Here is a 115,343-nt window from a genome sequence, read left to right as displayed (position 1 = left end):
TGGCTGATCGTGAACTGCTGATCGGCAATCACGCTCTTCACGAGGTCGCCGATCGAGATCAGGCCGATCAGCTTGCCGCCGTCGAGGACGGGCAGGTGGCGCATCCGGTGCTCGGTCATCAGCGCCATGCACTCGTCGGTCGATTGCGCCGGTTCGACGTAGCGCACCTTGGTCGTCATGATTTCGTCGACGCGGGTGGCCTTCGACGAACGATCCTGCAGCACGATCTTGCGCGCGTAGTCTCGTTCGGTAACGATGCCCGCGATGTCGTCGCCGTCCATGACCAGCAATGCGCCGATGCCCTTTTCCGCCATCAGCTTGATGGCGTCGTAGACGAAATCGGCTTTCGTGACGGTGTAGATCGTGCGGCCCGAATCAGGCTTGGCTTTGAGAATCTGCGCGACAGTCGTGCTCATTCGCTTTCTCCGTGTGCAGAACGATGCAGGGAAGGCAGGGCGTGATGCGCGTCACCCGATGGGGCCAGTATAGCCGGGCCTGCGGCGGCAGTCGCGTGACGTTTCCAGATTAGCGGTAAACTCCGGTCACGCACTATCCACACAACTCCTATATTCCTGATCGTTCGATTGAATTCATGATGTCTTCGCGTCCCCAATCGCCCACGCCGGGCAATGGCCAGGCCGACGAGTGCGTGACGCTCGTCGCCACCGCGTCGCTGCCCACGCGCTACGGTACGTTCACGTCGTACGCTTTCCGCGTATCGGGCAGCGATGCCGAACACCTCGCGCTCGTGATGGGCGACGTGACCGGTGAGCAGTCCGTGCTGACGCGGCTGCATTCCGAGTGCCTGACCGGCGACGTGTTCGGCTCCTACCGCTGCGATTGCGGCGAGCAGCTCGATCTTGCGCTGCGCTACATCGCCGCGGAAGACCGTGGCGTGCTGCTGTATCTGCGCGGCCACGAAGGGCGCGGCATCGGCCTGAGCAACAAGATTCGGGCGTATGCGCTGCAGGAGCAGGGGCGCGACACCGTCGAGGCCAATCTCGATCTCGGCCTGCCCGACGACGCGCGTGAATACGACTCCGCCGCCGCGATTTTGCGGATCCTCGGCGTGACGTCGGTGCGACTGATGAGCAACAATCCGAAGAAGTTCGACACGCTTGCCAAGCACGGCATTCCCGTGTGCGAGCGCGTGGCGCTTGCGGTGCCGGTGCGCGAGGAAAACGAGCGTTATATCCGGACCAAGCAGGTCAAGTTCGGTCACTACTTCGAAGAAAACGAGTAAGCACGATCGACGCGCGGACGCCGGCCCGGGCGTCGCGCGCACATCCGTCAAACGCCACGGGAATCCCGCGTGGTTCGTCTGCATTTGCTGCACGCCCCGATTCCGATCTCGCGTGAATCCACCATTGAAGGTCACCATGCGTGACGACGGCATGTCGTGTTTGCCGCACGCGCGGCGTGCGTTCGTCCCGATGACGGCGTTCGCGCGTAACGCTGCGTATGCGGCTTCCCATGCATGCCGGATCCGCTGCGAACACGATGCGTAAGCCCGACTTGCGCCGGCCGGTTGCCGGGCCTTATCGCCAGTCTCGCTGGATGGCTGCGCTGGAAGTCGCGTTCGGTTGGGTCGCGAAGGGGGCGATGGTGCTAGCGGGGCTGGCAGTCGTGGCGCTGATGGTGCTGACGGGCGATGCGAGCGGCGTGTCGGGCCTTCCGGGTACTCGAAAAGGCTGGTTGTACCTGCTGCTCGTGTCGATCGTGGTTCTCGCGCTGCTGTTTGCCTTCCTCTACTACTGGCCAGCGCCGGCAAAGGCGTCTACCGCAGGCGGATAGAGCGGTGATGCGTCCCCGATAAATTATCGCGGGCAAGAAAAAGCCCGCTAATGGAGCGGGCTGAATCCATGTTTGGAGACATGGAGGAGACAGATGCAACTTTAAGGGAAAACCCGAGGGATGGCAAGCCCTAGTTGTAATTGTGCAACGCAGCGCCAACACGCCTTCCCGAGAACGGCGAACCGGCTCGTCGCGCGGCCCTTGCCGGCGTTCGGCAGGAGGCCGGCAAGGGCCGGTTATCCTCCTGCGCGGCGGCCGTCATCCGGCGGCACCGCCGCCGTCGCACCTCACATACCACTCGCCCAAGCATGCGCGGGAAACGCGCCAAAACGTTCCTGCGCGACCGGCACGGCGTACTTGTTGCGCATCTCGGTCTCGATCCATGTACAGGCGTCGCGCGCGCAGTCGGTCAGGACGTGTCGCGTCGCGTGTCCGTCGATGTCGTAGACGAAACGCACGCCGACCTCGTCGTCGGACACTTTTCGCTGAAGCTGGTTGAGCTGCAGTTGCGGCCCGTGTCGCTGCGACAGCGCGCGCAGTTCGTCGAAGTGATATTCGAGCCAGTCGGCGAAGAACAGCGCATCGCTGTGGCACCGCAACCGGAATGCCGCGCTGCGCGACGGACGCGCTGCGGCATCGCCGCCAGCCTGCTGCTCGCCGTTCGGCGCGATGGCCGCATCGACGGGCGCGAGCGGCTGCCGGATCTGCCGGTACGGCTCGCGCTCGCGCAGCGCGTGCCACAGCAGCTCGTCGCCGGCGGCGCCGGACGGCTGCATCGTCAGGTCGTGCCGGCCGTCGCCGACAGCGGCGACGTCGCGAATCACGAGGCGCAGCGAGCAGAGCGGTGCGTCGGCGGCCAGCAGCGTGGCGGCGCGCGGCAGTCCGCAGACGAGCGGCGCGGCGCCGGCCGCACGAAACACGAGCCCGCGGCGATCGAGCCGCACGAGCGGCAGCGGCCGCGGAAACGACGGGTAGGCAACCGCGATGCGGGCGCCGGTGGCGCTCGTCAACCCGGGCATCATCGCGCGAAAGACCTGAGACTGGTCCACGGTGGTTCTCCTTCGTTACGATGCCGCCCGGACGGACTACGCGCGTTCCGGTTCAGGCGGCGATGGCTTGCCGGGCAGCTTGCCCCGGCTCGATTCCAAGTGCAGCAAACGTTTGCGGATCAATGTCGATCCAGCACGCGACGACCAGACGACCGTCCACCTGTTTCGGCGGGCCTGCGCGGTGCGCGTGCACGCCGATCCGGCGGAACAGCCGCTCCATGCTTGCGAACGTCACGCCGATCAGCTGCCGCGCGCCCAGCTGCGCCGCGCATTCGACGACCGCGGCGAGCATCGGGCGCACGGCCCACTCGGCGTTGCCCGGGCCGCCTTCGCCGTTCGTCGCCGCAAACCGCGACAGCTCCCAGACGGCAGCCGATTGCGGCAGCGGGACGTCCTCGGCGATCAGGTCGGCAAACAGCGACTTCAGCAGATACGGGCGGGTGGTCGGCAACAGGCGGGCACATCCGCACATCTCGCCGCCGGCGTTCCTCGCGAACACGTAGACGGTATCGTCGCGATCGAACTGGTCGCGCTCGAAGCTTTCGTTCGCCGACGGGAGCGCCCAACCGAGCTGTTCGACGAACACATGGCGCCGATAGCGCCCTAGATCCGCTGCAAGTTCGTGTGGCAACCGCCCTTCATCGTGAACGAAGGTCCGCATGGGTGTCCTCGGATCTGTACTTTGGTATGCCCGCATTACAGCGCGCGTCCCGAGGGGGCGGTAACTGGTAACTCTTACAGGGTGAGGGTGGGCCGACACGGTTTTTCCGGTGGCACCGGTTTCTTGATCGACGGGATTGAAATGCCGGCCGCTTTTGCTTATAAAGAGCGCCAGTCGTGCAGAAACGTCAGAGGAATGCGCGGCCGGTTGTCACTGGAGCGTCGGACCGGCATGATAGGCATCGTTGCGGCCGAGCAACGCCGAGGCGACCGCGGCGGCCCAGTCGACGCCGGCGAGCCGCGCGACCAGCGCGGTGGCGGTGCAGACCATGCCGATGTCGGCGCCCGCGGCGTCGACGACCATGATGTTGCTGCGGACGTCGCCGCCCGCGATCTCGAACGTGCCCGTCGCGCGTTCGAGATACCAGTCCCAGCCGACCGTCAGGTATGCGACGCCGGCACCGGCCGGGCGATGCCATTCGGTGTAGCCGGCCAGGCGCGCATCGATCGCGCTGTCGCGCAGTTCGGCGAGCAGCGATGCATCGAGGCCGCTCGCGACATGGTCGAGCACGAGCGTGGCCAGTGCGGTTTCGCACAGGCGCACGTAACCGTCCGGGGACGGGCCGCGGACCGGATGCAACAAAGGTGAAGTCATGCGCGGAATGTATCAGCCCCCAACCGGCGCTGGCACCTGACAGGTATGACAGCGTGACGTTGTCGGAGAAAGAATGGAATTGCGCTGGCAGGATGCCTACCAACAATTTAGCGCCGCGGAAGACGAGCAGCAGCTCTTCCAGCGGATCGCCGCTTATTCTAAACGCCTGGGCTTCGAATATTGCTGTTACGGCATTCGCGTGCCGCTGCCCGTATCGAAGCCGGCGGTGGCAATCTTTAACACTTATCCCGACGGATGGATGGAGCACTACCACGCGCAGAACTACATCGAGATCGACTCGACGGTTCGTGACGGCGCGCAGAGCACCAACATGATCGTCTGGCCGGACGTCGACCGGATCGATCCGTGTCCGCTATGGCAGGACGCGCGCGAGTTCGGGTTGTCGGTGGGCGTCGCGCAGTCGAGCTGGGCGGCGCGCGGCGCGTTCGGGCTGCTGAGCATCGCGCGTCATGCCGACCGGCTCACGCCTGCCGAGATCAACATGCTGACGCTGCAGACGAACTGGCTCGCGAACCTGTCGCATTCGCTGATGAGCCGTTTCATGGTGCCGAAGCTGTCGCCCGAGGCGGGCGTCACGCTGACCGCGCGCGAGCGCGAGGTGCTGTGCTGGACGGCCGAAGGCAAGACCGCGTGCGAGATCGGCCAGATCCTCGGCATCTCGGAGCGCACGGTCAACTTCCACGTCAACAACATCCTCGAGAAGCTGGGCGCGACCAACAAGGTGCAGGCGGTGGTCAAGGCGATTTCGGCCGGGCTCATCGATACGCCCTGACCCGGCACCGGCGGCGGGGCGGTCATGCCGAGCCGCCCGCCGCCGCTCATTCCATCAGCGGTTCCGCTTCCTTCGCGGTCCAGCTCACGCTGGAAATGCTCTTCTCCATGCTCATCCGGCTCGCGATCTGTTCGAGCTTCTGCTGATCCTTCGGATGCAGCTTCAGCGTCGCGGTCACCTTCAGCCGGTCCGGCTGATCGGGCACGTCCTCGCTCGTCAGGCTCTGGAACGACAGCGGCTTCGCGTACATCGAATTCGACAGCAGCGTGCGGATATGCACTTCGTCGGCGGCCAGGCAGATCACGGTGATCTGATACTCGCGCACGAGATCGGCGTTCGACACGGGCGTCGCGTTGATCGCCTGGCTGACGCCGCGCAGCACCGTATTGGTGAGCAGCACGACGCCGGTGCCGGCGAGCGCCGGCACGTAATGCCCGGAACCCGACAGTACGCCGACGGCGGCCGAGCACCACAGCGTCGCGGCCGTATTGATGCCCTGGATCGAGCCCTTGTCGCGCATGATTACGCCGCCGCCGAGAAAGCCGACGCCGGACACGACGTACGCGGCAATCTGCGTGACGCCGGCCACGCCGTTGCCGGTCAGCACGCCGAGCGTGACGAACAGGCACGCGCCGCTCGCAACGAGCGTGATCGTGCGCAGGCCCGCCGTGCGTTGCCGCATCTGGCGTTCGAGGCCGATTGCGACGCCGCAGGCGAACGCGGTGAAAAGACGAAGTGCGAAATCGAGAGTCATGGTTGTCCTGCCGTGCAAGGAGCGCATGCCGGCCCGGGTCGCGACGGCGCGATGCCGAAGGCGACACGATGGCCGTCATCGCGCGCTACTGTAGCGTGCGAGTGCGTCATTCAGTGTGAAACGGGTGGCGTGCGGGCTCGCGGAACGCGAGCCGGGCAGGAGAACTGCGTCGGACAGGCGTTCAGGCGGCAAGCGGCGCACGCAACGGAGTGCTGCAACTGTCCACGATGGTTCCTGAAGGGAGAATGGGCGGCATTCTAGTGGGCCGCGCGCGCCGGCGTCAACGAGTTTGGCTGCGGGCCGGGCACGGCCGGCGCGTCATTGCGACGAACCGATCGTGCCCGTCGCGAGCGCGAGCGCGGCGGCGGCGGACAGCGCGCCGGCGTAGCTGTCGACTTCCGCGTTGCGTGCCGCGAGCAGTTGGCTTTGCGCGATCGTCGCATCGGTGATCGAGCCGACGCCGTTGCGGTACGCGGTCAGCGCCGCGTCGTAGCTGGTCTGCGCAGCGTCGACGAGCGCCTTGGCCGCGTCGTGCGACGCGAGGCTCGTCTGCACCGCGTTCTGCGCGGCGACGACCTGGCGGACGGCTTCCTCCTTGGTTCGCGTGAGCCGCGCGGATGCGCTCTGCGCGTCGTTGCGCGCCTGCATCAGCACGGCGGAGCGCAGGCCGCCGTCGTACAGCGGGATCGTTACGCCGAGGAACACGCCGCCGCCGTAGCGGCTGCCGTTCAGGTTGACGGTCGGCGCCTGGTCGCCGATTGCCGGCAGCGCGGAGATGGCCGTGCCGCCGCTTGCATACGACGTCGACGCGGACAGGAAGATCTTCGGCATGAATGCGGCTTCCGCGGCCTTGATCTTCGCGCGATTGGCCTGCTCGAGCGCATATGCGCCCTGCAGGTCGGGGCGGCGCGAGATCGCGTCCGACACGATCGCGTCGACCGACGAAGCGAGCGCGGGCGGCAGCGGCCGCTTCGGCAGCGCGGCGATCGACGGCTTCGACAGCGGCGAGATGCCGAGCGCGGAAACCAGCGCGAGGTAGCTGTCGCTCTCCGTCCCGTTCGCCTGCACGAGCGCGAGATTCGCCTGCGCGCGGTTCTGCGTTGCCTGCGCGAGCTCGACGACCGTGCCGACACCATGCTTGAGCCGCGCGCGGGATGCCGCGAGGATCGCGTCGGCGTTCGCGAGGCCCTGCTGCGCGCTGGCCGCGCGCGAGCGGGCGGCTTCGTAGCGGTAGTACGCGACGGTCACGTCGTGGATCACCTGCTGGTGCACGGCCGTGAACGCGACGTTCGACGCAACCGACGCCTGCTCGGCCGCCTCGACGCGCGCCGCGCGGCCGCCGAAATCGAACAGCAGCCATTGCAGCGACAATGCCGAAATCGTGCCGTGCACGGTCGAGTTGCTCGACGCGTCGCCGAGGATCGTCGAGGTCGAGCCGTGGCTCGTCTGGTACGCGCCCATTGCCGTCGCGGACAGGTTCGGCAGGTACGCGGCCTTCGCGATGCCGACCGCGAGCGCCGCGTTGCGTGCGTCGTTCCAGGCGATGCGGGTCAGCGGGTTCGTGGATTCCGCGAGATCGATCAGCTCGGGCAGCGTGTACGGATGCGTCGAATCGAGCGTGGCGGGCGGCGGGACCGACGCGAGCGCGGGCGAGGCCGGCAGCGTGTAGTCGTGCGGCGCGCGTTGCGCGGACGCCAGCGGCGGCGCCGGCACGATGTCGCCGGCGGCCGACGTGTGCGGCTGCCACGGACGGTCGGGCGCTTCCGGCGCCAGGTCGATCGACGATGTCGCGCAACCGGTCAGCGCGACGGCGGTCGCGAGCGCGGCTGCGGCGAGCGACGCGGCCGGCGGTTCAGGTACGCGCATGAGGGGCGGGCTCCTTCGAGGTGGCTTGACGGGCGGCATCGGCAATGTGTGCGAGCCGCGTGTCGATCAGGTTCAGCAGCGCGGCGCGTGCGGGGTCGGCGGGCGCGGCGGCCGGCGGCGGGGCCGGCACGGCTGCCGCTTCCGCGGTCGATGACGACGGTGCCGGGGTAGCAGCGTCGGCGGCCGGGGCATCGTCGCGCAGTTCGACCACGCGCGCGAGCCGCGCGTCGAGCGCCGCGTCGCCCGGCGCGCGTTCGGCGAGCAGGAACAGCGGGCCTTCGAGCGCGCCGAGTTCTGCAAGTGCGCGTCGCCGGGTGGCGAGCCACGTGGCGGCCGGCCGAACCCACGACGGCTCGTAGTGGACGAGGCCGAGCTCCTGCGCGATCGCGCCGTGCCGTGCGAAGGCTTCGGCGGCGAGCGTGCGGCGTTCGGCCGGCTGCGCGATCCGCACGACGCGGCGCCACTGCTCGAGCAGCGTGGCGAGCGCGACGTCGATCTGCTTGCCGATGCTCACGGGCCAGATGCGCGTGAATACGAGATACACGACGACGTTGCCGAGCAGGATGCCGATCGTGCGATCGCGCGCGATCGTCAGGTCGAAGCCGGGGCCGGCGCCCTGGATCACGCACAGGAAAAGCGCGAACGCGATCTGGAAGCCTGCGTACGCGATGCGCGGCGAGCCGAACGCGACCCACGCGGACAGCCATGCGCCAGCGAACACCAGCGCCATCAATTGACCGACCGACGACAGCGCCGGCACGACGAACACGAGCGCCGCGGTGCCGAGCAGCGCGCCGACGATGCAGCCGACGATCCGCAACGTGAGCTTTTCGACCGTCTCGGCCGTCGAACCGAGCGACACGATGTAGCAGGTGACGACACACGTATGGATGCCAGACCAGTCGAGCTGCGAATACAGCAGATAGCAGAAGATCGCCGCGGCGGTCGTCTTCAGCGCATAACGGATGTGATCGGGGTTGCTGCGCGCATCCGGCAGGAAGAAGCCGCCGCCCGGAGCCTTGGCGGGCGATGCGGCAGGTTCGGGGCGGGCGGCCGCGGACGTGCTGCGAGAGGCGGCCGGCGCGTGTGCCGCTGTGTCTGCCGCTGCGCCCGGTTCCGCGAAACGCGTGAGCGCCGCATGGAGATCCGTCGCGGCGATGCGCGCGAGTGGCGGCAGCGCATCGGCCGGCGGCAGCGCGAGCGTCACGTCGACCGGATAGCCGCCGCGTTCGAGAATCGCCGCCATCTCGTCGAGCGTGGCCGCGATCGGCGTGGAAAACGCGGCGGGCAGCCGCGCGTCGGGTTCGCGATCGGCCAGCGCGACGCCGACCAGCAGCGCCGTGCTCGACGCAATGGCCTGCCGCAGCGCGGCGACGTCCGCGGCGCTCGACGAGCCTTCGAGTTTCGACAGCTTGAGCCACGTGAGGAGTTGCTTGTCGCCTTCGCGCAGGCTCGCGTCGAACGCGGCGCGCGTGGTGTCGTCGCCGCGCAGCCGGAGCGCGGCGAGCCGCAGCCGCTTCGCGAGCTGCGCGAGCGCGAGCTTGCGCGGCGACGGCGCGATCAGCAGGTTGACGACGATCGCGACGCCGACCGGAATCGCGATCGTCAGCCAGATATAGAGCAGCGCGCGCGTCGCGGCTTCGCCGAACGGCGCGAGGCCGAGCTGGTCGAGCCCGAAGCCGACGATCATCGCGAGGATCGCGCCCACGGGGCGCAGCTTGCTGGCCGACGTCAGGTACAGCAGCCCGACCGACAGCACGGCCATGCACGCGACCCGCAGGATCGAATAGTCGATGCTGAAGATCGCGATGCCGAGCACGAGCCCGATCACGATCGTAACGATCAGGAGCAGCGCGGCCGCGAGCACGACGCTCGTCACGCGGTCGGCGCGGATCATGAAGAACACGACGTAGGCGGACAGCGCGGCTTCGGGCGTACCGTACGCGCTCGTCACGAGCACGGTCAGCGCGCAAATCAGGGCTACCCGGACGGCGATCGACGTGCGTCCCGGAAACGGCGCGAGCAGTCGCAGGACTTCGCGCGGGCCCGGCGACCGAACCTCAGCGGCAGGCCGAGCCATGCCGGACCTCGACGATCGCGCTCGCGCCGACACGCACGAGCTTGCCGTCGGGTTCGTCGAGCTTCACGCGCACCGGAAAGCGCTGCGCGATGTGCACCCAGTTCACCGAGCGCTGCACGATCGGCAGCGCGCGCGGCAGGTTGATGCGATCGCTGTCCGAGATGCCCGCGCCGATGCCGACGACCTTGCCCGTCAGCGGGCGGCTGCGGTCGATCATCGAATAGACGGTTGCGCAATCGCCGACTGCGATGCGGTTCAGCGACGTTTCGCGGAAATTGCCGACGGCGAACCATTCGCTCGCGTCGATCAGCGTGAAGATCGACTGGTTCGGCGCGAGGGTTTCGCCGGCGAGCACGGTCAGCCCCGTCACGAGCCCGTCGTGCGGCGCGCGCACGATCGTATCGTCGAGCGCGTGCTGCGCGCGGGCGAGCGCGGCTTCGCGCGCATGGAGCGTCGCGATCGCGTCGGCGTCGTCGCCGATCGTCCGGGCGGATGCGTGCTGCTGTTCCTGTGCCTGCGCGAGCGATACGGCCGCGTCGCGCTGGCGGACCTTCGCCTGGTCGAATTGCTGCGCGCTGACGTAGCCTTGCGCGGCGAGCGGCGCGAGCCGGTTCACGTCGCGTGTCGCGAGATCGTGGTTTTGCGTGGCGCGCTTGACCTGCTCGGCGGCGACCGCCGCGTTCGAACGCTCGCCGATCAGCGACCGGCGGCGCGTGTCGAGCGACGCGCGCGCGAGTTCGAGATCGGCCTGCGCCTGCGCGACCGTCAAGCGATACGGCACGGGATCGATTTCGTAGAGCAGATCGCCTTTCGCGACGCGCTGGTTCTCGTGTACCGCGAGCTGCACGATACGCCCGCCGACTGGCGACGCGACGTGTACGACGTCCGCGTCGATCGACGCGTCGTCGGTGGACGGGTAGGCCGTCGTGCGGTGGTACGCGTACGCGAGCGCCGCGATGCCGAGCGCGACGATCGCGAGCGCGATCACGCGGCCTTTCGTCGAGGGGCGGGTAACGCCGGCGGCCTTCATGCGAACGGCCCCGTGCCGGCGAGCCATACGATGACCGCGACCACGAGGCCGATCGCGGTGCATACGGCGAGCTGGTAGGGCACCGTGGCGGCCCAGCCGGTCGCGACGAACACGCGGTGCGCGACGATCGCGCCGACGATGCCGACGATCGCACTGACGAGCCAGAGCGGGAAATACGCGCCGAACAGCACGTACGACGGTGCGCCGCGCGATGTGCAGCCCGCGAGCGGCAGGGCGGGCGCCAGAGCGGCGGCAACGCGCAGGGGCACGCGCGGCGTTGTTTTTCTCATGGTGTGGCGAGCTCGACGTTTGGGGTGGATGCCGGGCGCGGCGCAATGCGCATCGTCGCCGCGACGACGATGCCGTGATACGGAGCCGATGATAAATCAGCACGATGCAGACCGCCAGCCGTGCGGGGCCGGCAGCCGCCGTCGCGGCGGGCCCGGGATTTTGCCGGCGCATGCTCGTGTAGGGTTGCTAACGGACTGTAAAGGATCGTCAGACGAAACCGGGGCAGCGGCTTTCGTTTGCCAATGCGGCGAAATCGATACGCGAATGCCGGATTGTTGCATCAACGCCAGTGAATCCGGTCGGGAGGGCCGGGCGAGGCGATCAACGCGCTTCGTCCGGCGCAGCGCTGTCGTCTTGCGGCGGCATCGCACCGGGATGGTGCTGCCGGCCGATGCATCGATGCTCGCCACCGTGCGGAACCGCGCGAAGCCTCCCGGCGCCGCTGGCGGCGCCACCCATCGTGCCGGCCGGTATCTGTGTACCATCCTGCGTAGGTGTGCCGCGCGGCACGGGGCCCGTCGACACGCGATGTCGCGGCCCCGCTCGCCGCGCGGCGCGGAAGCGGTATCGCCACGAGGATGAGCGTTCCATGCGAAGTTTCTTTGTCCGGTTCATTGCAATCGGCGTGCTGTTCCATCTGTATGTCGGGCTGAGGATCATTCCCGACGCGTTTGCGTCGCCGCTCGCGCGCACGGTCGCGGCGCTGGTGCTGGCGAGCTTCGTCGTGCTGATTCCGGTCGGGATGTTCTCGCGCCGCTTCGACGAAGGCTGGGCCGCGACGCTGGCCGGCTGGGCCGGCTCGCTCGTGATGGGGTTCTTCTCGTCGCTGCTCGTGCTGACCTTCCTGCGCGAACCGGTGCTGCTCGGCGTGGTCGCCTGGCGGTATCTCGGGCATGACGGCGCGTGGAGCGGCGCGGCATCCGACACGGCGCTCGCCGTGCTGGCGGGCGCGGTGCTGGTCAGCGCGATCGGCTTCGTCGGTGCGCGCCGCACCGCGGCGGTCAAGCGCGTGTCGATTCCGGTCGACGGGCTGCCGGCCGCGCTCGACGGGATGACGATCGTGCAGCTGTCGGACATTCACGTCGGGCCGACGATCAAGCGGCCTTATATCGAGCGGATCGTGCGGGCGGTCAATGCGCTGAATGCGGATCTCGTCGTCGTGACGGGCGACGTGGTCGACGGTTCGGTCAAGCGCCTGCGCGAACACACGGCGCCGCTCGGCCGCATGCAGTCGCGCCACGGCAGCTTCCTCGTGACGGGCAACCACGAGTACTACGCCGGCGCGCACGCGTGGATCGACGAGTTCCGGCGCATCGGCTTGAAGGTGCTGCTCAACGAGCACGTGCTGATCGAGCACGACGGTGCGCGCGCGGTGCTCGCGGGCGTCACCGATTTCACGGCGGGCGGGTTCGATCCCGCGCATCGCAGCGACCCCGAGCAGGCGCTCGCGGGCGCGCCGCACGACGTCGCCACGAAGATCCTGCTTGCGCACCAGCCGCGCAGCGCGGAAGCGGCGAGCCGGGCCGGCTTCACGATCCAGCTGTCGGGCCATACGCACGGCGGCCAGTTCCTGCCGTGGCCGCCGTTCGTGCGCATGCAGCAGCCCGTGATCGGCGGGCTGAACCGGTTCGGCGCGATGTGGCTCTATACCAGCCGCGGCACCGGTTACTGGGGGCCGCCGAACCGCTTCGGCGTGCCGTCCGAGATCACGCTGATCCGTCTGGCACGCGGCGGGTAGCGTGCGTCGGACGGTACGCGCGCGGACGTGTCACGCGCCGGAATGACAGCGCATGGCGGCGCGCGTCGCCGTTGGCTACCATGCAGGCATGGTTCGTTTGTACCGCTCATTTTCTGTCCGATCCCGAGATGTCGACGCCCGATCTTTTCGCCGATACGCCCGTGCCCGACGTGGACTGGTACCCCGACTGGCTCGCGCCGGCCGACGCCGATCGCGTGCTGGCCGCGCTGCTCGACGAGGTCGCGTGGCGGCAGGATACGATCCGCACGCCGCGCGGTCGCATTCCGCTGCCTCGGCTCACCGCGTGGCAGGGCGAGCCCGATGCCGTCTACGTGTATTCGGGGATCCGCAACGTGCCAGCGCCGTGGACGCCGGCCGTGCTCGATCTGAAGCGGGCGGTCGAGACGATCTGCGGCGCGCGCTTCAACAGCGTATTGCTCAATCGCTACCGCAACGGGCAGGACAGCCTCGGCTGGCATGCGGACAACGAGCCTGAACTCGGCGACACGCCGGTGATCGCATCGGTGAGCCTCGGCGCGATGCGCGTGTTCGACTTGCGCCATCGCGCGACCGGCGCCGTGCATGCGTATCGGCTGACGCACGGCAGCCTGCTGGTGATGCGCGGCCGTACACAGGCCGAATGGCAGCATCGTGTGCCGAAGGCGCCGGCCGTGCAGGGCGAGCGCGTCAACCTGACGTTCCGGCGCGTGATGTCGGCGGGGTGAATCGCGATCCGTGCCGGGCGTCGGGCTTCTGTCGGCTCCGCCCCTATTTCATGCTCATCGAGGCTGCGGCCCGCCCATGCGGCACGTTGCCGCATGACCGACGCGTCGTGCGCCGGCGATGGGCTCGTGAGGCTTGTCCTATATAGGCTTCAGGTGGATTTCATCGACCGCCCGGTTCCGATAGGCAGGTGTAAGCCCTGATGGTGCGTCGCAACATTCATTGACTAGACTACCGAATGGCTGAAACGCGCCGCAAACCGGCGCATTTTTTCGATATGTCCGAGGCGTCGCCGATGCGGCGCGCCGGGCAGGAGCGTAACCCGTGACCGTACTTGACTCATCCCTCGAACCCTCGCTGCACGTCTTCGAACAAGACGGTGGATGGCAATGGGCGCTGACGGTGGCGCGTGCGTCCGGCGTTGGCGTGAAGGTCGTCGCATTCAGCCGCGAAGGTTTTCGCGGCGAGGCCGACGCGTATGCGGCCGGCCGGATGGCCCGTGCCGAGTATGACAGCGCCGTGACGGCCTGACGCTCGCGTTCGATCGTGCGCCGGCCGGGCCGCGCGCGCCGCGCGTGGCTTTGCTTCGATCGTTCCCTCCATTGTCCCTTCGTCTGTCCGCTGCCGCGCTTCGCGCGCCGCACGCGCCATGCCGGCGCGCGGCGTCGTCCTGCCTGCCCCAAATGGTCCGTACCTTTCGACACGCGTGTGCCATGCGCCGCGCTTAACGTGCATGCGCGCCGGACGCAGGACGGCGACCCATCGACAAGAACGCAGGTCATGTGCGACGACAGAACCGACTACGACGACCGCCCCACGCGCGGCGGACGGCGCGCGGCGCGGGCGCCGGAACGGGGATTCACGCTGATCGAGGTGCTGATCGCGCTCGCGATCGTGGCGGTCGCGCTCGGCGCGGTGATGCGCGCGATCGGCGCGCTCGCGTCGGACACCGATACGGCCCGCATGCGCCTGCTCGCGCTATGGAGCGCGGACAACGCGCTCGGCGAGATCCGCATCGCGTCGACCTGGCCGTCGGTGGGCACCCATACGTTCGACTGCCCGCAGGGGCGTTACCGGTTCGTGTGCCGGCAGTCGGTCGCGGCGATGCCGAGCCCGCTCGTGCGGCGCGTGACGGTGAGCGTCTATCCGTCGGCGTCGAGCCGCAACGTGCTCGCCGAAGTCGTCACGGTCGTGCAGGATGAAGCGCGGCGCTGAACGGCGCGCGGCGGCGCGCGCACGGGGTTTCACGCTGATCGAGATGCTGGTCGCGATCGCGCTGCTGGCGGTGATCGCGCTGCTGTCGTGGCGCGGCCTCGACGCGACGATCCGCGGCCGCGACGATATCGCGTCGAATCTGGCGCAAACGCGGCTGCTCGGCCGCTATTTTTCCCAGTTGCAGTTCGACCTGATGAACCTCGTGACGGCCGACGAGGTGTTCGGGCCGCCGCTGCGCATCCGGCCGAACGAACTCGTGATGGTGCGTCATCTCGGCGTCGGCAGCGGGCCGACGCACGTGCAGGTCGTGCGCTACCAGCTCAAGGGGCGCGACCTCGTGCGCAGTGCGTCGCAGCCGCTCGCGTCGCTGGCCGAGGTCGAGGACGCGCTGCGGCACATGGACGGGTTCGCGCGCGTGGTCGTCAGCAACGATGCGCGGTCGATGCAGCTTGCCGTGTGGATTCCGCCGAGCGGATGGACGACGAGCCAGGCGGCCGTCGAGCAGACCTATGCGCAGTTCCTCGCGCAGCACGGCGTCAGCAACATCACGTCGCTCGGGATGCCGTTGCCGCGCGGGGTGCGCTTCGCGGTCAGGATCGGGGTGCCTGCCGTCGAGTACGTGCGGACCATTCCGATCGGCCAGTGACGGCGGCATGGCGGGCAGCGCGGGCGAGCGGCCCGCGACGGCCCGGCCTGAAACGTGTTCCGTCCCCCGGGCAAAAAGGTCCGTAACTTTCGTCATACGTCTGTTATTGGCCGTCCGTTAGTCTCGTGATGAGCATGACCGCCGCGACCGGCCGCTTCGGCCCGTTCAGCGGCGGCATCGGCAAACGGGAAGGGGGCGAACGTGACGGTCGAGCACCGGCATGATGCACACGCGGGCGCGTCGGGCAACGACGCGTCCGGGCCACGGCAATCGGGGGCGATCCTGAGCCGCGCACGGAACTGGCACGGCGCGGGTCGCTTCGACGACGCGGCGCGCGAATACCTCGCGGTGCTCGCGAAGGAACCGGACAATCCTCAGGCGCTGCACCTGTACGGCGTGCTGCAATTCCAGCGCGGTGCGGCCGACGACGCCGAGGCACTGCTGCGCCAGTCGATCGCGATCGAGCCCGGCACGCGCGCGCTGTCGGATCTCGGCGCGATCGCCGGCGAGCGCGGCCGCATCGACGAGGCGCTCGAGCATTTCGCCGCCGCGCTGCGCGCGACGCCCGACGACGTTCAAACGCTCGTGCGGCGCGGCAACACGCTGATCGGGCTGCGCCGCTACGACGACGCGCTGGCGTCGTTCGACCGCGCGCTCGCCGCGTCGCCGCTCGTGCTCGATGCGCTCTGCAATCGCGGCAGTGCGCTGCGTGCGCTCGGCCGCTTCGACGAAGCGCTCGATACCTACGATCGGGCGCTGATGGTCGACCCGCGCTCGTTCGAATCGTGGTTCAACCGCGGGCTCGTGCTGCGCGCGCTGCAGCGGCCGGCCGATGCGCTGCAGTGCTTCGACCGCGCGAACGCGATCCGGCCCGGCGTGGCCGCAATCATGGCCGAGCGCGGCCGCACGCTGATCGACCTCGACCGGCCGAGCGAGGCGCTCGCCGCGTTCAACGAAGCGATCGCGGCCGATCCCGCGCGGATCGACGTGCTCTACAACAGCGCGGTCGCGCTCGAACGGCTCGGCCGCGCCGACGAAGCGCTGGCCCGCTGCGAGCGCGTGCTGGCGCTCGATCCGGGCAACGTGCGCGCGCACGCGAGCCGCGGCAATGCGCTGCTGCAGCTCAAGCGCTACGACGACGCGCTGGCCGGCTATGCGCGGGCACTGGAAATCGATCCGCACTCGGCGGAGACGCTGTGCAATCGCGGGACCGCGTTGCGTTACCTGAAGCGATACGACGAAGCGCTGGCCAGCTACGACGCCGCGCTCGCGCGCGACGCGCGGTTCGCCGAAGCATGGACCAACCGCAGCAGCGTGCTGCAGGATCTGCACCGCTACGACGACGCGATGGCGTCGCTCGATCGCGCGATCGCGCTGCGCCCCGAGCACGCGACGAACTGGCTCAACCGCGGCAACCTGCATTTCGAAACGGCGCGCACGGACGACGCGCTTGCCGCGTACGACCGCGCGATCGCGCTGCATCCCGACTACGCCGAAGCGCATTTCGCGCGCGCGTCGCTGTATCTGATCGAAGGCGATTTCGCGCGCGGCTGGCCCGAGTACGAATGGCGGCTGCGCGACGCGCAGCTCGCGCGGCACTACCGGCCGTTCACGCAGCCGGCGTGGCGCGGCGACACGCCGCTCGACGGCCGGACCGTGCTGATCCACGCGGAGCAGGGCTTCGGCGACACGCTGCAGTTCTGCCGCTACGTGCCGCTCGTGGCCGCCCGCGGCGCGCGCGTGGTGTTCGAGGTGCAGCCGCCGCTGCGCGCGCTGATGGCGTCGCTGCACGGCGCGGCCGACGTGATCGCGCGCGGCGCGCCGCTGCCGGCGTTCGACTGCCAGGCGCCGCTGCTGAGCCTGCCGTACGCGTTTCGCACCGACGAAGCGACGATTCCGCGGGCCGGCGCGTATCTGCAGGCGGACCCGCAGCGCACGCGCGAATGGGACGCGCTGCTCGGCGAGCGGCGCCGGCCGCGCATCGGCCTCGCGTGGGCCGGCAATCCGGAACACCGGAACGATCACAACCGGTCGATCGATTTCGCGTGCTTCGCGCCGCTGTTCGATCTCGACGTCGACTGGATCAGCCTGCAGAAGCCGGTGCGCGAACGCGACGTGGCGCGGCTCGCGCAGGCGCCGGTGCGGCGCGTCGACGACGAACTCGGCGACTTCGCCGATACGGCCGCGCTGATCGGCGCGCTGGATCTCGTGATCGCGGTCGATTCCGCGGTTGCCCATCTCGCGGGCGCGCTCGGCCGCCCGGTCTGGGTGCTGCTGCCCGATCCGGCGGAGTGGCGCTGGATGCGCACGCGCGACGACAGCCCGTGGTATCCGTCCGCGCGGCTGTTCCGCCAGGCGGCGCCCGGCAACTGGGCCGACACGATCGACGCGGTGCGCGCCGCGATCGAGCCGATGACACGTTAGACACGACACGCGCAACGAACCGTGACCAGTGGGGGCCACACGATGACACCAAACGGGGAAGGGACGACCTTCGCGAGCGCGCCGGTCGCGCCGGATCGCCGTCCGCCCGACGCCGCGCAGCTCGAACGGCTGCTCGTCCGTGCGCGCAAGGCGCATCACGAGGGCGCGCTGCAGCATGCGGAGAAGGCGTACGCCGAATTGCTCGCGCTCGATCCCGAGCATCCGGAAGCACTGCACCTGCTCGGCGCGGTGCGCTTCCAGCAGGGCCGGCTCGACGATGCCGAGCCGCTGATGCGGCGCTCGGTCGAACGCCAGCCGGTGCCGCTCGCGCTCGCGAACTACTCGGCCGTGCTCGCCGGGCTCGGGCGCGACCACGATGCGCTCGCGCGGCTCGACGAAGCGCTCGCGATCAATCCCGCGCATCAGCGTGCGCTGTTCCAGCGGGCCGGGCTGCTCGCGCAGCTCACGCGGCACGACGAGGCGCGCGCGGCCTACGACCGGCTGCTCGAACTGACGCCGGGCTTCGCCGACGGCTATGTGAAGCGCGGCGACATGCTGCGCGCGCTCGGCCGTCACGACGATGCGCTCGCCGATTGCGACCGCGCGATTTCGCTGGCCGGGCGTTCGTTCGACGCGATGCGCGGGCGTGGCCTCGCGCTGCGCGAACTCGGCCGCTTCCGCGATGCGGCGGACAGCTACGGGCACGCACTCGCGCAGACGCCGGGCAGTGCCGAAGTGCTGTTCCTGCGCGGCGTCGTGTACTTAGACCTGCACGAACCCGAACGCGCACTCGCGGATTTCAACGCGGCGATCGCGGCGAGCCCGACCTTCGTCGATGCGATCTTCAACAGCTCGATCGCGCTCGAGCAGCTCGGCCGGCACGACGAGGCGCTCGTGCGTTGCGACCGCGTGCTCGCGATCGATCCGCGCCATGCACGGGCGCTGGCGAACCGCGGCAACGCGGCAAGCCACCTGGAGCGCTACCGCGAGGCGGCCGACAGCTATGCACGCGCACTCGACGCGGAACCGGCCAGCACCGGCGTGCTGTGCAACTACGCGAGCGCGCTGATGCGCATCGAGCGCCACGACGATGCGCGGGATCTGTGCGACCGCGCGCTCGCGCTCGACGGCGGCTATGTGCCGGCGTGGTTCACGCGCGGCCGCGTGCAGCTCGAGACGCACCGCTACGACGCGGCGCTCGACGATTTCGCGCGCGTGATCGCCGCGACGCCGCGCGACAAGATCGCGCACTTCCACAAGGGCAACGCGCTGCGTGCGCTGCGGCGGCACGACGATGCGCGGCAGGCGTATGCGGATGCGATCGGGATCGATCCCGACTACGTGCTCGCGCACTGCATGCGCGCGTTCCTGTGCCTGTCGATCGGCGATTTCGAAGCGGGCTGGGCCGAGTACGAATGGCGCTGGCGCGATACGCAGCTCGACGCGAGCCGGCGCACTTTCGCGCAGCCGCGCTGGACGCACGGGATGCCGCTCGACGGGCAGACGATCCTGCTGGTCGCGGAGCAGGGGCTCGGCGACACGCTGCAGTTCTGCCGCTACGTGCCGCTCGTGAAGGCGCTCGGCGCACGCGTCGTGCTCGAAGCGCCGGTCGAGCTGAAGGCGCTGTTCGCGACGCTCGACGGCGTCGATACGCTCGTCGCGCGCGGCGAGCCGCTGCCGCCGTTCGACCTGCATTGCCCGCTGCTGAGCCTGCCGCTCGAGTTCCGCACCGACCTGACGTCGATTCCGGCGAGCGTGCCGTATCTCGCCGCCGATCCGGCCCGCATCGCGCGCTGGCGCGACCGGCTCGGCGCATCGGCGCGGCCGCGCATCGGCCTCGTGTGGTCGGGCAACCCGCTGCACCTGAACGACCGCAACCGTTCGATGACGCTCGCGGATCTGCTGCCGCTGTTCGACGACCGGTACGAGTGGATCAGCCTGCAGAAGGTGGTGCGCGACGAGGATCGCCCGCTGCTCGAGGCGAGCGCGGTGCGCTTCGTCGGCGACGAGCTGGAGGATTTCGCGGACACGGCGGCGCTGACCGCGCTGATGGACGGCATCGTCAGCGTCGATACGTCGGTGGCGCACCTCGCCGGTGCGCTTGGCCGGCCGCTTGCGCTGATGATTCCGCATACGCCTGATTTCCGCTGGCTGCTCGAACGGGACGACAGCCCGTGGTATCCGTCCGCGCGGCTGTTCCGCCAGCCCGAAGGCGGGCAGTGGGCGCCGGTCGTCGAGCGGATCGCGGCCGACCTGCCGGCGTTCGTCGGCGGAGGCGCGCGATGAGTGCGCGCCGCGATGCGGCGCCGATCGCGGGTGCCGCGCTCGGTGCTGCTGCCGCGCCGCTGCGCGCGGTGCTCGACGGTGCGCTGCGCAATGCGCGCGCGCGGCTCGAGCAGCGCGACTTCGTCGGCGCCGGGCGGCTCTACGAGGGCGTGCTGACGATGGCGCCCGACAACGTCGAGGCGCTGCACCTGCTCGGCCTCGTGCATCTGCGGCTCGGTGACCCCGTGCGCGCGGAGCCGCTGATCGCGCGGTCGATGGCGTTCGGGCTGAACCAGCCGTGGAATCTCGCGAACCATGCGGCGGCGTTGACCGGCGTCGGCCGCCATCGCGACGCGATCGCCGTGGCCGATCGCGCGCTCGCGGTCGATCCGGAGCATGCGCCGTCGCATGCCGCGCGCGGCGACGCGTGGCTTGCGCTCGATCAATACGACGCGGCGCTCGCGGCCTACGACCGTGCGCTCGTGCGCGAACCGGCGCATGCGGCCGCGTGGTGCAAGCGCGGCGAGACGCTGCGGCGGCTCGAACGGCCCGCCGACGCGCTGATCAGCGTCGAACGCGCGTTGCGGATCGATACGAGCGATGCGGCCGCGAACCTCGAGCGCGGCCATGCGCTGCGTGCGCTCGGCCATCGCGAGCAGGCGCTGCACAGCTATCAGCTTGCGATGGTCGTGCGCGGCAAGACGCCCGAGCTCGTCTACGCCTGCGGCGTGACGATGACCGAACTCGGCCGCCCGGCCGACGCGCTCGCGTGTCTCGACGAAGGGCTCGTGCGGCTGCCGAACGACGAACAGCTGCTTTACGCGAGCTGCGTCGCGCTCGATCTGCTGCATGCGCGCGACGAACTGCTGAGGCGCTGCGACCGGCTGCTCGCGCTGAATCGCGGCAACGTCGCCGCGTGGGTCGGGCGCGGCAACGCGCTGCTCGGGCTCGAACGTCACGAGGAGGCCGCGCACGCGTACCGCGAAGCGCTGGCGCGCAAGCCCGACGACATCGACGCGCGGAGAAACAGCGCGGCCGCGCTGCGCGCGCTGGGCCGCTACGACGAAGCGCTCGCCGATTACGACGCGGCGCTTGCGCTGACGGGGCCGCATGCGGAGCTGCATTACAACCGCGCGCTGGCGCTGCAGCAACTGGAGCGTTACGACGACGCGCTCGCGAGCCACGCGGCCGCTGCCGCCGCACCCGCGAAAGTGGCGCAGGCGCGGTTCACGCGGGCGGTCGCGCGCCAGCATCTCGGCGACTACGACGCGGCGCTGGCGGATTTCGCCGAGGCGTGCCGGCTCGATCCGCATCATGGCGCCGCGCGCCGTTCGGAAGCGTTCTGCCGGCTGTTGATGGGCGATTTCGACGCGGGCTGGCGGCAGCACGAGGCGCGCTGGGATGCGGCCGACTCGATGCTGCACCGGCGTCATGCGGACCGGCCGCGGTGGACTGGCGACGAGCCGCTCGCGGGGCGCACGTTGCTGCTGCACGCGGAACAGGGCTACGGCGACACGCTGCAGTTCTGCCGCTACGCGAGCGTCGCGCACGACCGCGGCGCGACCGTGATCGTCGAGGCGCCGGCCGCGCTCGGCGAACTGCTCGGCACGCTGCGCGGCGTGAGCCGGATCGTCACCGAGGGCCAGCCGACGCCGGCGTTCGATCTGCAGTGTCCGCTGATGAGCTTGCCGCATGCGTTCCGCACGACGCTCGACACGGTACCGGCCGACGTGCCCTACCTGCGCGCCGATGCGCGGCGGCGCGATGCGTGGGTGCGGCGCCTCGATGAGATTTCGCCGCCGGGCCGGCTGCGGGTCGGGCTCGCGTGGTCCGGCAATCCGCGTCACGCGAACGACGAGAACCGCTCGATGCCGTTCGCCGCGCTCGCGCCGCTGGTCGGGCCCGGGGCGCCCGATACGACGTTCGTGAGCCTGCAGCCGCAGGTGCGGGCGCGCGATGCGGAAGCATTCGCCGCAAGCGGCGTGCTGTCGTTTGCCGATGCGCTGACGGATTTTGCCGAGACGGCCGCGCTCGTCGACACGCTGGATCTCGTGATCAGCGTCGACACGTCGGTCGCGCACCTGGCCGGTGCGCTCGGGCGGCCCGTATGGGTGCTGCTGCCGCGCGTGCCGGACTGGCGCTGGCTGCTCGAGCGCGACGACTGTCCGTGGTATCCGGCCGCGCGGCTGTTCCGGCAGGCGCGGCCGGGCGACTGGCCGGCGGTGGCCGGCCGGGTGGCCGACGCGCTGCGCGCGATGGCGCGCGCGGGTCGAACCGGCGTGACCGGCCTTCCATGACAAAAGCTACGGACCTTTTCGCGGCGGCCGGAATGGTCCGTAACAGTCGCCATGTCGCTGCCATTCGCGCTTCGTATGGTTTCTGGATTCCAGCGGCCTGTTTCAGGCGCAACGACATGCACGGTGCCGGATCGGCGCCGCGCGCAATTTCCTAGCATTCGGGGTGGAAAGAATGGCAGCACGCGCACGTACGGATCGGCAACCTCCTCGCGCCACGGCCTCGCGGTCGGTCCTGAAGTCGGAGCTGAGCCCGCTCTACCGGGCGGTTGTGCTGATGCTCGCGGCGGGCGTGTCCGCGCATGCGCACGCGGCGGGCATCATGAACCTCGGCCACGTGGCCGCGAGCCCGTCGGGTGGCGGCGCGGGCGGTGCCGGCGGCATGCCGGGCGTGGCGAATCTCGGCGTGTCGCCGCAGCAGGCGCTGCAGGCGAGCCAGCCGTCGATCCGTAACCTCGGGAATGCGGCGCATGCGATCGCCGCGCAGATCGCGGCGCAGCAGAATGCGGCCGCCGCGGCGGTGAAGCTGCCGTCGACGGTGCCGAACGGGCTGGCGCCGGGCGGGTTGCAGGTGGCGAACGGCGCGTCGGGCGATACGAATAATCCGGTGCTGTGGTTCAACGCGAATGCGCCGCAGCAGAGCGTGGATGCGAGCGGGCACGTGAACGTCGACGTCAAGCAGACCGGGCAGAACGCGGTGCTGACGTGGGAGACGATGAACGTCGGGCGGCAGACGACGCTCAATTTCGACCAGTCGGGCGGCACGCAGACGAATGGGGCGAACAACTGGGCGGTGTTGAACCGGGTCAACGATCCGAGCGGCAGGCCGAGTCAGGTTCTGGGGAACATTACCGCGCAAGGGGCGGTGTATGTGATCAACCGGAACGGGGTGCTGTTCGGGGCAGGGTCGCAGGTGAACGTGCATTCGCTGGTGGCGTCGTCGCTCGACGTGCTGAACATGAACAACTACAACCAGACCCTGCAGAACCGGGTCCCGGTTGTGACGGACAGCAGTCTCGCGCAGGATGCGGCAGGGATCGTCGCGAGCAACAAGCAGTTCCTGAGCCTGCCGGCGGGGACGACGGGCGGGCTCGCGTATCCGGAGTCGGGTAGTTCGGCGGGGGTGAACGGCAACAGCACGGTGCCGAACGAAGTGCTCGGCCTCGGCAACCAGATCAACCTCACGTCGGCCAGCCAGTATCAGCCGTGGGGCGATGTCACGATCGAGCAGGGGGCGTCGATCACCACGCACACGAACGGCAACGTGAGCGATGGCGGCTTCGTGATGATCGCGGCGCCGAACGTGACGAACGCCGGGCACATCAACGCGACGGACGGGCAGGTGGTGCTCGCGGCGGGTGTGGGCGTGAGCCTGCGGCCCAACAGCGGCGCTACGACGAATCCACAGGTGCTGCTGCCGGAACTGAGCGGAAAGATCTCGCTGCTCGGCCCGGATGGCCAGGCGACCGACATCACGCCGGCCGGCACGCTGACCAATACCGGCATCGTCGAGGCTGCGCGCGGCAACGTGAACCTGCTCGGCAGCCGCGTCGCGCAGAACGGTGTGGTCGGCGTGACGACGAGCGTCAATTCGCCCGGGACGATCACGATTTCCACGGTCGACGAATATTCCTCCAACAATCCGACCGGGGCGGCCTATTTCGGGCAGAAGCTTCCGACAAGCGTCCTGGATGGCGCCAACGACACGCACCGCGCCGGCCTGCTGAGCTTCGGCCCCGATTCGGTGACGACGGTGATGCCGGACAGCAACGGCCAGACGACGCCGTCGACACCGGGCGCGACTTTCACGCCAGGCAGCATCGGCATGACGGCCGGCTCGGTCTGGTTCCAGGGCGGCTCGCTGATCGAGGCGCCCGGTTCGAAGGTATCTGTTGTGGCGCTGACGCCTTCGGCCTCGGCGTCGGGCGCGCAAGCGCCGGCCGGCCAGACCGCCGTGCCCGGCCGGATCTATGTCGACAGCGGCGCGACGATCGATGTGTCGGGCCTCGCGAATGTCGAGGTGCCGATCGGGCAGACGCTCGTGACGGTCGACCGCATCGGCCAGAACGAGCTCGCGGATTCGCCGCTGTTGCGCAACGGGTTCCTGCTCGGGTACAAGAACCTTGTGTTCGACAGCACGCTGACGGGCACGCGCAGCGACGGCGTGCAGTGGGTCGGCAGCCCGATCCTGAACCTGTCGGGATACGTGAACCTGATTCCGCGCACGGTCGATCAGCTGTTGACCAATGGCGGCTCGATCACGCTGTCGGGCAACGAGGTGATGACCGCGACCGGTTCGTCGATGAACCTGAACGGCGGCTATGTGCATTACGACGGCGGGATCGTCAACACGACGCGGCTGGTCGACGCCAACGGCGCGCTCGTGCCGATCGGACAGGCAAGCCCGTACGACACCTACGTCGGCATCGCGGGGCAGTTCGTCGAATCCCATCCGCGCTGGGGCGTGACGAAAACGTGGTACAACCCGCTGCTGACGATGGGCGCCTATCAGGGCGACTATATCGTCGGCGGCAATGCGGGCACGCTCGACATCTACGGGCTGCAGTCGACGGTGCTGGACGGCGACATCAGCGCGCAGGCGTTCGGCGGCGCGAAGCAGATGCAGGGCAACAGCCTGCCGAGCGGCGGGACGTTCAACCTCGGCGCCGATCCGAAACTTGACGGCGCCGCGCTGGTGCATCTGACGTCGAACAACAAAGACGTTGCGTCCGGCACCGCGGGCCTGGTCGTGCTGCAGGACACCGCGCCGCAGCTTGCGGACATTGCGCCGGGTTTCTCGATCGATACGCCACTCGACAATACGGCGTTGCAGACGTTGCCCGCGAATGACCCGCGCAATGTGCTGACGACGACCGTGGTGCCGGTCGCGACGCTGAACAACGGCGGTTTCGCGAACCTGAATGTGACCGAGGACAAGGTCGGCGGCAAGGGTGTCGTGGTGCCGCAAGGCACGCAGCTGGCATTGCAACCGGGCGGCTCGATTTCGCTCAACAGCCCGGTCCCCGGCGCCGACATCAAGGTCGATGGCCGGCTGCTCGTGCCGTCGGGCACGATCTCGCTGTCGAGCGGTGGCAATGTCATCGTGGGGCCGCAGGGGGGGATCAGCGCCGCCGGTCAATGGGTCAACAACGACGCGCAGGCCGTACCGGGTACGACGCCGGGCAATAGCCAGTTCATCAACGGCGGCACGATCTCGCTGTCGGCCGTGCAGTCCTCTCAAATGGTGAACGGCGTCGGGTATACGGATACGACGGGATCGATCCTGTTGCAGCCGGGTAGTTTGCTGGACGTGTCGAGCGGTGGCGAACTGCTGTCGAACGGCCAGATGCTGATGCAGAACGGTATGCCGGCTGGGCGCGGCGGTGACGTGTCGCTGCAGACGTACGCGGCGATTCCGTTGAGGCAGTTCGGCCACGTGACCGACGGTGGCGCGAATCTCCCCGAGACGCAGCCAGTGGCCGGGACGATCGCGATGGGTGGAACGATCCTGAGTGAAGGCTTTTCGGGCGGCGGCACGATGACGCTGCAGGCGCTCGGGTTCCGGATCGGCGGCGAGACGGCGGCTGCATCGCCGTGGGACGTCTATCTCCCGGAGAGTTTCTTCGCGCAACAGGGTTTCGGTAAATACGTGCTGAACGCGTACTACGACACGACGGTCGCGCCTGGTGCGTCGGTTGCCGTGACGCAGTTGAATCGTCTCCCGGACATGCTTGCGCTGCAGCAGGCCGGCACCGGCGCGAACCTGTCGACGGGTGGGTTGACCACGCTTGGTCAACTCGATGCCTATCACCGGCAAGCGACGAATCTTGTCCTGACGGGCGGCAATTTCACGTCGTGGCTCACGCTGGCCGGCAGCGCACCGACGTATCCGGATATCACCGGCGCGGTCACGCTGTCGGAAGGCGCATCGATCCACGCGGATGCCGGCGCGAGCATCGGCCTTGGCTCGCCGGCGCAGGTCACCGTACTCGGCTCGATCGTCGCGCCGGGCGGGTCGATCACACTGAGCGCGGACGGGAACGCCACGTATGCGCAGGCAGGGCAGTTCGGCACCGGTTTCATGAGCGCGAGCCAGTCGGTCTGGCTCGGCGCGGATGCTTTGCTCGACGTTTCGGGCGCGGCATTGGCCAATCCGCTTGCGGCGCCGGTCAGAATCGGCGCAACGACGGTCGTGCCGAACACGGGCAAGGTGCTGGCGGGCGGCTCGGTCACAATGTCGAGCGATACGGGTTACGTGGTAGCGCAGTCGGGCTCGAAGATCGACGTATCCGGCACGTCGGCGAAATTCGACCAGTTGCAGCCCAATGGCACATACGCGTCGCAGCCGGTATGGAGCGACGCCGGCTCGATCACGCTGTCGGCGGCGAACGGCCTGTTCGCGGATGCGACGCTGGCTGGGCGTCCGGGCGCCGTACAGGCACGGGGCGGCACGCTGACGATCCTGCCGATCCTTCCGAACCGGCAGCAAGCTGGCTCGACCGCCACGGCGCTTGTCGTGCGGCAAGACGGTACCTTCGTGCCGGCGGGCCTGATGCCCGGGCAGAGTTTCTCGTCGGCGATCGATCCGACGACCGGATCGCCGATCGGGCAGCCGAGCGGTGTCATTCAGTTCGCGGCTGACCGGCTCGACGGATCCGGAATCGCGAATCTGGTGCTGGGTAGCAGCATATCGCCCAACGGCGTGCAGGCAGTGCCGATCCTGTTCGCTGGCGACGTCACGCTGTCATTGCCGGAATCCGTAACGTTGAACACGGGGCGCGTCGCCGCCATCGGCATGGAGCAACTGTCGTCGCTGCTGTCGACGCCCGCGCGCAAGCCCGACGGGACGCTCGCGGCCGTCGTCGACGGGCTGCTTGCGCAGCCGCAGCCGTCGCTGGGCACGACAGTCCGGATCGATGCGCCGTACGTGGCGTTGTCGGGGCCGCTCATCCTGTCACAGTCGCCGCAGTTCAAACCGGTCGGGGCACTGTCCGATGCGACGCTGAACGTAAATGCATCGTTCATCGATCTGAAAAACCAGTTCCAGCTCAACAATTTTGCTCGTGCGAACTTCACGAGTAGCGGGGATATACGCCTGAGCTCGACGAACGCGGACCAGTCCCAGGGGGTTCCCGCGCCGGGGATTCTTTATACGCCAGGCAATCTGGCCTTCAAGGCGGCGGATCTGTACCCGTCGACCGGCAGCACGTTCGTCGTCGCGGCGGTTGGTCCGACCGACGCATCGACCGGCAAACCGGCGCCGACGACGGTCACGTTCGCATCGAACGGCGTATCGGGCACGCCGTTGTCGGCGGGTGGCACGCTACTCGTGGACGCGACGAACATCGTGCAGGGCGGCACGGTGCGCGCGCCGTCCGGCACGATCGTGTTCGGCGTGGGCGATCCGTCGAACGCGGCGACGCAGGCCCAGTTTGCCGGGTTGCCGCTCGTCGCGACGGATTCGGTGAAGCTGGCGAACGGCAGTGTGACGTCGGTCTCGAATGGCGACTCGGTCATTCCGTACGGTGCGACGATCGACGGGGTCGAGTGGCAGTTCAATCCGCTTGCCGGCAACACGACGCCCGACCTGACCGCGCCGCCCGCGAAATACGTGGGCGTGAACGGCAGCAATGTCGCACTCGACAAGGGCGCGACGATCGACCTGTCCGGCGGCGGCGACCTGCAGGCCGCCGAATGGGTGCCGGGCACCGGCGGCACGCGCGACGTGCTGTCGCAATACAACGTGAGCTATGCGAGCGGCAAGGGCGGGACGGCCGTGCCGGTCAATATCGGGGCCGGCAACGTCTATGCGATCGTGCCGGGCAAGCAGTCACCGGTTGCGGCATATGATCCGATCCTCGCGCAGACGGTACAGCCTTCCACCAATGCAAACGGCACGGCCACGACCACGACGGCGACGATGGGCGTCGGACAGGCGAGCCTGACCGACCCGGTCGGCAAGGCCGTGTATCTGTCGGGCGTGCCGGGGCTGGCGCCCGGCTACTACACGCTGCTGCCGGGCAAGTACGCGACGCTGCCGGGCGCGTATCGCGTCACGGTGTCGAGCACGGCCGGCAATCTCGTGCCGGGCGCGAGCCAGGTGCTGCAGGACGGCACGGTCGTGACGGCCGGCTATTTCGCCGACGCGTTGACGGGCAGCCGGAGCGCGACGCCGACGCTGTTCAACGTGCAGTCGAACAGTGTGTGGCAGCAGTACTCGCAATACACGCTGACGGGCGCGAACGCGTATTTCACGAAGCTCGCCGCGACGAAGGGCAACGTGACGCCGCCGCTGCCGGTGGACGGCGGTCAACTGGTGCTGGCGGCGACGAAGGCGCTGACGCTCGGCGCGACGCTGAATGCGGCCGCCGGTACGGGTGGCGCACCGGCCCAGGTCGACATTGCGTCGCAGGACATCCAGATCACCGGTAACGGCAGCGCGGCGCTGCCCGGCTATCTGCAGATCGGCAGCGATGCGCTCGATTCACTGAACGCGGGCAGCCTGCTGATCGGCGGCACGCGCGCGGCGGCGACGAGCGGCGTCACGATCACGCCGATCGCGAACAGCGTCGTCGTGTCGAACGACGGAAACACGGCATTGAAGGGCCCCGAGATCCTGCTTGTCACGAAGACCGACGGCAGCGGCGCCGATCCGAACGCGGTGAACGGCCTGCGCATCGATGCCGGTGCGTCGATCGCTGCGCAAGGCGATTACCCGGCAGCCAAGGATCAGCCGATCGCAATCGCCGGCGACGGTGCATTGCTGCGCGTGTCGAATGGCGCAATGGCGCCGCTGTCGCGCACCGACGGTACGGGCAAGGGCTTGCTGGCGGTCGGTGCGGGCGCGACGCTCGCGGGCGGACAGGCGCTGCTGCTCGATTCGTCCGGCGACCTGAAGGTCGATCCGTCCGCCGTACTGTCGGCCAAGGCGATCACGGCGGACGGTTCCGCGATTACGTTCACCAATGCGAGCGGCGCCTCCGCGGCGAACCTGCCGGGCTTCGTCATCGATCCAGCCGGCCTCGCGCAGTTCGCGAACGCGCAGCAGGTCACGCTGCGCAGCTACGGCGCGATCGGTTTCGTCGGCGACGTGAACGCGACGTTCGGCAACAGCGTCGATCTGAGTGCCGGCACGTTCACGAGCGATGGCGGTCACGTCACGCTGAATGGACAGCAGGTCGCGTTCACGAACGAGATGGGCGCTGCGCCCGGCACGACGACGGCCGGAAACGGCACGCTGACGGTCAACGCGACAGAGATCGATTTCGGCACGGGCGCGAAGGCGGCAAGCGGCTTCGGCTCGGCGGTGATGAACGCGACGGGCGGCATCGTCGGCCAGGGTACCGGCACGTTCGACTTCGGCGCATTGCCGGTGACGCTCAATGCACCGGTCTACCTCGCCGATACGAGTTCGGCCGCCACCGTGAAGACGACGGGCGCGCTGTCGTTGAACGGGGCGTCGGGCACGGCATTGAAGCGCGATGCGGTCGGCGGCGCATGGACCTTCATCGGCGGTACCGTGAACGACAACGGCGCGACGATCAGCGCGCCGGCCGGCAACGTGACGCTGGAGGCGACGAGCGGCAACCTGACGATCGGCGGTGGATCGACGGTCAGCGCGGCGGGCGTGTCGAAGCAGTTTTTCGATGTGACGCGCTACGCGCCGGCCGGATCGATTGCGTTGACGGCCGATGCGGGCACCGTCGACGTACAGGCCGGCTCGACGCTCGATTTCTCCGGGGCCAGTGGCGGTGGCGCGGCAGGCAGTCTTTCGCTGTCGGCGCCGCAACAGGTCGTGAACCTGAACGGCACGATCAAGGGCGGCGCGGCGAGCGGCTATGCGGGCGGGTCGTTCTCGCTCGATACGGGCGGCGCGGCGGATCTCGATGCGCTGTCGAAGACACTGGCATCGAGCGGTGTGAACCAGGCGATCACCGTCCACACGAAGACGGGCAACCTGACGCTGTCGCAGGGCAACACGCTCACCGCGCACTCGGTGCTGCTGACGGCCGACGGCGGTTCGGGAAGCTCGGCCGATACGGCGAACGGCAACGTGAACGTGCTCGGGACGATCGACGCGTCCGGCAAGGCGGGCGGTGAGATCGACCTGTACGGCCGCAACGGCGTGGACATCGAAGGTTCGCTGCTGGCGCGCGGCTCCGATCCGAACCAGCGCGGCGGCAAGGTCAACATCGGCACGACTGCATGGTTCGACCCGACGATCGTCGACGCGAACGGCAACTCGATCGCGTACAACGCAACCTATGGCTACGAGAACATCCTGCGTGCGAACGCGGGCGTCATCACGCTCGGCGCGAATGCGCTGATCGACGTGTCGGGCGGGACGGCCGGTGGTCTGTCGGGCGGCACGGTGAATTTCCGCGCGCCGCTGCTCGCCGACAATGGCGTGAAGGTCAACCTGCCGGATACGTTCAACGACGGCAAGGGGATCGTCGGCTCGCGCGCGACGACGCTCGAGGCGTATGCGGTGTGGAGCACGACGGACGCGACGACGGGTGCGCAGCACTTCGACGGCGTCATCGACCCGGCGGGATGGTATGACAAGAGCGGGCATCTGCTGGCCGGCACGTTCACGGCACAAGGGACGTCCGGCACGCCGGCGACGTTCTCGTTCGCACCGGACGGTTCGGGTGGAGGTACGCTGACGAACCAGGCGACGGGCGTATCGTCGACTGTTACGCAGGTGCAGCTTCAGGGCGGTGACAAAGACATTGGCTTTGGCGGGCTGAACAACATGTACTTCGCGCCCGCGAGCGGCGGCACGAATGCGGATCACCAGACCTTCTACGGATATCAGAACGGCGATGCATCGACCGCGGCGCCGGGTACGCTGATGGGCTTCGTGCAGCACGGGCTCGATACGCTGGTCGATCCGTTTGCCGGCAAGAACATCGCGAACGCGCGCATCGTGCCGGGGATCGAGCTCGACAACCCGAGCCCGGCGATCAACGGCGGCGATATTCAGGTGCTGACGAACTGGAATCTCGGCGCGGGCACGTCGCCGACGAACCTCGCGTTCCGCTTCGACGGGCAGGCGCCGGTCGTGACGCTGCGTGCCGAGAACAACGTGAAGGTAAAGGCGAGCCTGTCGGATGGTTTTTTCCAGATTGCGAACCCGCTGGGCGGAGGGGGGACGATTCCGGTGCCGCCGTTGTCGACACTCGCTGCGGCACAGACGATTTATGGCGCGTCGGCGGGGCATTATGGGTACGGACTTTCGTTTTGGACGAGCTATGGCCTGGCGTCCGGTCCGGGGCAACCGGTCGGAGGTGCGCCAGACGAAATTGCCGAATACTATGCGCTTTACACGGCATATGCGAATTTCCTGGATCAGACTGCGACGAGCCTTTCGTCGGCGCTGGGATCAAGCTGGTCGCCGGACGATACCAATGTCGAGATTATCTACGGGATTCGGGCCTCGAACTCCAGCACGATGCTACCGGGTCAGCCAACGGCTCCGATTGCGCCGACCGCTGCCGAGCAGGCATCGAATCCCGGATCCTATCTGATCTATCTGAATCAGTACCAGAAGTATCTGTCCGATTCTGTACAGTTTGTGGTCCAGCACAAACAGCAATGGCCGCTGGTGACCAGCCTTGATGCACCAAAGGTTCAGCCTGTATCTGTCATCGCGACAACGACGATCAGCTTGCCGGCAGTAACGGACAATACGCCGTCTCCGACGTCGGTTGCGACCGTTCCAATTCCTCTTGTTTCCGCTTCGTTGACGGGCGGCTCGAGCAGTTCCTTCCGCGTGGTGGCAGGGGCGGATCTGAACAGCGCGAATCCGCTTGCGCTCCAGGCGCCGACAGCAGGAGGCGGCTCGAACGGCAAGAGCATGATCTTCGACGGGCATACGACGTTCGTCGACAGCAGCGGTCTGGCAATTCTGGCGCCGACGATGATACGCACAGGTACCGGTTCGATCGATATCGCGGCTGGCAATGACATCGCGCTATTCGACAGCAGTTCGATGCAGCCGAACAGTCCTGACATAACCGTTCCCGGCGTGATTTACACAGGTGGCGCACCTGCGGCGGGGGCGCCGGCCGGCACGGGCCTTTCGATCATTCATGGCCTGAACAACAATCCGGATATTCTGGTCACACCCGCCGTCAATCCGGACTCGGCCGGCGATATCACGATCCGTGCGCAAGGCGATATCACGGGCGCGGAGTATCTGACCGATGTGAACGGCACGGTGACCGGACGTCCGGGCGCAAATATCAGCCAGTTCTGGTGGCAGTGGATGCAGATCGGCAATCCGACCGGGATGGTCGGGGCGACCAATCCTGTATCGCAGACTGTACAGACGTCGATCAACTTCGGCGCATTCGATCAAGGCGTGTTGAGCGCGGGTGGCAACGTGTCCGTGTCGGCTGGCGGGAATATTTCCGACCTCTCGGTGTCGCTGCCGACCACGTGGTATTTGACCGGTGCCAATACTGACAACCCGACTGTCAATACGGTCGGTGGCGGCAACCTGTCGGTGCGAGCCGGAGGGGACATTCTGAGCGGCGGCTATTTCGTCGCGAAGGGAACCGGAACGATCACGGCGGGCGGGAAAATCGGGGCGGATATTGCGGTGCCTTCGTCATTCGACGGCCAGCCTGCCGTAACGATGGATACGCTGCTGGCGACCCAGGACGGCGTGCTCGACGTAAGCGCGCGACAAGGCGTCAGCATCGGGCGTGTGTTCGATCCTTCGTATGTTCAGAGCATCGCGCTGTTGAATGCGTACAGGCAACAGGCCGACATGAAGGGCTATTCGTCGACGTCCGCCGTCAATATCGTGTCGACGACGGGTGACGTCGCGATCGGCACGCTCTCGGACATCAGCCTGATTGGCGGTGGAGCGACCGAATCCCAGGCGCCAGGGCGCGGCGACTTTTCGTCCGTCCTGCCGGCGTCGGTGAACCTGACTGCGCTTTCCGGCGGCATCACGGTGGCTGCGAGCGGCGTGCTCTATCCGTCGGCGTTCGGCGACCTGAGTCTGATCGCTGATCAATCGGTCAATCTGTCGAGTGTCAACGGAATGGGGTGGGACGCACGTGCGGTGTTCGGCATGTTCGACATCGACCCGTCCGCGATGCCGTCACCGGCGAAGCCAAATGTTCTCGTCGCGAATCCGACGATTGCATCGGCGGTGGCGCATGATCCGGTTGCCCTGCATGGCGACGATATCGTACCGGCGCGGATCTACAGTCTGAACGGCGATATTGTCGATAGCGTACCGGGAAATACGTCAATCTTTAATGTCGTGGTTCCGGTGGTGATCGATAAACCGGCGTTGATCCAGGCCGGCCGGGATATCGTCAACTTGTCCTTCCTGGGACAAAATCTGCGCAGATCCGACGTGACGCGGATCGTGGCGGGGCGCGACATCTACGATACGCTCGCGTCGGGCTTGCCCACGCTGAATATCGGCGGTCCCGGCACGTTCGACATCGAAGCCGGCCGCAATATCGGACCGTTGACCAATCTGTCGGGCGTAACGAACGCGGCTGGCATAACCACCGGTATCAACGCGATAGGCAACGCAAACAATCCGTATTTGCCCCACGAGAGCGCGAACGTCAATGTACTGTTCGGTGTCGGGCCGGGTATCGATACCGCTTCGTTCGTCTCGACGTATGTCGATCCGGCGAAGTTCGTGCCGGGTGTTTCCAGCGCGACGCCCGCGCTCGTTACGTTCATGGAGCAATACGAGGCGGGCCTCTCGGTCGACACGGGGCTGGTCAACGATCAGCCGGCGATCAAGCCGTTGAGCGTGGACGAGGCCTGGTCGAAATTCAAGGCGCTGCCGCAGTATGTTCAGCAGCTCTTTGCCGAGCAGGTGTTATTCAAGGTGCTTGCCAGCGTCGGCGAGGATTACAACAACCCGGCCAGTCCGTACTATCAGAAATACGCGCGCGGCTACGAGGCGCTCAATACGATGTTCCCGGCTTCGCTCGGCTACACGGCCAACAATCTCGGCGGCGGCAGCAACGGTGCGAACAAGCCGGCCGATACGGGCGACCTGGATATTCGCAGCACGACCATCCAGACACAACAGGGCGGTAACGTATCGATCCTTGGCCCGGGTGGGCAGGCGCTGATCGGGAGTACATCCGCACCGCCTCAGATCGTCGACAGTGCGACCGGCAAGACGATTGCCGGACCCGGGACGATGGGTGTCCTCACGCTCGAGAAGGGGGATATCAACATCTTTACGGACCGCAGCGTGCTGCTTGCCCAGAGCCGGATCTTTACCGAGCAGGGCGGCGACATGACGATCTGGAGCTCGAACGGCGACATCAACGCGGGCAAGGGTGCGAAGTCGTCGGCCGATACCCCGCCGCCGCAATACGTGTGCGACGCGAACCACTATTGCACGGTCGACGCGCGCGGGCAGGTCACGGGCGCGGGCATTGCAACGTTGCAAAGCGTACCGGGCGTGCCGATCGGCACGATCAACCTGATTGCACCGCGCGGCACGGTTGACGCGGGCGATGCCGGCATTCGCGCGGGCAACCTGAACGTGGCGGCGCTGCGTGTGGTGAATGCCGACAACATCCAGGTAACTGGCAAGGCGACCGGTATCCCGCTTGTGCAGGCGGTGAATACGGGTGCGTTGACGGCCGCGAGCGCTGCTGCATCGGCTGCCACGCAGGTGGCGCAGGATATCGCGAAGAACAACGCGTCCGGAGGGGCTGTGCGGCGCTGGACGATCTCGGTGCAGGTCGAAGGATTCGGAGATGCGGGCGGCGACGGCACGAAGAAGCACAAGCAGCAGGTCGGCTACGATGCGTCGAACGCGGTGTCGATTCTTGGTTTCGGTCAACCTGGAGCCACGCAACGTGCTACGTTGACATCGGAGGAGCGTAACAGGTTGGGCAAGATCTGATCGAGCGAAGCCTGGCGCGACGCGAGCTGCCGATAATAACGGCGCTCGCGTTTTTTATTCAGGCGCTGCATGAATGGTTCGATCAGAGGGGGATGAGTGTGTTCCGCGACCCGGATCCTTGCGGTCCGATGAGCGGAACGGAACGATCTGAATTGACAGCTCGTTCGCCCGGACTCGTTACGTATCGTGGAGCGATGTGACCTCCCCGATTGCAATGAAATTGGCCAGGAAGGTACGGACTGTGCGATGAACAGGTTGATGGCCATCAAATAAAACTGCGCCCCTGGTATCCCAGGGGCGCAGCGATCTGGATCTCTGTAGTCAGCGTGTCGACGACTTAACGACCGACCACCGTGCCCGTGCAGACGCTCGCGTTACCGATATCGAGGTTCCACGTGCTCGCGTTGCTCAGGAAGTCGTTCGAGATGGCCGTCTGGAAGTTCGACGGAACCGTGTCGAAGCCATTGCCGTGAACGATCGACGCGAAGCTGGCGTTCGTGAAGTGGTTGTTCAGGAAGTCGTGAACGGCAGTCTTGACGGTCGCGTCCTTGTAGCACTGGCTCAGGATGATCTGGCTGGTGCCGGAAACCGGGTAGCCCGACGCCGGGTTGCCGGCGGCCGGCACCCATTTCGAAGGATCCGAGGCGGCGGCCTTGAGCGCCGGCGGCGTGACTGTACCGAGTGCCGTCGAAGCATTCGCGTACGTCGGTGCGTAGTACGTGCTGTTCTTCGCGTTCACGAGGCTGGCCACCGGCAGTTGCAGCGCGCCGGCCGACGTCACGACCGTGCTCTTCGGCGCCAGGAACGTGTTCGTGTAGTCCGGGCTCAGGTATGCAACGGCAGCGCCGGTGGAGGACGACAGCGCATTGCGCACGCCGCCGCTTCCCGAAGCGCCGGTGAAGTTGGACGGCACGACGCCGCCCGGGAACGAATCCGTGAACGTCAGCGAATCGACGAACGTCACGCCCGAAGCCGTATTGGTGGTCGAGCAGACGGCTGCCAGGTGGCGGGTCAGCAGTTCGGTCGTGCCGCTGCCGTCCGTACGGTAGATGACCTTGATCGGCGTGCTGGTCGTCGTGTACGCCGAACCGGTTTGCGGGTTGATGACGGGGTTGGCGTGGGTGGCGCCCGTGCCGGCCCAGTCGGTGATACGACCCGAGAAGATTCCGCAGAGATCGTCGTCGTTCAACGCAACGCTATGCGCTTGCCCCGGCGTCGTTTGCGGGGTCGTCGTGCTCGTCACGGCAGGGCCGTTGACGAGCGGCACCGTGATCGGCGTGACGATGTACGGGATCTGGATCAGCGGGCCGTTGGTCGCGCCGAGGCCTGCTTTGTACGACGTGATTTGCGCAGCCAGCAGGGCCGCATCGCTGTTCGCGAAGTGGACCGTGCCGGTGACACCTGCGCCGAAGTACGTCGGCTGGTTGCCCAGGAACGCGTTCTGGCCGGCACCCGAGCCAACCGAGTAGTACGTGAACGAGCCTTCGGCGGTGCCGAACAGGCCGATTTCGGTCGCGGTGTTGCCGATCGCGCCGATGGTCGGAGCAACGAGCGACGAACCGCCGCCGTGGATGTCCGCGGCCATTGCGGCCGTGGCGCCCAGACCGGAAACAACGAGAGCGAGGACTTGACAGATCTTGCGCTTGCTGGATTTCATGAGAAATTTCCTTGGACGAAGATAAACGGGAACCCCTGCTACTGCGGTTGGAATACTTATGGACCGCCGGATAAATGTAGGGGGAAATCCGAATGATGCGTGTGAATTTTTCATAACGAATGGTACGGAACATTTTTATTGAATAAGCCATTGCGTTATCCGGATTGATAAAGCGTGGATTGGCGTGTTATTCCGCGCAGGCAGGAAGTTCGGATATTGTGATTCGGGTGAGGGAAGCGCCGACGGGCCGAGAGCTGAAGCGTGCACGAGACTTGGTGCGGGCCATCAACGCCGCCAGCGAGCCCGAGCGGCGATATCGTAGTTTCAAGACGGTTTCGTGGCGGATGTTACGGAACATTCCGGGCGCCGATGAATATTCCCTCATGCGATGTATTTCCGCCATCGAGCGGGAAATGGTTTAAATGGATGAGGGCGGCGTTGCCTCTTGTTGTTAATGTGCGAGGGATTAAAAACTGTCGATAAAGATGAAATCGTTTTTAAGATATAAAGAAACCACGGCCCAGTAATAAGACCCGCCAAAAAGGTAGCCCAACATCCGTCACAAATTTGCGCCGGTTCGCTCCGTAGTCTTCCCCGGCGACTCCGTCCGGCATGCTGCGCGACGTCATGGAAAGCAGTCGCACCCGTGACAGGAGAACACCGGCATGTCGGCATTCCGCTACGAAGCGATCGATCCCACCGGCCGCACGCTGAAGGGCGTGCTCGAAGCAGACAGTGCGCGTTCGGGGCGCAGCCAGTTGCGCACGCAGGGCCTGACGCCGCTCGTCGTCGAGCTGGCCGCGCAGCGTCTGCACGGCGAGCGTCACCAGCGCCTGTCGCTCGGCCGCAAGCTGTCGCAGCGCGAGCAGGCGATCATCACGCGCCAGCTCGCGAGCCTGCTGGTCGCGGGGCTGCCGCTCGACGAATCGCTGTCGGTGCTGAGCGAGCAGGCCGAGCGCGACTACCTGCGCGAGCTGATGGCATCGATTCGCGCGGAAGTGGTCGGCGGCCATTCGTTCGCGAACGCGCTGAGCCAGCATCCGCGCGATTTCCCGGAGATCTATCGCGCGCTCGTCGCGGCCGGCGAACACACGGGCAAGCTCGGCATCGTGCTGTCGCGCCTGGCCGACTACATCGAACAAAGCAACGCGCTGAAACAGAAGATCCTGCTCGCGTTCACCTATCCGGGCATCGTCACGCTGATCGCGTTCGGCATCGTCACGTTCCTGTTGAGCTACGTGGTGCCGCAAGTGGCGAACGTGTTCACCAGCACGAAGCAGCAACTGCCGACGTTGACGGTCGTGATGCTCGCGCTGTCGGAGTTCGTACGGCACTGGTGGTGGGCGTCGCTCGCGGCGATGGCCGCGCTCGTCTATGCGATCCGCAAGGTGCTGTCGCGCGATGCGCCGCGGCTCAGGTTCGACAGGTGGCTGCTCACCGCGCCGCTCGCGGGCAAGCTCGTGCGCGGCTACAACACGGTGCGCTTCGCGAGCACGCTCGGCATCCTCACCGCGGCCGGCGTGCCGATCCTGCGCGCGTTGCAGGCGGCCGGCGAAACGCTGTCGAACCGCGCGATGCGCGACAACGTCGACGATGCGATCGTGCGCGTGCGCGAAGGCTCGGCGTTGTCACGCGCGCTGGCCCATACGAAGACGTTTCCGCCGGTGCTGGTGCACCTGATTCGCTCGGGCGAGGCGACCGGCGACGTGACGACGATGCTCGACCGCGCATCCGAAGGCGAATCGCGCGAACTGGAGCGTCGCACGATGTTCCTGACGAGCCTGCTCGAACCGCTGCTGATCCTCGCGATGGGCGGCGTGGTGCTCGTGATCGTGCTGGCGGTGATGATGCCGATCATCGAGCTGAACAACATGGTGCAGTGATGCGCGGTTCAGCGCACGTAGGCGTTGGCCTTATCCGTGGCGGGCAGCGCGATCTCGCGTTGCAGGCCGCGGCGGTCGACGACGATCGAGCGTGCGCGCACTTCGGCGAGTGTCGCGGCCTCGCCGATCGCCGCGCCCAGCGACACGACGCGCGACGCCTCGCCGCCGATGCTGACGATCGCTGCCGCGCGGCGTGCATCGAGCGCGAGCACACCGAGCAGCTGGATCGTGTCGCGGCTGTCGTCGGGTTTCGCGCCGAACAGCTGCGCGCCGGCGCTGACGTCGAACGGTGCGCGCGGTGCGATGTTGGTCTGCACCGGCGCGTCGGGCGCGCTCAGCACGCGCACGGCCCACAGCGAGACGGCGACGAGCGCAGCGCCGGAAACGAGCGTCGCGACGAGCGGCACGAGATCGGCGCGGGACGGAACGATGCGAAGCAGGTCGAACGATTTCATGGCGACGGGCCGGTGCGATGAGCAGAAGAGGTTTTCCATTCTTTGATGCAAGGGTGAATGCATGATGACGGGCTCCAACGAAACCCGAACGTCGTATGACGGTCATCCGCGTGACGGAACGGGAGCGCATCGCCGCACACAACGCGGCTTCACGCTGATCGAAATCATGGTGGTGGTCGCGATCCTCGGGATTCTCGCGGCCCTGATCGTGCCGAAGATCATGAGCCGCCCGGACGAAGCGCGCCGCATCGCCGCGAAGCAGGATATCGGCACGATGATGCAGTCGCTGAACCTGTATCGCCTGGATAACGGCCGCTATCCGTCTCAGGAACAGGGGCTGACCGCGCTGGTCGAGAAGCCGGCCACCGATCCGGTGCCGAACAACTGGAAGGACGGCGGCTATCTCGAGCGGTTGCCGAAGGATCCATGGGGCAATCCCTATCAATACTTGAACCCCGGCGCGCACGGCGCGATCGACGTGTTCAGCTACGGCGCGGACGGCAAGCCGGGCGGCGAGGGGAACGATGCGGACATCGGCTCGTGGCAGTGACGGCATGACGTACCCGAACGGAAACATCCGCCACCCGCGCACGGCGCGTCGCGCGGCGGCAGGCTTCACGCTGCTCGAGATGCTCGTCGTGCTCGTGATCGCGGGGCTGCTGGTCGCGGTCGTGACGCTCGCGCCGTCGCGCAATCGCCGCACGGATCTGGCCGAGGAGGCGCAGCGCCTGGCGAACCTGCTCGAATCGGCCGGCGACGAAGCGCAGGTGCGCTCGATGCCGATCGCATGGCAGCCGGTCGGCGGCGGTTACCGGTTCGTGCAGCGCACGGAGAACGGCGGGTGGGCGCCGATGGCCGACGATATGTATCGTGCGCGCCGCTGGGGCGCCGAGGTGACGGCCGTGTCGGTGCGCTACACCGGCGGCGGCGACGCGCCGTCGCGCATCGTGCTCGGCAACGAAAGCATCGACGTGCCGGTGACGATCACGCTGTGGTCGGGCGACGTGCGGATGGCGGTCGTCGGCACGGGGATCGGCAACTTCGTCGTGCGCCGGCCGTGAGCGTGCGGCGCACGAACGCGGCACACCGCATTGATTCGATCCACTGCACGCTTCACCTGACTGTCACAGTGCCCGTTCACAATTTGACGTTCGCTTGCGACGGAACCGCTCACGGGGGAGCGCGTTCCGGCATGCAGCGTGCAACTCCACTTCCGACCAGGGATTCATGACTCGTTCACGGGCGCCGAGCGGTGTCCTGGCGCTCGTCGCGTGGCTCGTGTTCGTCGTGCCGTGCATGCGCGGCCTGCAGGCGCAGGAGACCGGTTCCACAGGCCGCCCGCCGGGCAGCATCGCGCATTTCGATCTGCCCGCGCAGCCGCTCGCGAGGGCGTTGCAGGATTTTGCGCGGCTGACCGAGCTGATCGTGCTGGCGCCGGCGCCGTTGCTCGACGGGCGCACGAGTGCGCCGGTACAGGGCGATTACGTCCCGCGCGACGCGCTCGGGCGGATGCTGGCCGGAACGGGGTTGCGTGCGGAATTCTCGGGGCCGGACGAAGCGATCATCGTCGCGCAGCCGGAGGCCGAGACGGTTCCCGATCCGGCCGACACGCCGGCGGACGCCGCGCTGCCGATCGACGGGATCGGCGATTCCGGCGAGCGGCGCGCGTTCGCGGGCTTGCTGCAGGCGCATCTGATCGAGGCGCTGTGCGCGCAGCCGGCGGCGGTGCCGGGCAGCTATCGACTCGTCGCGCAGGTGCGCATCGACAACAGGGGGGCGGTGGTGGCGGTCAACATGGTGGCATCGAGCGGTTCGGCCGCCCGCGACGCGGCGGTGATGCACGCGCTGCGCGCGCTGAAGCTGGACGATGCGCCGCCGGCGGACCTGCCGCAGCCGGTCACGATCCTGTTGCGGCCGGCCGGCAACGGCGTGCATTTTCGCTGCCCGCCGACAGCGTCGCGAGGCTAGACCGTGTCCGACACCACTCGCATCGGGCTCAGGAAGCTGCTGGCGACGCGCTACGCGTATCTGGTCAGGCGTCTCGAACGCGTGACGGGCTCGAAGGACGGCGCGGCCGACGCGCTGCACGAGACCTGGCTGCGCCTCGAGAACGCGAACGTATCCACGCAGGTGACGAACGCCGACGCCTATATACTCGGGATGGCGAACAATGTCGCGATCGACCAGCATCGCCGGGAGCGCCGCCATCTGCACGACGACGATGTCGAGACGCTGCTCGATACGCCCGATGAACTGGCCGACCCCGAGCGTATCGTCGCGGCGCGCCGCAAGGTCGATACGCTGAAGGACGTGCTGCGCGGCCTGCCGTCGCGGCGCCGCGCGATCCTGCTGGCCGCCCGCGTGGACGGTCTGCTGAACCGCGAGATCGCCGAGCAGTTCGGCATTTCGCTGCGGCTCGTCGAAAGCGAACTGAGCGCGGCGATGAAGTACTGCCTGCAGCGCATGCAGGAAGACGGCGATGCGTACGCGGGCTCGCGAGGCGGGCCGCGTAAATTTTGAGTACTCGGACGATGACGAAAGCCCAGGCCGAACCCGCCCACGACGCACTCGACGAAGCGAGCGCGTGGCTGCTGCGTCTGCGCTCGGGCGACGCGAGCCAGGCGGAGGCCGACGCGTTCGAGCGCTGGTGCGCCGATCGTCCGCAGGCGGCCGCGCTGCTGCGCGACACCTGGGGCTCGCTGCGCGCGGCGGCGGCCGAACTCGCGCATGAAGAACGCACGGCCGCGGCCTGGGCGGACGTTGCGAGGCGCGAGCGCTCGATGCGCACGGGCCGGCGCGCGTTCATCGGCTTTGCGGTGGCGGCGGGTGCGTCGTGGCTCGCGGTGCGGCCGCCGCTGCAGTTGTGGCCGTCGCTCGGCGATCTGGCCGCCGATTACCGCACGGGCACCGGCGAGCAGCGCAGCGTCGCGCTGTCGTCGCGCGTGACGGTGGCGATGAACACACAGACACGCGTCGACATGTTGCCGGCGAGCGATGCCGCGCACGGTGTCGAAGTCGTCGCCGGCGAGGCGGAGATCGATGCGGCCACGCCGCCCGCCGGCCGCGCGACGCCGATCCAGCCCGTGACCGTGGTTGCGGGCGACGGCCGCATGCAGGCGACGGTCGCGCGCTTCAACGTGCGGCGTACCGGGTCGCAGGTGTGCGTGACCTGCCTGTCGGGCACGGTCGCGCTCACGCATCCGCGCGGCGCGCGCACGCTGAAGGCCGACGATCAGGTGATCTACGACGATCGCGGCGTGCAGCCCGTGTCGCGCGTCGATCCGGGCGCGATCAGCGCATGGCGGCGCGGGATGCTGGTGTTCAACGGCGTGCCGCTGTCGGACGTCATCGACGAAATCAACCGCTATCGCCCGGGCAGGGTCATCCTGCGGCGTGCCGCGCTCGGCACGAACCGGATGCAGGCACAGTTTCCGATCACGCGGCTCGACGACGTGATCGACATGGTCGGCCGCCTGTATGGCGCGCACATCACACGTCTGCCCGGCAATATCGTATTGCTGAGCTGACCGGCTTTCCCCGCTCTCCCTCATCCTCCTCCGGCAGGCGACCCGTTCGCGTCGCCTCGGGCCGCCCGTGCACTGCGGGTTAAGGCCCTTCGTTACGACCTGATCAATGAGGGCCGGCAAACGCCGGGCAGTCGTTCGCGACCGCCGGGTGGAGCGTCGTCGGGCCCGAGGCGTGGGTGGCAAGCGCCCCGGCCGCGCGGCGACGCGCGGTGCGGGGGATGGGTGTCGAGGGAGCTTCGGGCGGTGGCGTGATCATGAACGAATCGCAACGGAATGCGGATTCCGGCGACGCGAACGCGCGCGCCGACACGATCCGCGAGGGCGCGGTGCGCTGGCTGCTGTGGCTGCGCACGGGCGATACGACGGCGCGCGAATTCGACGCGTTCCGGCGCTGGCGCGCGCAAAGCGACGAGCATGCGCGCACCGTCCGCGAACTGATCTGGATGTGGGCGGTGCTGGAGACGGTCGGGCGCCAGGAGCCGGGCGAGCCGCCGCGCACGCATTGATGCGTCGCGCCGCGGGCCGGAGCGCCTGGAACCGGGGCGCGCCGGAATCGTTTACATGCTCGGGTGCGGTGAGCGTCGCAAGAAAGTCTGCGGGTTAACCGGGCCTGCTTCGACCTTGTATATGAGAGAGCGAGGGGGCCGTGGGGCGGAACCGGGGGGCGGGAGCAACCGCCTTCCGGATTGCCGCGGGGCAGGGTGTGCCGCACGTGTATCGAACGCGCCCCGTTTGTCAGGGCGACGATTCGTCCCGCATGCCGGCGCGCGCGCTGCGCCATGCGGCGTCGAGCGGATCGCCGCTGTCGCGCAGCGGTTCGCGCAGAAAGGGAAAGCGTTCGAAGAACGGTGCGGATTCTTGCAGGGCCACGATATGGTTGACCATCCATTGCAGCAGATCGCCGCCGTGCCTGACCTGTTCCGGGCGCCAGTCGGGCATCGCGGAGAAGCATTCCGCGAAGCCGCTCCAGCGCGACGGCCGGTCGTTGTCGCCGGGCCGGAAGTAGGTATTCATCGCGACGTCGCGTGCGTCGGTCAGCGTGCCGACGAACAGCCCGTGCGGCGTCGGCACGCCGATCTGCTGCCAGTGCTCGGCCAGCGCGAGCGAGCGCATCACGCGCGCCACGACGAACGCGACATTCGTTTCGTGCTCGATTTCCGTCAGCGACATCACGCCGTTGCGCTGCATGCAGCGCGCGACCGCGTGCGGCCGGATCACGTTCGACGCGAAGCTGCGCAGCACGAGATCGGGCACCGTCAGCTGCAGCTGGAATTCGCGCAGGCCGTGCTCGGCGCTCATCGTCGCGAAGTTGACGAACAATCCTTCGGCCTGGCCGAGCGTGCCGACGTATGGATCGAGCCCGAGGCGCGCGAGCTTCGGCGCGATCTGGCGCTCGAACAGCCGCAGCAGGTTGCGGCGGTTGCGCACGCCGGCGAAATCGTCGATGCCGCGCGTGACGACGTCGCTGATCTCCCAGCGGCGCGCGTCGGCGAGCAGGCGCGGCGAGCGGCTCAGGTCGAAACGGGCGCGGCCGTGCGCCACGCGTGGATCTACGTACATGCCGGTGCCTCGTGCATCGATTGCGGGCGGACCGCCGCGACGGCGCGTCGTCGGGCGCATCCGGTCGCTCACGATGCTGCGGCGTCGAAAGCGCTCCGTCAAGTGCGCGCACGGCGCGGCGCATGCTCAACCAGACAGTGTGGGGTGACCCGATGATGCGCACGATCGTGGAACGCTTTGTCGAGCAAAGCCCGATGACGATCATGACGCGGCTCGTGCTGCAGTGCGCGCTGCATGACGACTGGATCGAAGCCGCCACGGACATCGACGACGAGCCCGACGGCGAATCGATCCGCGAGGCGCTGTTCGCGCTTGCCGTCGACGCGATCGCGGCGATTGCCGTGCGGCAGCGGAGGCCGGAGGCGATCGGTGGGGCCCCGCCGGGCGCCGGCGCGGCCGTGACGGCGCTGCACGACGGCATGAGCCGCTGGCGGGCCGGCTGGGGGCGCGCGCTCGTGAAGGACAGCGTGGAGCTGCTGCTGCCCGTCGCGATGGTGCGTACCGACGGGCGTGCCCGCGCGTTCGACGGAATGCGGCTGCGCGTGCTGGACGGCGCGGACGATGCGTGTGCGCCGCGGGCCGGCGGTTGCGGCTGCGGACGCGCGTGCGACGAATCCGTGCGCAATGCGACGGGCGGCGGCGCGCGCGTATTGCCGGTCTACGATCCGGATCTCGGGATGATCGTCGACCTGCTGCCGTACGAGCGCGGCCGTTCGCACGAGCGCGCGTTCGTCGGTGCGCTGCTCGAAACGGTCCGGCCGGGCGAGCTGTGGATCGTCGACGGCCGCTTCGATACGGACGCGATCCTGTCGGGCTGGCCGCGTCGCGGCGGCGCGTTCGTGATGCGCGAATACGGTCGCTCGGCCGCGTGCCGGCCGCTCGGCGACTGGCTGGGTGCAGGCATGCTCGGCGAAGGGCAGGTGTTCGAGCAACCGGTCGGCATGGTGGGCGACGGCGGCGTGTCGGGCGCGTTCCGGCGGATCGAATGGCGTCGCATCTCTGCGGATGGCGAACCGGGCGAACCGGTCACGCTGCTCACCGACCTGCCGGCCGCGCAGTTCGACGCGCCGCAGGTCGTGCAGCTGTCGTGCCGGCGCTGGCGCGACGCGCTGCCGTTGCCGCTCGAGCCCGGGCCGGGCGGCGCGCCGTTCGGCGGCGTGCCCGCGCGCGCGGCGCTGCTGGCGAGCGGGATCGAGGCGTTCGCGTACAACGTGTTCAGCGTGATGACGCATGTCGTCGGCGGTGCGCTCGATCTCGACGCGCGCGACGCCGAGCGCCTGCCGGCGCTGATCGCCGACGGCGTCGAGGCCACTTATGCGGGGATGATGATCGCGCTGCCGCCCGACTGGTGGCAACGCTACGACCAGCTGCCCGCGACGACGCTCGGCCAGATCGTGCGGATGCTCGCGGTGCACGTCGATCCGCGCAGCGAGCGGCGCCGGCGGCGCGACAACCGGCTGTCGACGAAGTCGCAGGCGCTGCTGCGCGCGGCGACGCTCGAACGCCTGCTGCACGACGACGGCGACGATCCGGCCGCGAACGTGTTCAGCCTGCGCACGATCGCGATGGCGACGCGCGACTTCAGCAGCAATCCGTCGAAGGCGCTGCGGCACGCGGGCGAGGCGCTCGTGATGGTCACCAAGTACAACCGGCCGATCGCGCTGCTCGTGTCGATCGACGACTGGAACCGGCTGCTCGGCGAAGTACGCGAGACGAGCCTCACGCGGCTGTCGTTCGATGCGGCGGCGTCGCAGGGCGCGCGGTCGGTCGGGTTGAGTGAAACGTCGCTGAATTGGTGATTCAAGGTGGCGGGCCGGCAACCGTGTTGCCGGCTCGTGCACCTGCCGCCTCCCGCCTCCTGCCTCCCGCCTCAACTCGTCAGCCGCCGCACCCAGATCACCGACGTCCACGCGAAATTTCCGCTGCCGTAGCGCGCGATCAGCGTGTCGACGCGTGCGTTGATTCGTGCCGAATGCACGCGGCAGTGCACGATGAAATAGCCGCTGCTGACGCCGACCGCCGACCCGTCGGGCAGCGTCGGGCTGCCGCCCTGCGCGGGCAGAAGGTATTCGGCGATGTCGCCGGTGCTGACGAAATACGCGGTGGCGCGCCGGTCGACGAGCCGTTTCGCCTGGCTCTGCGACAGCGTCGGAATCGCGGCCATGAGCACGGGTTCGGCCGCCGTGTTCGCGTTGACGACCGTGAGGTCGGGCAGTACCGTCACGAACGGCGCGAGCGCGTCGATCGCATGCGCGTCGTAGCCGGGAATGCGCGCGAGATCGTCGACGGACACGAGCTGCAGCGGCCAGCCGCCCGGGCCGTTCGCATCGCGCAGCGAGTTCAGCATGTAGTCGGCCGTTTGCTGCGCGAGCGCGGGGGCGAGCGACAGTTCGCCGAGCAGCCGCCGGTACGCGCGCACGCCTTCGCCGTTCGCCTGGTACGGCTTGCCGGGCGCGATGCGTGACACGAGGTTCATCAGGTTGAAGCGCGCCTGCGCATCCTCGACGCTGCCCGAGATCCACGCACGCGACAGCTCGGCGTTGACCGCAGCGGCTTCGGGCGGCAGCAGGTCGGAGAGCTGCATGTCGGCGATCGGCGCCGACCAGGTCTGGCCGACGAACGTGACGTTCGACGTCGCGGCCTGCGCGCGCAGCGTCGCGCGTGCCCATTCGACCGCGGCGCGCTCGACCCACATCGTTTGCGTCGCGAGCCGCTGGTTCTCGACGTCGCGCGTCGCGATCTGCTGGCGCCACAGCACGCTGGCCGCGAGCGTGGCCGCCAGCGCGACGACGAGCAGCACCGTCACGATCGCGATTCCGCGTTCGCGCCGCGCGCGTGCCGTCCATCCGCTTCCGTGTCGATGCATCCGCGTGCCCCCGCAGTGTCGGCGCGACGCGCTCAGGTTTCGAACGCCAGCCACGCATGCGCGATGCTCGCATGCGCGGATGACGTGACGCCGAACATCGCGGCGAGCCCCGCGACCCAGAATGCGAGCGATGCGGGCCGCATGCCGTCGGCCGCGAGCGGGCCGACGAGGCCGGCGATCGCGTGCGAGCGCCACAGCAGCAGGACGAACAGCGCGCAGTCGACGGCCATCGCGATCGCGAACATGTGCAGCGCAACCGTCGAGCGTCGCGTGAACGGCGTGCGGTGGTGCCGCTGGTTCGTCGCGACGATCGCGGCGCCGTGGGCGATGGGCACGATCGCCATCACGAGTCCCCAGAACAGCGGCTGGTCGCTCGACGAATTGATCAGCAGCAGCGTGCCGATCGTCCAGATCGGCGGCGCGACCAGCGTGAGCACGGCCCACGACAGCAACTGCCACGCGAGCCAGGGCGCGCGCCAGCGCAGCGGGCGATTCGGCGCGGCATAGGCGACGGGCGGCAGCAGCCGCTCCGGGGCGGCGGAGGTGCCGGACAGCCGCCCGGCGAGCCACCGTACGAGCATCGTGGCGAATGACATGGGTTGTCCTGTCGTTGACGTTTCTTCTCTTCTCCATAGCTAGGACGAATCGTCCCGCCGCAAGCCGCAGGATTTCGCGCGGCCGGTGCGTTGCCGCGCTGCCGCGGCGCACAACCGGCGCACGTAAACGGTCTCGTGCCGGTTATGCGTGTGTTTCGTGAATATCTTCAGCGGAATGTCACGAAAACTTCCCGGTTGAAACCCGACGATTGTCGGGCCGTACGCGGGCAGGGCGCGGTTTGCGCACGCCGGCCTCGCGACGCGGCGACACGTTTGCCGGCGGCCCGCGCGCAAGTACGGGATGCTGAAGAGCCGCAACTCGGCCGGGCGACGGCACGCACACGAAACGGGGGCCACACTGGGTCATGCGCAGTGCTCGCGCGAATCGCGCGGGCCGTCGATTGCGCACGCATTGCAGCCCGCATTCCACCGGTCGCACGATGCCGGTGCACCGGCGAGGCAACCCGCGGGCCGTTCGCGTCGACCGTTTGCCCGTGGTGGCAGATCGGTCGACGTGTCGCAAAAAATTCTTGCGGCAATGCGCGCTTCGTTCCGTCTAGGTAGGTGGGAGCTGCGACTTGGTGCGCCGCACGCGGCCCCGTTCGCGACCGACGCGCAGGCGTCGGGTCGGCGGGCGGGCGAACGCGGAGATGCGCATTTTTCTCATCAGGCGGCGTGAAGCCGACAGGTGCATGACAGTGGAACAGTTCGAGAAGACCCGGCCGGCCGCCGACGGCGGAGCGGCGCAGCACGACGCATCGGCACGCGAAGCGGAAGCGCTGGCGCCCGTCATCAATCTGCGCGATACGGGGCGCTTTCTGCAGGTGCTCGACGCGCTCAAGTGCTCGCTGGCCGTCAGCCGTCGCCCGTCCGGCGTGGCCGTGATCGGCGTCGACGGCGGCGTGCCCACGCTGTCCGCGTGCCTGTTGCCGCGCTCGATGGGGATGGCCGTGTCGGGCAACCGGCTCGCGGTCGCGACGATGCACGAGCTGATGGTGTTCGCGAACGTGTCGACGCTCGCGCCGCTCTATCCGGGCCGCCCCGATCATTACGACGCGATGTTCGTGCCGCGTCTTTCCTACTACACCGGCGATCTCGACCTGCACGACATGGCGTTCGACAAGCACGTCGTGCTCGCGGTCAACACGCGCTATTCGTGCATCAGCGTGATCGACGGCTATTTCAATTTCACGCCGATCTGGCAGCCGCCGTTCGTGACCGAGACGCGGCCGGACGATCGCTGTCACCTGAACGGCATGGCGTTCAGCGACGGCAAGGTGCGCTTCGCGACCGCGCTCGGGATGAGCGATGCGCCGTTCGGCTGGCGGGGCGGGATGGCCGACGGCGGCATCGTGATGGAAGTGCCGTCCGGCCGCATTGTCGCATCGGGCCTGTCGATGCCGCATTCGCCGCGCGTGATCGGCGGCCGCCTGCACGTGCTCGAAGGCGGCCGTGGTCACGTGCTGCAGATCGATCCGCAATCGGGTGCGCGGCGCGTGCTCGCGACGCTGCCGGGCTTCACGCACGGCCTCGCGGAATACGGCGGCGTGCTGTTCGTCGGACTGTCGAAGCTGCGCGACAAGCGCGGGCCGCAGGGGCTGCCGATCGAACGCGAGGCCGATGCGCTGATTGCCGGCGTCGCCGCGCTCGACGCGAACAGCGGCGACGTGCTCGGCATCCTGCAGTTCTTCAACGGGGTCGACGAGATTTTCGACGTGCAGGTGCTGCCGAACGTGCGGCGTGCCGAAATCCTCAGCCCGCCCCAGTGGGCCGAGACGCCGTCGATCGTGACGATGCAGGGCGGCTTCTGGCAGACGCGGCCGCGCGAGGACGACGAGCCCGCGAACACGAGCGGATCGAAACAATGAGCATCGATCGTTGCGGGTTTTCCGATGTCGTTACGTCCTTATCGGTAGACACGACGCATGGGGCGCGCGGCGCGTCGACGAAGCGCCCGGGCGGCGTGCTGTGGCTCACGGGATTGTCGGGAGCAGGCAAGACGACGCTGGCCGATGCGCTCGCGATACGGCTGCACCAGCGGCGGACGCATGCGATGGTGCTCGACGGCGACCGGTTGCGCGCAGGGCTGAACCGCGATCTCGGCTTCACGGTGCGCGACCGCTTCGAGAACGTGCGTCGCATCGCGGAAGTCGCGGCGCTGACGAGCGAAGCCGGGGCGGTTGCGATCGTCGCGGTCATTTCGCCGCTCGCGGCGATGCGCGATGAAGCGCGGGCGATCGTCGGCGCCGCGTTTCGGGAAATATATGTGAGCACGTCGCTGGCCTGCTGCGAGGCGCGCGACCCGAAAGGGCTGTACGAAAAGGCGCGGCGTGGCGTGCTGAAAGAGTTCACCGGCGTGTCGGCGCCGTATGAGCCGCCGGTCGATGCGGATCTCGCGATCGATACCGGCCGCGTATCGATCGAGTCGTGCGTCGATACGCTGCTGCGATACGCGTGCGTGCAGTTCGGATGTGCGGCCGACGTGTGGCCGGCGACGGTGCGCTACGACTGAGCGGGAAGAGACGGAAAGAGAAAAGCATCGCGCGGAACATGATAAGGATGGCGAATCAATCGTCATAAAAGTGAAACAGGCATTTGATAGCGGAGCCGGCAGCGGAGGCTGTTCGGCGCCGCTGCGATCCGGAACAACAAAGGGGAATGGCGCATGCCGCCGAGAGTAGACCGCAAGTCACGCGAACCGTGGCGGCTGAAATGCCGATGCCTGGCCGGCGCCGCGCTGGTCGGAGGGCTGAGCCTCGCGCCGGGCGTCCGTGCGCAGGAGGCCGCCGCGGCACCGGCCGCGAAGGCGGCCCCGGCGGCGCCGCAGACGTTCGACTTGAATGCCTTCGTGGTGCGCGGCAACACCATGCTGCCGACGCTCGAGATCGAGAAGGCGGTGTATCCGTTCGAAGGCCCCGGCCGTACGCTCGCCGACGTCAACGCCGCGCGCGATGCATTGCAGAAGGCGTACCAGGATCGCGGCTATCAATCGGTCGTCGTCGAACTGCCGCAGCAGCAGGTGAAGAACGGCGTGATCCTGCTGCAGGTGACCGAGGCGAAAGTCGGCCGGTTGCGCGTCGACGGCGCGCAATACAACTCGCCGCAGAATATCCGCGATGCGGTGCCCGCGCTCGCCGAAGGCAAGGTGCCCGATTTCAACCAGGCGCAGCAGCAGCTCGCCGACCTGAACCGTTCGGCCGATCGCCAGGTGATTCCGGTGCTCAAGCCCGGCGCGATGCCGCAGACGGTCGATGTGGATCTCAAGGTCGACGATCACAGCCCGCTGCACGGCACGCTCGAGCTGAACAACGACAACAGCCCCGGCACGTCGACGCTGCGCACGAGCGCGAGCCTCAGCTATTCGAACCTCTGGCAGCTCGGCCACGTGATTTCCGGCACCTACGTGATCGCGCCGCAGCATCCGAACGATGCACGGGTCTACGCGTTCTCGTATCTCGCGCCGATCAAGGATTCGCGCTGGAGCTTCCTCGCGACGGTCGTGCATTCGGACAGCAACGTCGCGTCGGTCGGCGGCACCAACGTGCTCGGCAAGGGCACGACCTACGGCTTCACCGCGATCTATGCGCTGCCGGCGTCGGATACCTATGCGCACTCGGTCAGCATCGAGATCGACCGCAAGCACTACGACGAGAACGTGAGCATGGTGGGCCAGACGTCCACCGCACCGCTGACCTATGTGCCGGTGACGTTCTCGTACAACGGCCAGTTGAGCCTGAAGAACTCGCAGACGTCGTTCTCCGCGTCGCTGACCACCAACATCCGCGGCCTCGGCAGCGACTGGGGCGCATGGGACAGCAAGCGCTACGACGCGACGCCCGATTTCGTGTACGGCAAGTTCGACGTCAATCACACGCAGCGCTTCGCCAACGACATGCAGGCCAACGGCCACGTGAGCGCGCAGATCTCGAATTCGCCGCTGGTGTCGAGCGAGCAGTTCGCGGCGGGCGGGATGAACAGCGTGCGCGGCTACATGCAGGCGGAGGACACGGCCGACAGCGGCGTGATCGCATCGCTCGAGCTGCGCAGCCCGTCGCTGTCGAAGTGGCTGGGCGGCGCGGTGGGCAGCGGCGTGAACGAATGGCGCTTCCATGCGTTCTTCGACGCGGCGCACCTGTGGCTGCTGAGCCCGCTGGCGGAGCAGACGTCGCGCTTCAACCTGATGAGCGTCGGCTTCGGTACGCGGTTGCAGATCATGAAGTACGCCAGCGCGGATTTCGAGGCCGGCTGGCCGCTGAAGGCGGGCGTCTATACGCGGCAGTACAGCCCGCGTTTCGATTTCTACGTGCGGCTGGGGTTCTGACGGATTTTTTTTGATCGTGCGGGGGCGATGCAACGTGCGAAGCGCCCGCACATTCGGGGAGTGGATCGTGAAGCGAGTCTTGTTTTTCCTGTTGGCGGTGATGCTCGGCGTGTTGCCCGGCATCGCGAACGCGTGGTGGCAGAACGACTGGTCATACCGGAAGTCGATCACGATCGACACGAGCCCGAAAGGCGCAAACCTCGCGGAGTCGGCCGGCCGCGTGCCGCTGCTGATCCGCCTGCACTCGGGCAACTTCCAGTTCGACGGGCTGGCCGACAACGGCGCGGACATCCGCTTCGTCGCAGCGGACGACAAGACGCCGCTGAATTACCACATCGAGCAATACGATCCGGTGCTCGGCGTCGCGCTGGTCTGGGTCGACGTGCCGAAGCTGCCGGCGGGCGGGGCCGAATCGATCTGGATGTACTACGGCAACAAGAAGGCGCCCGACGGCGGCAAGCCGGCTGAAACCTTCGATGCGGACTATACGCTTGTCTATCACTTCAACGGCGCGGCCGGCGCACCGCCGAAGGACATGACCGCGTACGGCAACAACGCGCAGAACGCGACGTTCCGCACGATCGAGGACGGCATCGTCGGCAAGGGCGCGCGCTTCGACGGCAATGCGTCGCTGACGCTGCCGGCGAGCCCGTCGCTGAATGTGCCGGCCGGCGGCAGCTTCACGTTCAGTGCGTGGGTAAAGCCGGCGGCGCTTGCGCCGAACACGCTGCTCTACGGGCGCCGCGACGGCACGAACGCGTTGCTGATCGGCCTCGACAACGGCGGGCCGTTCGCCGAAGTGCAGGGCGGCGCTGCGCCGGTCCGCACGCCGGCCGCGTCGCCGCTCGCCGCGAACCAGTGGACGTATCTCGCGGTGACGGCCGACGGCAAGAACCTGACCGTCTACGTGAACGGCAAGCAGGCCGCGCAGGTCGCGGCGACGCTGCCCGCGCTGAATGGCGTTGCGACGGTCGGCGCGGATGCCGCCGGCGCGCCGGCGGCGCTAGCAGGCTACACGGGTGCGCTCGACGAGTTGCGCCTGTCGAAGATCGCGCGTTCGCCGGCCGTGATCGCGGTCGATGCGCTCGCACAGGGTTCGGAATCGAAGCTCGTCGCATACGGCGCCGACGAGAAGCAGTCGGGCTTCGGCTTCGGCTACTTCGGCGTGATCGTGCAGTCGGTAACGGTCGATGCGTGGGTCGTGATCACGATCCTGCTCGCGATGGCGGTCGTGTCATGGATCGTGATGTGGACGAAGGCGCGCTACGTCGGCACCGTCGACAAGGCGAACCAGTATTTCGTGCAGCGTTTTCGCGAAGTGGCCGGGCGTCACCTGGTCGGCCTCGCGCATGTCGATGAAGGCAGCGCCGAAGGGCGGCGCCTCTACCAGTCGTCGCTGTACCGGTTGTACAAGGCCGGCGTGCACGAAATCCACAGCCGCGTGGACGGCAATGGCCGCACGGTGATCACGAGCGAGTCGATCGAGGCGATCCGCGCGTCGATGGACGCGACGCTCGTGCGCGAGAACCAGCGGCTGTCGAAGTCGATGGTACTGCTGACGATCGCGATCTCGGGCGGACCGTTCCTCGGCCTGCTCGGCACGGTGGTCGGCGTGATGATCACGTTCGCGGCGATCGCCGCGGCCGGCGACGTGAACGTGAACGCGATCGCGCCGGGTATCGCGGCCGCGCTGCTGGCGACCGTCACGGGCCTGTTCGTCGCGATTCCCGCGCTGTTCGGCTACAACTACCTGCTGATCCGCAACAAGAACGTGACCGCGAACATGCAGGTGTTCGTCGACGAATTCGTCACCCGCCTCGCCGAAGCGCACCGCGCGCCGGATCACGCGGTGCTGGCCGACTGAACGCACGCAGGAGATCACCATGCAGGTTCAGGACGACGACAAGCCGTACGACGACATCAACATCACGCCGATGCTCGACCTCGCGTACGTGCTGCTGATCATCTTCATCATCATGACGACCGCATCGGTGCAGGGCATCAAGGTCGATCTGCCGAAGGCGAGCTCGTCCGCGAGCCTCGCGAAGCCGAAGACGAAGGCGATCACGGTGGCCGATTCGGGGCAGATCTTCCTCGACGCGTATCCGGTGACGATGGACGAGCTCGAAAGCCGGCTGCGTACCGAGAAGGCGACCAATCCGGAATTCCCGATCGTGCTGAAGGGCGATGCGGCCGTGCAGTACCAGAGGGTCATGGACGTGCTCGACCTGCTGCGGCGCCTCGACCTGTCGCAGGTCGGCCTGGTGACCGGCAAGGCGAAGCAGGGCGGCTGACGCGATGGAAATGACCTACAACGGCGGCCCGCCGCAGAAGGGCCCCCGCCGCTACGTGAAGCCGGTCGCGATCGCGCTGGCGCTCGTGGGGCTCGCCGCGCTGATCTGGCATTACGCGGGCGACACGGCCGGCGTGAAGCGCGCGAGCGCGCCGCAGGTGACGACGGTGATTCCGCTGCCGCCGCCCCCGCCGCCCCCTCCGCAGAAGCCGCCGCCCGAGAAGGTGAAGGAAGAGGTCAAGACGCCGGTCGACAGGCCGACGATCGCGCCGAAGCCGTCCGAGGCGCCGAAGCCGTCGGACAACCAGCCGAAGCAGATGACGATGAACGCGCCCGCGCAGGCCGGCACCGACAGCTTCAACATCGGCGCGGGCGACGGCTCGGGGATGGTCGGCAGCGGTGGCGGCGGCAAGTTCGGCAACGCGAGCTACGCGCAATACATGGTGTACGTGCTGCAGCGCGCGATCGAGCAGGACAAGGGCGTTCAGGAGGCGGGCGGCGCGCGCTTCACGGGCAGCCTGAACCTGTGGATGGACGCGTCCGGGCGCATCACGAAGGTGACGGTCGCGCAGTCGACGGGCGACGCGAAGCTCGATGCGGCGGTCGTCACGGCGGTGGAATCGCTCGGCAAGGTCGACGAGGCGCCGCCGCCCGCGACCGCGTATCCGGTGCTTGTCAGGTTGCAGGGGCGCAAGCCGGCATGACGGGCGCGCGTGAAAAGCGAATCAATCATGGGGCGGCATCCGTCGCACGGATGTCGCCGAAAAAGAAACGGAAAGTGTTCGGAGTCCTTCGATGATGCAGAAGATGAACGGACGGGGCGGGGTGCCCCGCAACGGCGCGCTGCCCACGCGTCTGTCGCGCGTCGGCGCGGCGGTGCTGACGCTCGGGCTGACGTGCGCGTCGGCCGCTCACGGGCAATCGCTCGAGACGCAGGCGGCGACGGGCAAGGCCGCGCCGACCGAGAGCGTGGTGATCAACCTGATCAACCTGCTCGTGAAGCGCGGCGTGCTCACGCAGCAGAACGCGAGCGAGCTGATCAGCGAGGCGCGCACCGAGGCCACGCAGGCCCGTGCCGCGCGTGCATCGGGCGCGCCGGTGGTGGCGGCGGGCGGCATGGTCAACCCGACGACGCAGCCGGGCGACGTCGCCGTGCCGTACGTGCCGCAGGTGGTGCGCGACCAGATCCGCGACCAGGTGAAGCAGGAAGTGATCGCGCAGGCGAAGTCCGAGAACTGGGCGCAGCCGAACACGTTCCCCGACTGGGTGTCGCGCATCAAGATCGACGGCGACATGCGCGTGCGTGACGAATATCACTTCTACGGCAGTCGCAATACGAATGGCGTGACGAACTTCGCGGCGATCAACCAGGGCGGCGGGTTCGACGTGAACTCGAACACCAACCTGACGCAGATCCCGACCCAGAACACCACGCAGAACCGCAACAACCTGCTGCGCTACCGCGCGCGGCTCGGCGTGACGGCGACGCTGTCCGACGACATGATCGCCGGCCTCCAGCTCGCGAGCGGCAACGACAACGGCCCGGTTTCCACCACGGGGACGGCCGGCGGCGGCTGGGGGAAGAAGAACATCTGGCTGAACAAGGCGTTCTTCGCGTACCGGGCGGCGCCGTGGCTGAACCTGACGGCCGGCCGTTTCGACAACCCGTTCTTCAAGTCGGATCTGGTATTCGCCGACGACCTGATGATGGACGGGTTCGCCGCGAACCTGCGGCATGCACTGCCGTGGAATCCGGACGTCACGCTGTTCGGCACGCTCGGCGTGTTCCCGATCCAGTACACGAGCGAGAACTTCCCGTCCGACAGCACCGACAAGGCCGGCAGCGACACGAAGTGGATGTTCGGCGCGCAGTTCGGCGCGGAATGGAAGATCGACGCGAAGAACCGCCTGAAGGGTGCCGTCGCTTATTACGACTTCCAGAACATGCGCGGCACGCTGTCGTCACCGTGCGCGCTGGGGCAAGGCCCGACGAGCTGCAGCACCGACAACGAGGCGCCCACCTTCATGCAGGGCGGCAACACGCTGATCGCGCTGCGCAACATCGTGCAGAACCCGCAACTCGCGCCGGGGATGACGCCGCAGCCGCAACTGTTCGGGCTCGCGTACAACTACCGGCTGCTCGACCTGAAGGCGCAGTGGGACACCGTCGTCGCCGACCGCTTCAAGCTGAGGCTCGACGGCGAGTACGTGCGCAACCTCGCGTACAACGACAACAAGGCGTTCGCGGCGGCGTCGCTGCCGGTCAACAACTACGAATCGACGTCGATCAACGCGACGCGCGCGGATTATCGCAGCGGCCCGAACGGTTTCCTCGCGAAGGCGACGATCGGCGAGCCGGAGCTGCGCGAGAAGGGCCAGTGGAATTTCTCGGTTGCATACAAGTACCTGCAGCCGGACGCCGTGCTCGACGCGTTCAACGATCCGGACTTCCATCTTGGCGGCACCAACGCGCGCGGCTACGTGCTCGGCGCCGCGTATGCGGTCGCGCGCGACACGTGGGTGTCGGCGCGCTACCTGAGCTCGAAGGAAGTGTACGGGCCGCCGGTGTCGATCGACGTGCTGCAGCTCGAGCTCAATGCACGCTTCTGACCGGAGTCGCGGATGAACACGATCACTCGCACGATGTTTGCGGCCGGCCTGGCCGGCGCGCTGCTGCTGGCCGCCGGCGGCGCGCGCGCGCAGAGCATCGAGGACAAGCTGCGCAGCCAGTTGCGCTCGACCGTGCAGGAGCTGCGCCAGTTGCAGGACGGCCAGGCGCAGCTGCAGGCCGACAAGTCGGCCGCCGAGAAGCAACGCGACGATGCGCTCGCGCAGTTGAAGACGCTGCAGGGGCAGCTTGCGGCGGCGCGCGGCGATTCGGGCGTCGGGGCGGCCGCGAAGCGCGCGCTCGCGCAGGAGAAGGCCAGCCATGAGCAGGATGCGCAAGCGCTCGCGAAGGTCAAGTCGTCCTACGAGGACCTGCTCGCGGTGTCGCGTTCGCGCGATGCGCAGTACACGCAATTGCAGAAGGATGCCGTCGCGCGTGACACGCAACTGAAAACCTGCGAGGCACACAATGCGGAGCTGTATCGCGTGGGCCACGAGATTCTCGACGCGTACGAGCACGTCGGGCTCGGCACGTTTTTCTCGTCGCGACAGCCGTTCGCGCAGTCGGCGCGCGTGAAGTACGACGATCTCGCGCAGCGCTACGGCGATGCGCTGTATGCAGGCAAGTACGACCGGACCGCGCGTCCGGCTGTCGCGTCGCCGGCGTCCGCGGCTTCGGCGGGCGCCGCGGCCGCGGCGCAGTGAGCGCAGGGTGCGCGCGGATCACGCGCGCCGGGTTGAACCGATCGATTCGTTGAATACAAGGAATACGGACATGCAGGACAGCCATCTGAAGAACGCCGGCGACGAGCGCACGGCACACGACGCATTGCTCGAGACGATCAGCGCCGACCGGCTCGCCGACGTGCTGCGTGCCGCCGGCTATCGCGTGACGGCCGCCGAGCAGAACGGCGCGGTGCAGCTGATGAGCGCGAGCCAGGGGATCGGCTTCGCGGTGCGCTTCGGCAATCCGGCCGCCGGGCTTGTGCCGCAGGGTACCGAGCCTGGCGCGCTGCCGTACATCGACTACACGCTGTCGTGCGTGCTGCAGGTGCAGGGCGACCTGCCTGCCGAACTGGTCGCGAACTGGAATCGCACGAAGCGGTTCGCACGGCTCGCAAGCCACGGGCAGTTTCTCGCGCTGGAGATGGACGGGGTCGTTGCCGGTGGCGTGTCGGAGCGTCACCTGCGTTCGACGATCGAGCTGTGGGATCGGCTGATCCAGGAATTCCTGCTGCACCTGCGCAACCGTCCCGTGATGGCCGAGCAGGAAGCGGCGGCGCGTGCGGCGGCCGGTGACCCGGCGACCATCGAGGCCGCCCGCGAGACTGCCGCGCAGTCATGATCGCCGGCCGCCGGAGCGCCGGCCGCCGGATCGGCGCCGCGCTGCGCGCGCTGCTGCCGGGCAGTTGGCGGCCCGCTGCAGGCCCGCTGTCCGAGGAGGCGGCGCCGGGCGTGTGGTTTGCGTATGCGGAAGGTGTGGCACGGCGGCTGCAGGCGGCGTTCGACGGCGAGGACGCCGCCGCGTGCCGGTTGCGCGCGCACGTCGGGCGCTGGGCCGACCGGCTCGCCGATACGGGCGACGACGTGCCGGTGCTGCCGGTGCGCGCGTGGCTCGACCGGCGCGGGCACGTGACGCGGATCGACAGCGCGCCGGCGAGCGATCCGGCGGTGCACCACGAACGAATGACGCGCGCGTCGCACGATGGACGGCGTGCGCGAATCAAAAGCAATCGAGAGGGCAATCGAATCATGATGAAGAAGATGAACTTGCTGGCGATGGTGGCGGCCAGTCTCGTGCTGGGTACGCCGCTCGTCGCGCGCGCGCAGGACGACGTGATCGCGAACGCCGCGCAGGCGTCGGTCACGCAGGCCGATATCGCGGGGCTGCTGAAAGCGGTGAGCCCCGAAGGGCGCGAGCGGCTCGCGGCCGATCCGGCCGCGCTCGACCAGGTCGTGCGCTCGACGCTCGCGCAGAAGGCCGTGCTCGCCGAAGCAAAATCGAAGGGCTGGGACAAGCAGGCGCAGGTACAGCAGGCGATCGAGCAGGCGCAGCGCGACATCGTCGCGCGCAGCTACCTCGCGTCGGTGAGCGCGCCGCCGGCCGACTATCCGTCGGACGCCGAGATCCAGTCCACGTACGACAGGAATCGCGCCGCGTTCACTGCGCCGCGCGCGCTGCACGTCGCGCAGATCTACCTCGCGGTGCCGCCGAATGCGGATGCGGCCACCGTCGACAAGGCGCGCAAGCAGGCGGCCGATCTCGCGAACCGCGCGCGCGGCGGCGATTTCGCGGCGCTCGCGAAGGCGAACTCGCAGGACAAGGCCAGCGCCGCGAACGGCGGCGATCTCGGCTACGTGCCCGATGCGCTGATGCTGCCGGCCGTGCGCCAGGCGGCCGACGCGCTGAAGCCCGGCCAGGTGTCCGCGCCGGTCCAGACGCCGACGGGCTTCCACGTCGTGAAGCTGATCGACGTGCGCGCGGCCGCGCCGCGACCGCTGGCCGACGTGAAGGACCAGGTGCGTGCGACGCTGCGTGCGCAGCGCACGCAGCAGAATGCGCAGGCGTATCTCGCGAAGCTGGCCGCGAACGCGCCGATCAACGAAGACGCGCTGAAGAAAGCGCTCGCATCCGCCCGATAGGCGCGCCCATGGCCTCTGTCCGTTCGACGCCGCGCGTCGATGCGCCCGATGCGCGCACGCCGGGGCGGCGGCGCGCATCCGCCGCCGCCGATCGCCCGCGCATGCCGAAGGCGAACCCGTGGCCGGGCCGGCCCGGCGAGTGGCCGACGCACTGCCCACTGTGTTTCGGCGCACTGGAGCCGCTGCCCGGCACGGGCGGCTATGCGCGGCACCGCAGCGCGCGCTGCTCGGCGCAGTGCGTGCTGACCACGCGCCAGTACCAGCCGGACGAACTGGCGATCCGCGGCTCGCGCGACGCGCGGGTCGCGGCGCGCCATCGCGAGCGCTTCGTCGCGCAGTGGCCGCGTCATTACATGCTGATGCGGCGCACATGGCCCGCGCTCACGATCGAACGCTTCATCGCGGTGATCGCGTGCGTGGACGTCGCGGATCTCTGGTCGTACCGGATGCTGCGCGACGACGATCTGGCGGCCGTGCTGCTCGTGCTGGCCGGCTTCCTGCGCGTGCCCGACGCGCCGTCCGACGCGCCGTCCGACGCGCTCGCGCCGACGGTGCGCTGGGTCCGCTTCTGGTTCGATGCGAGCGTGCGCGACGTCGGCGATCTGTGGGCAGCCGGCGCCGAGGCGCCGCGGCTGTTTCGCGTCGACTATCGCGAACCGCTCGTCACGCCGTATCCGACCGGCACGCAGGTGCATGCGTGGCAGCCGGTCGACGGGATGCGCGACGCATGGGCGCGGCAGGCCGACGCGAACGAGCCGGTGGTCGACGCGGCCGATCGCGGGGCGTTCGTGCGTTTCCTGGCGCGGCCGTCGGCACGCGGGGCCGGCGCATGAACCGCGGTACGCGGGTGAACCCGGCACGGCGACGGGCGCTGCGCCGAAGGAGGCGCGAATGATGTGGCGATCAAACGGGATCGCGGTGCTCGCCTGCTTGCTGCTGGCGGTCGGTGCGCACGCGCAGGGCAATCGCGCGGCACCGGCGCAGCCGGGCTCGGGCACGAAGCCGGTGTGCGTCGACGCGGAGGTCGACGGCAAGCGCGCGCTGTCGTACGACTGCCTGAGCGACCAGTTGCAGCCGAAGGCCGACCCGCAGACGGGCGCGTCGCAGACCGATTCGGAGCGACTGTCGAAGCAGCCGTCGAACCGTCTCGGCACGTTCAACCTGTCGACCGAGCAGAACCGCTTCGGCACGAACTGGGGCAAGTCCGTGACGCCGCAGCGTCCCAATGCGCCGGTGGCCGTGCCGCCGAAGTGACGCACGTCCGCGGTTGACGACCGGTTGAGGGCAGGCATGAGCCGGTGGCGCACCGGCGCGAACCGACGAGGAGCAGCAACGTGAAATCGGGCAAGCACACCGGCCGCGTGGCGGCGCTCGCGGTCGGGTTCGCACTGACGCTCGGCGGCGCATGCGGCGCGGCGCGGGCCGCCGATCGCGCGACGCAGGCCGACGGCGCGCCGACGATCGCGCTGCCGAATTTCGCCGCGCTCGTCAGGCGCGTCGGGCCGGCCGTCGTCAACATCAGCGTCACGCGCGAAGTCACGCAGATGGGCATCCAGCTGCCGCCCGGCATCGGGCCCGACCATCCGCTCGCGCCGTTCCTTGCGCGCCGCGTGATCGGCAACCGCGAGGAGGTGAGCCTCGGCTCGGGCTTCATCGTCAGCGAAGACGGCGAGATTCTCACCAACCGGCACGTGGTTGGCGATGCGGCCACCGTCGACGTGAAGCTGACCGACAAGCGGCAGTTCAAGGGCCGCGTGATCGGCAGCGATCCGGTGTCGGACGTCGCGGTGATCCGCATCGACGCGCGCAACCTGCCGGTCGTCGCGACCGGCGATCCGGCGCGCACGGAAGTGGGCGACTGGGTGATGGCGATCGGCTCGCCGTACGGGTTCGCGAACACGGTCACGCAGGGCATCGTCAGCGCGAAGTCGCGCTCGCTGCCGGGCGAGCAGGCGATTCCGTTCATCCAGACCGACGTCCCGATCAATCCCGGCAATTCGGGCGGCCCGCTGTTCGACCTGAACGGCCGCGTGATCGCGATCAACTCGATGATCTTCTCGAAGACGGGCGGCTACCAGGGGCTCGCGTTCGCGATTCCGATCGACATCGCGCTCGACGTGAAGGACCAGCTGCTGCGCACCGGCAAGGTCACGCGCGGCCGGCTCGGCGTCGCGGTGCAGGAGGTCAGCCAGGCGCTCGCGCGCTCGTTCGGCCTCGCGAACCCGGATGGCGCGCTGATCACGATGATCGAGCCGGACGGCCCGGCCGCGAAGGCCGGGCTGCGGGCCGGCGACGTCGTGCTCGCGGTCGACGGCAAGCCGGTCGCCGAATCGTCCGACCTGCTCGGCACGATCGCCGGCATGCGTCCCGGGCGGCAGGCCGATCTGCTCGTGTGGCGCGCGGGCCGAGCGACGCACCTGAGCGCGACGGTCGGCGCGTTCGACAGCGGGTCGGCGTCGAGCGGCGGCGCGCAGGCGGCCGCGCGCTTCGGGCTCGCGTTGCGCGCGGCGACCGAGCAGGAGCGGCAGAAGCTCGGCGTGAGCCAGGCGCTCGTCGTCGAACAGGTGAGCGGCCAGGCGGCGCGCGCGGGCTTGCAGCCCGGCGACGTCGTGCTGTCGGTCAACGGCACGCCGGTCGCGAGCATCGGCGCGCTGATGACGGGGATCGAAGCCGCGCGCGGCAACGTCGCGCTGCTCGTGCAGCGCGGCGGCACGCGGCTGTATGTGCCGATCGAGATCGGATGAGTGGAGCCGGACGCATGGTGCGCGCGGGCGAGCAGGCAAAGGGAGACGTGATGAAGCGAAGGCTGGAATGGACGGTTTCCGGATGGCTGCGGACGCTCGCGTTCGTGTGCGTGCTGGCCGCGTGCGCGCCGGCCGTGGCGCAGACGGCCGACGTGCCGCAGCCGTGGATCAGCTATGCGCAGCTCGTCGGCCGCCAGTTCCAGGCATGGCTCGAAGCCGACGGCGAAGCGCCCGACCGGCTGCACCGGTATCTCGAGGAACGCGTGCTGAAGGCGAGCGCCGAGGCGCCGCCGCCCGCGATCGTCGTGCGGGCGTGGATCGGTCCGAACGGCGCCGTCACGCGCGTCGAGTTCGCGTCGCTCGGCGCGCCCGACGCGGATGCGACGCTGCGGCAACTGCTGACCGCGAACCCGCTGACCGAGCCGCCGCCGCCGGACATGCTGCAGCCGTTGCGGGTGCGTTTGCGGTTGACGCCGAACCCCGACGCGGCGGCGGCTGCGCCCGCGTCGGCGGGATCGGCGGCGCGCGCGCCGTGAGGTTGCCGGCGCGGCGCAAGCATCTGCATGCGACGAAGATGCGCGTCGTTCGCCGGTTCGCATGCGGGTGACGATGCGGATCGCTACCTGCGCCGCGAGGCGATTGCCGGTTCGCCCGCCGGCTGCGGGACGAATCGCTGCTTTCGCCGCATCCCGATTACCGGTATGCGTGCAGTGCGTCGCGGCCGTACTCGGATTGACCATTGCGTTGCTGCTCGCGCCAACCGCACAGGCAGACCCCGCCGCGCAACCCACCCCACTCGCGATCCGTCCGCAACCCGACGCCCGCACCCTCGACGTGAACGCCACCGGCATCTTCATCAACGATGCCGGCGACGTGTTGACCGCGCGTCACGCGGTCGCCGGATGCGGCAGCCTGTTCGTGATCAAGGATGCACGCGTCGCGCGGGCGCGGGTGCGGGTCGTCAGCCCGGAGCGCGATCTCGCGGTCGTCGGCAGCACGCTTCGCCCGTTGCTCGTCGCCGCGTTCGCACGCACGCCGCCCGGCGGCGGCGCGCAACCCGTATTCGCGGCCGGCTACGACGCGCTGCGCAAGATGCCCGATCGCGCGACCGCGGTTGTCAACGGGCTGACGCGTCCCGGCGCACGCGCCGATGCACTCACGCTGATGCTGGCCGCGACGAACGGCGCGAGCGGCGCGGCCGTGCTCGACCAGGCGGGGCGCGTGATCGGCGTCGTCACCGATCGCGCGGAGGTCGCGACCGGCGACTCGCGCGCGGTCGCGACGCGTACCGATGTCGCGCGCTACGTGATCGCGGTGCCCGTCGAACCGGTCAAGGCGTTCCTCGCGGCGAACGGCGTGCGCTACGACGAAACCGATGCGCCGCAGCTCGAGCCGCTGCAGCCGCATGCGGCGCGCGCGGCGACGCTCGAGGTGGGGATTCTGTGCGGCGAGTGACGGGCTGTCGTCATAAGATATGACGTTCGTGCGTTGGCGGGACGATGACGCTCCTTTCCCTCAAAAGGACCACCTCATGGAACTCACCCAACTGGGCGCGCATGTCGCGCAGTCCGGCATTGGCGAACGGCAGAAGCACGCGCAGGGATTGATGTACGGGATGGCCGACATCCTGGAATACGTGTCCGGCGGCGTCTGCTACGATGCCGCGGCCTTCGTCAGATACCTGCTGGCCGGGCACACGATCATCACGCCTGCCATGCTGCTCGACACGATCGGCCAGAACTGGCGGCCGCGCTTCAACTTCGCGGCCGGCACGCCGTGGGACGGGCAGAGCAGCATTCCGGCCGGCACCGCGGTCGGCTTCTCGCGCGGCGGCTCGGTCTTTCATGCGGCGATCTCGGTCGGCGGCAGCCGGATCCGGGGCATCAACGGCGGGCGCCTGGGGAGCGGCTGGATGTATGCGGTCGATCTCGCGCGCGCGTTGCCGCGCAACGACGACGGCACCTTCTCGTACGACCGGACGAGCATCCAGGTCCACCTGTCTCGCTTGTAACGGCGCACGCGTCGCCGCCATGCTGCGCCGCCGGACATGATCCGCGGCCGGCCCGACTCGAGCCGGCGCCGCGCATCCGGCGATTTCCGCATGGCGTCGCGCCGTCTATCGCTGGTATCCTCTCGATCGTGGATGACTATTCACTGGATCGGCGCGTGCGGCGTTCCGGCGATGCCCAAGACTGCGAAGCAGGGCGCGCGCTGGAGTAGCATGACTGAATATCCGCGGCGATCCACGACCCGTTTTGTGATTGATTTCCTTCCGTCCGTGTACCCATGGCCAAGACAACGATGAGCGGCGCACCCGACTCCGGCGCGACCGGCGACGACGAATCGTCCGGCGGCGCGTCGTCCTATCTCGTGCCGGGGCTCGAACGCGGGTTGCGGATACTCGCCGAATTCTCCGCGCGCGAGCCGGTGCTCGGCGCGCCCGAACTGTCGAAGCGCATCGGCATCCCGCGCACGACCACCTTCCGCCTGCTGCAGACGCTCGAAGCGCTCGGCTTTCTCGAGCGCGTGAACGGCGATCGCTACTTCCGGCTCGGCGTCGGCGTGCTGCGGCTCGGCTTCGAATATCTGAATTCGCTCGAACTGACCGATCTCGGCGCCCCCGTGCTCGAACGGCTGCGCGATGCGACGGGCCTGTCGACGCACCTGCTGATCCGCGACCAGCGCGATGTCGTGTTCGTCGCGAAGGCGCAGAGCAACACGTCGATGTTCGGTTCGGTGAAGGTGCACGTCGGCACGCGGCTGCCCGCGCATGCGACCGTGCACGGCCACGTGCTGATGGGCGACCTCACGCGCGACGCGCTGCGTCAGCTCTACCCGGAAAAGCGCCTCGAACAGTTCACCGAGCGCACGCCGGGCACCGTCGACGAGCTGTACGAGCGTGTGCGTCATTACGCGCGGCTCGGCTACGCGGTCAGCGAGGCCGCGTTCGAAAGCGGGATCTCGGCCGTGACCGCGCCCGTGCGCGACCATTCGGGCGGGATCGTCGCGGCGATCACGGCGACGGTGCCGCGCTCGGAAATCGGCGAGGCCGGCGAGAAGGAACGGCTCGTCGAAGCGGTGTGCGGCGCCGCGGTCGACCTGTCGCAGCGGCTGAACTACCGGCCGCTCGAAAGCGATCCGACGTTCGCGCATGCGCGCCACCGCGTCGCGATGTTCTGACCGGTCGAGCGCGCGCGCGTCGCGCGGTTTCGCCGACAACCCATGAAAAAGAGCAGCCCGCGGGCTGCTCTTTTCGATTCCGGCGTCGGGCGTGGTGCCCGGCATTGTTCAGAACGAGTGGTGAATCCCGGTCAGCACGATCACCTGGTTCGCGGTGCTCGATACACCGGCCGTGAAGAACGACGCATTCGCACCGCCCGAGCCGTGTTCGTATAGCACGTTCGCGTAGAGCTGCGTGCGCTTGGACAGCGCGTAGATGTCGCCGAGCTCGACCTGGGTCCAGCGGCGGCCGGCCAGCGTCGTCGTTGCCGCGCCGCCCGCGATCGTGTTGAACGCGCTGCTCTGGTAGTTCACGCCCGCGTCGTAGCTCTGGAACGTGTCGGAGTAGCCGTTCGACTGCATCTTCACGCGCGTGTACAGGCCGTGCACCAGGAAGCTGCCGAACCGGTACGACGCGCCCGCGCCGATGTTCTCCACCTTGTTCGCGATGTAGCCGTTCGCGGTGTTCTGCCCCTGGAACGATGCGATGCCCGTCTGGCTGATCAGGATCGAGCGGTCGTGCTCGTTCGAGTAGACGGCCGACGCCTTGAACGGCCCGTTCGCGTAGTTCAGCGCGACGCCGACCGACTTGCCGGTCGAGAAGTTCGTCGTGTTGCCGAGCGCCATCGTCGCGGCGGCCGAGAAGCCCGCGAAATCCGGCGAACGGTACTTGACCGAGTTGTTGTACGGCACGTTGCCGGTCGCGGCGAGCCCGTCGATGTTGCCCGGGTGGAACGCATACCAGCTCATCGCGAGGTAGGCCGTGCTGAGCGGATCGAGATAGTCGAACGTCAGCGGCGTCTGGCGGCCGAGCGTCAGCGTGCCGTAGCGATCCGAGCTGAGGCCGACGAACGCCGCGCGGTTCCAGATCGTGTTCGCGGTCGCGAGCTGGCCGTTGTTCGTATAGAAGCCGTTTTCGAGCTGGAAGATCGCCGACAGGCCGCCGCCGAGGTCTTCCTTGCCTTTCAGGCCCCACCGGTCGGGCTGCGTGTTGCCCTGGATCATCGCCCATTTCGCGTGACCGCCGACGTTGTTCACGTACGCGACGCCGGCATCCAGGCTGCCGTACAGCACCACGCTGCTCTGCGCCCATGCGCCCGACATGACGCCCATTCCGATGACTGCTGCTGCTACCGCATGCTTGACCATTTGATCTCCTGACTCTCCGAACCTGATGAAAGATGCCGCGACGGCAGACGCGGGGACGGCCGGCCATCACGCGTTCTTCACCACCGGGCGGGCATTTTAATGTTCCATATAAGGAACAACGTGCCTCTGATGGAATGGAGTATAGGGGCGCCGCGCATGTGGTCAAAAATAAATTTATCGGGACGGATGCGTCCGACGCCATCGCGCAACACGGGGGCGGGCATCTCGAAAAAACCACTTAAATCCCTGCCGTAAAACAAAAATATTCGTCATATCAGGGCTGCGACGACGCTCGCCGATCCTGCGGTCGGTGTTTTCCCTAGGACATGCAGCTTTTTGTTTTACTCGTGGAAAGTCGCTCCTATAATCACCATCCATAAACTGCTGTTCCGGATATGGAACAAATCCGGAGCGAACCCAGAGTCGATCAGAAGGAAGGGTGTGAGATGTCTGAACAATGGATTTGTGCCGGGCACGCCGGCGCGCTGTCGGAAGACATGCCGATCGAGTTCAAGCGGACCGACGGCGTCGAAATCGGGATCTACCGCGTAGGCGACGAGGTGTATGCGCTCGAGAACGTGTGCCCGCATGCATACGCGCTGCTGACGCAGGGCTTCGTTGACGAAGGCACCGTCGAATGCCCGCTGCACGAAGCCGTGTTCGACATCAAGACGGGCGAATGCCTGAAGGGCCCGGGCGGGCGCGCGCTGAAGCAGTACGCGGTGCGCCTGGCCGGTGAGGAAATCCAGATCAAGGTGGAATGACATGAAAGAAGCGACCGTCAACTTCAATCCCTTCCTGAAGCCGTGGGTGGCGCCGCAGCCGAACAACGTCGCGGGCAAGGGGCAGATCGAAATCCCGGGGCAGGTCGAGAACCGCGTGTGGCAGAACCGCAAGGCCGAGCCGACGCAGTACGAGAACGATCTCGGCGATGCGCTCGAACGCGTGTTCGAGAGCGGCGCGACCGAGCTGGACGACGTCGTCGCGGGCCTGAACCGCATCGGCTTCCGCGCGCCGGACGGCACGGTCTGGACGCCCGAGCGTTTCCGCGCCGAAATGGCCTCGCTGGCGGAATGAGCGCGCTTGCCGCGTGACCGCCGACCCGACGACAACCGCATCCGGAGCACACTGATGACGTCCCCCGCACAACACGAAGTCCAACACGACCCGGTCCGCGACTACCTCGATCGCGGCATCAAGAACTACTGGTATCCCGTCGCCCCGAGCTGGCAGGTGTCGAACGCGCCCGTCGGCCTCACGCGCCTGTCCGAGCAGATCGTGCTGTGGCGCGATCACGAAGGCAAAGTCCACGCGCTGGAAGATCGCTGCCCGCACCGCGGCGCGCGCCTGTCGCTCGGCTGGAACCTCGGCGGCAACATCGCGTGCTGGTATCACGGCATCGAAGTCGACGGCGGCGGCACGGTCAACCGTGTGCCGGCCGTGTCGAACTGTCCGCTCGAAGGCACGAAGTGCGTGAAGTCGTATCCGGTCGAAGAGAAGGCCGGCGCGATCTTCCTGTGGTTCGGCGACGAAGCGCACGGCGAGCCGGCGCCGCTGAACCTGCCGGAAGAACTGGTCGCCGACGAGTACGGCCACTTCCTGTGCGTGTCGAACTGGAAGTGCAATTACCAGTACGCGATCGACAACGTGATGGACCCGATGCACGGCGCGTATCTGCACGCGACGTCGCATTCGATGGCCGAAGGCGACAAGCAGGCCGACATGCGCGTGCGCAAGACGGAAACGGGCCTGATGTTCGAGAAGATCGGCCAGCGCGACGTGAACTTCGACTGGGTCGAGCTCGGCGAAACCGGCTGCCTGTGGATGCGCCTCGCGATTCCATACAAGCAGAAGTTCGGCCCGGGCGGCAACTTCGGGATCATCGGCTTCGCGACGCCGGTCGACGGCGACAACTGCCAGGTCTACTTCTGGCGTACCCGCAAGGTCAGCGGCTGGCAGCGCGACGTGTGGCGCTTCATGTACCGCAACCGCCTCGAGGGTCTGCACTGGGACGTGCTCGAGCAGGACCGCTACGTCCTCGAAAGCCTCGCGCCGCACGCACGCGATCACGAATACCTGTACCAGCACGACGTCGGCATCACGCGCGTGCGCCGGATGCTGCGCCAGCGCGCGCAGGAACACCTGGCCGCGCTCGACGCGCACCGCGCGGCGCACGCCGCGGCGGAGCCGGCACATGGCTGAGTTCGCACCGGTCGTGTCGCTGCCGGGGCGCCGCGTGCTCGTGACGGGCGGCGCGCGCGGTCTCGGCGCCGCGTTCGTGAAGGCGCTGGTCGAAGCGGGCGCGCAGGTCGCGTTCGGCGACGTGCTCGTCGAAGAGGGCCGCGCGCTGGCCGCGCGGCTCGCGCAAGCCGGCCATGCCGCGCATTTCTTCACGCTCGACCTGGCCGATCCGGCGAGCGTCGATGCGTTCGTCGCGCAGGGCGCCGCGGCGCTCGGCGGCATCGACGCGCTGATCAACAACGCGGCGATCACGAATTCGGGCGGCAAGCTGTCGGCGGAACTCGACGTGTCGACCTGGGATGCCGTGATGAACGTGAACGTGCGCGGCGTGTGGCTCGTCAGCAATGCGGCGCTGCCGCACCTCGCGAAGTCGGGCCGCGGCGCGATCGTGAACCTCGCATCGGATACCGCGCTGTGGGGCGCGCCGAAGCTGCTCGCGTACGTCGCCAGCAAGGGCGCCGTGATCGCGATGACGCATGCGCAGGCGCGCGAGTTCGGTGCGTACGGCGTGACGGTCAACGCGATCGCGCCGGGGCTCACCGAAGTCGAGGCGACGGCCTACGTGCCGGCCGAACGCCACGCGTTCTACATGCAGGGCCGCGCGCTCGCGCGTGCGCAGGTGCCGGAGGACGTGACGGGCCCGGTGCTGTTCCTGCTGTCGGACGGCGCGCGCTTCGTGACGGGCCAGCTGCTGCCGGTGAACGGCGGCTTCGTAATGAACTGAATTGAAGTTTTCACTCGGAATGAAGGAGAGGACGATGGCGGACGCAGATCTCGAACGCAAGTCGTGGGACCAGCCGGAAGAAGCAAGTTTCGGCGACTGGATGGAAGGGCGCGTCGCGCGCTACGCAACGCGGCGCTACGACTGGGACGCACTGAAGTTCCAGGCCGACTACGACCCGAAGTACCGTCGCGCGCAGATGCGCTACGTCGGCACGGGCGGCACGGGCGTCGCGAAGGACGTCAACACGGTGCCGGCCGGCAACTTCACGTTCTCGACGATGGTCATCCCGGCCGGCAACATCGGCCCGAGCCACATCCACATCGACGTCGAGGAAATCTTCTTCGTGCTGCGCGGCAAGATGAAGGTGATCTGCGAGCGCGATGGCGAGACCTGGGAAGCGATCCTCGGCGAACGCGACTTGATCTCGGTGCCGCCGGGCGTGTATCGCACGGAAATCAACATCGGCGAGGAAGATGCGCTGATGTGCGTGATGCTCGGTTCGCCGAAGCCCATCACGCCGACGTATCCGCCGGATTCGCCGCTCGCGAAGATCAAGCGCTGAGACGGAGCGGAGCCAGTAATGAGTGTCATCGACAAACGTGAACGCGACCGCACCGCGGCGTTCGCCACGCTGCTCGGGCAGTTTCCCGAGCAGCGCTGCGAGGCCGGCGCGGCGGGCACGATCGGCTACCGTGAGGCCGGCGCGCAGCATGCGGGCCGCGCGCTGCCCGTCGTGCTGCTGCACGGGATCGGCTCGGGCGCCGCATCGTGGGTGCGCCAGCTCGACACGCTCGGCGCGTCGCGGCGCGTGCTTGCGTGGGATGCGCCGGGCTACGGCGTATCGACGCCCGTGCACGGCGCATCGCCGGCGGCCGCCGATTACGCGGCGTCGCTGAACGCGTGGCTCGAGGCACTCGGTATCGAACGCTGCGTGCTGGTCGGGCATTCGCTCGGCGCGATCATCGCGGGCGGCTTGTCCCGCGCGGTGCCCGCGCGGATCGCCGGCCTGCTGCTGATTTCGCCCGCGGGCGGCTACGGCAGCGCGCCCGCCGAAACGCGCGACACGCGCCGCGACGCGCGCCTCGCGATGCTCGAGGAGCTCGGCCCGGCCGGGCTCGCCGAGCAGCGCAGCGGCAACATGCTGTCCGGTTTCGCGAGCGACGAAGCGCGGGCATGGGTGCGCTGGAACATGGCGCGCATCGTGCCGGCCGGCTATGCGCAGGCCACGCATCTGCTCGCGAACGCCGATCTCGCGTCCGATCTCGCCGGCTTTCGCGGCCGCACGGCGGTGGCGGTCGGCGCGAACGACGCGATCACGCCGCCGGCTGCCTGCGAGCGCATCGCCGCGGCCGCGCACGTCGGGCTGCAGGTGATTCCGCAGGCCGGTCATGCCGGTTACGTGGAAGCGCCGGCAGTGTATTCGTCGCTGATCGACGGCTTCTGCCGCCAATGCGATCGTCAACGGGGGCTGGAATGAGCGAACCGTTGCAACAACAGGACGCGGAAAACGCGAAGGCCGAGGCCAACTACGTGGTGCCGGGCCTCGAACGCGGGCTGCGGATCCTCGCCGAATTCTCGCCGCGCGAGCCGGTGCTCGGCGCGCCGGAGCTGTCGAAGCGCCTTGGCATTCCGCGCACGACGGTGTTCCGTCTGCTGCAGACGCTCGAATCGCTCGGCTTCCTCGAGCGCGCGGACAAGGATCGCAATTACAAGCTCGGGATCGCCGTGCTGCGGCTCGGCTTCGAATACCTGAGCTCGCTGGAGCTGACCGATCTCGGCCTGCCGGTGATCGAGAGCCTGCGCGACGCAACCGGCTTCACGACGCACATCGTGATCCGCGACGGCCGCGACGTGGTGTTCGTCGCGAAAGCGCAGAGCCAGTCGCCGGTGTTCAGCTCGATTCGCGTGAACGTCGGCACGCGGCTGCCCGCGCATGCCACGACCCACGGCCACGTGCTGATGGGCGACCTGTCGCTGACGGAGCTGCGTGCGCTGTATCCGGAAGGCGCGCTGAACCGGATGACGAGCGCGACGCCGGAAACGGTCGACGCGCTGTACGAAGTGATCCGCGAGGATGCGCTGCGCGGCTACGGCGTCAGCAATTCGTCGTTCGAGCGCGGGATCTCGGTGGTCACGGCGCCCGTGCGCAACGACACGCAGAGGATCGTCGCGTGCATCACGGTGACGGTGCCGCGCCCGGAGATCGACGCGTCGCTGATCGCCGACGGGCTGATCGACAAGGTGCAGCGCGCGGCGGCGGAATTGTCGCGGCGGCTCAATTACCGCTCGGATGACGAGCACACGTTTCTGAAGGCTTTAGGACTCCGATGATTCAGATCGATCTGACCGGGCAGGTGGCGGTGGTGACGGGCGGTTCGTCCGGCATCGGCCTCGCGACTGCCGAACGGTTCCTGCAGGCTGGCGCATCGGTCGCGATTTGCGGCCGCGACGGCGAACGCCTCGCACGCGCGCAAGCGCTGCTCGGCGAAAAATATCCGGGCGCGCAACTGCTTGCCGTGCGCTGCAACGTGCTCGACGAAGCCGACGTGGCCGCGTTCGCGCAGGCCGTGTCCGACCGCTTCGGCCACGCCGACATGCTGGTCAACAACGCCGGCCAGGGTCGCGTGTCGACCTTCGCCGACACGACCGACGACGCATGGCGCGAAGAGCTCGAACTGAAGTACTTCAGCATCATCCGCCCGACGCGTGCGTTCCTGCCGCTGCTGCGCGATGCGGCCGCGCCGTCGATCACCTGCGTGAACTCGCTGCTCGCGCTGCAGCCCGAGCCGCACATGGTCGCGACGTCGTCGGCGCGCGCGGGCGTGCTGAGCCTCGTGAAGTCGCTCGCGACCGAACTGGCGCCGCAACGCATCCGCGTGAACTCGATCCTGATCGGCATCGTCGAGTCGGGTCAGTGGCGCCGCCGCTACGAAGCACAGGCGCAGGCCGGCGAAAGCTGGGAAGACTGGACGGGCGCGCTCGCCCGCAAGAAGAACATTCCGCTGAACCGCTTCGGCAAGCCCGACGAGGCTGCCTGGGCCCTTTTTTATCTTGCAACGCATCTGTCGTCCTATACGACGGGCAGCCATATCGACGTTTCTGGAGGTTTTGCACGCCATGTCTAAAAAAACCACGGTTGGCGAGCTGATTGCCGCCTTTCTCGAGCAGTGCGACGTCAAAACCGCATTCGGTGTCATCTCGATCCACAACATGCCGATCCTCGACGCGATCAACTCGCGCGGCAACATCCGTTATGTCGGCGCGCGCGGTGAAGCGGGCGCGGTGAACATGGCCGACGGCCTGGCCCGCGTGTCGGGCGGCCTGGGCGTCGCGTTCACGAGCACGGGCACGGCGGCGGGCAACGCAGCCGGCGCGATGGTCGAAGCGCTGACGGCCGGCACCGCGCTCTTGCACATCACGGGGCAGATCGAGACGCCGTACCTCGACCAGGACCTGGCATACATCCACGAAGCGCCCGATCAACTGACGATGCTCGACGCGATCTCGAAGGCCGCGTTCCGCGTGCGCACGGTCGAAACCGTGCTGCCGACGATCCGCGAAGCGGTGCGCATCGCGCAGACCGCGCCGACGGGGCCCGTGTCGGTCGAGATTCCGATCGACATCCAGGCGGCCGAAATCGAATGGCCGGAAGACCTCGCACCGGCGCATGTCGCGGTGCGCGAGCATGACGATGCCCGCGTCGCGAAGCTCGCCGACGCACTGGCGGCCAAGCGCCGTCCGCTGCTGTGGCTCGGCGGCGGCGCGCGTCATGCGCGTGCGGAAGTCGAACGCCTGGTGAAGCTCGGCTTCGGTGTCGTGACGAGCGTGCAGGGCCGCGGCGTGCTGCCGGAAGATCACCCGGCGACGCTCGGCGCGTTCAACGTGCATGCGTCGGTCGAAGCGTTCTACAAGACCTGCGACGCACTCGTCGTGGTCGGCTCGCGCCTGCGCGGCAACGAGACGCTGAAGTACAAGCTCGCGCTGCCGCAGCCGCTGTTCCGCGTCGACGCCGACGCGCTCGCCGACAACCGCGGCTATCGCAACGAGCTGTTCGTGCACGGCGATTCGAAGCGCGTGCTGGCCGAGCTGGCCGACCGCCTCGAAGGCCGTCTGTCCGTCGATCCGGAATTCGCCGCCGATCTCGCCGCTGCGCGCGAGCAGGCCGTCGCCAGCGTGGCGGAGGGCCTCGGCCCGTACAAGACGCTCGTCGACACGCTGCAGGGCGCGGTGGGCCGCGACTACAACTGGGTGCGCGACGTGACGATCTCGAACAGCACGTGGGGCAACCGCCTGCTGAAGATCTTCGAGCCGCGCGCGGGCGTGCATGCGCTGGGCGGCGGCATCGGCCAGGGCATCCAGATGGGCATCGGCGCGGCGCTGGCCGGTTCGGCGGCGAAGACGGTGTGCCTCGTCGGCGACGGCGGCCTGATGGTCAACGTCGGCGAACTGGTGACGGCCGTGCAGGAAAACGCGAACGTGATGATCGTGCTGATGAACGACCAGTGCTACGGCGTGATCCGCAACATCCAGGACGCGCAGTATGGCGGCCGCCGCTGCTTCGTACAGCTGCACCAGCCCGATTTCGCGCAGTTCTGCGCGAGCTTCGGCCTCACGCACTACCGGATCACGTCGCTCGACCAGGCGGAAGCGATCGTGCGCGAAGGGATCGCGAAGGAAGGGCCGGTGATGGTCGAAGTCGACATGCTGTCGGTCGGCGCGTTCGCATCGAACTTCGCGGGCCCGCCGGTCAAGAAGGACGAAACGCCGTCGGAGCGGCAATATGCTTAACGGACGCCATCCGGGCCACGGACACGGGCATGCGCCCGTCGACGTCGCGATGATCGGCTTCGGCGCGATCGGCGCCGCGGTGTATCACGCGGTCGAGCACGATGCGTCGCTGCGGGTCGCGCACGTGATCGTGCCCGAGCACCAGCGCGCCGCGGTGCAGGACGAACTCGGCGGTGCGGTGGAGGTCGTGTCGTCGGTCGACGCGCTGGCCCGCCGCCCCGAGTTCGCGCTCGAATGCGCGGGTCACAGCGCGCTCGTCGATCACGTCGTGCCGCTGCTGAAGGCCGGCACCGACTGCGCGGTCGCTTCGATCGGCGCGTTGTCCGATCTCGCGCTGCTCGACGTGCTGTCGCAGGCCGCCGACGAGGGCGACGCGACGCTCACGCTGCTGTCCGGCGCGATCGGCGGGATCGACGCGCTGGCGTCGGCGAAGCAGGGCGGCCTCGACGAGGTGCTGTACGTCGGCCGCAAGCCGCCGCTCGGCTGGCTCGGCACGCCGGCCGAGGCGCTGTGCGACCTGCGCGCGATGACCGAAGAGAAGGTGATCTTCGAAGGCACCGCGCGCGATGCCGCGCGGCTGTATCCGAAGAATGCGAACGTCGCGGCAACCGTCGCGCTCGCGGGCCTCGGCCTCGATGCGACGCGCGTGCGCCTGATCGCCGATCCGGCGGTCGCGCGCAACGTGCACCGCATCACCGCGCGCGGCGCGTTCGGCGAGATGTCGCTCGAAATGAGCGGCAAGCCGTTGCCCGACAACCCGAAGACATCCGCGTTGACCGCGTACAGCGCGATCCGCGCGCTGCGCAATCGCGCGGCCCGCTGCGTGATCTGAGCGGACCTTCGGGCCATTGAGCGCCCGCCTGCGCCACGGCGCGGGCGGCTGCGTAGAGACAGATTTGTGGGACTTGTGACATGACTCCTTTCGATACGAGCCTCGTACCCAACGGCGACATCCTGATCGGCGGCGAGTGGCGGCGCGGCCGTGGCGCGCCTTACGCGAGCATCTATCCAGCCGACCAGTCGCTGAACATGGAAGTATCGACGGCGAACGCGGAAGACGCGGCCGACGCCGTCGTGGCCGCCGACGCCGCGTGGCGTCGCGCCGACTGGGCCGGCCTCAAGCCGCATCAGCGCGCGCTGGTGCTGTACCGGATCGCCGACCTGATCATGCAGCGTCACGAGGCGCTCGCGAACCTGCAGCGCCGCGACAACGGCAAGCCGATCGGCGAGACGCGCGTGCTGGTGGCGAGCGCGGCGAACACGTTCCGTTATTTCGCGGCGTGCCTGGAAACACTCGACGAAGAACTGACGCCGTCGCGCGGCGATTACCTGACGATGAGCGTGCACGAGCCGATCGGCGTGATCGCGGCGATCACGCCGTGGAACTCGCCGATCGCCTCCGACGCGCAGAAGCTCGCGCCGGCGCTCGCCGGCGGCAACGCGGTGGTGCTCAAGCCGGCCGAAGTCACGCCGCTCGTGTCGCTCGCGCTGGCCCGCATCTGCGAGGAAGCCGGCGTGCCGAAGGGCGTGCTGAGCGTGCTGCCCGGCAAGGGTTCGGTGATCGGCGACGTACTGGTGCGCCATCCGCTCGTGAAGAAGGTGTCGTTTACCGGCGGCACCGAAGTGGGCCGCGGCATCGCGCGCATCGCGGCGGAAAAGCTGATGCCCGTGTCGCTGGAGCTCGGCGGCAAGTCGCCGACGATCGTGTTCGACGACGCGGATCTCGATCACGCGGTCAACGGCGTGCTGTACGGCATTTTCAGCTCGTCGGGCGAGGCGTGCATCGCCGGTTCGCGCCTGTTCGTGCACCGCGCGGTGTACGACACCTTCATGGAGCGGCTGGTGGCCGGCGCGCGCAAGCTGCGCGTGGGCGACCCGACGCGTCCCGACACGCAGATGGGCCCGCTGATCACCGCGAAGCATCGCGAATCGGTGGAGCGCTACGTCGCGCTCGGGCTGGAAGAGGGCGGCCGCCTGCTGTGCGGCGGCGAGCGGCCGTCGGGCGACGGGCGCGAGGACGGCTTCTTCTATCAGCCGACGATTCTGGAAGGCTTGCCGAACAGCGCACGCATCTGCCAGGAAGAAATCTTCGGGCCGGTGCTGGTCGCGATGCCGTTCGACGACGAAGCCTCGCTGATCGCGCAGGCGAACGACAGCGTGTTCGGTCTGGCCGCCGGCATCTGGACGCGCGACTACAAGCGCGCATGGCGCACCGCGCGGGCGCTGGAGACGGGCACCGTCTGGATCAACACGTACAAGCTGTTCTCGATCTCCACGCCGTTCTCGGGCTGGAAGGAGAGCGGGATGGGCCGCGAGAAAGGGCGTCTCGGCATCCGCGAGTACATGCAGCAGAAGAGCCTCTACTGGGGCTTGAACGACGCGCCGCTGCCGTGGGCAAACTGAGCGAAGGGGAATGACGCAATGAGCATCTTGGGTATCGAGCAGATCACGTACGGTGTCGACGACCTCGCGACGTGCCGGCGCTTTTTCGCCGACTGGGGCCTGAAGGAAGTCGCGCACGACGACACGCGCGCCCGTTTCGAGACGATGAACGGCTGCACCGTGCTGGTCGTCAAGGCAGACGATCCGTCGCTGCCGCCCGCGTTCGAGGCGGGCCCGACGCTGCGTGAAGTCACATGGGGCGTCGCGACGCAGCAGGAAGTCGACGCGCTGCGCACGAAGCTGGCCGGCCAGCCGGGCTATTACGCGCAGGACGATGCGGTCGGCTGCATCGATCCGAACGGCATGGCGATCCGCATCGAAGTGACGCGCAAGCGCGCACTCGACATCACGGGTTCGCCGTCGAACGTGTGGGGCCAGACGGCGCGGGTCGACCAGCCGAGCCCGATCTATGCACGCGCCGAGCCGGTCGAAGTCGGGCACGTGGTGTTCTTCACGAACTGCCTCGACACGCAGGAAAAGTTCTATCACGAGCTGCTCGGCTTCGAGACGTCGGATCGCTATCCGGGCCGCGGCGCGTTCATGCGCTGCGCGCCGCACGGCGGCCACCACGACCTGTTCCTGCTCGCGCTGCCCAATGGCAAGCGCGGCCTGAACCATGTCGCGTTCACCGTGCGCGACATCCACGAAGTGTTCGGTGGCGGCATGCACATCGACCGCTGCGGTTGGGAAACGCAGCTCGGCCCGGGTCGTCATCCGGTGTCGTCCGCGTACTTCTGGTACTTCCAGAATCCGGCCGGTGCGTTGATCGAGTACTACGCGGACGAAGACGTGCTGACGCCCGAATGGCAGCCGCGCGAATTCGAGCCGGGCCCGACCGTGTTCGCCGAATGGGCCGTCGACGGCGGCCTCGACGGCAACACGCGCCGGCAGAAGAACGCGAAGGCGCCGGAAGGCAAGTTCATGACGGAGCGCAAATCGTGAGCGAGGCAAACACGCAGGAACCGGCCGTGCCCGGCACGGTCGTCGTGATCGGCGGCGGCCAGGCCGCCGGCTGGGTGCTGAAGACGCTGCGCGCGGAAGGCTTCACGGGCCGTCTCGTGATGATCGCCGACGAGCCGCATCTGCCGTACGAGCGTCCGCCGCTGTCGAAGGCCGTGCTGGCCGGCGACGCCGACATCGAAACGGTGCGCGTCGTGCGTCCGGACGAATTCGACGCGCTGAACGTCGAGGCATGGCAGCCGGAGCGTGCGGCGTCGATCGACCGCGCGCGCCGCGTGGTGAAGACCGAAAGCGGCCGCGAAATCGAATACGACCGGCTCGTGATCGCGACCGGCGGCACGTCGCGCCACTTGCCCGATGCGATCGTCAACACGCCGAACCTGCATTACCTGCGCACGCTCGACGAAGCGGCCGCACTCGGCGAGAAGCTGCGCGCGAGCCGGCGCGTGCTGGTGATCGGCGGCGGCTGGATCGGCCTCGAAGTCGCGGCGACCGCGCGCAAGCTCGGCGTCGACGCGGTCGTCGTCGAAGGCGCGCCGCGTCTGTGCGGGCGTTCGGTGCCGCAGATCGTGTCGGACTTCCTGCTCGACCTGCATCGCGCGAACGGCGTCGACGTGCGGGTCGGCGCGGCGCTCGCGTCGCTCGACGCGCAGCCGGACGACGCATCGAAGGTGCGCGCGACGCTCGCCGACGGCACGACGATCGACGCCGATTTCGCGGTGGCCGGCATCGGCCTCGCGCTGAACGCGACGCTCGCGAGCGACGCCGGCCTGGCGATCGACGACGGCATCGTCGTCGACGAATTCGGTGCGACCAGCGACCCGGCGATCTTCGCGTGCGGCGACGTGGCGAACCATCACAACGGCTGGCTGAAGCGGCGCGTGCGGCTCGAATCGTGGGCGAACGCGCAGAACCAGGCGATCGCGGCGGCAAAGGCCGTGCTCGGCGTGCGTGCGCCGTATGCGGAGATTCCGTGGTTCTGGTCCGATCAGTACGACGTGAACCTGCAGATCCTCGGCGATCTGCCGGCCGACGCGCAGATCGTCGTGCGCGGCGATCTCGGCGCACGACGCGCGACGCTGTTTTTCGTGGGTGAAGGGCACGTGAGAGGTGTCATCGCCGTCAACAACGCACGCGAGCTGAAACTCGCGCGCAAGTGGATGAACCAGGGCCGGGCAGTGGATACGGAAGCCCTGGCAGACACGACCCAAGCGCTGGCCTGATCGGCCAACCCGGTGAAAAGATCCAGGAGACACCCCGCATGAGCACTTTCGACAACGTCGTGGCCGGCAGGGCCACGATGGAAGCTGCCGCCTCCACGCCCGGCGCGATCATCGCGCGGCTCGAGCGGCTTCCGGCCAACTCGATGCAGATCCGCGCGCGCGTGCTGATCGGCACCGCGACGTTCTTCGACGGCTTCGACGTGATCACGATCGCGGCGACGCTGCCGCTGCTGATTCACAAGTGGGGGCTGTCGCCGACGCAGATCGGCCTGTTGATCGCGTCCGGCGCGATCGGTCAGCTGATCGGCGCCTTCCTGTTTCCGGCGCTCGCGGAGAAGCACGGCCGCGTGAAGGCGATCGCATGGAGCTCGGCCGTGATCGGCGTCACCAGCATCGCGTGCGGCTTCGCGCCGACGTTCGAGATCTTCGTGCTGCTGCGGATCCTGCAGGGGCTCGGCCTCGGCGGCGAGTTGCCGGTGGCGGCGACGTACATCAACGAAATCACGCGCGCGCACGGCCGCGGCCGTTTCGTGCTGCTGTACGAAATCGTGTTCCCGATCGGCCTGCTGGTATCGATGGCGCTCGGCGCATGGCTCGTGCCGCGGTTCGGCTGGGAGATCATGTACTTCGTCGGCGGGCTGCCGCTGCTCCTCGCGCTGGTGCTCACGCATCTCGTGCCGGAATCGCCGCGCTGGCTCGCATCGCGCGGGCGGCTCGCGGAAGCCGGGCGTGCGGTGGGCGTGTTCGAGTCGGCGGTGCGCGGCGAACTGCCGCCCGTCACGCAGGCGGCCGCGTTCGACGAGATGGTGCGCCAGCACCCGAAGCGCCGCATGACCGACCTGTTCAGCGCCGCGTATCGCAAGCGCACGCTCGCGGTGGCGACGCTGTGGGCGACCTGCGGGTTCATCCAGTACGGGCTGTCCACGTGGCTGCCGACGATCTACAAGAACTTCTATCACGCGCCGCTGCAACTCGCGCTGAACCTCGCGGTGATCGGCTCGGTGATGGGCGTGTTCGGTTCGCTCGCATCCGCGCTGCTGGTCGACAAGCTCGGCCGCAAGCCGGTGATCGTGTGGTCGTTCGTGCTGTGTGCGCTGTCGCTGGCGTTGGCGGGCATCTATCACGCATCGTCGGTGTACGTCGTCGCGATCTTCTGCTCGCTGTCGCTCGGGCTGATGGCGTCGGGCTTCATCACCGCGTACGTCTATACGCCGGAACAGTATCCGACGAGCATCCGCGCGTCGGGCTGCGGGCTCGGCAGCGCGTGGCTGAAGGTCGCGTCGTTCGCGGCGCCGATGATCGTGCCGCACGCGATCATCGGCGGCAATCTCGCGCCGGCGTTCTACCTGATCGGCATCGTCCCGCTGATCGCGGCGGTGACCGTGCACTTCGTCGGGATCGAGACGAAGGGGAAGGTGCTCGAAGCGCTGGAAGCGTAAGCGCGGCCGGCAGCAACGGTCGACAGGGAAGGCCCGGACGATGTCCGGGCTTTTTTGCATTGGCGCGGATCGAGCGCGCGGGGCGGCGCGCATGCGCGGCTTGCGTGTTCTAATTCACGGTCCCGTTTTTTCTCCGGCCATCGCCATGCCCTTGTTCCAGCCCGTCACGCTGCATACACCGCGCCTCGTCTTGCGCCCGCTTCGCGAGACGGATGCGCACGCATTCTTCGACATCTGGTCGGATGGGGAAGCCATGCGCTATTTCTCGTTTGCACCGCTCACCGATCCGGCACAGGCTGCCGAGCGCGTCGCGCGCAATCTGACCACGACCGCCAGCGGCCAGGATCTGGTTTGCGTGCTCGAAGCGCGCGACACCGGTGATGTGCTCGGCGAATGCGTGCTGTTTCATGCGCACGCGCAATGCCGGCGCGCCGAGATCGGCTTCAGCCTGCGGCGCCGGTACTGGCGCGGCGGATATATGCGCGAGGCGGCTGCGGCCGTGCTCGAGCACGCGTTCGGCACGCTGCGCCTGAATCGCATCGAAGCCGACATCGATCCGCGCAACGTCGCGTCGGCCGCGTTGCTCGAAAAGCTCGGGTTCGTCAGGGAAGGCGTGCTGCGCGAACGCTGGATCGTCGGCGACGAAGTGTCGGACAGCGCGCTGTACGGGTTGCTCGCGAGCGATCCGCGCGGCTAATCCGGCCGGGCCGGGCCGGTCAGGTCGCGGCGGGAACGACGGCGAAGGCATCCACTTCGACCAGCACGTCCGGCCGGAACAGCGACGCGACGCCGACCAGCGCGCTCGCGGGCGGACACGCGGTATTGATCCAGCGATCGCGGACTTCGCGAATCTGCGGCAACAGGCTCGCATCGAAATCGCGGACGTAGAGCGTCAGCCGAGCGACCGATTCGAAGCCGACGCCCGCTGCGTAGAGCGTGGCCGCGATGTTCCGGAATACCTGGTCGAGCTGCATCGCGTGATCGGTGCCGACGACGTTGCCGTGGGCATCGAACGGTACGTGACCGGACAGATACAGCGGCTGCCCGCTTTCTACCCGGATCGCCTGCGAAATACCGGGAATCGTCGCGCCGGGGGGATTGATGGCTTGCAACATGGAATAGTCCTCTCGTGGGGGGCGGCCAATCGGGGTGAGGCCGCCGGGTTCGATTCGATGCACGGCCGCCGTGCGTGCGACACGCTCATGCTTGCGTGAGCCAGCCCTCGACCATGCCTTTTCCGCGCAGCATCGCGACCCATCGGTCCGGCAGCGCCTGCTCGCCATACAGCGCGCCGGCGAGGCTGCCCGCGATCGCCGCGGTCGTGTCCGTGTCGTTGCCGAGTGCGATCGCGCGCTTCACGCAGTCTTCGTAGCCTAGTGCAGACTAGACGAATCGCGTCCGCATGCCTAGCCAGCGCAACGCGTGCGGTGCGAACGAATGTCGCATCGGCGCCGTTGCGCGGTGGACTAGAGTCGAACGGTAGCGTGCATGACGATACCGGGAAGACGACGAACGATGGCCAAGAAATTTCCGCTGCATCCCGTACATCCGGAACGGATCTGCTGGGGATGCGACAACTACTGCCCGACGCACGCGATGCGTTGCGGCAACGGCTCCAGCCGCACCCAGCACCCGTGCGAACTGCTCGGCGACGACTGGTATCGATACGGCGACTGGGGCATCGAATGCACGGGCGATGAAACCGGAAAGGATGCCGCCGCGGCCGGCGGACAGTCGTAGCGACAAGTTGTCCCACCGCGCGCGTCGCGTTTCTTGATCTGCGTCACGGTGGCCGAATGCGTGCCGAAACATCATGAAAAAGATGCATGAGATACGCATCTTGAAGCGGGCGGGATGCCCGGCGGCGGGGAACAGGCATTCCGCCGCCGTTCGCGCCGACCCGCGCCCCCATGATCGAGAAAGGAGAGCACCGTGTTTTGCTATCAATGCGAACAGACCGACCGGACCGGCACGCGGCCCGGCTGCGCATCGGCGAAGGGCAACTGCGGCAAGGACGAGACGACGGCCGATCTGCAGGATCTGCTGATCCATGCGGTGAAGGGCATTGCGCAGTACGGCGCGATCGCGCGCACGCTCGGCGAGCCCGATCGCGAAGCCGACCGGTTCGTGCTGTACGCGATGTTCACCACGCTGACCAACGTGAATTTCCACGCGGCGCGCTTCGTTGCGCTGCTGCGTGAAGCGGCGCAGACGCGCGATCGCGTGAAGGCCGCCTGCGAAGCGCACGCACGCGCCGCGGGTTCGATCGTGCCGGTTCAGCACGGTCCGGCCGAATGGCAGCCGGCGGACGATCTTGCCGGCCTGCTGAAGCAGGCGGCGACCGTCGGCATCGAAGCGGGCCTCGACACGGTGGGCGCGGACATCGTCGGGCTGCGCGCACTGGTGCTGTACGGGTTGAAGGGCGTGTGCGCGTATGCGCATCATGCGCGCGTGCTCGGCTACGAGCGCGACGACATCTACGAAGGCGTCGAGGCGGCGCTGGCGTTTCTCGCCGCCGGACCCGACGACGTCAACGCGCTGCTCGCGCAGGCGCTCGATCTCGGCCGATTGAACCTGACGGTGATGGAACTGCTCGACAGCGCGAACACCGGCCGCTTCGGCGCGCAGCAGCCGAGCGCCGTGCGCGTGACGCCGGTGGCGGGCAAGGCGATCCTCGTGTCGGGCCACGATCTGGGCGATCTGCACGCATTGCTCGAACAGACGGCCGGCACCGGCATCCAGATCTATACGCACGGCGAAATGTTGCCGGCCCACGCCTATCCGACGCTCAAGGCCTTTGCGCATCTTGCCGGCAACTACGGCGGCGCGTGGCAGGACCAGCAGAGCGACTTCGCGCATTTCCCCGGGCCGATCCTGATGACGTCCAACTGCATCATCGAGCCGATGCCGCAATACCGGCAGCGGATCTTCACGACCGGGCCGGTTGGATGGCCGGGCGTGCGGCATCTCGAACATCAGGATTTCTCGATGCTGATCCGAGCCGCGCAGGCGTTGCCCGGGTTCCCGGCCACGGCGCCCGAGGAGACGATCACCGTCGGGTTCGGCCGGCATGCGGTGCTGGGCGTCGCGGACCAGGTGATCGATGCGGTGAAGGCCGGGCAGATCCGCCATTTCTTCCTGATCGGCGGCTGCGACGGCGCGGCGCCGGGGCGCAACTACTACACCGAGTTCGCCGAACAGGCGCCCGACGATACGGTCGTGATGACGCTCGGCTGCAACAAGTACCGCTTCAACCGGCACGCGTTCGGCGATATCGGCGGCATTCCGCGCCTGCTCGACGTCGGGCAGTGCAACGACAGCTATTCGGCGATCCGGATCGCGACGGCGCTCGCCGACGCATTCGAGTGCGGGGTGAACGACCTGCCGCTGTCGCTCGTCATCTCGTGGTTCGAACAGAAGGCGGCGGCCGTGTTGCTGACGCTGCTCGCGCTCGGGATTCGCAACGTCCGCCTCGGGCCGACGCTGCCGGCGTTCATCACGCCGGGCGTGCTCGCGGTGCTGGTCGAGCAGTTCGGAATCCAGCCGATCGGCGAGCCCGGCGCCGATCTTGCCGCGGCGCTGGCGCGCAACGCTGCGTGAGCGGGATCGTGCGATGAGTTACCGGATCGAGATCACCACGCGCGACGGCGAATCGTTCGATTTCGGCTGCGAACCCGGCGAGGATCTGCTCTCGGCGGCGGCGCAGGCCGACATCACGCTGCCGTCGCAGTGCCGGCGCGGCAGTTGCGGCGCGTGCCGGGCCAGCGTCGTCGACGGCTCGTACGAGATGCAGTCGCACAGCGCCGATGCGTTGCCGGCCGGCCAGCCCGGTGTGGTGCTGTTGTGCCGGACGACGCCGCTCGGCGATCTGCGGGTCGCCGCGCCGTACGACCGGACCAAGGTGCTGCTGCATCCGGTGCCCGTGCGTACCGCGCGGATCGCGGCGCTCGATCCGGTTGCGCACGACACGATGCGCGTCGAACTGCTGATCGAACCCGACGACGCGTTCGGCTCGGCGGCCGAGTTCGAAGCCGGCCAGTTCGCGGAGCTGGAGGTGCCGGGCAGCGACGTGCGCCGGCCGTATTCGCTCGCCAACACGAGCAACTGGGACGGGTGCCTCGAATTCCTGATCCGGCTGCGGCCGGACGGCTGGTTCTCGACCTACTTGCGCGAGCGCGCGCGGCCCGGCGATCCGCTGACCGTGCGCGTGCCGATGGGCGGATTCGGGCTGTTCGCGGATAGCCTGCGGCCGCGCTGGTTCGTCGCGGGCGGCACGGGGCTCGCGCCGGTCCTGTCGATGCTGCGACGCATGGCCGAGTATCAGGAGATGGGCGATGCGCGGCTGTTCTTCGGCGTCAACGACGAAAGCGAACTGTTCATGCTCGACGAACTGGAGCGATTGCGGCAGGCGTTGCCGTCGTTGCGGGTCGATCTGTGCATATGGCGGCCGAGGGCGGATTGGGCCGGTTTTCGCGGCACGCCGGTCGAGGCGTTGCGCGCGGCGCTCGCGCAGGATTCGGTGCTGCCGGATCTCTATGTGTGCGGGCCGCCGCCGCTGGTGGAGGGGGCGCGGGAAGTCGCTGTCGCGGCCGGCGTGCCGGATGCGCAGTTCGCGAGCGAGCGGTTCACCGTGTAAGCCGCGTGTCGCGCCTTGCGATGGCGCGGGCGCGGCGCCGGATCCGAAGGGCGGCTTGCCGGATCGTCTGGCCGAACGTACTCTTTGTCGAAACCCCGGCCCGCCAGCAGGTTATCGACCATGCAAGCCCATCCTCTGCGTCTTTCTCCCGGCGACGATCTGCGCGCGTCGATCGAGCATGCGTTGCGCGGGCTCGACGCGCACGCGGCCTTCGTCATCCAGGGCATCGGCAGCCTGAACGTCGCGCAGTTGCGTTTTGCCGGCGTGGACGCGCCGGCCGAACTGCGCGGTGATCTCGAGATCCTGACGCTCGCCGGTTCGGTATCGCCGGACGGCGCACACCTGCATATGTCGGTGTCGGATGCGCAAGGTCGCGTATCGGGCGGGCATGTCGCGAACGGCTGCGTGGTCCGCACGACTGCCGAGATACTGCTCGTATTGTTGCCCGCGCATCGTTTTTCCCGCGAGCCCGATGCCGGCACCGGGTTCAACGAACTGGTGATTCGTCCGGAGGCGGGCTGAGCGGGCGCGAACTGTCAGGAAAGCAGACTTGTTCAGCGCGTGCGGAAGGAGAGGGGGCGTGCGCCGCGCGCACAAGAACGACGGCGGCCCGGGTGCCGGGCGACACGTATCTGCCGATATGGCTATGACCGGCGCGTGCCTGACGTGCTGCCGTCGCTGCTCACGTGCCGCGGTGCGCGCCCATTCGACGGCGCGCTGGCGCACCCCGCCCGGCGGCGGTTGCGGCGGTGCACAACGGGAAAACAGCGACGCGGGCTGACTGCGACGGGCTTCGGTTATCCGGTTCGATGCGGACGCAACCGACTCGGCTGTCGTTTTGCGTCAGCGGGACGCCATCGCGACATCCGGCGCACCGCGCCCGGTCACCAGGCAGCCGGACATGAAGGCCTCGCTCTGGCTGCCGGCCGCCGCGTTGCCGAAGCCCCGGCTAAGCGCGTCGTACTTGACCTGTTCCGCAGCCTGCGAGCACGCCAGCGGGCTCGCGTCGCGGCCTTGCGCGTGCAGCATTGCACGGTCGCCGATCAGATAAACCAGCAGCGCGAAAAAAACGACGTGTACGGTTCGTCTCATGGTTCGTCTCCTAGTGGCTCAAGCGTAACGCGGACCGGTTCGAAGAAACACTTGGGGGTTCCCCCGGTAAACGTCTGCTGAAACGCTCACCAGCAGCGAGGGATCGCGTCCCATTTTGTGGCGTTCCGCGCGGGAAAAACAGGGGGGTGGCGACGCGACAGGCGCGCGATTGACGCGAATTTGACGAATATCAGAGTACGGACGGGGCGCGACGGTCGAGCCGCCGGTCAAAGCGATAGCATGAATGCATGTTTTAACGGAATGCGATGAGCGGCGAGCGATGAGCGCATCGGTTCCTGGCGAAGCCGCTACGTATTGAACATCGCTATCGAAATAGTGAGGAATCCAAATGCTTAACGTGTCTTCCGTGCTGATCAGCCTGGCGCCGCTGTGGGCAATCCTGCTGGTGGCGTCGTCCGCGGCGACCTATCTGGTGTTCTGGCGCAAGGCGATCAAGTAAGCGCAGAGCGAAACGAATCGCGCTGTTGTTGCGCGCTTCGATTTCGCGTCCGTTCAGGCCGGAAAATCGGCGCTTCAACGTCGCTTCAGCCGCGATGCCGCGCAACGCGCGTCGCGACGAACCCGCGACGCAAGGCGGGCGCGCCGTTCATTGCACAGCCGTCACCGGCACATTCGAGATCCGCACGAGCCGTGCCATCATGCTGCGCCGGAACATCGACAGCAGCGTGTGAAACGGATCGTGCCGCGGCGCGACGACGACGATTTCGTCGCATCCGGTTGCGGCCGCAACGGTCGCGATCGTGTCGGCCACCGGCCCGACCTTCTTCACGACGTTGTAGCGCACGCCGGCTTCCCGCAGGATCTGCTCGGCCATCGCCAGATCGTCACACGCGAATTTCTCCTCGATCGAGCGCAGCCGCGACAGCGGGTGAAAGGCCTCGAGCCGCGTCGCCTCGAGCGGCGCCTGTACGTTGATCAGCACGATCTCCGACGCGCAGCGTTCGCGGTACAGGAACGTCGCGTGACGGACTGCCTGAAGCGAGCGGGGCGAGTGACCGACGGGAACCAGCAGCTTGAGCATGGAAAATGCCCCGGAATCGAGATGTTTCCAGCGTAGCGGGGCGCCGGATCGCGCCATCTAAAGAGATCGGGCGGCCGCGTAAAAATGTCGTCAACGTCCCGCCGTGTTGGGCGGCGCCTATTAGAAATATAAGAAATTTAAGTTTATGCGCATAAACGTTTTCATCGGCAGGCCGGCGCGAACGGCCGCGCGATGGGGTCATCCGACCCAGCGGCGTGCCGCATCGATTTAGTCGGATCCTCAATGAATCGCGACGGAAAATATCGGAGGTCGCCCGTCCGGCGTCGCGTAGAGTAGAGCATCATCGGCCGCGGCGCGGCCCGTTCCGGCCACCGGGGCGGACTGCCGCCGTCACGCGGCCCGCCTACCATTCCGATTTCAGGAGACCCCGCATGCCGCACGGCGCCCCGCAGCTTCTCGCTCCCGCCTCCATCACCGTCGACCCGATCGTGCGCCTGTCGGCCGGCGAACTCGCGTCGGCGATCCGCAGCAAGGCGGTGTCCTGCGTCGAGACGATGCGCGCGTATCTCGATCACGTCGAGCGCGTGAACGGCGCGGTGAATGCACTGATTTCGCTGCGCGATCGCGACACGTTGCTCGCCGAAGCCGCCGAAAAGGACGCCGCGCTCGCACGTGGCGAATATCACGGCTGGCTGCACGGGATGCCGCAGGCGCCGAAGGATCTCGCGATGACGAAGGGGCTGCGTACGACCTACGGTTCGCCGATCTTTCGCGATAACGTGCCGCAGGCGGATTCGGTCGGCGTCGGACGGATGCGCGCGGCCGGCGCGATCTTCATCGGCAAGACCAATACGCCGGAGTTCGGTCTCGGCTCGCATACGTTCAACGAAATCCACGGCGCGACGCGCAATCCGTACGACCTGACGAAGAGCGCCGGCGGCAGCAGCGGCGGCACGGCGGCGGCGCTGGCAGCGCGGATGCTGCCGGTCGCGGACGGCAGCGACTTCGGCGGCTCGCTGCGCAATCCGGCCGCGTTCTGCAACATCTACGGTTTCCGCCCGTCGCAGGGCCGCGTGCCGCGCTGGCCGGGCGTCGACGTGTACATGCAGCAGCTCGGCATCGAAGGGCCGATGGGCCGCACGGTCAGCGACGTCGCGCAACTGCTGTCGATCCAGGCCGGCTACGATCCGAACGATCCGCTGTCGCTCGCGGAGGATCCGGCCGTGTTCGCGAAGCCGCTCGACAAGGATCTGCGCGGCGAGCGCATCGCATGGGTCGGCGACTGGAACGGCTATCTGGCGACCGAGCCCGGCGTGCTCGCGCAGTGCGAAAAGGGCCTGGCGACGCTGCGCGAGATCGGCTGCGACGTCGATGCCGCGCTGCCGGCGTTCGCGCCCGACCGGATCTGGCGCCTGTGGCTCGCGCATCGGCACCTGCTGTCCGGCGGCGGGCTGCTCGCGCACTATCGCGACCCGGCGCGGCGCGCGCTGTTGAAGCCCGAGGCGATCTACGAGGTCGAAGGGCTGCTCGCGATGCAGGGCGCGGCGGTGTTCGACGCGAGCATCGAGCGCACCGCGTGGCATCAGGCCGTGCTGAGTTTCTTCGACCGCTACGACTTCATCGCCGCGCCGACCGCGCAGGTGTTCCCGTTCGACGTCGAGCAGCGCTGGCCGACGGAGATCGCGGGCCGCGCGATGGATACGTACCACCGCTGGATGGAAACGGTCGTGCCGTGGACGCTGGCCGGCTGCCCGGTGATCAGCGTGCCGGTCGGTTTCAACGACGCGGGGCTGCCGATGGGGATGCAGCTGATCGGCCGGCCGCGCGCGGATCTCGCGGTGCTGCAGCTCGCGCGCGGCTACGAGCGGGCGGCCGACTGGGTCGGCCAGCGCGTGCCGGGCTGGATGGCCGCCTGACGCGCGACGCGACGGGCCGGTCGACAAAGGGCGGTGGGCGCGCACCAGAAAACGCGCATCGCGCCGTCAATTGCCGAAACCCGAAACACGCCATATTGATGCGGCAAAGGAACGAATCGCGCGGCGTGCTTGATATCGCGCAGCCGGTCCGGATGAATGCGCGCCGCGAGGCAATGCGGCGGCGGAATTGCAAGCGGCCCTGACAGGCGATTTCGTTTCGATGTGTTTCAGACGTTGCGGCGGTGTGCGACGCGCTTCGAAAATGTCGGCCTCAATCATTCCGGCACGAGGGAAACACATGGAGCACATTCGCGCGACGGGCAAGCGCCTGGTAGCGGCGGGCATCGCATTCGGCATCCTGCTTGGCGTGAACGGCACCGCGCATGCGCAACTCGACCTGCAGTCGATCGGATCGTCGCTGCTCGGCGGCGGGCAGCAACAGGCCGCGCCCGCGCAGGGCGGCGTCGCGCAATTGATGCAGGCGTACGTCGGCGCGAACCGGCAGGTGCTGGCCGGCCAGTCGTCGCTCGCATCGGCGATGGGCATGACCGGCGCGGCCGGGCAGGCGCAGCAGGCTGCCGGCCTGCTGGGCGACGGCAACGCATTGACGCCGGCCGCGCTGTCGCAGATGGGCGGCGCGCAGCAGTCGGTGTCGCAGGCGCTCGGCCAGGCCTTCGCGAGCGGCGGCGCGACGCAAGGCCCGGTCGACAAGCAGGCATTCAGCAGCGGCCTCGCGTCGCTCGGCCAGGGCCTCACGCAGTATTCGCAACTGCAGTCCGGGCTCGGCAATCTCGGTTCGACGAGCGCCGCGTCGCTGCTGCAGTCGGGCCTGAACCCGCAGAACATGCAGGCCGCGTCGTATATCGCGCAAAGCGCGCCGGGCCAGCTGCAGTCGCTCACGTCGACGCTCAGCCAGGCCGTGCAGTTCGCGACGAGCCAGGGCATTTCGGTGCCGTCGGTCGCATCGTCCGCGCTGAAGCTGCTGCCGTAACGAAACCGCATACCGTGCGCGACGCGGTGCCGGCGTCGCGCGCGGCTCGCCAGCATGGCCCCGCGTAACATGGGGGTTTCGCTCGATGCTATCGTGGCGTGTCCCCTGTTATCGGTGCCGGTTCATGACTGACTCGTTCGACCTCCCGCGCTACTTCGCCCGCATCGGCTACGACGGCCCGGCCGAGCCGACGCTCGACGTGCTGCGCCGACTGCATTTGCTGCACCCGCAGGCGATCCCGTTCGAAAACCTCAATCCGCTGACGGGTGCGCGCGTCGCGCTGGACCTGCCCGCGATCGTCGACAAGGTGGTCGGGCACCGCCGCGGCGGCTACTGCTTCGAACTCAACAAGCTGTTCCATACCGCGCTCACGACGATCGGCTTTCGCGTGACGCCGCTGATCGCGCGCGTGCGCTGGATGCGGCCGCCGGAGGCCGTCACCGCGCAAACGCACATGCTGCTGCGCATCGATCTCGACGGCGCGACCTGGCTCGCGGACATCGGCTTCGGCAGCGCGACGCTGACCGCGCCGCTGCGCTTCGTGCCGGGCGAACGGCAGTCGACGCCGCACGGTGCGTTTCGCGTCGTGGATGCGCCGGTCGACGGCGAGTTCGACATGCAGTTCGAGATTCCCGACGGCTGGCAGACCACCTACCGCTTTTCGCTGAAGCCGGCCGAGTGGATCGATTACGAGGCCGCGAACTGGTTCACGTCGACGTATCCCGACTCGATCTTCGTGAACGACCTGATCGCGTGCCGCGTGCTGCCGGACGGCCGCGCGGCGCTGTTCAACACCGCGCTGACGGTGCGCGACGCGGCGGGCGCGGGACGCACGACGACGTTCGACGATGCGGCCGGGTGGGGCGCGTGCCTGCGCGACACGATCGGCATCGATACGGCCGGCTTCGATCTCGACGCGCTGTTCGCACGGGTGGCGGCGCGCGCGGCCAGCATGTGAGCGCCCGGCGGTGCGGCGCCGGCGCGGGAATGCGCGTCGTCCGTCGTGCCGCTGCGGTGGCGGGTTCCGGATGCCGTGTTTGACATTTGCTAGATTGCTAGCATACTAGTTCCCATGACCGACGAAGAAGTGAAGCAATTCAACGTGTACCTGCCGCTGAGCCTGATCCGGCAGGTCAAGCATCGCGCCATCGAAACGGAGCAGTCGCTGTCCGCGCTGGTGGCCGACGCTTTGCGCGCGTATCTGGCCGCGGCACAGCCGCCGGCCGGCCCGTCCACCAAGGAGAATTGACATGTCATCCGAGCGAATCGAAGCCGTGTTCCTGACGACGCACAACTGGGGCAAATCGGCGAGGTTCTTCCAGGCGCTGGGCTTTACGCTGGAATTCGAAACCGATCACCACTCGGGCCAGCTGAGAAGCGGCGACGGCCCGTATCTGTTCATCGCCGAAGTGCCGCCGAGCGAGCCCCCCGACATGCAGGTCGTGCTGAAGGTGCCCGACGAGCAGGCGGTTCGCCCGCAGCCGATCGTCGACGTGGTCACGCCGTTCGAGGACACGCACTGGGGCACGCGCGACATGACCGTGCGCGATCCGGACGGCCGCGTCTGGCGCCTGCAGGCGCCGGGCAAGCCGAACGCGTGAGGGCATGGCGATGACCGACACGCACCACGACGCGCCGGACGCCCCCGACAGCACCGCCGCGCGCGTCGCGCTGTGGCGTGCGCTGCACGTCGAACTCGATGCGCCGCCGCACGTGCTTGCCGACGAAGTCGGCCTGCGCCTGCTCGCACCGGCGCCGGGCTGGCAGCAGCGCGGCGACATGGACCCGCAGTTCACGCGGCCGTTTCGCGCGTCGATCGTCGCGCGGGCGCGCTTCATCGAGGATCTCGTCGTCGAGCAGGCCGCGCGGGGCGTGAGCCAGTACGTGATCCTCGGCGCGGGCCTCGACAGTTTCGTGCAGCGCCGGCCCGAGATGGCGTCGCGCGTCACCGTATTCGAGGTCGATCCGCCGGCGCCGCAGGCATGGAAGCGCCGCCGCCTGACCGAGACCGGTTTCGGCGTGCCGGACTGGCTGCGGTTCGTGCCGGTCGATTTCGAAGCGAGGCAATCGTGGCGCGACGCGCTCGTGCGCGCTGGCTTCGATGCGGGCAAGCCGGCGGTCGTGGTGTCCACCGGCGTGAGCATGTACCTGACGCGCGAAGCGAACGCGGCCGCGATGCGCGAAGTCGCGTCGCTCGCGCCGGGCTCGACGTTCGCGATGACGTTCCTGCTGCCGCTCGAGCATGCCGATCCGGACGTGCGCCCGGGCCTCGAAATGGCCGCGAAGGGCGCGCGCGCCAGCGGCACGCCGTTCATCAGCTTCTTCATGCCCGAGGAAATCCGCGCGCTCGCGATGCAAGCCGGTTTCGCGCAGGCCGACCACGTGTCGGCCGCGGCGCTCACGCGCCGCTACTTCGCCGATCGCACCGACGGCCTGCACCCGCCGAGCAACGCGGAAGCGCTGCTCGTCGCGACGGTGTAGCGCCGCGACCGCCGGTCACGCGCGTTCGAGCACGGCCATCTCGCGCACCACCACGAGCAGCACCGCGAGGCTTGCGCCGCCCGACGCGCGCAGGTCGGCGAGCAGGTGCTCGTAGCGCTGCAGCGCGGCCTCGCGGCGTTCGCGCCACGCGTGGACGATCGTTTCGGGCGCCGTCGAATCCGACGATTCCGAGAGTGCGCTGCTCGCCAGCGCGCGCTTGAGCCGCGCGACTTCCGCGAGCGCCGCCGCGCGCGCCAGCATGTCCCAGTGCGTCGGGGTCGGGAGTGCCGCCGCGCGCTCGCCGATCCATCCGTAGTTGAGCAGTGTGCCGAGCGAGAAGTAGACGCCCGCGACGAGTTCGAGGCTGCGGTCGCAGGTGGCCGCCACTTCGGCGATGTCGAGCAGCGCGGCCGAGATGTCGCCGCTCGCGACGCGCACCGCCAGCGCACTGTCGACACCGGCGTCGACCAGCACGCGCTGCCGCTCGGACAGCGCGTCGAGCACGTCGGCCGGCAGCAGCGACGGCAACTGCGGCGCGATGCGCTGTACCGCGTCGCGGCAGCGCGCGATCAGCCCGGCGACGCCGCCGTCGGCCACCGCGCCCGACTGCAGATGCCGCAGGAACCACAGCGCCGCGCGTTCCAGCAGCCGCGCGACGTCGACGAACATGCGCGCCTGCACGTCGTCGGCGACCCGGTTGTCGAGCGCATCGATGTCGCGCCACACCGCATCGAGATCGAACACGTCGCGCGCCATGATGCACGCGCGCACGATGTCGCCCGGCTTCGCGTCGGTTTCCTCCATCAGCCGGTGCACGAACGTGCAGCCGACGCGGTTGACGAGCGCGTTGGTCAGGTGCGTCGCCAGAATCTCGCGGCGCAGCGGATGGCGGTGCATCGGTTCGCCGAAGCGCTGTTGCAGCGGCTTCGGGAAGTAGTCGACGAGCATCGCGGCGACGAGCGGATCCTCGGGCACGTCGGTTTCGAGCAGCGCGTCGTAGAGCCACATCTTGCTGTACGCGAGCAGCACCGCGCGCTCCGGCGACGTGAGGCCCTGTTTCGCGGCCTGCCGTTCGGCGATCTCGTCGTCGGTCGGCAGGAATTCGATCACGCGGTTCAGGCGGCCCGCGCGTTCGAGCCAGCGCATCAGGCGCGCCTCGGCGTCGAGCAGCTCGACGCTGTAGCGGCCCGCGATCGACAGCGCCTGCGTCTGGTAGTAGTTGTCGTGCAGCACGAGCAGGCCGACTTCGTCGGTCATTTCCGCGAGCAGGGCGTTGCGCTGCTTCTCGGTCATCTCGCCGTCGGTGACGACGAGCCCGAGCAGGATCTTGATGTTGACTTCGTGATCCGAACAATCGACGCCGGCCGAGTTGTCGATCGCGTCGGTGTTGATGCGCCCGCCGCGCTGCGCGAACTCGATGCGGCCGAACTGCGTGCAGCCGAGGTTGCCGCCTTCGCCGACGACCTTGCAGCGCAGGTCCGCGCCGTTCACGCGCACCGCGTCGTTCGCGCGATCGCCGACCTGCTGATGGGTTTCGTGCGCGGCCTTCACGTAGGTGCCGATGCCGCCGTTGTACAGCAGGTCGACCGGCGCCTGCAGGATCGCGCGGATCAGCTCGGTCGGCGGCAGCGCGTGCGCGTCGATGCCGAGCGCGGCCTGCACGGCCGGCGACAGCGGGATCGTCTTCGCGGTGCGCGGATAGACGCCGCCGCCCGACGAGATCGCGGCCGTATCGTAGTCGGCCCAGCTCGAGCGCTCGAGCGCGAACATCCGCTGGCGCTCCGCGAAGCTCGTCGCCGGATCGGGGTTCGGGTCGAGGAACACGTGCCGGTGATCGAAGGCCGCGACGAGCCGGATATGCGGCGACAGCAGCATCCCGTTGCCGAACACGTCGCCCGACATGTCGCCGACGCCGACCACGGTGAAGTCGGTCGTCTGCGTATCGACGCCCATCTCGCGGAAGTGCCGCTTCACCGATTCCCAAGCACCGCGCGCGGTGATCGCCATCTTCTTGTGGTCGTAGCCGACCGAGCCGCCGGACGCGAACGCGTCGTCGAGCCAGAAGCCGTATTCGTGCGAGATCGCGTTCGCGTAGTCGGAGAAGGTGGCCGTGCCCTTGTCGGCGGCGACGACCAGATACGGATCGTCGGGATCGTGCCGCACCACGTCGGGCGGCGGCACGATCGCGTTGCCGGCGAGGTTGTCGGTCAGGTCGAGCAGCCCGCGCAGGAACGTTTGATAGCACGCGACGCCTTCGCGCATCCACGCTTCGCGATCGCTCGGCGATGGCGGGTTCTTCACGACGAAGCCGCCTTTCGAGCCGACCGGCACGATCACGACGTTCTTCACCATCTGCGCCTTCATCAGCCCGAGCACTTCGGTGCGGAAATCCTCTCGGCGGTCGGACCAGCGCAGGCCGCCGCGCGCGACGCGCCCGCCGCGCAGGTGCACGCCCTCGACGCGCGGCGAATACACCCAGATCTCGAACATCGGTTTCGGTTCGGGCAGGCCCGGCACCTTCGCCGGGTTGAACTTGAACGACAGGTACGGCTTTGGTTCGCCGTTCGCGTCGCGCAGGAAATAGTTGGTGCGTCCGGTCGCGTTGATCACGCCGAGGAACTGGCGCAGGATCCGGTCCTCGTCGAGGTTCGGCACCTGGTCGAGGGCCGTCTCGATCGCCTTCAGCAAGCGTTCGGCCTGCACGTCGCGCGTGCCGCCCGTGTCGCCGGTGGCCGGATCGAAGCGCAGCAGGAACAGTTCGACGAGCTGTCGCGCGATCGCCGGATTGCCGGTCAGCGCGCGCTCGATGTATGCGTCGCTGAACGTCGAGCCGACCTGCCGCAGGTATTTCGCATACGCGCGCAGAATCGTGACCTCGCGCGCGCTCAGATGGGCGCGCAGCACGAGGCGGTTGAAATCGTCGTTCTCGATCCGGCCGCTCCAGATGCGATCGAACGCGTCTTCGAACAGGCCCTTCACGCGCTCGATGTCGAACTCGGTATCGTCGGCAAGTTCGAGCCCGAAGTCGTGTACCCACGCGTGCGCGGCATCCTGCGTCTGGATCCGGTACGGCCGTTCCTCGTCGACGCGCACGCCGAGATGTTCGAGCATCGGCAGGCTGCGCGACAGCGCGATCGGGTCGCCCGCGCGATACACCTTGAAGCGGAATGCGCGCGGTTCCGCCTCGATCGGGCGGTACAGGTTCATCGCGAGCTGGCCGGATGCCTTCACGCGTTCGATCAGCTCGATGTCGCGCACGGCCGTGCGCGCCGGATAGTCGTCGCGATAGCCGGCCGGGAACGAATCCGCATAGCGCTGCAGCAGGCGGTTGCCTTGCTCCTCGCCGAATGCGTCGAGCAGCGCGTCGGCCAGATCGTCCTGCCAGCGGCGCGCGACCTGCACGAGCCGCGTTTCGAGCTCGCGCGTGTCGACGTCGGGCATCGTGCCCGGTTCCGCATGGACGACGAAGTGAATGCGGGCGATCGCCGATTCCGACAGCAGCGGCGTGAATTCGACGTTCACGCCGTTGTACGCGTCGACGAGCAGCTTCGCGATGCGCCGGCGCAGGTCGGTGTTGTACTTGTCGCGCGGCACGAACGCGAGGCACGACACGAAGCGGTCGAAGCGGTCGCGCCGCACGAACAGGCGCGTGCGCTGATGTTCCTGCAGCCGCAGGATGCCGAGCGCGATGTCGTAGAGCTGGTCTTCGTCGGCCTGGAACAGTTCGTCGCGCGGATAGGTTTCGAGCACCGTCACCAGCGACTTGCCGAGATGTCCTTTCGGCAAGAAGCCCGCGCGCTGCACGATGTTTGCGCATTTGCGGCGCACGATCGGAATCTCGGTGTACGAGCCGAAATAGGCGGTCGACGTATAGAGCCCGATGAAGCGTCGCTCGCCCGCCACTTTCCCGTCGGGGCCGACGAGCTTCACGCCGACGTAGTCGAGATAGCCGGGCCGGTGCACGGTCGCGCGCGAATTCGCCTTGGTCACGAAGATCGGCCAGGGGCCGGTGATGATCTCGGCGGCGGCCGGCGGCAGCGGCGTCACGTCCGGCGCGCCGGACGGACGCAGCGCGTCGCGCAGCAGGCCGAGGCCCGGACTTTCCATCCCGCGCAGGCCGAAGCCCGGGCCGTCGGACACCAGCGCGTAATCGCGCTGGCCGAGGAAGGTGAAGTGGTCGGCCACCATCCATTCGAGGAACGCGCGCGCTTCGATGTCTTCCGCGGTCGATTCGCGGGCTTTCATGTCCTTGATCGTCGCGCGCGCGATGTCGACGATCTTCGGCCAGTCCTCGACCGATGCGCGCACGTCGCCGAGCACGCGCGCGATGTCGTCGCGCAGCGTGTCGAGCAGGGCGGCGTCGCCGCAGCGGTCGACTTCGAAATGGATGAACGATGCGAGTTGCGACCGGTTGTCGTCGGATGTTGCGCCGCCGGCGTCGACGCGCTCGATGCCGCCGTTGCTGCCGCGCCAGATGCGGAACACCGGATGCAGCGCGGAGTGCAGCGCGAGCCCCAGGCGGTTGACGGCCATCGTCACCGAGTCGACGAGAAACGGCATGTCGTCGTTGACGATCTCGATCACCGTGTGATCCGAGTGCCAGCCGTGCTGCTCGAGGATCGGGTTGTACACGCGCAGCCGCTCGCTGCCGGGCACGAATTTCTGGGCGGTCTGCCAGTGCGCCATGGCGGCGCCATACAGGTCGGCGATGCTGCGATTCTGCAGATCGTCGGCGTCGACGAAATCGTAGTAGTGACGCAAGAACGGTTCGACGATCCGGAACGTCGCTTCGGGCAGCCGCCCGCGCGCGAACTCGACGACGTCGGAGAGCAGGTGTGCGACGACTTCCTCGTTCTTCGCTTCCATGGCGGTCTCCTGTCGGGTGGCCATTGGCTGCTGCGTCTGTCCGGCATTATGCGCCGATTGCGTGACGGGACGATGTGCGGGCGCACAACGAAGGGGCATGCATGGGCGAGCCGACGCGCCAGTGCAAGCCCGCATGATGGCGGTGGGTGACGATTTACTGCATGATGTCGTACCCGTTTCGGCCGGTCCCCAGGGTGCGAGCCCACATTCGACGGTATCTGACAGTAAGTACGCGGTAAGCCATCTTCGGAGAAATTTGATAGATGAACATCACGCGCATGACCCCGTTTCGTCAAATGACCCGCATGTATCACGCGGTGCTGGATATTCAGAATTCGCTGTCGCAGTTCGCCGTGTCCGCGCAAACCAAAAGCGATCGTCACCTCGGCGATATCGAAGCGCTCAACGCGCGAATTGCGCAGTTGGAATCCACGTGCAGGGAATTGACCGACATGGTCAGGCAGCCGCCGCGCGTCGTCGAACGGCCGTTCGTGCCGTCTCCGCCGTTCACCGCCACCTCGCAACCCGGGGAGTTCGCGCGGTATTCAACCTGTAGCGTCGCGGATTTCTACCATCCGCGCTTCCTCGAAATCTGCGGGATGCTGAATCACCACTTCGTGTTTCACCGCAAATTGTGGGAATGGGTTTTCGTGATCCACCATTTGCTGCAGTCGGGCGAGGTGAAACCGGGCGCGCGCGGGCTGGTATTCGGCGTCGGCAGCGAGCGATTACCGGCGCTGTTCGCGAAGCTGGGCGCGCAGATCGTCGCGACCGACGCGCCGGAGGAAATCGGCGAAGCGAACGGCTGGAAAGCCACCGGCCAGCACAGCGCGGCGTCGTCGCAGATTCGCTACGAGGACATCGTCGACGGACGCCTGTTCGACGAGCGCGTGTCTTACGAGGCGTGCGACATGAATCACATTCCGGACCATCTGCGCGATTTCGACTTCAACTGGTCGTCGTGCTGCTTCGAGCATCTCGGCGATCTCGAGGCCGGCAAGCAGTTCGTCGTCAATGCGGTGGAAAAGTGCCTGCGCGTGGGCGGTGTCGCGGTCCATACGACGGAATTCAACCTGACCTCCGACGACGACACGCTCGACAGCGGACAAACCGTGCTGTACCGCCGTCGCGACATGGTGGAGCTGGTCGAGCGGCTGAGAAGCCGCGGGCACGAGGTCCAGCCGTTCGTTGTCGCGCCGGACGCGCACCCGCTCGATTTTCACGTCGACGCGCCGCCTTACAAGAACATCCCGCATCTGAAGCTGGCGTACGAGAAGTACGTGGGCACGTCGGTCGGGTTGGTCGTCAGGCGCGGTCGGTAGCCGGGCGAAGCTGCGTCGAGCCTGGCGTTGCGTCTGTTCGGCGCCATGCACGCGACGGCGTGACGGCGAGACGTGCGGACGCACACCGCTTGACGACGCCGAGCGGGACACCCCCGCCCGTCATCCGCCCGCTGCCGGCGTCAGCGCTCGTCGCTCCACAGCTTCCCGGCCGTCGCCCAGTTTTCCTTCTTCACGTCGGCAAGGATGATGTCGACCGAGCCCGGGTCGCAGCCGAGCGTCTCGCACGTGACGCGCGTGATCGCTTCGACGAATGCGCGCTTCTGCTCGACCGTGCGGCCTTCGAACAACTGGATATTGAAAGTCGGCATGACTGAATGCTCCGATGGTTGGGGGTGAACGATTCGTCGGGATAGTGGCGACGGCGGCCGGTCAGTCGCGATACGACCGGTCGATCCGGTCGAGACGGCGCAGCAGCGCAGGCCATTCCAGTGCGCCTTCGATCGCGCCGCCGTCGCGCAACTGCTCGGCCGTGCGGTCGGCGACAGCGGGTTCGGGCAGCACCAGCGGCCCGCGGCCTGCCTGCGCACGCACCTGGATGTCGCAGGCCTTGATCAGCGTATCCATCAGCACGTAAGCCTCGGCGACCGTGCGGCCGACCGTCAGCGTACCGTGGTTGCGCAGCAGCATCGCGGATTTCGCGCCGAGGCTCGCGGTCAGCCGCGCGCCTTCGGCCGGCGAGAACGCGAGCGCTTCGTAGTCGTGGTACGCAAGGTCGCCATGAAACCTCAGCGCGTGCTGCGACGCGGGCAGCAGCCCGTCGCGCTGGATCGACACCGCGATGCCGGCGGTATTGTGCAGATGCATCACGCAGACGGCGTCCGGCCGCGCGGCGTGCACGGCCGCGTGCAGCGCGAAGCCCGTCACGTTGACCGCGTGTTCGCTGTCGCCGATCCGGTTGCCCGCCAGGTCGATCTTCACGAGGTTCGACGCACACACTTCGTCGAACGTGAGACCGAACGGGTTGATCAGGAAATGGCCGGGCTCGCCCGGCACCGTCGCGGAAAGGTGCGTGTAGATCAGGTCGTCCCAGCCGTTCAGCGCGACGAGGCGATAGGTGGCGGCGAGATCGATGCGCAGCCGGCGCTCGGCGTCCGAGATCGGACCGCCGGGTTTCACGGCATCAGGACGGTGTGCGAATGACGACATCGGGTTCTCCGAGGGTAAAGCGGCGCGCGACGGCCACCGTGATCCACGACGCGAGCGCGAACGGCGCGGTGAGCGCGACGATGCCCGCCTGCATCGCAAACCACTGGATCAGCGCGGCCAGCGCGGCGGCCGCCAGCGCCGCGCGGGTGCCGCGCGACATCAGCGCGAGTGCGGCGAGTGCGCCGTTGAAGCCTAGCAGGCCGTCGGCGAACGTGGCGCCGCTCGCGCCGAGCGTGACCAGCAGCACGGTCGACACGATCGCGCCGGCCAGCGCGAGCGCGGCCGCGCGTCGCGATGCGGCGGCGATGCCGGCGACGATCAGCGCGCCGGCCCACGCGCCTTGCGCGAACGTGGTTTGTGCGACGCCCGACAGCAGCGCGGGGGCGAACGATTCGAGCGTCGGAGCGGTCGCGGCAGACATCGCGCCTGCATGCTGCGCCGCGACAAACGGCAGCCACAGCACGGTGGCGACGAGGCACGGGCTCGAATACGGACATTGCCGCCATTTCGCGAGCGGCGTGCGGATCGCGCGCTGCACGAGCCCGGCGCCGGTCGCGGCGAGCGGCACCAGCGCGAGTGTCGCGAGCGCGCTCGGGGCGAACAGCACGACCACCAGCGCGGCCAGCGCGCCGTTGAAGCCGTGCAGTCCCTGTTCGACGTCGCGGCGCGGTGCGCCGGTCAGCACCGCGGTCAGGTTCGCGCCCGCCGCGCCGACGAGCGCCGCGCACGCGAGCCGCAGGTCGGTCAGCGCAAGGGCGGCGACCAGCATCGCGCCCGTGAACGCGTTCGCCTGCAGCACGATCTGTCCGATACTGCGCAGCAGGATGCGCAGGTCGATCGACGGCGAAGCGGAGCGGGCGGTAGGCATGGTGACGGCGGAACAGGACGAGCCGCGAGCATAGGACACAATGTCATGCACCGGAATAGGGAATTCTGGATAGTCGGAATTTGTGGCGGGTGCCCTGAAGTGGGGCAAGGAGCGGCGGTCGGTGCTATTCCGGAGCGCGGATCAGCGTTTTCGCCGGATTTGTAAGACCGGATAGCAGGTTCGGATCGTTGCTATTGTTTTCGTGCATGCAAGGAGACGGAACGATGCGGGAAGTGCGCTGGGCGTCGCTCGAGGGCGACGGGATCGAACATCTGACGTTCGAGCGGGGCGACGGCGGCATCGTCGTCGAAAGCGCGGTGGTCGGCCAGCGGTACGGCCGCGCGTACGGGCTGGCGTACCGGGTCGAGTGCGATCCGCGGTGGCGGGTGACGTACGCGGCGCTCCGGGTGATGGGCGGCGGCACGCTCGAACTGCGCGGCGACGGGGCGGGGCACTGGCGCGACGGAGCAGGCCGCGCGCTGCCGGAACTGGACGGCTGCGTCGATATCGACATCGCGGCCACGCCGTTCACGAATGCGTTGCCGATCGGCCGCCTTGGCCTCGCGCGCGGCGAACGGCGGCCGATCGACGTCGCCTACATCTCGACGCCGGACCTGACCGTGAAGCCGGTCAAGCAGGCCTATGCGTGCATCGAGCCCGGCCGGCGCTATCGCTACGAAGGGATCTTCCGGGATTTCACCGCGGAAATGGACATCGACGCCGACGGGCTCGTGATCGACTACGAAACGCTGTTCAAGCGCCTGCCGACGATGCGCTGAATCGCTGCGGGCGCTGTCGTCGCGACCGCCGGCCTTTCCTGCGCCGTCGCGAACCGATCGATCCGCGATGCGATCAGATCGGGATCGCGCAGCACGATCCAGTGTGCGCCGTCGATTTCCTCGCGCACGTGCTCACCGAGCCAGCGGTCGAGATCGATCGACATCTCCGGCGTCACATAGCGATCGCGCACCGGCACGAGAATCTGCACCGGCGCCTGCGCGTGCCGTTCGCGCGGCTTGCTCGCCCGCGCGAGGAAATTCGCGCGATAGAGTTTCAGCCCGTTCAGCGCATTCTTCAGCTGGGAAGGATCGCGTTCCGGCCGCACGCGTTCGGTGAGCTGCAGCCAGCGCGGCCACAGCGCGGCGGCGCCGAGCCGCCAGACCAGCGACGGCACGACCGGCAGATGGAAGAACGCGATGTACCACGACTTCAGGCTTTGCCTGAGCCGCATCTTCGCGCGGAACACGTGATCGAGGCACGGGCCGGAGATCGACGTGTACGACGCGATCCGGCCGCGAAACGCCGGGTCGGTCACGGCCTCCCAGCACTGGATCGAGCCCCAGTCGTGGCCGACCAGATGGAACGGCCGGCCGCCGCAGGTCGCGTCGGCGACGGCCCTCAGGTCGTCCGCGAGCCGCGCGAGCGCGTAGTCCGCCCGGCGGCGCGGCGCATCGGACGCACCGGCGCCGCGCACGTCGTACGCGATCACGCGATAGCGCTTCGCGAGCCGTGCGCGGATCGGCGCCCACACGGCCGCCGAATCGGGGTAGCCGTGCACCAGGATCAGCGGCGGCGCGCGACGCGGGCCGCTGACGTAGACGGCGAGTTTCACGTCGCCGGAGCGGACGGGCAGCATCTCGTGTGCGCGCGCCATGGCGTCATGCCTGCGGAACCGGATGCAGCGGCACGCGGCGCGGCGCGGCCTGTGCCGCATAGCGCGCGTTGGTCGCATCGATGTTCGCGAGCAGCGTGTCGAGGCCCTGCAGATACTGGTGGTTGTCGTGGTCCCACGGATGGAAGCCCGGACGGAAATAGTCGAGCCATTCGCCCGCGATGCTCGGGAACACGCCGGTCTTCGGGCTGTACAGATACTTCACGAGACGCCACATGCCGCCGAACCCGCCGTGCCTGCGACGATGCGACAGCATCAGCCGCACGTGGAAGTCGAACACGATCGTCCAGAACATCGCGGTGGTCAGCAGCATCGTGGTGGTGCGCAGCAGGTAGCGGCCGATGCCCGGCTTCATCACGGCGTTCCATACGTCGTACGACACGGCCTTGTGCTCCGTTTCCTCCATCGCGTGCCACATCCACATCTGCTGATAGCCTTCGACCGACCCGTCGATCCGGTGCTCGTGGCCCGACAGCAGCTGGTTCGCGAGGATCGCGGTGTAGTGCTCGAGCGCGATCGTGATCGCGAGCTGCATCGAGTGCGGCAGCACTTTCCTGAAGAAGCCGAGGATCGTCCACAGCCGCTTGTCGAGCTTGTGCGCGGGCAGGCCGGACGATTGCAGCAGGTCGTTGTACTCGATGTGCTCGCGCGTGTGCATCGCTTCCTGGCCGATGAAGCCGAGCACCTGCTTCTTCAGCTCCGGATCCTCGATGCGGTCGCGATAGTTGCGCACCGAGTCCATGAAGAAGCGCTCGCCGGCCGGGAACAGCAGCGACAGCGCGTTCATGAAGTGCGTGACCGGCACGCCCTGGACGTGCCAGTCCTTCGCGTGTTCGGGCGGCAGCGCGAACCGGATGTCGCGCCGCACGGGCATCATGTTCGGGGTTGTCATGATTGTTCTCCTCCCTGATTGCCTGCGTTGTTGTAGGTGGCGTGAAGCGGGGCGGCCGTCGGCGCGCCGTAGCGGGCCGCCGTGCGGCGGGCCTTCGCGGCCTCGCGGCGCGACTTCAGCACGACGAGCGCCTGATACGCGGCCGGCAGCACGCGCACCATCCAGTCGGCGGCCTTGGCGTCGCGGCCGATCAGCACGCGGCGCTTGTTCCTGCGCACGCCGGCGAGGATCGTGCGCGCCGCGTCGTCCGGCGTCGTGATGAAGAACTTCTCGAAGTCGTCCTTGCCTTGCTGCTCGCTCTCGATCATGAAGCCGATCATGTTCTTCGCGATGCGGCTCGACTGCGCGATGTTGGTGCGGATGCCGCCCGGATGCACGCAGGTGGCCGACACGCCGCAGCGCTGCATGTCGAGCTCCTGGCGCAGCGATTCGGTGAAGCCGCGCACCGCGTACTTGGTCGCGTTGTAGCCGCTCATCCCCGGCTGCGCGAAGATCCCGAAGATGCTCGACGTGTTGATCACGTGGCCGTCGCCGGTCGCCTTCAGGTGCGGCAGGAATGCTTTCGTGCCGTGCACGACGCCCCAGAAGTTGATGTTCATGATCCACTCGAGATCGCTGTATTCCATGCCGTCGATCGTGCTCGACAGCGCGACGCCCGCGTTGTTGAACACGAGGTTGATCTTGCCGTGTTCCCGCGCGGTTTCGTCGGCCCACGCGAACATCGCGTCGCGGTCGCCGACGTCGAGCACGCGCGTCGAGACGCGCACCTTCGGCGCGATCGCGCGGACGATCCGCTCGGTTTCGGCGAGGCCGACGCCGTTCTTGTCGGCGAGCGACACGTGGCAGCCGGCCTGCGCGAGCTGGACCGCGAGCGAGCGGCCCATGCCCGAGCCTGCGCCCGTGATCGCGGCGACCTTGTTGGCGAAATCTCTCATGTCGGTGGCTCCTTGTCTGACTCAGGCCGCTTCGATGGAAGCGGAAGCGGCGGGCGCGGCGACGGGCCGCGCGCTGGTGTCGTATTGCGGCGCGCGATACGCGTGGTAATCGGCGATCGAGAAGTGCGCGGTCGCCTGGCGGAAGCGCCAGGTGAAGCCCGGCCACAGCGTCGTGTTCTTGCCGGTGCGCGGATCGAGATACCAGCTCTTGCAGCCGCCGGTCGACCAGATCGCCTTCTTCAGCTTGCCTTGCAGCGCGCTGTTGAACTGCGCCTCGACGAGCGGGCGCACCTCGATCGCATCCGCGCGTTCGCGGTGCATTGCCTGCAGCGCGCCGAGGATGTATTCGATCTGCGACTCGATCATGAACACCATCGAGTTGTGGCCGAGGCCCGTGTTCGGGCCGACGATCATGAAGAAGTTCGGGTAGCCCGGCAGCGTCGTGCCGAGATACGCGTGCGCGCCGTCGCGCCACGCATCGACGATGTCGAGGCCGCCGCGGCCGATGATCGCGCCGCGCGGATACGGGTCGGCGACCTGGAAGCCCGTGCCGTAGATCAGGCAGTCGACTTCATGGCGCTTGCCGTCGGTCGTCACGACCGCATCGGCTTCGATGTGGTCGATGCCGGTCGTGATCACGTCGACGTTCTTGCGCGACAGCGCCGGGTAGTAGTCGTTCGAGATCAGCACGCGCTTGCAGCCGAGCGTGTAGTCCGGCGTGACGGCCTGGCGCAGCGCCGGATCGGGAATCTGCTTGCGGATGTGGCGCAGCGCGAGCTTCTGCACGTTCTTCATCAGCCCCGGATGGATCGCGAAGCCGAGCACGCGCGATTCGAGCATCCAGTAGATGCCGCTGCGCACGGCCTTCTGCGTGAACGGCAGCGTACGGAACAGCCACTTCTCCACGCCGCTCAGGTTGCGGTCGGGTTTCGGCATGATCCACGGCGGCGTGCGCTGGAACAGCGCGAGCGCCTTCACGCGCGGCGCGATCTGCGGCACGAACTGGATCGCGCTCGCGCCGGTGCCGATCACCGCGACGCGCTTGCCTTCGAGCGCGTAGTCGTGATCCCACTGCTGCGAATGGAACGCGCGGCCCTGGAAGGTTTCGACGCCGGGAATCGCCGGCAGCGCGGCGCGCGACAGGCCGCCCATTCCCGACACCAGCACGCGCGCCGACAGCCGCTTGCCGTTCGCGAACGTGAGGCGCCAGCGCTGCGCGGCTTCGTCGTACTCGGCGCGCCGCAACTCGTGGTTCAGGCGCAGGTGCGGGCCGACGCCGAAGCGCTGCACGCAGTCTTCCAGATACGCGCGGATTTCCGGCTGCGGCGCGAACATGCGCGTCCAGCGCGGGTTCGGCGCGAACGAGAACGAATAGACGTGCGATTGCACGTCGCATGCACACCCGGGGTAATGATTGTCGCGCCACGTGCCGCCGACCGACGCCGCCTTTTCGAGGACGACGAAGTCGGTGACGCCTGTTTGCCGCAGGCGAATGGCCATCCCGAGACCGGCGAAGCCGGTGCCGATGATGGCGATGTCGATGGTTTCGTCCAGGCCGTCGTGGCCGGGCGGGCCGAAAGGCAACGTGCGAGCATTCATCCGGGTGTCTCCGATTTGGCTCATTTTCGAATGTTACATTGTTTGATGTAACGATAGTGGGTGAGCCCGGAAACCGCAAGAGGCTAGAAGCGGCGCTCTAAGGGCCGGAAGCCACGCGGGAAAAGGCTGAGCGGGGTTTGGAACGGTTCGGTTTCCGCATCGCGGGAGGCGCGGAAACGGCCGTCGGCGGGGCGTGGGAGGCAGCGGGCGAGGCCGCCGGCATGCGGCGGCCTGTTTGAAACACAATCAGGGACGGATCGAGCGGGCGGTCGTCTCATGGAAAACCCCGGCCACGATCGTGACCTGCGCGAGCGCGTAGAGCCCCCAGATCAGGTAGTCGATGCCGGGAAAGCCGCCGAGGAAGCGGCCGACGCCGATCAGCGTGTCGGAGCCGACGAAGATCAGGCTGCCGACGGCGACCAGCGGGCCGCGCGTGCGGGCCGCCAGCGCGAAGCTCGCCATCGCGCACAGCACGAGCATGTAGACGGCTACCGGCGCGAGCAGGTCGCCCAGGTGCGGCAGGAACGCGGCGTAGAACGCCGGCGCGGCGATCCACAGCGCGATCAGCGCGACGATGCGCCAGCCGTGCGGCCGCGCGCGCCAGCGCAGGAAGATCGCGCAGTAGCACAGATGCGTGAGCAGGAAGGCGCCGAGGCCGAGCACGAACGACAGCGGCCAGTCGGGCAGCGCGAGCAGCACGTCGCCGAGCACGGCCGTCGCGAGCGCGGCGCACAGCCACGTGCGTTCGCGCGGCGCGGCGCAGGTGCTGCCGGCCGCGAGCAGCAGGATGCCCATTGCCGCTTTCGCGGCCGCCTGGCCGGGATAGGGGGCGGCCGCGAGCGACAGTCCGTACAGCAACGCGGCGGCGACGGCGAGCGGCCAGAGCCGGCGATAGGTGGCGGGAAGCGTGGCGATCAAGGCGGGGGTCTCCGGGTTCTCGTTGTCTGCGGCCGATGGCGGTGCCTTCGCGGCCGTGACTGCCGGCCATTATCCGGAAGAACGGTGGCGCGGGAACCGGCGAATCCTTCTAGATCGGTCGTGACGACGGCAGTGGCGGCGTGGTGTCATTTCGTCGCGCCGGGCGAGACGGACGCCCCGCGCAGGGGGGCCACCGGCTGGCGCCGTAAAGTTGCTTGCGCAACCATGTGGCGCCTTTTTGAAGGTGCCGGCCGGTTGCTCGCCGTCGAACCGATCGGACAACCGGACCGGCTGCCTCGAGGGCTGCGTCACGCGGCGCTGACCGGATTTCGCGACGCCATCGGAGCGGCGCGGCATGCGCGCGAACGATCGTGCATCTGTCGCGCCCGGTGCGGCGTGGCCGATTATTCGGCCGTCTGGTCGGCGAGCATCCGTTTCAGCGTTCGTGGATGAACGCTGAAATACTGCGCGACGTCGGTCATCGACTGGGTCTTCAGCATCTCCAGCGCCTGTGCGCGTTGCTGCGCGTCGAGCGCGCGCTTGCGACCGAGTGCCTTCCCGCGCGCCCGTGCCGCTGCCATGCCGGCGCGCGTTCGTTCGCTGATCAGGCTTCGCTCGAACTGGGCGAGGGCGGCCATCATGTGAAAGATCAGGATGCCGCCCGAGGATTTCGTATTGATCGATTCCATGATCGAACCGAACTGAACGCCGCGGCCCTCGAGATGCGTGACGAGATCCACCAGTTTGCCGAGCGAGCGGCCAAGGCGATCGAGACGCCAGACCATCAGCAAATCACCGGATGCGAGCTTTTCCAGCGCGGCATCGAGGCCGGGGCGGCAGAAGTCGGCGCCGGAGATGCCCTGATCGCTGAAGATCCTGTTGCAGCCGGCCTGGGTCAACGCATCGATCTGCAATTGCAGATTCTGTTCGTCCGTCGACACCCGTGCATATCCGATGATCATGTCGTCCTCCGCTTTCGTTCTAGGCCGAAGGCAAGACAGGCGTGCATGCAGGGTTGTGTGATCCTCTCGTATCGATGTCGCGTCATTCGATGGCGACGTTCTTGTATTTGCTTCAATACCTTCAATTTAACCTCTTAATAAGGGTGGCTATCCCGCCGGACCGGGCAGCTGACAACCGGCGAGCGGCCGCTGCCTCGGACGGGGCGAGGTTCGGCGCTTTTGAGTCCCGATTGCTGAAATGAGACGGTATATGCCGCTTTTAAATTTGAACGGCAACGCTATTCGGCGATCGGCGACGCACGGAATTTTGCAATTGGGAATTAACCCGGTGCCGGAGTCGCGGGCTATCAAAAAGCACGAAAACGTTTAAATGCGGGGAGATATATTCGTCCCACCATTCCAATCGTTAAGAATGGTTAACTTCAGGGCGCCCGTGTAAATTCTACTGGACAAAAAGGGTCGGTTTTGTCCGGCCCATCAGCAAGCCGGGCACCCCCTGATACGACGGACCTTCGCCGGTACCGAAGAGCTTTTCTAGGAATTTGATACAAGGGACCGGTTTTGTTCAGGCCCCGAGTTGGCGGCGAAATGCAAAAAATTCCAAGGATTCACGTTTGGTCCGGCTTTTGCCCTGCTCGTCATCCGTTTCGGAGTACCTCTGAGTCGGTAATTATTGCTGATCGTTGAGTGCGGATAATCACTGAAAGACAGTGGAGTGGATGTGTTGTCAATCAGCAACAAGTCACCAGCGAATGCGATGCCTGCGAGGTCGAGTCGTACGCGTTGCCGGCAACGCGTGCCGCTTCGTCGAAGCGATTTTCCAGGGAGCGGGTATTTTTCGATTCGAATTAACTGATATTTAATTTGTAGATTCCTGGCGAATTATTGAGCTGATCGATTGAATTTCTGTTTTATGGATTGACAGGCGGCATCAAATGGGCAAACCCGCTGAAGAGATGGATCGACCGGATTGCGGCGGCATATTCGCGCAGGCAAGCCAGATGATTGCCGCTTTGTTGAGCGTGTCTTCTCTCGAGCACATCGAGGATGTGGACGCGTATGTCGGCTCGCTGGAGGCCGTCGTGTTCGAACTCATAGCACGGCGCGTCGACAGGGCATCACGATGCGCGGCACGGGCGGCATACAGGCAGGGTATCGCGACGGGATTTCGTGATTCGGCGCAGCGCGTGTCGCGTGACGCGCTGCCGGGCGCGTCGAGGCATTCGCAACGGCAGGTATCGCCGCAATTGACGGCGATAAGACAGGCGGGCGAAGAGCATGGCCGGGCGATTCGGCTCGAGATTGCTCGAGGGAGGGCGATGGCTCACGGTGACTGACGACGTGCACGGGGCTGGGCGGACCGTAGGCGGGATCGAGTAGCGCATCGTGTTTCCATGCGTTCAGGATCATGAAAATAAATAAGTATTCCTATTTATAAACTCAAGGGCCGTGCGAGGAACAACGTCGTGAGACGGCGCGTGAGCCGAAAAGGTGATGAAGATGAACAAGTCATACCGGACCATTTGGAATGAGTCGCTTGGGGCGTGGGTTGCGGCTTCGGAGCTTGCAACCGCAAGAGGAAAGCGCAGTCGCTCGTCGAAGATTCAGACTGCGGCAGGGTTGCTGCTGATCGGCGCGGTACAGCTGGCGCAAGGGAACACGATTGCGTTTTCTGGTGCGCAGGCTTGTGGAAACAGTGGCGGAGTGGGGCCGGACGGGACGAGATCCTATGCTGCCGGCTCGCTTCCGGTCGATGGCAGCGGCACCTATACGACCGTCGCAGGTTGCAGCGCGAATGGCGCCAATCTTCTCGGGGTCACGCTTTTTGGCGCGTATGCGGCTGCAACGGGCGACGGTGCGGTCGCGTTGGGCATGGGGGCGAGTGCCGGGAAATGGGCGACGTCGCTCGGCTTGCAAACCACTGCATCCGGCGTATCGTCGGTCGCGATCGGTTTCAATGCCACCGCCGCCGGAACGGGGTCCGGGAGTATCGCGGTCGGTAATGCCGCCGTTGCGACGGGGGGATCGAACAGTATCGCGATTGGCACGAATGCCTTTGCGAACGGCGGAGGCGCCGGGAATTCGATGGCGGTCGGCAATCTGGCGACTGCCACGGGAAACAATGCATCCGCGTTGGGGAACGGTGCGGTCGCAAGTAACGTGAATGCGTCGGCACTGGGCACGCAGGCAGTGGCGTCCGGGTCGGCTTCGGTGGCGGCCGGCACCAAGGCAACTGCGTCGGGAGCCAATTCCGTTGCCATCGGAAATACATCCACGGCGGCGGCAGCTTCGGCGGTGGTGCTCGGCGACACGAACGTCGTGGCCGCCACCGCAGGCACGGGCTCGACGGCGATCGGCTACAAATCGAGCGTCACGGGCGGTACCGGCGCCGTGGCCATCGGCAGCCAGCAGACGGTCAGCGGTAACGGTGCCGTCGCCATCGGCGATCCGAACAGCGCGACCGGCACGGGCGCCGTTGCCGTCGGCGCGAACAATACCGCGAACGGGCAAGGCGCGCTCGCGCAGGGCAACAGCAACACGGCGACCGGCCAGGGATCCATCGCGCTCGGCAATACGTCGACCGCCGGCAGCGCGGGCGCGCTGGCGCTGGGCGACACGGCGAGCGTGGCCGCCGCGGCCACAAAAGGCGTCGCGCTCGGCGCGGGGGCGGCGGCCAACAATGCGAACGATGTTGCGCTCGGCGCCAATTCGGTGACGGCCGCGTCGAACCCGACGGCGACGGGCACGATCGGCGGCGTGACGTACAACTACGCGGGCGCGGCGCCGACGAGCGTCGTGAGCGTGGGCGCCGCCGGTGCGGAGCGCCAGATTACCAACGTGGCGGCGGGGCGCGTGACGGCGACCAGTACCGACGCGATCAACGGGTCGCAATTGTTCGCGACCAACACGGCGATTAACAGCCTGTCGACGTCGACGTCGACGGGTCTTTCAACGGCGACGAGCTCGATCACGTCGCTGTCGACGTCGGCATCGACGGCGATCGTTGCAGCGAAGACGCATTACTACAGCGTGAATGACAACGGCACGCAGCAGGGCAACTACAACAATGACGGCGCCACGGGTGCCAACTCGCTCGCGGCCGGGGTGGCGGCGTCGGCGTCGGGGGTAAGCAGTATCGCGATCGGCAAGGGCGCGCTGGCATCGAATCAGAGTGCCTCCGCGCTCGGCGACTCCGCCACCGCTTCCGGCACCGGCGGTTTGGCGCTGGGCTTCGGGACGGTGGCATCGGGCTATTCGTCCATGGTAATCGGGAATACATCGACCGCATCGGGCCAGGGAAGCGTGGCGATGGGGACCGGCGCGCAGGCGATTGCAAATGGGGCCTACGCACTGGGGTCGAGTGCAACGGCGTCAGGCGTTTCGAGCCTGGCGGCGGGCATCAACACGAAAGCGATCGGCGGCAATTCCGCCGCGCTCGGGCAAGGTTCGATCGCGACCGGTTCGCTTTCTCTTGCCGCGATGCAAGGCGCGAATGCATTCGGTGATAGCAGCGTCGCGCTGGGCGTGAACAGTCAGGCGGGCGCATCGGGTTCGACGACGCTCGTCGACGACGTGTCGATCGGGAAGAATTCGACGGCGAGCGGAGGATCTTCCGTTTCGCTCGGGGTGGCCTCGAAGGCTCTGGCTGGTTCAGGTGTTTCGATCGGCAATAGCGCGAGCGCGGTTGCCGCGGGGGGGGTGGCGCTCGGCCAAAACGCGGCGGCCAACAATGCGAACGATGTCGCGCTGGGCTCGCGGTCGGTGACGGCGGCGGCGAATCCGACGGCGACGGGTACGGTCGGCGGCGTGACATATAACTATGCCGGTACGACGCCGGCTAGCGTGGTGAGCGTGGGCGCGCCGGGCGCGGAGCGTCAGATCACGAACGTGGCGGCCGGTCGGGTCACGGCGACGAGCACGGATGCGATCAACGGGTCGCAGTTGTTCGCGACGAACACGGCGATCGACAGTTTGTCCACCTCGACGTCGACGGGTCTGTCGAGTGCGACGAGTTCGATCACATCGCTGTCGACGGGTTTGTCGTCGACGAACAGCAGCGTGACGTCGTTGTCGACGTCGACGTCGACAGGGTTGTCGAGCGCGACGAGTTCGATTACGTCCTTGTCGACCTCGACGTCCACAGGCTTGTCGAGCGCGACAAGTTCGATCACGTCACTGTCTACCTCGACTTCGACGGCGATCGAGGCGGCGAAGACGCACTATTACAGCGTGAACGACAACGGCACGCAGCAAGGCAACTACAACAACGACGGCGCGACCGGCATCAACGCACTGGCAGCCGGCACGAATGCCACGGCGGCGGGCGCCAGCGCAGTCGCGATCGGTGACGGCGCGACCGGCAGCGCGGCCGGTACGGTAGCAGCGGGTCAGAACGCAGTAGCGAACAACGCCGGTGACGTGGCGTTGGGTTCGAACTCGGTGACGGCGGCGGCGAATCCGACGGCCTCGGGCACGGTGGGCGGCACGACCTACAACTACGCGGGTACCACGCCGACGAGCGTGGTGAGCGTGGGCGCACCGGGCGCGGAACGCCAGATCACGAACGTGGCAGCGGGTCAGGTGACGGCAACCAGTACGGATGCGATCAACGGTTCGCAGCTGTTCGCGACGAACACGGCGATCGACAGTCTGTCGACGTCGACGTCAACCGGTCTGTCGAGTACAACGAGTTCGATCGCGTCGCTGTCGACATCGACCTCGACGGGTCTGTCGACGACGGACAGCAATGTGGCGTCGCTGTCGACATCGACGTCCACGGGCCTGTCGAGTGCGACGAGTTCGATTACGTCCTTGTCGACCTCGACGTCGACCGCGGTCAACGCCGCGAAAACGCACTACTACAGCGTGAACGACAACGGCACGCAGCAGGGCAACTACAACAACGACGGCGCGACCGGCATCAATGCACTGGCAGCCGGCACGAACGCCACGGCGGCGGGCGCCAGCGCAGTCGCGATCGGTGACGGCGCGACCGGCAGCGCGGCCGGTACGGTAGCAGTGGGTCAGAGCGCAGTGGCGAACAACGCCGGTGACGTGGCGTTGGGTTCGAACTCGGTGACGGCGGCGGCGAATCCGACGGCCTCGGGCACGGTGGGCGGCACGACCTACAACTACGCGGGCACGACGCCGACGAGCGTGGTGAGCGTGGGCGCGCCGGGCGCGGAACGCCAGGTCACGAACGTGGCTGCGGGTCAGGTGACGGCGACGAGCACGGATGCGATCAACGGTTCGCAACTGTTCGCGACGAACACGGCGATCGACAGTCTGTCGACCTCGACGTCAACCAGTTTGTCGAGCACGACGAGTTCAATCATGTCTTTGTCGACCTCGACCTCAACAGGTATCACGTCGTTGTCGACGGGTCTGTCGTCGACGGACAGCAATGTGGCGTCGCTGTCGACATCGACGTCCACGGGCCTGTCGAGTGCGACGAGTTCGATTACGTCCTTGTCGACCTCGACGTCGACCGCGGTCAACGCCGCGAAAACGCATTACTACAGCGTGAACGACAACGGCACGCAGCAAGGCAACTACAACAACGACGGCGCGACCGGCATCAACGCGCTGGCGGCGGGTACGAATGCCACGGCGGCAGGTGCAAGCGCGGTGGCGGTCGGCGACGGCGCGACTGGCAGCGCGGCCGGTACGGTTGCAGTGGGTCAGAACGCAGTAGCGAACAACGCCGGTGACGTGGCGCTGGGCGCGAACTCGGTGACGGCGGCGGCGAATCCGACGGCCTCGGGCACGGTGGGCGGCACGACCTACAACTACGCGGGTGCCACGCCGACGAGCGTGGTGAGCGTGGGCGCACCGGGCGCGGAACGCCAGATCACGAACGTGGCGGCGGGTCAGGTGACGGCGACGAGCACGGATGCGATCAACGGTTCGCAACTGTTCGCGACGAACACGGCGATCGACAGTCTGTCGACGTCGACGTCAACCGGTCTGTCGAGTACAACGAGTTCGATCGCGTCGCTGTCGACCTCAACCTCGACGGGTATCGGCTCGCTGTCGACGGGGCTGTCGACGACGGACAGCAACGTTGCATCGCTGTCCACGTCGACGTCGACCGGCATCGGTTCGTTGTCGACCGGGTTGTCGACGACCGACAGTAGCGTTGCATCGCTGTCGACTTCCACGTCGACTGCGGTCAACGCGGCGAAGACGCACTATTACAGCGTGAACGACAACGGCACGCAGCAGGGCAACTACGATAACGACGGCGCGACCGGCATCAACGCTCTGGCGGCCGGGACCAACGCCACGGCGGCAGGTGCGAGTGCGGTGGCGGTGGGCGACGGCGCGAACGCGAATTCTGATGGCGCGGTGGCAATCGGCCAGAACGCGATGGCCACGGGCGGTCAGGCCGTATCGATCGGCGTGGGCAACACGGCGAGCGGTGACGGCGCGGTGGCGATCGGCGATCCGAACGTCGCGACGGGCACGGGTGCGGTGGCGATGGGCGCGAACAACACGGCGAACGGTCAGGGCGCGGTGTCGCTGGGCAACGCGAACGTCGCGACGGGCCAGGGTTCTGTCGCGTTGGGCAACACGTCGTCGGCGAACGCAGCGGGTTCGATCGCGCTCGGTTCGAACGCGGTGGCGAACAACGCGAACGATGTGGCGCTGGGTTCGAATTCGGTGACGGCGGCGCCGAACCCGACGGCGACGGGTACGGTGGGCGGCGTGACATACAACTATGCGGGTACCACGCCGACGAGCGTGGTGAGCGTGGGCGTGCCGGGCGCGGAACGTCAGGTCACGAACGTCGCAGCCGGTCAGGTGACGGCGACGAGCACGGACGCAATCAACGGCTCGCAACTGTTCGCGACGAACACGGCCATTGACAGCCTGTCGACCTCCTCGTCGACCGGCCTGTCGAGCGCGACGAGTTCGATTACGTCCTTGTCCACCTCGACTTCGACGGGCATTACGTCGCTGTCGACGGGGCTGTCGTCGACAGACAGCAACGTGACGTCGTTGTCGACGTCGACGTCCACGGGTCTGTCGAGCGCGACGAGTTCGATTACCTCCTTGTCCACCTCGACTTCGACGGGCATTACGTCGTTGTCGACGGGTCTGTCGTCGACGGACAGCAACGTGACATCGCTGTCGACGTCGACGTCCACGGGTCTGTCGAGCGCGACGAGTTCGATTACGTCCTTGTCCACCTCGACCTCGACCGGCATTACGTCGCTGTCGACGTCGACATCCACGGGTCTGTCGAGCGCGACAAGTTCGATCACGTCACTGTCTACCTCGACTTCGACAGCGATCGAGGCGGCGAAGACACATTACTTCAGCGTGAACGACAACGGCACGCAGCAAGGCAACTACAACAACGACGGCGCGACCGGCATCAACGCGCTGGCGGTGGGTACGAATGCCACGGCGGCGGGCGCCAGCGCAGTCGCGATCGGTGACGGCGCGACCGGCAGCGCGGCCGGTACGGTTGCAGTGGGTCAGAACGCAGTAGCGAA

At 67.8% G+C, this 115,343-nt stretch carries 95 protein-coding genes and 1 pseudogene (1 of these 96 running past the window's edge); 67 read left to right on the top strand and 29 right to left on the bottom strand.

The features are described from left to right. On the bottom strand, nucleotides 1–416 hold the 5' portion of the coding sequence (locus BME24068_RS09015; RefSeq protein ID WP_096501228.1) for a CBS domain-containing protein. The gene continues 46 nt to the left of window position 1, outside the view; 416 of the gene's 462 nt are visible here — the first part of the coding sequence; it begins with the start codon at nucleotides 414–416; its stop codon lies off the left edge, out of view. 176 nt (nucleotides 417–592) lie between these two features. On the opposite strand from BME24068_RS09015, the gene ribA reads away from it, so the two are divergent. Continuing rightward, a complete protein-coding gene (gene ribA / locus BME24068_RS09010; protein WP_096501226.1) occupies nucleotides 593–1,243 on the top strand; it encodes a GTP cyclohydrolase II in 651 nt (216 codons plus the stop codon). Between the two features lie 257 nt (nucleotides 1,244–1,500). Further along, nucleotides 1,501–1,794, top strand: a complete 294-nt coding sequence (locus BME24068_RS09005; protein ID WP_174925841.1) for a hypothetical protein — start codon at nucleotides 1,501–1,503, stop codon at nucleotides 1,792–1,794. 287 nt (nucleotides 1,795–2,081) lie between these two features. Here the strand turns inward: BME24068_RS09005 and BME24068_RS09000 are convergent, their stop codons facing one another. The 3 genes from BME24068_RS09000 to BME24068_RS08990 all read right to left on the bottom strand — a co-directional run bounded on the left by BME24068_RS09000 (nucleotide 2,082) and on the right by BME24068_RS08990 (nucleotide 4,158). Further along, nucleotides 2,082–2,843, bottom strand: a complete 762-nt coding sequence (locus BME24068_RS09000; protein WP_174925840.1) for a hypothetical protein — start codon at nucleotides 2,841–2,843, stop codon at nucleotides 2,082–2,084. Between the two features lie 52 nt (nucleotides 2,844–2,895). Then, nucleotides 2,896–3,504, bottom strand: coding sequence for an acyl-homoserine-lactone synthase (locus tag BME24068_RS08995; protein WP_174925839.1), 609 nt, complete (start codon nucleotides 3,502–3,504; stop codon nucleotides 2,896–2,898). 210 nt (nucleotides 3,505–3,714) lie between these two features. Continuing rightward, nucleotides 3,715–4,158 (bottom strand): DUF4902 domain-containing protein, encoded by a 444-nt coding sequence (locus BME24068_RS08990; protein ID WP_174925838.1) that lies wholly within the window; start codon nucleotides 4,156–4,158, stop codon nucleotides 3,715–3,717. A 73-nt stretch (nucleotides 4,159–4,231) separates the two neighbouring features. Here BME24068_RS08990 and BME24068_RS08985 point away from each other — a divergent pair, with 73 nt between their 5' ends. Further along, the gene (locus BME24068_RS08985) at nucleotides 4,232–4,951 is read left to right on the top strand and encodes an autoinducer binding domain-containing protein (protein WP_174925837.1); all 720 of its coding nucleotides are present in this window, start codon (nucleotides 4,232–4,234) and stop codon (nucleotides 4,949–4,951) included. A 46-nt stretch (nucleotides 4,952–4,997) separates the two neighbouring features. On the opposite strand, the gene BME24068_RS08980 is transcribed toward BME24068_RS08985, so the two are convergent. The 5 genes from BME24068_RS08980 to BME24068_RS08960 all read right to left on the bottom strand — a co-directional run bounded on the left by BME24068_RS08980 (nucleotide 4,998) and on the right by BME24068_RS08960 (nucleotide 10,971). Continuing rightward, nucleotides 4,998–5,705, bottom strand: coding sequence for an MgtC/SapB family protein (locus BME24068_RS08980; RefSeq protein WP_076478711.1), 708 nt, complete (start codon nucleotides 5,703–5,705; stop codon nucleotides 4,998–5,000). A 318-nt stretch (nucleotides 5,706–6,023) separates the two neighbouring features. Further along, a complete protein-coding gene (locus BME24068_RS08975) occupies nucleotides 6,024–7,571 on the bottom strand; it encodes a TolC family protein (protein WP_174925836.1) in 1,548 nt (515 codons plus the stop codon). Continuing rightward, complete coding sequence (locus tag BME24068_RS08970) at nucleotides 7,558–9,651, bottom strand: FUSC family protein (protein WP_174925835.1); 2,094 nt, start codon at nucleotides 9,649–9,651, stop codon at nucleotides 7,558–7,560. The genes BME24068_RS08975 and BME24068_RS08970 overlap by 14 nt, the downstream gene beginning before the upstream one ends. Continuing rightward, nucleotides 9,632–10,681 carry a multidrug transporter subunit MdtN gene (gene mdtN, locus BME24068_RS08965; protein WP_174925834.1) on the bottom strand — a complete coding sequence of 350 codons (1,050 nt, stop codon included), beginning with the start codon at nucleotides 10,679–10,681 and terminating at the stop codon, nucleotides 9,632–9,634. Before mdtN ends, BME24068_RS08970 begins: the two co-directional genes overlap by 20 nt. Then, the gene (locus BME24068_RS08960) at nucleotides 10,678–10,971 is read right to left on the bottom strand and encodes a hypothetical protein (RefSeq protein ID WP_174925833.1); all 294 of its coding nucleotides are present in this window, start codon (nucleotides 10,969–10,971) and stop codon (nucleotides 10,678–10,680) included. The genes mdtN and BME24068_RS08960 overlap by 4 nt, the downstream gene beginning before the upstream one ends. 590 nt (nucleotides 10,972–11,561) lie before the next feature. On the opposite strand from BME24068_RS08960, the gene BME24068_RS08955 reads away from it, so the two are divergent. From BME24068_RS08955 to BME24068_RS08915, 9 genes are all read left to right on the top strand, one after another. Next, nucleotides 11,562–12,710, top strand: a complete 1,149-nt coding sequence (locus BME24068_RS08955; RefSeq protein WP_174925832.1) for a metallophosphoesterase — start codon at nucleotides 11,562–11,564, stop codon at nucleotides 12,708–12,710. A 128-nt stretch (nucleotides 12,711–12,838) separates the two neighbouring features. After that, nucleotides 12,839–13,435 (top strand): alpha-ketoglutarate-dependent dioxygenase AlkB family protein, encoded by a 597-nt coding sequence (locus tag BME24068_RS08950; RefSeq protein WP_174925831.1) that lies wholly within the window; start codon nucleotides 12,839–12,841, stop codon nucleotides 13,433–13,435. Between the two features lie 322 nt (nucleotides 13,436–13,757). Further along, on the top strand, nucleotides 13,758–13,964 hold the full coding sequence (locus tag BME24068_RS08945) for a hypothetical protein (RefSeq protein ID WP_096501202.1): 207 nt from the start codon (nucleotides 13,758–13,760) through the stop codon (nucleotides 13,962–13,964). Nucleotides 13,965–14,213: 249 nt separating this feature from the next. Continuing rightward, nucleotides 14,214–14,648 (top strand): type II secretion system minor pseudopilin GspI, encoded by a 435-nt coding sequence (gene gspI / locus BME24068_RS08940; RefSeq protein WP_174925830.1) that lies wholly within the window; start codon nucleotides 14,214–14,216, stop codon nucleotides 14,646–14,648. Next, nucleotides 14,632–15,294, top strand: coding sequence for a PulJ/GspJ family protein (locus tag BME24068_RS08935; protein WP_174925829.1), 663 nt, complete (start codon nucleotides 14,632–14,634; stop codon nucleotides 15,292–15,294). The genes gspI and BME24068_RS08935 overlap by 17 nt, the downstream gene beginning before the upstream one ends. A 201-nt stretch (nucleotides 15,295–15,495) precedes the next feature. Further along, complete coding sequence (locus BME24068_RS08930; RefSeq protein WP_174925828.1) at nucleotides 15,496–17,718, top strand: tetratricopeptide repeat protein; 2,223 nt, start codon at nucleotides 15,496–15,498, stop codon at nucleotides 17,716–17,718. 42 nt (nucleotides 17,719–17,760) lie between these two features. Then, nucleotides 17,761–20,004, top strand: a complete 2,244-nt coding sequence (locus tag BME24068_RS08925; protein WP_174925827.1) for a tetratricopeptide repeat protein — start codon at nucleotides 17,761–17,763, stop codon at nucleotides 20,002–20,004. Further along, entirely contained in the window at nucleotides 20,001–22,280 is a 2,280-nt protein-coding gene (locus BME24068_RS08920) for a tetratricopeptide repeat protein (RefSeq protein WP_174925826.1), read from the top strand. The genes BME24068_RS08925 and BME24068_RS08920 overlap by 4 nt, the downstream gene beginning before the upstream one ends. Before the next feature lie 172 nt (nucleotides 22,281–22,452). Next, the gene (locus BME24068_RS08915) at nucleotides 22,453–35,184 is read left to right on the top strand and encodes a filamentous haemagglutinin family protein (protein ID WP_174925825.1); all 12,732 of its coding nucleotides are present in this window, start codon (nucleotides 22,453–22,455) and stop codon (nucleotides 35,182–35,184) included. 337 nt (nucleotides 35,185–35,521) lie between these two features. On the opposite strand, the gene BME24068_RS08910 is transcribed toward BME24068_RS08915, so the two are convergent. Beyond that, complete coding sequence (locus BME24068_RS08910) at nucleotides 35,522–36,841, bottom strand: substrate-binding domain-containing protein (RefSeq protein WP_174925824.1); 1,320 nt, start codon at nucleotides 36,839–36,841, stop codon at nucleotides 35,522–35,524. A 665-nt stretch (nucleotides 36,842–37,506) separates the two neighbouring features. Here BME24068_RS08910 and gspF point away from each other — a divergent pair. Continuing rightward, nucleotides 37,507–38,724, top strand: a complete 1,218-nt coding sequence (gspF, locus tag BME24068_RS08905) for a type II secretion system inner membrane protein GspF (protein WP_174925823.1) — start codon at nucleotides 37,507–37,509, stop codon at nucleotides 38,722–38,724. Between the two features lie 8 nt (nucleotides 38,725–38,732). Here gspF and BME24068_RS08900 read toward each other — a convergent pair whose 3' ends face one another. Further along, the gene (locus BME24068_RS08900) at nucleotides 38,733–39,179 is read right to left on the bottom strand and encodes a type II secretion system protein N (protein WP_174925822.1); all 447 of its coding nucleotides are present in this window, start codon (nucleotides 39,177–39,179) and stop codon (nucleotides 38,733–38,735) included. A 64-nt stretch (nucleotides 39,180–39,243) separates the two neighbouring features. On the opposite strand from BME24068_RS08900, the gene gspG reads away from it, so the two are divergent. The 6 genes from gspG to BME24068_RS08870 all read left to right on the top strand — a co-directional run bounded on the left by gspG (nucleotide 39,244) and on the right by BME24068_RS08870 (nucleotide 43,212). After that, on the top strand, nucleotides 39,244–39,729 hold the full coding sequence (gene gspG / locus BME24068_RS08895) for a type II secretion system major pseudopilin GspG (protein WP_096501525.1): 486 nt from the start codon (nucleotides 39,244–39,246) through the stop codon (nucleotides 39,727–39,729). Between the two features lie 4 nt (nucleotides 39,730–39,733). Continuing rightward, on the top strand, nucleotides 39,734–40,240 hold the full coding sequence (locus tag BME24068_RS08890) for a GspH/FimT family pseudopilin (RefSeq protein ID WP_239007793.1): 507 nt from the start codon (nucleotides 39,734–39,736) through the stop codon (nucleotides 40,238–40,240). A gap of 166 nt (nucleotides 40,241–40,406) precedes the next feature. Further along, nucleotides 40,407–41,147 (top strand): secretin and TonB N-terminal domain-containing protein, encoded by a 741-nt coding sequence (locus tag BME24068_RS08885; protein WP_174925821.1) that lies wholly within the window; start codon nucleotides 40,407–40,409, stop codon nucleotides 41,145–41,147. Nucleotides 41,148–41,150: 3 nt separating this feature from the next. After that, the gene (locus BME24068_RS08880) at nucleotides 41,151–41,699 is read left to right on the top strand and encodes an RNA polymerase sigma factor (protein WP_174925820.1); all 549 of its coding nucleotides are present in this window, start codon (nucleotides 41,151–41,153) and stop codon (nucleotides 41,697–41,699) included. Nucleotides 41,700–41,710: 11 nt separating this feature from the next. Continuing rightward, nucleotides 41,711–42,706 carry a FecR family protein gene (locus tag BME24068_RS08875; RefSeq protein ID WP_096501176.1) on the top strand — a complete coding sequence of 332 codons (996 nt, stop codon included), beginning with the start codon at nucleotides 41,711–41,713 and terminating at the stop codon, nucleotides 42,704–42,706. Nucleotides 42,707–42,960: 254 nt separating this feature from the next. Continuing rightward, nucleotides 42,961–43,212 carry a FecR/PupR family sigma factor regulator gene (locus BME24068_RS08870; protein ID WP_239007794.1) on the top strand — a complete coding sequence of 84 codons (252 nt, stop codon included), beginning with the start codon at nucleotides 42,961–42,963 and terminating at the stop codon, nucleotides 43,210–43,212. 229 nt (nucleotides 43,213–43,441) lie between these two features. Here the strand turns inward: BME24068_RS08870 and BME24068_RS08865 are convergent, their stop codons facing one another. Further along, entirely contained in the window at nucleotides 43,442–44,266 is an 825-nt protein-coding gene (locus BME24068_RS08865; RefSeq protein ID WP_096501523.1) for a hypothetical protein, read from the bottom strand. A gap of 152 nt (nucleotides 44,267–44,418) precedes the next feature. Here BME24068_RS08865 and BME24068_RS08860 point away from each other — a divergent pair, with 152 nt between their 5' ends. Then, a complete protein-coding gene (locus BME24068_RS08860; RefSeq protein ID WP_174925938.1) occupies nucleotides 44,419–46,065 on the top strand; it encodes a type II toxin-antitoxin system Phd/YefM family antitoxin in 1,647 nt (548 codons plus the stop codon). A 71-nt stretch (nucleotides 46,066–46,136) separates the two neighbouring features. On the opposite strand, the gene gspK is transcribed toward BME24068_RS08860, so the two are convergent. Then, nucleotides 46,137–47,132 (bottom strand): type II secretion system minor pseudopilin GspK, encoded by a 996-nt coding sequence (gene gspK, locus BME24068_RS08855; RefSeq protein WP_174925818.1) that lies wholly within the window; start codon nucleotides 47,130–47,132, stop codon nucleotides 46,137–46,139. Nucleotides 47,133–47,164: 32 nt separating this feature from the next. Next, the gene (locus BME24068_RS08850) at nucleotides 47,165–47,728 is read right to left on the bottom strand and encodes a hypothetical protein (protein ID WP_174925817.1); all 564 of its coding nucleotides are present in this window, start codon (nucleotides 47,726–47,728) and stop codon (nucleotides 47,165–47,167) included. Between the two features lie 692 nt (nucleotides 47,729–48,420). On the opposite strand from BME24068_RS08850, the gene BME24068_RS08845 reads away from it, so the two are divergent. The 17 genes from BME24068_RS08845 to BME24068_RS08760 all read left to right on the top strand — a co-directional run bounded on the left by BME24068_RS08845 (nucleotide 48,421) and on the right by BME24068_RS08760 (nucleotide 65,516). Then, a complete protein-coding gene (locus BME24068_RS08845) occupies nucleotides 48,421–49,596 on the top strand; it encodes a TIGR03032 family protein (protein ID WP_174925816.1) in 1,176 nt (391 codons plus the stop codon). Beyond that, nucleotides 49,593–50,240 (top strand): adenylyl-sulfate kinase, encoded by a 648-nt coding sequence (gene cysC / locus BME24068_RS08840; protein ID WP_096501166.1) that lies wholly within the window; start codon nucleotides 49,593–49,595, stop codon nucleotides 50,238–50,240. The genes BME24068_RS08845 and cysC overlap by 4 nt, the downstream gene beginning before the upstream one ends. 153 nt (nucleotides 50,241–50,393) lie before the next feature. Next, complete coding sequence (locus BME24068_RS08835; RefSeq protein ID WP_239008106.1) at nucleotides 50,394–52,049, top strand: ShlB/FhaC/HecB family hemolysin secretion/activation protein; 1,656 nt, start codon at nucleotides 50,394–50,396, stop codon at nucleotides 52,047–52,049. 67 nt (nucleotides 52,050–52,116) lie between these two features. Next, nucleotides 52,117–53,913, top strand: coding sequence for a DUF2341 domain-containing protein (locus BME24068_RS08830; RefSeq protein WP_174925815.1), 1,797 nt, complete (start codon nucleotides 52,117–52,119; stop codon nucleotides 53,911–53,913). Nucleotides 53,914–53,932: 19 nt separating this feature from the next. Next, the gene (locus BME24068_RS08825) at nucleotides 53,933–54,343 is read left to right on the top strand and encodes an ExbD/TolR family protein (RefSeq protein ID WP_017329012.1); all 411 of its coding nucleotides are present in this window, start codon (nucleotides 53,933–53,935) and stop codon (nucleotides 54,341–54,343) included. 4 nt (nucleotides 54,344–54,347) lie between these two features. Continuing rightward, nucleotides 54,348–55,046 (top strand): energy transducer TonB family protein, encoded by a 699-nt coding sequence (locus BME24068_RS08820; RefSeq protein ID WP_096501164.1) that lies wholly within the window; start codon nucleotides 54,348–54,350, stop codon nucleotides 55,044–55,046. Nucleotides 55,047–55,137: 91 nt separating this feature from the next. Further along, nucleotides 55,138–56,952, top strand: a complete 1,815-nt coding sequence (locus BME24068_RS08815; RefSeq protein WP_174925814.1) for a putative porin — start codon at nucleotides 55,138–55,140, stop codon at nucleotides 56,950–56,952. Between the two features lie 12 nt (nucleotides 56,953–56,964). Continuing rightward, the gene (locus BME24068_RS08810) at nucleotides 56,965–57,654 is read left to right on the top strand and encodes a hypothetical protein (protein WP_174925813.1); all 690 of its coding nucleotides are present in this window, start codon (nucleotides 56,965–56,967) and stop codon (nucleotides 57,652–57,654) included. A gap of 70 nt (nucleotides 57,655–57,724) precedes the next feature. Next, on the top strand, nucleotides 57,725–58,294 hold the full coding sequence (locus tag BME24068_RS08805) for a YbjN domain-containing protein (protein WP_174925812.1): 570 nt from the start codon (nucleotides 57,725–57,727) through the stop codon (nucleotides 58,292–58,294). A 407-nt stretch (nucleotides 58,295–58,701) separates the two neighbouring features. Further along, a complete protein-coding gene (locus BME24068_RS08795; RefSeq protein WP_174925937.1) occupies nucleotides 58,702–59,592 on the top strand; it encodes a peptidylprolyl isomerase in 891 nt (296 codons plus the stop codon). Nucleotides 59,593–59,600: 8 nt separating this feature from the next. Continuing rightward, complete coding sequence (locus BME24068_RS08790; protein WP_096501152.1) at nucleotides 59,601–60,425, top strand: hypothetical protein; 825 nt, start codon at nucleotides 59,601–59,603, stop codon at nucleotides 60,423–60,425. Nucleotides 60,426–60,483: 58 nt separating this feature from the next. Beyond that, entirely contained in the window at nucleotides 60,484–60,846 is a 363-nt protein-coding gene (locus BME24068_RS08785; RefSeq protein ID WP_239008108.1) for a hypothetical protein, read from the top strand. 80 nt (nucleotides 60,847–60,926) lie between these two features. Continuing rightward, nucleotides 60,927–62,336 carry a Do family serine endopeptidase gene (locus BME24068_RS08780; RefSeq protein ID WP_096501513.1) on the top strand — a complete coding sequence of 470 codons (1,410 nt, stop codon included), beginning with the start codon at nucleotides 60,927–60,929 and terminating at the stop codon, nucleotides 62,334–62,336. Between the two features lie 50 nt (nucleotides 62,337–62,386). Then, nucleotides 62,387–62,872 carry a hypothetical protein gene (locus BME24068_RS08775; protein ID WP_096501511.1) on the top strand — a complete coding sequence of 162 codons (486 nt, stop codon included), beginning with the start codon at nucleotides 62,387–62,389 and terminating at the stop codon, nucleotides 62,870–62,872. 196 nt (nucleotides 62,873–63,068) lie between these two features. Beyond that, nucleotides 63,069–63,791, top strand: a complete 723-nt coding sequence (locus BME24068_RS08770; RefSeq protein ID WP_174925811.1) for a S1 family peptidase — start codon at nucleotides 63,069–63,071, stop codon at nucleotides 63,789–63,791. Between the two features lie 76 nt (nucleotides 63,792–63,867). After that, nucleotides 63,868–64,347, top strand: coding sequence for a type 6 secretion system effector deamidase TecA (tecA, locus tag BME24068_RS08765; RefSeq protein WP_096501148.1), 480 nt, complete (start codon nucleotides 63,868–63,870; stop codon nucleotides 64,345–64,347). Between the two features lie 275 nt (nucleotides 64,348–64,622). Beyond that, the gene (locus BME24068_RS08760) at nucleotides 64,623–65,516 is read left to right on the top strand and encodes an IclR family transcriptional regulator (protein WP_096501146.1); all 894 of its coding nucleotides are present in this window, start codon (nucleotides 64,623–64,625) and stop codon (nucleotides 65,514–65,516) included. 108 nt (nucleotides 65,517–65,624) lie between these two features. Here the strand turns inward: BME24068_RS08760 and BME24068_RS08755 are convergent, their stop codons facing one another. Further along, complete coding sequence (locus BME24068_RS08755) at nucleotides 65,625–66,704, bottom strand: porin (RefSeq protein ID WP_096501144.1); 1,080 nt, start codon at nucleotides 66,702–66,704, stop codon at nucleotides 65,625–65,627. 446 nt (nucleotides 66,705–67,150) lie between these two features. On the opposite strand from BME24068_RS08755, the gene BME24068_RS08750 reads away from it, so the two are divergent. From BME24068_RS08750 to BME24068_RS08680, 15 genes are all read left to right on the top strand, one after another. After that, nucleotides 67,151–67,468, top strand: coding sequence for a non-heme iron oxygenase ferredoxin subunit (locus BME24068_RS08750; protein ID WP_124614162.1), 318 nt, complete (start codon nucleotides 67,151–67,153; stop codon nucleotides 67,466–67,468). A gap of 1 nt (nucleotide 67,469) precedes the next feature. Next, a complete protein-coding gene (locus tag BME24068_RS08745) occupies nucleotides 67,470–67,781 on the top strand; it encodes a recombinase-like helix-turn-helix domain-containing protein (RefSeq protein WP_096501142.1) in 312 nt (103 codons plus the stop codon). Nucleotides 67,782–67,835: 54 nt separating this feature from the next. Next, nucleotides 67,836–68,906, top strand: a complete 1,071-nt coding sequence (locus BME24068_RS08740; RefSeq protein WP_096501140.1) for an aromatic ring-hydroxylating dioxygenase subunit alpha — start codon at nucleotides 67,836–67,838, stop codon at nucleotides 68,904–68,906. Next, nucleotides 68,899–69,669 carry an SDR family oxidoreductase gene (locus tag BME24068_RS08735; RefSeq protein WP_174925810.1) on the top strand — a complete coding sequence of 257 codons (771 nt, stop codon included), beginning with the start codon at nucleotides 68,899–68,901 and terminating at the stop codon, nucleotides 69,667–69,669. Before BME24068_RS08740 ends, BME24068_RS08735 begins: the two co-directional genes overlap by 8 nt. Before the next feature lie 34 nt (nucleotides 69,670–69,703). Then, nucleotides 69,704–70,231: a cupin domain-containing protein gene (locus tag BME24068_RS08730; RefSeq protein ID WP_174925809.1), complete on the top strand. Its 528-nt coding sequence runs from the start codon at nucleotides 69,704–69,706 to the stop codon at nucleotides 70,229–70,231. Nucleotides 70,232–70,249: 18 nt separating this feature from the next. After that, on the top strand, nucleotides 70,250–71,146 hold the full coding sequence (locus tag BME24068_RS08725) for an alpha/beta fold hydrolase (RefSeq protein WP_174925808.1): 897 nt from the start codon (nucleotides 70,250–70,252) through the stop codon (nucleotides 71,144–71,146). Beyond that, entirely contained in the window at nucleotides 71,143–72,000 is an 858-nt protein-coding gene (locus tag BME24068_RS08720; RefSeq protein ID WP_174925807.1) for an IclR family transcriptional regulator, read from the top strand. Before BME24068_RS08725 ends, BME24068_RS08720 begins: the two co-directional genes overlap by 4 nt. Then, nucleotides 71,997–72,794 carry an SDR family oxidoreductase gene (locus tag BME24068_RS08715; RefSeq protein WP_174925806.1) on the top strand — a complete coding sequence of 266 codons (798 nt, stop codon included), beginning with the start codon at nucleotides 71,997–71,999 and terminating at the stop codon, nucleotides 72,792–72,794. Before BME24068_RS08720 ends, BME24068_RS08715 begins: the two co-directional genes overlap by 4 nt. Further along, the gene (locus BME24068_RS08710) at nucleotides 72,787–74,457 is read left to right on the top strand and encodes a thiamine pyrophosphate-binding protein (RefSeq protein WP_174925805.1); all 1,671 of its coding nucleotides are present in this window, start codon (nucleotides 72,787–72,789) and stop codon (nucleotides 74,455–74,457) included. Before BME24068_RS08715 ends, BME24068_RS08710 begins: the two co-directional genes overlap by 8 nt. Continuing rightward, complete coding sequence (locus tag BME24068_RS08705; protein WP_096501126.1) at nucleotides 74,450–75,289, top strand: aspartate dehydrogenase; 840 nt, start codon at nucleotides 74,450–74,452, stop codon at nucleotides 75,287–75,289. The genes BME24068_RS08710 and BME24068_RS08705 overlap by 8 nt, the downstream gene beginning before the upstream one ends. 80 nt (nucleotides 75,290–75,369) lie before the next feature. Further along, nucleotides 75,370–76,860 carry an aldehyde dehydrogenase gene (locus BME24068_RS08700; RefSeq protein WP_096501124.1) on the top strand — a complete coding sequence of 497 codons (1,491 nt, stop codon included), beginning with the start codon at nucleotides 75,370–75,372 and terminating at the stop codon, nucleotides 76,858–76,860. An 18-nt stretch (nucleotides 76,861–76,878) separates the two neighbouring features. After that, the gene (locus BME24068_RS08695; protein ID WP_174925804.1) at nucleotides 76,879–77,841 is read left to right on the top strand and encodes a VOC family protein; all 963 of its coding nucleotides are present in this window, start codon (nucleotides 76,879–76,881) and stop codon (nucleotides 77,839–77,841) included. Next, nucleotides 77,838–79,082: an NAD(P)/FAD-dependent oxidoreductase gene (locus BME24068_RS08690; RefSeq protein WP_174925803.1), complete on the top strand. Its 1,245-nt coding sequence runs from the start codon at nucleotides 77,838–77,840 to the stop codon at nucleotides 79,080–79,082. The genes BME24068_RS08695 and BME24068_RS08690 overlap by 4 nt, the downstream gene beginning before the upstream one ends. A 38-nt stretch (nucleotides 79,083–79,120) precedes the next feature. Then, complete coding sequence (locus BME24068_RS08685; protein ID WP_174925802.1) at nucleotides 79,121–80,521, top strand: MFS transporter; 1,401 nt, start codon at nucleotides 79,121–79,123, stop codon at nucleotides 80,519–80,521. Nucleotides 80,522–80,666: 145 nt separating this feature from the next. After that, the gene (locus BME24068_RS08680; protein WP_096501116.1) at nucleotides 80,667–81,218 is read left to right on the top strand and encodes a GNAT family N-acetyltransferase; all 552 of its coding nucleotides are present in this window, start codon (nucleotides 80,667–80,669) and stop codon (nucleotides 81,216–81,218) included. Nucleotides 81,219–81,237: 19 nt separating this feature from the next. Here the strand turns inward: BME24068_RS08680 and BME24068_RS08675 are convergent, their stop codons facing one another. Both BME24068_RS08675 and BME24068_RS08670 read right to left on the bottom strand, forming a co-directional pair. Further along, nucleotides 81,238–81,636: a RidA family protein gene (locus tag BME24068_RS08675; RefSeq protein WP_096501114.1), complete on the bottom strand. Its 399-nt coding sequence runs from the start codon at nucleotides 81,634–81,636 to the stop codon at nucleotides 81,238–81,240. A gap of 85 nt (nucleotides 81,637–81,721) precedes the next feature. Beyond that, nucleotides 81,722–81,880 (bottom strand): ADP-ribosylglycohydrolase family protein, encoded by a 159-nt coding sequence (locus tag BME24068_RS08670; RefSeq protein WP_244110687.1) that lies wholly within the window; start codon nucleotides 81,878–81,880, stop codon nucleotides 81,722–81,724. A 156-nt stretch (nucleotides 81,881–82,036) separates the two neighbouring features. Between BME24068_RS08670 and BME24068_RS08665 the strand changes: the two genes are divergently transcribed. The 4 genes from BME24068_RS08665 (at nucleotide 82,037) to BME24068_RS08650 (ending at nucleotide 85,679) form a co-directional block, all read left to right on the top strand. Further along, the gene (locus BME24068_RS08665) at nucleotides 82,037–82,261 is read left to right on the top strand and encodes a DUF3079 domain-containing protein (RefSeq protein ID WP_096501112.1); all 225 of its coding nucleotides are present in this window, start codon (nucleotides 82,037–82,039) and stop codon (nucleotides 82,259–82,261) included. Nucleotides 82,262–82,453: 192 nt separating this feature from the next. Further along, the gene (hcp, locus tag BME24068_RS08660; RefSeq protein WP_174925801.1) at nucleotides 82,454–84,121 is read left to right on the top strand and encodes a hydroxylamine reductase; all 1,668 of its coding nucleotides are present in this window, start codon (nucleotides 82,454–82,456) and stop codon (nucleotides 84,119–84,121) included. 13 nt (nucleotides 84,122–84,134) lie between these two features. Continuing rightward, nucleotides 84,135–85,157 (top strand): 2Fe-2S iron-sulfur cluster-binding protein, encoded by a 1,023-nt coding sequence (locus tag BME24068_RS08655; RefSeq protein WP_174925800.1) that lies wholly within the window; start codon nucleotides 84,135–84,137, stop codon nucleotides 85,155–85,157. A 120-nt stretch (nucleotides 85,158–85,277) separates the two neighbouring features. Continuing rightward, on the top strand, nucleotides 85,278–85,679 hold the full coding sequence (locus BME24068_RS08650) for a PPC domain-containing DNA-binding protein (RefSeq protein WP_174925799.1): 402 nt from the start codon (nucleotides 85,278–85,280) through the stop codon (nucleotides 85,677–85,679). Between the two features lie 321 nt (nucleotides 85,680–86,000). Here the strand turns inward: BME24068_RS08650 and BME24068_RS08645 are convergent, their stop codons facing one another. Together BME24068_RS08645 and BME24068_RS08640 are read right to left on the bottom strand one after the other, a co-directional pair. Then, nucleotides 86,001–86,249: an adhesin gene (locus BME24068_RS08645; RefSeq protein WP_096501107.1), complete on the bottom strand. Its 249-nt coding sequence runs from the start codon at nucleotides 86,247–86,249 to the stop codon at nucleotides 86,001–86,003. Between the two features lie 607 nt (nucleotides 86,250–86,856). Next, on the bottom strand, nucleotides 86,857–87,291 hold the full coding sequence (locus BME24068_RS08640; RefSeq protein WP_174925798.1) for a universal stress protein: 435 nt from the start codon (nucleotides 87,289–87,291) through the stop codon (nucleotides 86,857–86,859). A gap of 392 nt (nucleotides 87,292–87,683) precedes the next feature. Between BME24068_RS08640 and BME24068_RS08635 the strand changes: the two genes are divergently transcribed. The 6 genes from BME24068_RS08635 to BME24068_RS08610 all read left to right on the top strand — a co-directional run bounded on the left by BME24068_RS08635 (nucleotide 87,684) and on the right by BME24068_RS08610 (nucleotide 92,640). Beyond that, the gene (locus BME24068_RS08635) at nucleotides 87,684–89,168 is read left to right on the top strand and encodes an amidase (RefSeq protein ID WP_174925797.1); all 1,485 of its coding nucleotides are present in this window, start codon (nucleotides 87,684–87,686) and stop codon (nucleotides 89,166–89,168) included. A 298-nt stretch (nucleotides 89,169–89,466) separates the two neighbouring features. Further along, nucleotides 89,467–90,159, top strand: a complete 693-nt coding sequence (locus BME24068_RS08630) for a hypothetical protein (protein ID WP_174925796.1) — start codon at nucleotides 89,467–89,469, stop codon at nucleotides 90,157–90,159. A gap of 124 nt (nucleotides 90,160–90,283) precedes the next feature. After that, the gene (locus BME24068_RS08625; protein ID WP_174925795.1) at nucleotides 90,284–91,117 is read left to right on the top strand and encodes an arylamine N-acetyltransferase family protein; all 834 of its coding nucleotides are present in this window, start codon (nucleotides 90,284–90,286) and stop codon (nucleotides 91,115–91,117) included. A 114-nt stretch (nucleotides 91,118–91,231) separates the two neighbouring features. Further along, nucleotides 91,232–91,408 carry a ribbon-helix-helix domain-containing protein gene (locus BME24068_RS08620; RefSeq protein WP_174925794.1) on the top strand — a complete coding sequence of 59 codons (177 nt, stop codon included), beginning with the start codon at nucleotides 91,232–91,234 and terminating at the stop codon, nucleotides 91,406–91,408. Between the two features lies 1 nt (nucleotide 91,409). Continuing rightward, entirely contained in the window at nucleotides 91,410–91,760 is a 351-nt protein-coding gene (locus BME24068_RS08615) for a VOC family protein (protein ID WP_174925793.1), read from the top strand. 10 nt (nucleotides 91,761–91,770) lie between these two features. Beyond that, entirely contained in the window at nucleotides 91,771–92,640 is an 870-nt protein-coding gene (locus tag BME24068_RS08610; protein WP_174925936.1) for a class I SAM-dependent methyltransferase, read from the top strand. 15 nt (nucleotides 92,641–92,655) lie between these two features. Here BME24068_RS08610 and BME24068_RS08605 read toward each other — a convergent pair whose 3' ends face one another. Beyond that, entirely contained in the window at nucleotides 92,656–97,506 is a 4,851-nt protein-coding gene (locus tag BME24068_RS08605) for an NAD-glutamate dehydrogenase (RefSeq protein WP_174925792.1), read from the bottom strand. Between the two features lie 263 nt (nucleotides 97,507–97,769). Between BME24068_RS08605 and BME24068_RS34955 the strand changes: the two genes are divergently transcribed. After that, nucleotides 97,770–98,828, top strand: coding sequence for an SAM-dependent methyltransferase (locus BME24068_RS34955; protein ID WP_239008109.1), 1,059 nt, complete (start codon nucleotides 97,770–97,772; stop codon nucleotides 98,826–98,828). Between the two features lie 140 nt (nucleotides 98,829–98,968). Here BME24068_RS34955 and BME24068_RS08595 read toward each other — a convergent pair whose 3' ends face one another. The 3 genes from BME24068_RS08595 to BME24068_RS08585 all read right to left on the bottom strand — a co-directional run bounded on the left by BME24068_RS08595 (nucleotide 98,969) and on the right by BME24068_RS08585 (nucleotide 100,863). Continuing rightward, entirely contained in the window at nucleotides 98,969–99,157 is a 189-nt protein-coding gene (locus BME24068_RS08595) for a 4-oxalocrotonate tautomerase (protein ID WP_014898956.1), read from the bottom strand. 61 nt (nucleotides 99,158–99,218) lie between these two features. Continuing rightward, nucleotides 99,219–99,995, bottom strand: a complete 777-nt coding sequence (locus BME24068_RS08590; protein ID WP_174925791.1) for a class II aldolase/adducin family protein — start codon at nucleotides 99,993–99,995, stop codon at nucleotides 99,219–99,221. Beyond that, complete coding sequence (locus BME24068_RS08585) at nucleotides 99,970–100,863, bottom strand: urea transporter (protein ID WP_174925790.1); 894 nt, start codon at nucleotides 100,861–100,863, stop codon at nucleotides 99,970–99,972. The genes BME24068_RS08590 and BME24068_RS08585 overlap by 26 nt, the downstream gene beginning before the upstream one ends. A gap of 224 nt (nucleotides 100,864–101,087) precedes the next feature. On the opposite strand from BME24068_RS08585, the gene BME24068_RS08580 reads away from it, so the two are divergent. Then, the gene (locus BME24068_RS08580; protein WP_174925789.1) at nucleotides 101,088–101,642 is read left to right on the top strand and encodes a putative glycolipid-binding domain-containing protein; all 555 of its coding nucleotides are present in this window, start codon (nucleotides 101,088–101,090) and stop codon (nucleotides 101,640–101,642) included. Here BME24068_RS08580 and BME24068_RS08575 read toward each other — a convergent pair. From BME24068_RS08575 to BME24068_RS08550, 6 genes are all read right to left on the bottom strand, one after another. Continuing rightward, nucleotides 101,603–102,517, bottom strand: coding sequence for an alpha/beta fold hydrolase (locus tag BME24068_RS08575; protein WP_174925788.1), 915 nt, complete (start codon nucleotides 102,515–102,517; stop codon nucleotides 101,603–101,605). The two genes, BME24068_RS08580 and BME24068_RS08575, sit on opposite strands and share 40 nt — an antisense overlap. 4 nt (nucleotides 102,518–102,521) lie before the next feature. After that, on the bottom strand, nucleotides 102,522–103,427 hold the full coding sequence (locus BME24068_RS08570; RefSeq protein WP_096501081.1) for a metal-dependent hydrolase: 906 nt from the start codon (nucleotides 103,425–103,427) through the stop codon (nucleotides 102,522–102,524). Beyond that, nucleotides 103,424–104,362: an SDR family NAD(P)-dependent oxidoreductase gene (locus tag BME24068_RS08565; RefSeq protein WP_174925787.1), complete on the bottom strand. Its 939-nt coding sequence runs from the start codon at nucleotides 104,360–104,362 to the stop codon at nucleotides 103,424–103,426. Before BME24068_RS08565 ends, BME24068_RS08570 begins: the two co-directional genes overlap by 4 nt. A gap of 21 nt (nucleotides 104,363–104,383) precedes the next feature. After that, entirely contained in the window at nucleotides 104,384–105,961 is a 1,578-nt protein-coding gene (locus tag BME24068_RS08560) for a flavin-containing monooxygenase (protein ID WP_096501077.1), read from the bottom strand. Nucleotides 105,962–106,207: 246 nt separating this feature from the next. Next, nucleotides 106,208–106,879: a lysoplasmalogenase gene (locus BME24068_RS08555; protein WP_174925786.1), complete on the bottom strand. Its 672-nt coding sequence runs from the start codon at nucleotides 106,877–106,879 to the stop codon at nucleotides 106,208–106,210. Between the two features lie 404 nt (nucleotides 106,880–107,283). Then, on the bottom strand, nucleotides 107,284–107,841 hold the full coding sequence (locus BME24068_RS08550) for a recombinase family protein (RefSeq protein ID WP_096501073.1): 558 nt from the start codon (nucleotides 107,839–107,841) through the stop codon (nucleotides 107,284–107,286). A gap of 935 nt (nucleotides 107,842–108,776) precedes the next feature. On the opposite strand from BME24068_RS08550, the gene BME24068_RS08545 reads away from it, so the two are divergent. The 3 genes and pseudogenes from BME24068_RS08545 to BME24068_RS08540 form a co-directional block, all read left to right on the top strand. After that, nucleotides 108,777–109,178, top strand: a complete 402-nt coding sequence (locus BME24068_RS08545; RefSeq protein ID WP_174925785.1) for a hypothetical protein — start codon at nucleotides 108,777–108,779, stop codon at nucleotides 109,176–109,178. A 157-nt stretch (nucleotides 109,179–109,335) separates the two neighbouring features. Continuing rightward, nucleotides 109,336–109,959: pseudogene (locus tag BME24068_RS35495) on the top strand (ESPR-type extended signal peptide-containing protein); the annotation flags it as partial. Nucleotides 109,960–110,160: 201 nt separating this feature from the next. After that, on the top strand, nucleotides 110,161–115,343 hold a 5,183-nt coding region (locus tag BME24068_RS08540; RefSeq protein ID WP_244962169.1), incomplete at its 3' end, for a beta strand repeat-containing protein.

This window comes from Burkholderia anthina (assembly GCF_902498995.1).
Taxonomy (GTDB): Bacteria; Pseudomonadota; Gammaproteobacteria; order Burkholderiales; family Burkholderiaceae; genus Burkholderia; species Burkholderia anthina.
This window is presented reverse-complemented; position numbering and strand designations above follow the sequence as displayed.

Bases quoted from the DNA above. Each gene is read 5' to 3' on its own strand.
- ribA (WP_096501226.1), top strand. From the start codon at position 593: ATGATGTCTTCGCGTCCCCAATCGCCCACGCCGGGCAATGGCCAGGCC.
- BME24068_RS09005 (WP_174925841.1), top strand. From the start codon at position 1,501: ATGCGTAAGCCCGACTTGCGCCGGCCGGTTGCCGGGCCTTATCGCCAG.
- BME24068_RS08995 (WP_174925839.1), bottom strand. From the start codon at position 3,504: ATGCGGACCTTCGTTCACGATGAAGGGCGGTTGCCACACGAACTTGCA.
- BME24068_RS08990 (WP_174925838.1), bottom strand. From the start codon at position 4,158: ATGACTTCACCTTTGTTGCATCCGGTCCGCGGCCCGTCCCCGGACGGT.
- BME24068_RS08985 (WP_174925837.1), top strand. From the start codon at position 4,232: ATGGAATTGCGCTGGCAGGATGCCTACCAACAATTTAGCGCCGCGGAA.
- BME24068_RS08980 (WP_076478711.1), bottom strand. From the start codon at position 5,705: ATGACTCTCGATTTCGCACTTCGTCTTTTCACCGCGTTCGCCTGCGGC.
- BME24068_RS08975 (WP_174925836.1), bottom strand. From the start codon at position 7,571: ATGCGCGTACCTGAACCGCCGGCCGCGTCGCTCGCCGCAGCCGCGCTC.
- BME24068_RS08970 (WP_174925835.1), bottom strand. From the start codon at position 9,651: ATGGCTCGGCCTGCCGCTGAGGTTCGGTCGCCGGGCCCGCGCGAAGTC.
- mdtN (WP_174925834.1), bottom strand. From the start codon at position 10,681: ATGAAGGCCGCCGGCGTTACCCGCCCCTCGACGAAAGGCCGCGTGATC.
- BME24068_RS08960 (WP_174925833.1), bottom strand. From the start codon at position 10,971: ATGAGAAAAACAACGCCGCGCGTGCCCCTGCGCGTTGCCGCCGCTCTG.
- BME24068_RS08955 (WP_174925832.1), top strand. From the start codon at position 11,562: ATGCGAAGTTTCTTTGTCCGGTTCATTGCAATCGGCGTGCTGTTCCAT.
- BME24068_RS08950 (WP_174925831.1), top strand. From the start codon at position 12,839: ATGTCGACGCCCGATCTTTTCGCCGATACGCCCGTGCCCGACGTGGAC.
- gspI (WP_174925830.1), top strand. From the start codon at position 14,214: ATGTGCGACGACAGAACCGACTACGACGACCGCCCCACGCGCGGCGGA.
- BME24068_RS08935 (WP_174925829.1), top strand. From the start codon at position 14,632: ATGAAGCGCGGCGCTGAACGGCGCGCGGCGGCGCGCGCACGGGGTTTC.
- BME24068_RS08925 (WP_174925827.1), top strand. From the start codon at position 17,761: ATGACACCAAACGGGGAAGGGACGACCTTCGCGAGCGCGCCGGTCGCG.
- BME24068_RS08920 (WP_174925826.1), top strand. From the start codon at position 20,001: ATGAGTGCGCGCCGCGATGCGGCGCCGATCGCGGGTGCCGCGCTCGGT.
- BME24068_RS08915 (WP_174925825.1), top strand. From the start codon at position 22,453: ATGGCAGCACGCGCACGTACGGATCGGCAACCTCCTCGCGCCACGGCC.
- BME24068_RS08910 (WP_174925824.1), bottom strand. From the start codon at position 36,841: ATGAAATCCAGCAAGCGCAAGATCTGTCAAGTCCTCGCTCTCGTTGTT.
- gspF (WP_174925823.1), top strand. From the start codon at position 37,507: ATGTCGGCATTCCGCTACGAAGCGATCGATCCCACCGGCCGCACGCTG.
- BME24068_RS08900 (WP_174925822.1), bottom strand. From the start codon at position 39,179: ATGAAATCGTTCGACCTGCTTCGCATCGTTCCGTCCCGCGCCGATCTC.
- gspG (WP_096501525.1), top strand. From the start codon at position 39,244: ATGACGGGCTCCAACGAAACCCGAACGTCGTATGACGGTCATCCGCGT.
- BME24068_RS08890 (WP_239007793.1), top strand. From the start codon at position 39,734: ATGACGTACCCGAACGGAAACATCCGCCACCCGCGCACGGCGCGTCGC.
- BME24068_RS08885 (WP_174925821.1), top strand. From the start codon at position 40,407: ATGACTCGTTCACGGGCGCCGAGCGGTGTCCTGGCGCTCGTCGCGTGG.
- BME24068_RS08875 (WP_096501176.1), top strand. From the start codon at position 41,711: ATGACGAAAGCCCAGGCCGAACCCGCCCACGACGCACTCGACGAAGCG.
- BME24068_RS08870 (WP_239007794.1), top strand. From the start codon at position 42,961: ATGAACGAATCGCAACGGAATGCGGATTCCGGCGACGCGAACGCGCGC.
- BME24068_RS08865 (WP_096501523.1), bottom strand. From the start codon at position 44,266: ATGTACGTAGATCCACGCGTGGCGCACGGCCGCGCCCGTTTCGACCTG.
- BME24068_RS08860 (WP_174925938.1), top strand. From the start codon at position 44,419: ATGATGCGCACGATCGTGGAACGCTTTGTCGAGCAAAGCCCGATGACG.
- gspK (WP_174925818.1), bottom strand. From the start codon at position 47,132: ATGCATCGACACGGAAGCGGATGGACGGCACGCGCGCGGCGCGAACGC.
- BME24068_RS08850 (WP_174925817.1), bottom strand. From the start codon at position 47,728: ATGTCATTCGCCACGATGCTCGTACGGTGGCTCGCCGGGCGGCTGTCC.
- BME24068_RS08845 (WP_174925816.1), top strand. From the start codon at position 48,421: ATGACAGTGGAACAGTTCGAGAAGACCCGGCCGGCCGCCGACGGCGGA.
- cysC (WP_096501166.1), top strand. From the start codon at position 49,593: ATGAGCATCGATCGTTGCGGGTTTTCCGATGTCGTTACGTCCTTATCG.
- BME24068_RS08835 (WP_239008106.1), top strand. From the start codon at position 50,394: ATGCCGCCGAGAGTAGACCGCAAGTCACGCGAACCGTGGCGGCTGAAA.
- BME24068_RS08825 (WP_017329012.1), top strand. From the start codon at position 53,933: ATGCAGGTTCAGGACGACGACAAGCCGTACGACGACATCAACATCACG.
- BME24068_RS08820 (WP_096501164.1), top strand. From the start codon at position 54,348: ATGGAAATGACCTACAACGGCGGCCCGCCGCAGAAGGGCCCCCGCCGC.
- BME24068_RS08815 (WP_174925814.1), top strand. From the start codon at position 55,138: ATGATGCAGAAGATGAACGGACGGGGCGGGGTGCCCCGCAACGGCGCG.
- BME24068_RS08810 (WP_174925813.1), top strand. From the start codon at position 56,965: ATGAACACGATCACTCGCACGATGTTTGCGGCCGGCCTGGCCGGCGCG.
- BME24068_RS08805 (WP_174925812.1), top strand. From the start codon at position 57,725: ATGCAGGACAGCCATCTGAAGAACGCCGGCGACGAGCGCACGGCACAC.
- BME24068_RS08795 (WP_174925937.1), top strand. From the start codon at position 58,702: ATGATGAAGAAGATGAACTTGCTGGCGATGGTGGCGGCCAGTCTCGTG.
- BME24068_RS08790 (WP_096501152.1), top strand. From the start codon at position 59,601: ATGGCCTCTGTCCGTTCGACGCCGCGCGTCGATGCGCCCGATGCGCGC.
- BME24068_RS08785 (WP_239008108.1), top strand. From the start codon at position 60,484: ATGATGTGGCGATCAAACGGGATCGCGGTGCTCGCCTGCTTGCTGCTG.
- BME24068_RS08775 (WP_096501511.1), top strand. From the start codon at position 62,387: ATGAAGCGAAGGCTGGAATGGACGGTTTCCGGATGGCTGCGGACGCTC.
- tecA (WP_096501148.1), top strand. From the start codon at position 63,868: ATGGAACTCACCCAACTGGGCGCGCATGTCGCGCAGTCCGGCATTGGC.
- BME24068_RS08760 (WP_096501146.1), top strand. From the start codon at position 64,623: ATGGCCAAGACAACGATGAGCGGCGCACCCGACTCCGGCGCGACCGGC.
- BME24068_RS08755 (WP_096501144.1), bottom strand. From the start codon at position 66,704: ATGGTCAAGCATGCGGTAGCAGCAGCAGTCATCGGAATGGGCGTCATG.
- BME24068_RS08750 (WP_124614162.1), top strand. From the start codon at position 67,151: ATGTCTGAACAATGGATTTGTGCCGGGCACGCCGGCGCGCTGTCGGAA.
- BME24068_RS08745 (WP_096501142.1), top strand. From the start codon at position 67,470: ATGAAAGAAGCGACCGTCAACTTCAATCCCTTCCTGAAGCCGTGGGTG.
- BME24068_RS08740 (WP_096501140.1), top strand. From the start codon at position 67,836: ATGACGTCCCCCGCACAACACGAAGTCCAACACGACCCGGTCCGCGAC.
- BME24068_RS08735 (WP_174925810.1), top strand. From the start codon at position 68,899: ATGGCTGAGTTCGCACCGGTCGTGTCGCTGCCGGGGCGCCGCGTGCTC.
- BME24068_RS08730 (WP_174925809.1), top strand. From the start codon at position 69,704: ATGGCGGACGCAGATCTCGAACGCAAGTCGTGGGACCAGCCGGAAGAA.
- BME24068_RS08725 (WP_174925808.1), top strand. From the start codon at position 70,250: ATGAGTGTCATCGACAAACGTGAACGCGACCGCACCGCGGCGTTCGCC.
- BME24068_RS08720 (WP_174925807.1), top strand. From the start codon at position 71,143: ATGAGCGAACCGTTGCAACAACAGGACGCGGAAAACGCGAAGGCCGAG.
- BME24068_RS08715 (WP_174925806.1), top strand. From the start codon at position 71,997: ATGATTCAGATCGATCTGACCGGGCAGGTGGCGGTGGTGACGGGCGGT.
- BME24068_RS08710 (WP_174925805.1), top strand. From the start codon at position 72,787: ATGTCTAAAAAAACCACGGTTGGCGAGCTGATTGCCGCCTTTCTCGAG.
- BME24068_RS08705 (WP_096501126.1), top strand. From the start codon at position 74,450: ATGCTTAACGGACGCCATCCGGGCCACGGACACGGGCATGCGCCCGTC.
- BME24068_RS08700 (WP_096501124.1), top strand. From the start codon at position 75,370: ATGACTCCTTTCGATACGAGCCTCGTACCCAACGGCGACATCCTGATC.
- BME24068_RS08695 (WP_174925804.1), top strand. From the start codon at position 76,879: ATGAGCATCTTGGGTATCGAGCAGATCACGTACGGTGTCGACGACCTC.
- BME24068_RS08685 (WP_174925802.1), top strand. From the start codon at position 79,121: ATGAGCACTTTCGACAACGTCGTGGCCGGCAGGGCCACGATGGAAGCT.
- BME24068_RS08680 (WP_096501116.1), top strand. From the start codon at position 80,667: ATGCCCTTGTTCCAGCCCGTCACGCTGCATACACCGCGCCTCGTCTTG.
- BME24068_RS08675 (WP_096501114.1), bottom strand. From the start codon at position 81,636: ATGTTGCAAGCCATCAATCCCCCCGGCGCGACGATTCCCGGTATTTCG.
- BME24068_RS08665 (WP_096501112.1), top strand. From the start codon at position 82,037: ATGGCCAAGAAATTTCCGCTGCATCCCGTACATCCGGAACGGATCTGC.
- BME24068_RS08655 (WP_174925800.1), top strand. From the start codon at position 84,135: ATGAGTTACCGGATCGAGATCACCACGCGCGACGGCGAATCGTTCGAT.
- BME24068_RS08650 (WP_174925799.1), top strand. From the start codon at position 85,278: ATGCAAGCCCATCCTCTGCGTCTTTCTCCCGGCGACGATCTGCGCGCG.
- BME24068_RS08645 (WP_096501107.1), bottom strand. From the start codon at position 86,249: ATGAGACGAACCGTACACGTCGTTTTTTTCGCGCTGCTGGTTTATCTG.
- BME24068_RS08640 (WP_174925798.1), bottom strand. From the start codon at position 87,291: ATGCTCAAGCTGCTGGTTCCCGTCGGTCACTCGCCCCGCTCGCTTCAG.
- BME24068_RS08635 (WP_174925797.1), top strand. From the start codon at position 87,684: ATGCCGCACGGCGCCCCGCAGCTTCTCGCTCCCGCCTCCATCACCGTC.
- BME24068_RS08630 (WP_174925796.1), top strand. From the start codon at position 89,467: ATGGAGCACATTCGCGCGACGGGCAAGCGCCTGGTAGCGGCGGGCATC.
- BME24068_RS08625 (WP_174925795.1), top strand. From the start codon at position 90,284: ATGACTGACTCGTTCGACCTCCCGCGCTACTTCGCCCGCATCGGCTAC.
- BME24068_RS08620 (WP_174925794.1), top strand. From the start codon at position 91,232: ATGACCGACGAAGAAGTGAAGCAATTCAACGTGTACCTGCCGCTGAGC.
- BME24068_RS08615 (WP_174925793.1), top strand. From the start codon at position 91,410: ATGTCATCCGAGCGAATCGAAGCCGTGTTCCTGACGACGCACAACTGG.
- BME24068_RS08610 (WP_174925936.1), top strand. From the start codon at position 91,771: ATGACCGACACGCACCACGACGCGCCGGACGCCCCCGACAGCACCGCC.
- BME24068_RS08605 (WP_174925792.1), bottom strand. From the start codon at position 97,506: ATGGAAGCGAAGAACGAGGAAGTCGTCGCACACCTGCTCTCCGACGTC.
- BME24068_RS34955 (WP_239008109.1), top strand. From the start codon at position 97,770: ATGAACATCACGCGCATGACCCCGTTTCGTCAAATGACCCGCATGTAT.
- BME24068_RS08595 (WP_014898956.1), bottom strand. From the start codon at position 99,157: ATGCCGACTTTCAATATCCAGTTGTTCGAAGGCCGCACGGTCGAGCAG.
- BME24068_RS08590 (WP_174925791.1), bottom strand. From the start codon at position 99,995: ATGTCGTCATTCGCACACCGTCCTGATGCCGTGAAACCCGGCGGTCCG.
- BME24068_RS08585 (WP_174925790.1), bottom strand. From the start codon at position 100,863: ATGCCTACCGCCCGCTCCGCTTCGCCGTCGATCGACCTGCGCATCCTG.
- BME24068_RS08580 (WP_174925789.1), top strand. From the start codon at position 101,088: ATGCGGGAAGTGCGCTGGGCGTCGCTCGAGGGCGACGGGATCGAACAT.
- BME24068_RS08575 (WP_174925788.1), bottom strand. From the start codon at position 102,517: ATGGCGCGCGCACACGAGATGCTGCCCGTCCGCTCCGGCGACGTGAAA.
- BME24068_RS08570 (WP_096501081.1), bottom strand. From the start codon at position 103,427: ATGACAACCCCGAACATGATGCCCGTGCGGCGCGACATCCGGTTCGCG.
- BME24068_RS08565 (WP_174925787.1), bottom strand. From the start codon at position 104,362: ATGAGAGATTTCGCCAACAAGGTCGCCGCGATCACGGGCGCAGGCTCG.
- BME24068_RS08560 (WP_096501077.1), bottom strand. From the start codon at position 105,961: ATGAATGCTCGCACGTTGCCTTTCGGCCCGCCCGGCCACGACGGCCTG.
- BME24068_RS08550 (WP_096501073.1), bottom strand. From the start codon at position 107,841: ATGATCATCGGATATGCACGGGTGTCGACGGACGAACAGAATCTGCAA.
- BME24068_RS08545 (WP_174925785.1), top strand. From the start codon at position 108,777: ATGGGCAAACCCGCTGAAGAGATGGATCGACCGGATTGCGGCGGCATA.